Raw genomic sequence first — 82,539 nt, forward strand, 5'->3', positions numbered from 1 at the left:
CGCTGGCACACAGCCTGTTCGTTGCCAGCCTGAGCGTACTGAATGCGCGTACGGCCTCGGTGGTGTTCGCTTTGGAGCCGGTCTACGGCATTCTCCTAGCCTGGTGGCTGTTCCAGGAGCAGCCAGGGCTACGCATGCTGTTTGGCGCTGGACTGATAATCCTGGCTACGCTGCTTTCGGCACGCCTGCAGCGCTGAACTCAGCGGTCGTTATGCCCCAGCGAACGCTGCGGGTCGATGCAGTCGCGGACCCTTTGCTTGAGTAGCTTGGCTTCGGGAAAACCACCGTCTGCCTGACGCTCCCAGATCTGCTGGCCATCGCAGGTAATACGAAATACCCCGCCACGCCCTGGCACCAGGCTGACTCGCCCCAGGTCGTCGGCAAAGGTACTGAGCAACTCCTGAGCCAGCCAGGCCGCCCGCAACAACCACTGGCACTGGCTGCAATAGGTGATTTCGATTTCAGCGCGCGACGTGCTCATCTCAGGCAATCCGTGCCAGCAGTTCGCGGGCCTCTTCCTGCTGCTGGCTATCGCCCTCGATGATGACCTCGTTGAGCACGCTGCAGGCCATGGCGATCTCATCACGCTCGATAAGGCTCATAGCCAGACGCAGCTTACCCAAGGTGTCGCGGTTTTCCGCCAGCTCGGGCAGATCGTCCAGTTCCAGTACCGGATCGTCGTTGCTGGCAAGACGCCCGGCGAATAGCGGATGCTCGTCGTGGTGCACTTCCTCGACTTCCGGCAGCTCGTGCAAGTTGCTACGAAACACCGGGGCCGCCGCCTTCTTGCGCTCAGCTACTTCAGCAGGAGGCGCAAAGGGGGAAACCAGATCCCAGTCGGCATCCAGGCTCAATTCGTCAAGATTGAGGGTGAACTCGCCTTCCTGGGGCGGCGTCGTCTGTTGCGCTTCGCTCGCGGCTTCAGGTTCACGAATATCCAAAACCAGCTCGTCGAACAGCACTTCGCTGTCCTGTGCCTGCAGCTGGGGATAAGCATCGCGGATCTTTTGCAACTGTTCGGCACTCACGCCGCTGGCCAACAACTGCTCGTAACGCGCCTGGAACGCCTCGGCATTGCCCTGCAGGCCGTAGACATCCAGCAGACGCAGTTGCAGGTCCTGACGCTGCGGCTCCTGTTGCAGCGCTTGCTGCAGGGTATTCAACGCCTGCGTCAGGTTGCCGTAGGTCAGGTAGATATTCACCGCCTCCAGCACATCCTGTTGCTTGGCAGGCCCCGTCTTGAGGGGCGGAGTGGGCGCCGTCAGGCGTGTCTCCGCCACGCTGGGTTGCGCGCGGTTGACCGCCGGCAGCGGCGCAGGACGCACTTCAATAGGTGCAGACACCGGCGACGTGCGCCGACGCCCCAGCAGCCAGCCAGTCAAACTGCTGAGCAACAGCATCAGCAGCCCACCCATGCCCAGGGCATAAGGGGCCTGGGGCGACTGCAGCCAACTGCCCTGGGCCTGCTGCGCCAGGCTCAAGGCCGCCTGCAGCTGTTGCTGCAGCTCGGCCACCTGGCGGTCTTTTTCGATCACCAACTGCTGCATTTCATCCAGCCGTGCCTGCAGGGCCTGCATGTCGCTACGCCGCTGCTCACGCTCAGTGGCCTGATTAGCCAGCAGGCCATCCAGCTGCGCGCGCAGGTTGAGCAGCTCGGCACTGGCCTGCGGAGTCTCCTGCGGCGGCGCGACCTGCTCTGCCTCGGCTTGCTGCGGGGCTTTTACCAGCAGTTCCTCGGGACGCCCGACAGGCAGGCCTTCGAGTGCCTGGCTACGGCTTTCCGGTGCCGACAACGGCACCGGCTCGCTCGGCGGGCGCGGGATTGGCAGCGGGTCTTCGCTGAGTGCCGGGCCACTGCTGTGCACCTGCGCAGCATCCGGCAACAACAGCGAGGTGCCGATGCGCAGACCACCGGCGCCCTGGCTAAAGGCTTGCGGGTTGAGTGCGTGGATACCGTCCATCAACTGCTGCTGGCTGAGCGTGCTGCCGGCCTGCACATAGCGCTGGGCGATACGCCACAGGCTGTCCCCTGACTGCACCACATAACGCAAACCGCGCTCCGCCGCTGGAGCCACCGGCACTGCGGCACGCTGTGCCAGCTCAGCCTGCGCCACCGCCATGGCCTGGGGCAGGGACGCCAGTGGCGCCTGCGCGCTGCCCGGCGGATCGAGCAGTACGGTGTACTCGCGCAGCAGCACCCAGTTGGGGGTAGCCAGCTCGACGATGAAATTCAGATAAGGTTCACGCACCGCACGACTCGAGCGCACTTCGATATATCCGGAGCGCCCACGTATCGAGGGCACGAAGCGCAGCTCCCGCAAGAAGTCCTCGCGCACGATGCCAGCCCGCTCGAAGGCATCCGCTCCAGCCAGGCTGACACGAAAATCGCTGGTATCCAGGCCGTTCAGCTCATCCAGCTCAATGCGCGCCACCAGCGGCTGATACAGGGCTGACTGCAGGCTGATCTCGCCCAGACTGAGCGCTTGTGCAGCGGTGCTGTAGAGCATCCCACCCGAGAGCATCGCCAACAGCAAGGTACGCACTTGAGCCATGTTTCCTCCCTTCACGGCCGCACACAGACGGCCTTTCGCTGGCAGGGTAGCCCCGCCTGGCCATCGCAGCATTGCACATGCGCCTGTCGGCCGCTGGCAATCTTGCCAACGCGCTGCCAATGGCCTGCTATTGATACGGCGCTGACTCAGCGAGGGTTTTGCCAACCCGAGACTACAGAGTGCGACCTGTTGTAATGCTGGCAGTATGCCTGAGCGCGAACGGCTTTGCACAAGCCTGCAGGCCCAATGCCATCAAGCACTTGCGCACTGCCGCACGAACATGACAAAAAAGCGTCAGCTTTCCGACAGCAGCGTCAAGGCTTCTCCAGCCTAGCCAGATTGCCAAGAATACGCTCATGCACCTGCTGACAGCGGCGCAGGTCTTCGGCCTCGATACCGGCAAAGGCTTCACGGCGCAACTGGGTGGAAATGGCTTCGATTTTCTCGATCAACGGCTTGGCCTTGGCACACAGCGCCACCTGCTTGGCGCGCCGGTCCTCCGGCACGGCCAGGCGCTCGACCAAGCCTTGCGCCTCCAGCGAGTCCAGCAGCCGCGCCAGGGTCGGGCCTTCCACGCCAACGCTCTTGGCCAGCTCGCGCTGGGTAGGCAGATGATCGAAGCGCCCCAGATGCAGGAGCACCAGCCAGCGGGCCTGGGACAAGCCCAGGTCATTTAGCCGGCGGTCAATCTCGGCGCGCCAGCTGCGCGACATCTGCGCCAGCTGCATCGCAAAACGGTGTTGATCTGGGTAAGACATTCAAACGCCTGCCAGCAAAAACTAATAATTAGTCGCCTAAGCATAACGTCGAAGATCGGCAAGGCCCAGCCTACCATTTGACGTACTGGTCCTCGACAAAGCCCCATTGGCCTTGCAAAGGCACGACTGTCTCGCCCGCAGGCCGCAGCACACCGTGGAAGCGACCGAATAACTGGCGGAAATCACTTGCAACAATCAGCGCATTCACCCGCTCATGATGCATGCCCGCCGGCTCAAAACGCAGCTCGACCTGGCCATCCTGGGAGCGAATCTGCCAGGGCTGCAGTGGCTGGCGACGGTCGAACTGAAAATGTACGCCGGACACCGGATACAACCGGCCATCCAGCCACAGGCAGTTTTCACTGAAGCTGGTCTCGTTAACCCCGCAGGACAGGTTGAGCCCCAGTCGTCGCCCGCCTACCGCGCCGGACAGGCAGGCCCAGTTCCAGCAGGTCTGCGGGCGCAGGAAACCGGCCGTCCAGTCATGGTGGGCAAAAGCCTGCAAGGCCTGCAGATCAAAGTTGCCCAGGGCACTGCGCACCTGGCCGCTGCAGGTCACGCCGGCGACCTTCTGCGCATAGGCCCAGCCGTTGTTGGCAATCGGCGTGGCAATGCACATCGGCTGGAATGGCGGCTGCGCTTCGCTGAACGAAGCGTCGATCTGGGTACCATCGTCCAGCTCGACCCGCAGATGCTTCTCGGCACCGACAGCTTGGTTTTCCAGACGCAACAGATTGCCCCGCCAACGCAGCTGGCAGACACCCTGCTGGGGATTCTGGGAAAATTCGCAGCCGAGGCCCAGCGGCAATTTGAAGCGGCGCTCCAGCAGGCGGCCGGTAGCCGGCTGGAACAGGTAGACGAAGCCCACCCCCAGCAGGCTGAGATTGGCCAGCGCACAACCACCGATCAACTGGTCGCTGATCAGCCCGAAATACTGGAACTGATGGAAACGCCGCCAGCGTGCCAGGGCGCCCAGACGCCGCCCCATGGGACTACGCAGGTCGTAATCGCGGTAGTTGACCTGCGCGGGCGGCACATCGAACACCCCCAGACGCGGCTGGCCATTGGCCTGGATCAGCGGTTGCATGGTTATCCCCCTCTTCTGCTACAGGCCTGTGGTGCGCAGCCTGGCAGGCGCAGACTAGCCGAGCGGCCGCCGCACTGCAGCGACCCAAACGGCCAGAATCAGGGGCCAATCAGGCCAGTGCTCAGGACAGGGTGAAACCGTTATCCACGACCCAGTCCTGCCCCCACACGCCCCGCGCACCGCGCGACAACTGGAACAGCACCACTTCGGCAACCGCCGCCGCGTCAAGGAACTCGCCACTCAGCAGGCGCTGGTTAACCCCGCTGGCCACCGCGGCCAGGGTCTCCTCCGGCAGGCCGAGCTTGCCCCAGATAGCCGTGGCGGTTGGACCGGGGGAAACCGTATTGACACGAATCTGCGCCGCAGCCAACTCCACCGCCAGGGTCCGTGCATAGGCCACCAGAGCGGCCTTGCTGGCAATATAGGCGGCCAGGCCAGGGAAGCTGCGCTGAACCAGGAAGGTGCCGATGAAAACCACCGCTGCCGGGCTGGCCAGCTGGCCGCGCAGTACCGCCAGGGTATTCAGCGCGCCGTCGCCATTCACCGCCCATTGCCGGGCAAAGGCCTGCGGCTGTACGCCCTCGGCCAACTCGGCAATACCGGCGTTGGGCACCAGATAATCAATCGCCCCCAGCGGCTGCACATAGCGCGCCAGGGCCTGCAGATCAGCCGGCTGTGTGACGTCACCCGCCAGCCAGTGCAGCTGTTGCGGATAAGCGTGCTGCAAGGGCGCCAGCTCACCCAGGGTGCGCGACATGCCCACCACGCGCGTGCCCGCTTCCAGGAGCAGACGACAGACCTCCAGACCAATGCCCGAGCTGCAACCGGTCACCACCGCCAGACGTTGGGAGAATTCGTTATGCATAGACAGGCCTCGCTGCGCTGATCGTCAATGTAGGGCGCACTATCCAGCGCAGCGCTGCGTAGCGCCCATGATGGCGATCAACTTTTACCCGCCACACCAGCGCGTAATCCCGGCACTACAGCTCGAACTCGGCCTGCAAGGCGGCGCGCACGCAATGCAGCACGCCCAGCTCGACACGACCGGCAAAGCGTTCGGCCAGCTCGCTGACAGCCGGCAGTTCACCCTCGCCCTCGAGAAAGGCGTCCTGCAGCTCCTCACGCAGCGCTTCGGGCAGGTCGAGGGCCTGCTCCAGGCTCAGCTGCTGGGCAGCCAGTGCTTCGGCGAGCAGGGCATACACCTGTTTCTCCGAGCAATGCAGCTGACGGGCCATCTGCGCCGGAGTCATGCCGGCACGTGCCAGGCTAACCAGTTCGTGGCGCAGGTCGCGGGCCGCTGCCGGGCCGCCATCACCCGCCAACACGTCAAGAAAGGCCTGGCCATAACGCTCCAGCTTACGCGCCCCGACCCCGCTGACCTGCGCCATGTCACTGAGCGAGCGCGGCTGGCGACGCAGCATCTCCAGCAAGGTGGCGTCCGGAAAGATCACGTAGGGCGGCACGCTGTGTTCTTCGGCCAGTTGCCGGCGCAAACTGCGCAAGGCTTCCCACTGCGCCCGCTCCTCGCCACGTACCAGCGAGCTGGCCGCACTGGCCGCTGGCTTGGCGGTCTTGCTCGGCAGCGGCTCGCGGCGCAATTCCAACTGCACCTCGCCACGCAACAACGGCCGACACTGCTCGGTCAAACGCAAGCCACCGTAGCCATCCAGATCGATGTCCGCCAAACCCCGCGCCACCAGCTGACGGAACAGGGTGCGCCATTCGGCTTCGCTCAGCCCCTTGCCGACACCGAACACCGACAAATGCTGGTGTCCGGCACTACGGATCTTCTCGTTGTCACGTCCCAGCAGGATGTCGACCAGATGCCCGACGCCATAACGCTGGCCGCTGCGATAGATGGCCGACAACGCCTGGCGCGCCGCTTCGCTGGCGTCCCAGGTCTGCACACCATCGACACAGATATCGCAATGCCCGCAGGGTTGCTCCAGCACTTCATCGAAGTAGGCCAGCAACGCCTGGCGACGACAGCGGGTTTCCTCACACAGCGCCAACATGGCGTCGAGCTTGTGCTGCTCAACCCGTTTGTGGCGTTCGTCACCCTCGGAATTGCTGAGCATCTGTTTGAGGAAAATCACATCCTGCAGGCCATAGGCCATCCAGGCATCGGCGGGCAGCCCATCGCGTCCGGCGCGTCCGGTTTCCTGGTAGTACGCTTCCAGGCTCTTGGGCAGATCAAGGTGGCAGACGAAACGCACGTTCGGCTTGTCGATGCCCATGCCGAAGGCAATGGTCGCCACCATGATCAGCCCTTCCTCGTTGAGAAAGCGCTTCTGGTGATAGGCCCGCAACTCGTTGCTCAAGCCGGCGTGATAGGGCAAGGCCGGATAGCCCTGTGCCGAGAGAAACTCGGCAACTTCCTCGACCTTCTTGCGTGACAGGCAATAGACGATACCGGCATCGCCCTTGCGCGCAGCGAGGAAGGCCAGCAACTGCTTGCGGGGCTGATCCTTGGGCTGGATGCGGTAGAAGATGTTCGGCCGGTCGAAACTCGACAGGTAGCGCCGGGCCTCCTGCAGCTGCAGGCGCTGGACGATTTCCTCGCGGGTGCGCTTGTCTGCGGTGGCCGTCAGGGCCAGGCGCGGCACCTGGGGAAACAGCTCGGCCAACTGGCCCAACTGCAGGTACTCGGGACGAAAATCATGCCCCCATTGCGAGACGCAGTGCGCCTCGTCGATGGCAAACAGGGCAATCCGCAGGCGCTGCAGGAAAGCCAGCATGCGCGGCTGCACCAGACGTTCCGGGGCCAGGTAGAGAAACTTGATCTGCCCGGCACGAATGCGCTCGGCGATCTCGCGCTGCTCTTCGGCACCCAGTGTCGAGTTGAGTGCCACGGCCGCCACGCCCAGTTCATCGAGGGTCGCGACCTGGTCTTCCATCAAGGCGATCAGCGGCGAGACCACCACTGCCAAGCCTTCGCGCAACAGGCCAGGCACCTGATAGCACAACGACTTGCCGCCGCCGGTAGGCATCAGCACCAGGGCATCGGCGCCTGCGGCCACGCTCTCGACAATCGCCGCCTGCTGACCGCGAAAGGCGTCGTAACCGAAAACATCCTTGAGGATATGTAGCGCAGCTGAAGACATACAGGCTCCCGAAAGCAGGCCGCGCAGTATACGCCAGGCGGCCTGCAGCGGGGGGCTCGCCAGCCAGCGTGCCGCAGCGCGCGGCCGTGCTTTTGCCCGACAGGCGGGCTAGAATCAGCATTCGCATTCTTTCCAGGTGGTTACCCATGTCCTTCGCCGAGCAACTGTCCCGCTTGCAAGCCTTCCTCGATGCCGATGACCTGCACGAGCAGGCGCTGGACTACATTGCCGCCCACGGTTACCTCACCGCCCTGGCCATCTGCCCTGAGCCGGTTGCCGAGCGCGAGTGGATCGATGCCCTGTTCGCCGAGCCGCCGCATTACCGCAGCGACGCCGAACGCGACGAGATCGAAGCCACCCTGGTTCACCTCAAGACCCACATCAGCCGTCAGCTGGCCGGTGAAGAAGAACCCGAGCTGCCTTGCGACCTGGACCTGGGCGACGAGCCGGATGACTCCGACCTGCGCGGCTGGTGCATCGGCTTCATGGAAGGCGTGTTCCTGCGTGAAGCCGTATGGTTCGAGGATGCCGAAGACGAAGTCAGCGAACTGCTGCTGCCGATCATGGTGGCGTCCGGGCTGTTCGACGAACAGCCGGAGTTTGCCGAAATCGCCCGTGACCAGGACCTGGTCGACAGCATGGTCGAGCAGATCCCCGAAGTGCTCACCGCCCTGTTCCTGCTGACCCAGGCGCCGGAAGAAAAGCCGGCACTGCTCAAGCCGCGTCACCACTGAGTAGCGCATGGCGGCCCGCCCGCATCGCTCGCTAATGATCCGCCTGCTGCTCCTGACAGTGGGCTGGTTGAGCGTCGGGCTGGGCGTGCTGGGGATTTTCCTGCCAGTACTGCCGACCACACCCTTCCTGCTGCTGGCCGCCGCCTGCTTCATGCGCAGTTCACAGCGTTTCTACCTGTGGCTGACCCACCATCGCCACCTTGGCCCGTGGATCCGCGACTACCTGAACGGCCAGGGTATTCCGCGCCGGGCCAAGGCCTATGCGATTGGCCTGATGTGGCTGTCCATCCTCCTCTCAGCCTACCTGGTACCCGTACCCTGGGTTCGCGTACTGCTGCTGATCAGCGCCAGCCTGGTCAGCCTGTACATTCTGCGCCTGCCCACCTTGCCGCGCTAATCGGCGGGCTGCGTAGGCTTAGGCGAATGATGACGCTGGTACAGCACATCGCCCATCGCGGCGATCTGCCCATCGATAAGCGCCTCGAACGGCGCCAACAGTTCAGCAAAGCGCCCCTCGCCTTCCTGCAACTGCAACGCCACGACAACCGCCTCGATAGTCGACAGGGCACCTGCCTGCGGCGCCTTGCGCAGGCGATAACGCGAGGACAAACCGTCGGGCAGGCAGACCCGCGGCAGCGTCTGCAACAGCGGATTGCAGTAGAGCAGTCGGCGCGCCTTGCGCCAGGTACCGTCCGGCACGATCAGGCGCAGTGGCCGGTCATCGCCCTGCACCGGCAGCACGCGGGCTGACTCACCCGGGAACAGCAGGCAATCACGATAGCCCTGGTCGAGCCAGGCCGGCAGTTCGGCGAACACCTCGCCGATTTCCAAGCGGGCGTTGAGCAACCCGAGCGCCGCCAGGCGTGCCGTATTCAGGGCATGTCGTTGCTCGTCGGGGTGTTGCAGGATCAGCAGGTGAGTCTGACTGGGCAGGCGCGGAATAAGCCGGCACAGGCAGTGGCTAAGCGGGCGCTGACACTGCATACAGCGGGGACGGGACATAGCAACTCCTGGATGGCGGGCCAGTATGCCATGCCCTTCCGTGACTCAGCGGTTGAACCGTTCGGCCAAGCTATGCAGCGCGTCAGCCATATGCTGCAACTCCGCGGCGATCTGTGCGCCCTGACCAGCCTGTTGCGTGCTGTGCTCGGACAGCTCGGCAATCCGGCAAATCTGCCGGCTGATGTCCTCGGCGACATGACTTTGCTCTTCGGCTGCCGACGCCATTTGTTGGGTCATCAGGGTAATCTGCGAGACCGAGTCGGTAATCCCGCTCAGTGCCGTACGCACCGACTCGACGCTACTGACACTGTCACGCGAAATTGCCTCGCCACGCCCGGCGGTCTGCACGGCACGCTCAGCCCCCTGACGCAGCGCGGCAATGATCTGCTGGATCTGCTCGGTAGACTCACGGGTACGTGTCGCCAGGGCACGTACCTCGTCGGCCACCACCGCAAAACCACGCCCCTGCTCGCCCGCCCGCGCCGCTTCGATGGCCGCATTCAGCGCCAGTAGATTGGTCTGCTCGGCAATCGAGGTAATCACGTCGGCAACGCTGCCAATCGACTGGGTAGCCGAAGCCAACTCATTCACAGCCTGGTCGATATCATGCACAGCACGCGCCATCTGCAACATCGACTCGACGCTGCCGCCGACCAGATCACGCCCTTGCCGGGCCAGTTGGTCGGCCTCTTCGGCAGCATGGCTGGTGTGTTGTACGTTGTGCGCTACTTCCTGAATGGTGGTAGCCATTTCGGTGATCGCCGTGGCCGACTGGTCGGTCTCACTGCGCTGCTGATCCAGCAGGTCGGCCTCGGCAGTAGCCAGGCGTGCCGACTCGGCAGCACGACGGCGCACGCCTTCGGCGACATCCTCCAGGCGGGTCAGCGCAGTTTGCATGCGCACTTCCTCGCTGATCATGGCCATGTCCAGCAAGGCCTGCGCACCGCGGCGGTCCGTATAGGTCAAGGCTACCAGGGCACTGGTGAAAGCCTTGGGATGCTCGGCCAGCGTTTCACGCATGGCCTGGCGTTGGCGATACAACTGCACGGCACCGGCGACAAACAGACTGACCACACTCAGCAGCATGGCCAGCCAGCCGGGCCACAACCACTGGCCCAGGAGCAACACAACCCCCGCCAGCAACAACGGCCAGGACTGACGCAAGTCTTCGGTCCAGGACTGCCAGCGCGGCACTGGGGGTTTCCCAGCCCGCAAGCGCGCATACAGTGCACTGGCACGCGCCTTCTGTGCCTGGCTGGGCAAGGTACGCACCGACTCATAGCCAATCATCTGGTTGTTTTCGTAGATGGGCGTGACATAAGCACTGACCCAGTAGAAATCACCCTGTTTACAGCGATTCTTCACCAGTCCCATCCAGGGCTTGCCCTGCTTGAGGGTGTCCCACATATGCGCAAACACAGCGCCCGGCATATCCGGGTGGCGCACCAGGTTATGCGGCTGCCCCAGCAGCTCTTCGCGGGCAAAGCCACTGATGGCAACGAAGGCGTCGTTGCAATAGGTGATCTTGCCGTGCAGGTCGGTGGTGGAGATCAATCGTTCCCGAGCGGAAAAAGTCCGTTCGTGCTGAGTAACCGGCAGATTGCTGCGCATACTGGCAATACCTGGCTTCCTTGGACGAAACGCGAAACGCGAGACACTGCCAAGTAATAGATCAGCTCAGGAAAACCTGCCGAAACGGTCGAGCATTTTTTTGTAACAGCCTCCCGGCGACAGCACATCACCGGGAGACCCGCAGCGCTTGTCAGCTGGGCGTGCTGAGCACTTCCTGGCGCCGGTAGGGGAACACATCGATCACCTTGCCGGCGCGAATGGCCTCCTGCAGACCCTGCCAGTATTCCGGGGTAAACAGGTCGCCATGCAGCTGATTGAACAGCCGGCGCTGGCGTATATCGGCAAACAGGAAGGTCGGAAATTCCTCGGGGAACACATCGTTGGGCCCCACCGAGTACCAGGGTTCGCTGGACATCTCGTCCTCCGGGTAACGGGCTGGCGGAATGCGCCGGAAGTTCACCTCGGTGAGGTAGCAGATCTCGTCGTAGTCGTAGAACACCACGCGGCCATGGCGAGTCACGCCGAAGTTCTTCAGCAGCATGTCGCCCGGGAAGATATTCGCGGCAGCCAGTTGCTTGATGGCCAGCCCGTACTCTTCCAGTGCCGCCCGTACCTGCGCTTCGTTGGCCTGCTCCAGATAGAGGTTAAGCGGCGTCATGCGTCGCTCCGTCCAGCAGTGACGCACCAACACCACATCACCCTCGACCTGCACCGTGGAAGGCGCCACTTCGAGCAATTCGGCCAGGCATTCGGGTTCGAACTTGGAAAGCGGGAAGCGGAAGTCGGCAAACTCCTGGGTATCGGCCATGCGTCCGACACGGTCAACGCTCTTCACCATGCGGTACTTCTCGATCACCGTAGCGCGGTCGACGTTCTTCGACGGCGAGAAACGATCCTTGATGATCTTGAACACCGTATTGAAGCCCGGCAGGGTAAACACGCTCATGACCATGCCGCGCACCCCGGGCGCCATGATGAAGCGGTCATCGGTGCTGGCCAGATGGCGGATCAGCGCGCGATAGAACTCCGACTTGCCGTGTTTGTAGAAGCCGATAGAGGTATACAGCTCGGCAATGTGCTTGCCGGGCATGATCTGCCGCAGGAAGCCGATGAACTCGGCCGGGTAACCAACCCGCACCATGAAATAGGAGCGTGTGAAGGAGAAGATGATCGACACCTCCGCCTCGTCGGTGATCAGCGCATCGATGACGATGCCCTGCCCTTCGTGGTGCAGGAAGGGAATCACCAGCGGCCATTGCTCGTCGCGGGTGAACAGGCGACCTACCACATAGGCCCCCTTGTTGCGGTACAGCCGCGAGCTGTACAGCTCGATGGTCAGCTCAGGATCCTTGCACACCCAGTCTGGCAAGTTGTCCTGCAACTGCCGGGTCAGTCGCTCAAGATCCGCCGGCAGATCCACATAGGCCACTTCAAACTTGTACTCCTCGAAGATCTGCGCCAGACAGCTCTTCAAATTACCCTGCGGGTGGTAAGTACGTACCTGTGGTGGCCGCTCGTTGACCCGCAGTGCCGGGCGGGTGGTATGGATGAACATACAGCCGTCACTGATCTGGTCATGGCTGAACAGGCTGCAAAAGATCGAGTTGTACCAGGTCTCGGCCAGCTCATCATCGAAACGACTGTCGATCTGCGTGATGTAGGCGCTCTTGACCAGCGGCCAGTGCTGAACATCCAGTAACTGCTCGCCGGTAAAGGCCTGGCGCAGTGTCTGGATGGTCTGTTCGACCTTTTCCTCATAGAGGTTGATGCGGGCCGCCGACGCCTGCTGGATTTCCTGCCATTGCGCTTGCTGGAAGCGCGTGCGTCCGCCATTGGTGATCTGGCGGAACTGCTCACGATAGTCGTCGAAACCCTCGAGAATCTGTCGGGCGATTTCGCCCGCCGGCCACTGCTGCCCCATGGAAAGCCCCTGCACTGCGTTGTTCGAAGGCATCAGAGTAGGGGCTGCGAGGGGCTGACCGCAACTGGCCGAAAGACTCAGGAACGGCCCGCCTCACTCACCACAGGGCGGCTCGCCGGCCAACGGCGGCACCGCCAGCAACACATCACGACTACGCGCCTCCCCGGCATCACGCTGCTCGGCACTCAACTGCTCGCCCAGCTTGTCGCGTAGGGCCAGTACCTCCGCGTCACCGGCACTGGCCGCCAGGTTGAGCCAGGCATAGGCCTGCACACGATCCCTGGGCAAGCCATACCCTACCACCTGTAGCGCACCGAGCCGGGCCTGTGCAGCGCTACTACCCTGGCGCGCGGCATGCAACCAGCATTGCGCCGCACGCCGGTATTGCTGGCTGTCGTAGTAACGCTGCGCCAGGCTCACGGCAGCCGGACGCGAGCCCTGGCGAACCGCGGCACGCAACCAGCGTTCACCGCGCTGACCGGGCAACAGCTCGCCAAGCCGCCATTGCGCGTCCATCAGCCCGGCGTTGGCAGCCTGCTCCAGCAGGTAGAGCGCCTGCTCGCCGTCACCCTGTTGCAGGGCACGCAGGCCGGCCAGGTAGTCATCGGTGCCGTCGGCCTGCGCCGTACCCGCCAGCATCAGGCCGGCAGCCAGGCACAGCCATTTCACTGCTGCAGCTCCTGCTCGGTGAACAGCCCGTCAAACAGCATCGACGACAGGTAACGCTCACCGGAATCCGGCAGGATCACCACCAGGGTCTTACCCTGCATGGCCGGCTCCGCCGCCAGGCGTACCGCCGCGGCCATGGCCGCCCCGCAGGAAATACCGCAGAGAATGCCTTCCTCACGCATCAGGCGCAGGGCCATGGCCTTGGCCTCGTCATCGCTGACCCGCTCGACCCGGTCGATCAGCGTCAGATCGAGGTTCTTCGGCACAAAACCAGCACCGATACCCTGGATCTTGTGCGGTGCCGGCTTGAGTTCCTGGCCGGCCAGCGCCTGGGTGATCACCGGCGAGCTTTCCGGCTCCACGGCCACGGTGAGAATGGCCTTGCCACGGGTGTGTTTGATGTAACGGGAAATGCCGGTCAGCGTACCGCCGGTGCCCACGCCGGAGACCAGTACATCGATAGCCCCGTCGGTGTCATTCCAGATCTCCGGCCCGGTGGTCCGCTCGTGGATGGTCGGGTTCGCCGGGTTCTCGAACTGCTGCAGCAACAGATACTGCTGCGGGTTGCTGGCAGCGATTTCCGCGGCTTTCTCGATAGCCCCCTTCATGCCCTTGGCCGGCTCGGTGAGCACCAGTTCGGCACCCAGTGCCTTGAGTACCTTGCGCCGTTCCAGGCTCATCGAGGCCGGCATGGTCAGCATCAGCTTGTAGCCCCGTGCGGCGGCCACGAAGGCCAGGCCGATACCGGTATTGCCGGAAGTCGGCTCCACCAGGGTCATACCAGGCTTGAGCAGGCCTCGTTCTTCGGCATCCCAGATCATGCTGGCGCCAATCCGGCATTTCACCGAATAAGCCGGGTTACGTCCTTCGATCTTGGCCAGCAAGGTGACACCCGACGGGCCAAGGCGGTTGATACGAACCAACGGGGTATTACCGATAGCCTGGGCGTTGTCGGCATAGATACGGCTCATGCGATGCTCCTTGGGGCGATGCAAAAACCCAAGACTAAGTGCAGCCGCCGGCAGCGTCCAGTCGGCGCACAGCTATGGACGGGTTCGCCCATAGCCTGACTGAATATCGCCACTGCGTTCACAGCCTAGCCGGCCTCAGGCTATAGTTCGCGCTTTGCGCCAGTGGGCGCCGCCCCTGCATCACGTTGCGAGGAATCCCTGATGAAGTTCGAAGGCACCCAGTCCTACGTCGCCACCGACGACCTGAAGTTGGCAGTGAACGCCGCCATCACCCTGCAGCGCCCGCTGCTGGTCAAGGGCGAGCCGGGCACCGGCAAGACCATGCTGGCCGAGCAACTGGCCGACGCCTTCGGTGCTCGTCTGATCACCTGGCACATCAAATCCACCACCAAGGCGCATCAGGGTCTGTACGAGTACGATGCGGTCAGCCGCCTGCGTGACTCGCAACTGAACTCCGACAAGGTCCATGACGTTCGCAACTACATCAAGAAGGGCAAGCTGTGGGAGGCCTTCGAAGCCGATGAGCGGGTCATCCTGCTGATCGACGAAATCGACAAGGCCGACATCGAGTTCCCCAACGACCTGTTGCAGGAACTCGACAAGATGGAGTTCTACGTTTACGAGACCAACGAGACGATCAAGGCCAAGCAGCGCCCGATCATCATCATCACCTCGAACAACGAGAAGGAACTGCCGGACGCCTTCCTGCGCCGCTGCTTCTTCCACTACATCGCCTTCCCGGACCGCGACACCCTGAAGAAAATCGTCGACGTGCATTACCCGGGCATCAGCAACGAACTGGTGGCCGAGGCGCTCGACGTATTCTTCGACGTGCGCAAGGTGCCGGGCCTGAAGAAGAAGCCCTCGACCAGCGAGCTGGTCGACTGGCTGAAGCTGCTGATGGCCGACAACATCGGCGAGGCCGTGCTGCGCGAGCGTGATCCGACCAAGGCCATCCCGCCGCTGGCCGGTGCTCTGGTGAAGAACGAGCAGGATGTGATGCTGCTTGAGCGCCTGGCCTTCATGGCCCGCCGCGCTTCCCGATAAATCGGGCTGGCTGCGCGTCGGCCAGGCGGTGTTGAGGAGCGGTTCGAAATGCTCACTTACAGGCGTAAGCTGCGCTTTCTCACCCCTCCTCGCCTTGCCTGGCTCTAGCTCGCTCAGCCCTCGCACCGTGCAGTCCAGGCCAGCCTTCTGGCCCTGTGGCAATCAATGACTCTCTCGGGGGCACGTCCATGCTGCTCAACCTGTTCAATGAAATGCGCGCGGCCAAGGTGCCGGTGTCGGTCCGCGAACTGCTCGACCTGCACGATGCGCTCAAGCACCATGTGGTGTTTGCCGACATGGACGAATTCTATTTCCTGGCCCGTGCCATCCTGGTCAAGGACGAACGCCATTTCGACAAGTTCGACCGCGCCTTTGCCGCCTATTTCAAGGGCCTGGAGAACCTCGACCAGCATATCGAGGCGCTGATCCCCGAAGAATGGCTGCGCAAGGAATTCGAACGCTCGCTGAGCGAGGAAGAGCGCGCCAGGATCGAGTCACTGGGCGGCCTGGACAAGCTGATCGAAGAATTCAAAAAACGCCTGGAAGAGCAGAAGGAAAAACACGCCGGCGGCAACAAGTGGATCGGTACCGGCGGCACCAGCCCGTTCGGCTCGGGCGGTTTCAATCCCGAGGGAATTCGCGTGGGCGATGCCGGCAAGCGCCAAGGCAAGGCAGTCAAGGTCTGGGACCAGCGCGAGTACAAGAACCTAGATGATCAGGTCGAACTGGGCACACGCAACATCAAGGTTGCCCTGCGCCGCCTGCGCAAGTTTGCCCGCGAAGGGGCCGCCGATGAGTTCGATCTCGGTGGCACTATCGACCACACGGCCAAGGACGGTGGCCTGCTGAACATCCAGATGCGCCCGGAACGACGCAATACCGTCAAGCTGCTCCTGCTCTTCGATATCGGCGGCTCGATGGATGCCCACGTCAAGGTGTGTGAAGAGCTGTTCTCGGCCTGCAAGACCGAGTTCAAGCACATGGAGTACTTCTACTTCCACAACTGCGTGTATGAGTCGGTGTGGAAGAACAACCTGCGCCGTACCTCCGAGCGCTACTCCACCTTCGACCTGTTGCACAAGTATGGCGCCGACTACAAGGTGGTATTTGTCGGCGACGCCGCCATGGCGCCCTACGAGATCACCCAGCCTGGCGGCAGTGTCGAGCACTGGAACGACGAGGCCGGCTACGTATGGATCCGTCGTTTCATGGAGAAGTACAAGAAGCTTATCTGGATCAATCCCTACCCCAAGCACAGCTGGGACTACACGGCGTCCACCGGCCTGATCCGTGAGCTGATCAACGACCAGATGTACCCGCTGACCCTGCAGGGCCTGGAAGACGGCATGAAGTTCCTCTCCAAGTAACCACTCGCCCAGCCGCCGGCCTGGCGGCAACAGCTTACAGCTGTCCTGTCGCCAGGCACTCGCCGCGCTGCCAGAGCCGCCACTCGCCCGGCTGGTAACACTGCCAGCGCTCATTGCTGGTCAGCGCTTCGGTGGCAATCACCGTCACCACGTCATCGGGCGTGGTTTCGCTGCCAAAATCCACGCTGACATCCACATCGCGGAGACAGGCCGGGCCAAACGGAGCACGCCGGGTAATCCAGGCCAGCTTGCTGGTGCAGCAGGTAAACAGCCAGTCACCGTCGCTGAGCAGGCAGTTGAACACGCCATGCCGGCGATAGTGGCTGGCCGCCTCGACCAGCACAGGCAACAGCCGCCCCCAGGCAACCGGCTCGGCGAAAGCAGCACGCACACGGTTGAGCAAGTCGCAGAAGGCCGCTTCGCTGTCGGTATCGCCCACCGGCCGGTAGAAGCTGCCGAGCGGCGTAAAGTCGGACAACTGGCCGTTATGCGCGAAGCACCAGTTGCGCCCCCAGAGCTCACGACTGAAGGGATGGGTGTTGGCCAGGCACACCGTACCGACATTGGCCTGGCGCACATGGCCGATCACCACTTCGCTCTTGATCGGATAACGGGTCAGCAGACGCGCCACTTCCGAGTCGATACTGGCCTGCGGGTCCTGAAACAGGCGCAAGCCCCGTCCTTCGTAGAAACCCACGCCCCAACCATCGCGGTGCGGACCACTGCCCCCGCCGCGCTGCATCAGTCCGGTGAAGCTGAAGACGATATCGGTTGGCACGTTGGCACTCATGCCCAGCAGTTCGCACATCGGCTCAACCCTCTTCAGCCAGCGCCTGGCGCAAGCACTGCGTTTGCTCACGCAAGCGGCGCTGCAGACGCGCCCGCCCAAACGGCAGGAAACGCGTGAGAATGCGCCAGCACAGTGCGGGCAGGTCGCCGCGCCGGCGGGGAATCAGGTGCAGGTGCAGGTGCGCAATGTGCTGATTGGCCAGCGGACCATCATTGAGCAGCAGGTTGACCCCGGCGATACATGGATCGGCCCGCCGCAACGCCCGTCCCAGGCGCTCGGCCAACGCCAAAAGGCTGTCCCGCGCGGGCGCCTGCAGGTCACTGAGAAACGGCGCATGTTGGCGACTGACGATCAGTACATGCCAGGGACGCAAGGGATAAATATCCAACAGCACCACATGCTGCGCATCGCTATACACGATATCTGCCGGCAGGCGCCCTTCCAGTAGCGCACAGAACACGCAATCCATGCCTAGATCCTCGGTTCACGGCGCTCGAAACGCGCCTGGTCATCCTCTTCGGCAAGCAGTTCGCGCAAGGTTCGCGGGTCTTCAGCGCGCGCAGCGGCCTGCGTGCGACGACGCTGCACACTGCGCTCAATCGGCCAGCGCAACAGGGCAAACACCAGGTAGGCAGCCAGCGCCAGCAGCGTGTAGACACTCAGATCAGCCGCGGCGCGCCAGGCGTTGTTGCCGGTCTTGAGTAGCAGATCCATGGCGGTAATGGCGATAGAAGGGGCTAACAGCCCGCGTTCGGCATCCACCACCGTGGGACTGGCCAGCAGTACCATGACCAGCACCCGCAATGGCTCACGCAGCCAACGCCACATCCAGCCGGTCAGCTTCAGCCATACCAGCAGGCAACCCAGCGCCGCCAGCGCATAGGCAGCCCAGGCAAGCAGATAGTCTTGTTCGGTCATGGTGCAATCGTGGTCTGGCGGCTGGAGGGGCACGTATCATAACGGCTTTTCCGCCAGGCGGCTCGCCCGCCATGATGCCCGAGGTTACCCATGCCCCTCCTTCCTCCCCAGGCCCGCCGTGCTCCGGGCAGCGATCCTTACCACTGGCTGCAGCAGCGCGACAGCCCTGAGGTACTGGCTTACCTGGAGGCGGAAAACCACTACTGGCAAACCGCCCTGGCCGGCCAGCAGGCTCTGCGCGAGCAGCTGTTCGAGGAAATCCGTAGCCGCATTCAGGAAACCGACCTTTCCTTGCCCAGCCCCTGGGGCCCCTGGCTGTACTACACACGTACCCAGGCCGGCGATGAATATCCACGCCATTACCGCTGCCGGCGCCCTGCCGACGACAGCCTGCAAACCGACCCTGACAGCGAGCAGTTGTTGCTCGACCCCAATCAACTGGCAGGTGGCGGCTACCTGGCACTGGGCGCGTTCAGCGTCAGCCCCGACCAGCAATGGCTGGCCTATAGCCTGGATCGTAGCGGCGAGGAGATCTACCAGCTATTCGTCAGCAACCTGCTGGACGGCAGCCTGCACAGCCTGCCCAGCGAAGCGGCCGACGGCAGCCTGGTCTGGGCCAACGACAACCAGACGCTGTTCTATGTCAGCCTCGACGACTGCCATCGTCCCTGGCGCTTGCTCCGCCATCACCTGCCCAGCGGCCACAGCGAGGTGGTTTTCGAGGAGCCTGACGAGCGTTTTTTCCTACACTGCTACCGAAGCAGCTCGGAGCGTCAGCTGATCCTGCAACTGGCCAGCAAGACCTGCAGTGAGTGCTGGGTGCTGCCCGCCGACCAGCCTGCCGGCACCTGGCAATGCCTGGCCGCGCGCAGTCCCGAGCACGAATACGAGGTCGACCACGGCTGGCTGGATGGCCGCTGGCAATGGCTGATCCGCAGCAATCAGACGGGCATCAACTTCGCGCTCTACCGTGCCGAGGAACACGCTGCGCAGCGCCCGGACTGGCAACTGTTGCGCGCCCACGACCCCCAGGTGATGCTCGAAGGCCTGACCCTCAAGCGTGACGGCTACCTGCTATCGCTACGCGAGCAGGGCCTGCAAGTGCTCGAGCTGTGCCGATCCGGCCAGGTGCCATGCCGGCTAGAGATGCCGGATGCCGTGTACAGCCTGGCGATCTACGACAGCCTGGAATTCGACAGCCCTTATCTGCGCCTGCGCTATGAATCCTTGCAATGCCCGGCGCAGATTCGCCAACTGCACCTGCATGACACCACGCAACAGGTACTCAAACAGACCGTCGTACTCGGCGAGTTCAGCAGCGAGGAGTATGCCAGCCAACGGCTCTGGGCCACGGCCCACGACGGCCAGCAGATCCCCATCAGCCTGGTAGCGCGCCGCGAGGTGCTGGCCGGCCAGCAACCGGCACCGCTGTACCTTTATGGCTATGGAGCCTATGGCGAGTGTCTCGACCCCTGGTTCTCCCACGCCCGGCTAAGCCTGCTGCAGCGTGGCTTCATTTTCGCCATCGCCCATGTGCGCGGCGGTGGCGAGCTCGGCGAAGCCTGGTATCGCGCTGGCAAGCTGGCACACAAGGAAAACAGCTTCAGTGACTTCATTCACTGTGCTGAACAGTTGAGCGCCAGCGGCCTGACCTGTCCAGCGCAGCTGGTCATCAGCGGCGGCAGCGCAGGTGGCCTGCTGATCGGTACCGTGCTCAACCAGCGCCCCGAGCTGTTTGCCGCGGCCATCGCCGAGGTGCCGTTTGTCGACGTACTCAACACCATGCTCGACCCCGAGCTGCCGCTGACCATCACCGAGTACGAGGAATGGGGCAATCCGCAGGAGCCTGAGGTCTACCAGCGCCTACGCAACTATGCCCCCTATGAGAACGTCTGCGCCCAAGCCTACCCGGCACTACTGGTGGTAGCCGGCTACCACGACACCCGCGTGCAGTACTGGGAAGCAGCGAAATGGGTGGCCAAACTGCGCCACTGCAAGACTGACCAGCATCTACTGCTGCTCAAGACCGACCTGGAAGCCGGCCATGGCGGTATGAGCGGACGCTACCAGGGCTTGCGGGATACCGCACTGGAGTATGCCTTCATCCTGCATGCGTTGAACCTGGCGCCGCACTGAACCGCCGCCAGGCAAAGCACGCAAAAAAAAGGGCGACCAGAAGTCGCCCAAATTGCCTTGCGTGCCTGTGAATCCGAAAGGTCAGCCCTGCTTGCGCTTGTGCGCGTCCTTCCAGATGAAATAGCCAAAGCCGCCCAAGAAAGCGACCATCAGTAGAACGGTGCCGATTCCAGCAAACACCACGGTATCCATGAACATGGCTGCCTCCTGCGGTTAGCCTGTGTGACATGGCTGCAGAGTAGGCGCAGGGTGGTCTGAGAAAATTGACGTTGATCAATCCACGACACCGCTGATGACATGGCCTGCCATTTGATTGACCCAGATCAACCTTACAGAGAGCATGGTTAATAGCTGGCAGGGAAAATGCGTTAGCGCAGGTCTCTCAACGCTTCTTCTTCGGCTTGCCTTTCTTGCTGGTTGGCCGTGCCTTGGGAAGTGGCAAGGCACGCTCGAACGCCGCACGCACTTCGCCCAGGCGACGCTCATGCAGGTCATGAATGCGCTTGTCGCGCTCGGCAGCAAAGTCAATGGGCTGGCGGTCGTCACTCATGGATTCACTCGGCGAAAAGTCAGATTGATGCGCGGCGCGCTGATCTTGCGACTGCGCGCCACCTGATGTTGCCAATGATGCTGGGTTGATCCACGCATCACCAGCAGACTGCCATGCTCCAGCAGCACGGAGTGTTCGATACGCTGACTACCCCGTCGGCGCAGGTCGAAACGCCGTGCCTGCCCCAGGCTCAGCGAGGCAATGCAGGGCTGCGCACCCAGTTCGGCTTCATCATCGCTGTGCCAACCCATGCAGTCCTGGCCATCGCGATAGTAATTGAGCAGCACGGCATTGAAGGACGCACCGGCGGCCTGCTCAACCGCCTGGCGGATGCCCTGCAGCAAGGCCGTCCAGGCCAGCGGCTGATGACGCTGGCCCGAGTAGCCGTAGCTGGCTTGCGGGTCGCCGTACCAGGCAACCAGGCGTGGCACCCTGTGCCAACGACCAAACAGTTGTACCTGTGGTTGCGACCAGCTCACTTGCTCAATCAGCGCCTGCAACCAGGCATCGGCCTGCGCGCTCGGCAGCCAATGCGGATACCAGTCCAGTTCGGCATCCGGCAGATGCAGACGGTGATCGCCAAACAGTTCCATGCACTGCCCCGACAGGCATAAAGATGGCTGATTATACCTGTCGTCCGCCGTCACACGGGTAACAGCGCCAGCCCGCCCCGCGCACTAAACCTCGACATCAATCCATAGCCCCTGGCGCGGCAAGTCCTCGGGCAGCGCTGGCGACTCTTCGTCGTCCGTTTGCACCGCGCCCGACGGATGGCGGCGCCGGCGCTGCGCTTCGCGCCAGCGTTCCTGCACCTCCTGTGGATGACACCGATCCAGGCTGATGGCACTCTCGCTGGCACTTTCCTCGGTGGGCGTGACAGGCGGAATCTCCGGGCGCGGCTTGGGTGTGTCCTGCTGCGCCATGACCGGCACCAGGCTCTGAGGGATAGGTGGCAGCATCTGCACTCCTCCGTGACGACAGGCCGGCAAGCCTTGTTCAGACTGTCGGCCAGGCGTACCACAACTTGACCGGCAACATACCCGCTACACTTTGCTGGCAGGGTATTGGACCCACAAATAGCCGTACAGTGCCGTCGCCCCGCCTGAAGGCATCGGTTACCATACGCGGCTTTTTTCACAGCGGGAGAGTCGCATGTCGCAGCAGTATCAACCAGGTCAACGCTGGATCAGTGACAGCGAGGCGGAACTGGGCCTGGGCACCGTACTGACCAGTGACGGGCGCCTGCTCACCGTGCTCTATCCGGCGACCGGCGATACGCGTCAGTATGCGCTGCGCAACGCACCGCTGACCCGCGTGCGCTTCGCCCCGGGCGACGAGATCACCCATTTCGAAGGCTGGAAACTGACCGTACAGGAAGTCGAGGACATCGACGGCCTGCTGGTCTACCTCGGCTTCGACAGCCAGCACCAGCCACGCAGCCTGCCGGAAACCCAACTGTCGAACTTCATTCAGTTCCGCCTGGCCAGCGATCGCCTGTTCGCCGGACAGATCGACCCACTACCCTGGTTTGCCCTGCGCTATCACACTTACCAGCATCAGAACCGCCTGCTGCAGTCGCCTCTCTGGGGCCTCGGCGGCGTGCGTGCGCAACCTATTGCCCACCAGTTGCATATCGCCCGCGAAGTAGCCGATCGCATCGCGCCGCGCGTTCTGCTCGCCGATGAAGTGGGCCTGGGCAAGACCATCGAAGCCGGCCTGGTGATTCATCGCCAACTGCTGAGCGGACGGGCCAGTCGGGTGCTGATCCTGGTTCCGGAAAACCTCCAGCATCAATGGCTGGTGGAAATGCGCCGGCGCTTCAACCTGCAGGTAGCGCTGTTCGATGCCGAACGCTTCCTGGAAAGCGATGCCGACAATCCCTTCGAGGACTGCCAGCTGGCGCTGGTCGCACTGGAGTGGCTGGTCAGTGACGAACGCGCCCAGGATGCCCTGTTTGCCGCCGGCTGGGACCTGCTGGTGGTGGACGAAGCACACCACCTGGTCTGGCATGCTGAACGGGCCAGCGCCGAATACAACCTGGTGGAGCAACTGGCCGGGCATATTGCCGGCGTGCTGCTGCTCACCGCGACCCCCGAACAACTGGGTCAGGAAAGCCATTTCGCACGCCTGCGCCTGCTCGACCCGCATCGTTTCCACGACCTGCAGGCCTTCCGCGCGGAAAGCCAGCAATACCAGCCGGTTGCCGCCGCCGTGCAGGAGCTGCTTGACCATGGCCAGCTCAGCGAACAGGCCCGCCAGGCGATTGGCGGCTTCCTCGGCCAGTCTGGCACCACCCTGCTCGCAGCACTGGAGGCCGGCGACGAACAGGCCCGCGCACGCCTGGTACGCGAACTGCTCGACCGCCACGGCACCGGTCGCCTGCTGTTTCGCAACACACGCGCAGCAGTACGCGGCTTCCCCGAGCGCGAACTGCATCCTTACCCGCTGCCCTGCCCCGAACAGTACCTGGCCTTACAGCCTGAAGAGCAGGCCGAGCTGTATCCCGAGGTGGCCTACCAGGCCCAGGACACCCAGGACGACGAACAACGCTGGTGGCGCTTTGATCCGCGCGTCGAATGGCTGATCGACACCCTGAAGATGCTCAAGAAATTCAAGGTACTGGTGATCTGCGCACATGCCGAGACCGCCCTCGACCTGGAAGACGCCCTGCGCGTACGCTCAGGCATTCCCGCCACGGTGTTCCACGAAGGCATGAGCATCCTCGAACGCGATCGTGCCGCCGCCTACTTCGCCGACGAAGAATTCGGCGCGCAGGTACTGATCTGTTCGGAAATCGGTTCCGAGGGACGCAACTTCCAGTTCAGTCATCATCTGGTGCTGTTCGATCTGCCGGCCCACCCGGATCTGCTCGAGCAGCGTATTGGCCGCCTGGATCGTATTGGCCAGCAACATCGTATCCAACTGCACGTTCCCTACCTGGAAGGCAGTGCACAGGAGCGACTGTTCCACTGGTACCAGCAGGCGCTCAACGCCTTCCTGGCCACCTGCCCCACCGGCAATGCCCTGCAGCATCAGTTCGGCAGCCGCCTGCTCGAACAGTTGCCGGGCGGCCCGGCCGGCGCCTGGCAGGCCTTGCTGGAGGAAGCCCGCGCGCAACGCGAACGCCTGGAGCAGGATATGCAGCGCGGCCGCGACCGTCTGCTGGAACTCAACTCTGGTGGAGCTGGCGAAGGCGAGTCACTGGTTGAGGCGATCCACGAGCAGGACGACCAGTTTGCCTTGCCGATCTACATGGAAGAACTGTTCGAGGCCTTTGGCATCGACAGCGAGGATCACTCGGAAAATGCGCTGATCCTGCGCCCCAGCGAGAAAATGCTCGATGCCAGCTTCCCGCTCGGCGACGACGAAGCCGTCACTATCACCTATGACCGCCAACAGGCCCTGAGCCGCGAGGACATGCAATTCCTCACCTGGGAACACCCCATGGTGCAAGGCGGCATGGACCTGGTGCTGTCCGGCTCGATGGGTAATACCGCGGTGGCGCTGATCAAGAACAAGGCGCTCAAGCCAGGTACGGTACTCCTCGAACTGCTCTTCGTCAGCGAAGTCGTCGCGCCGCGCAGCCTGCAGCTGGGGCGCTTTTTCGCCCCACAAGCCATACGCAGCCTGCTCGACAGCAACGGCAACGACCTGGCAGGCAAGGTGGCCTTCGAAACCCTCAACGATCAACTGGAGAGCGTGCCGCGTGCCAGCGCCAACAAGTTTGTCCAGGCCCAGCGCGAAGTGCTGGCCCGGCAGATCAATGCGGCGCAGGCCAAGGTCGAGCCACACCACGCGCAACGTGTCGCGCAGGCCAGGCAGCGCCTGATCGACGAACGCGACGAAGAGCTGGCGCGCCTGCAGGCGCTGCGAGCCGTCAACCCCAACGTGCGCGACAGCGAACTGCAGGCCCTGCAGCGGCAGCGCGACGAAGGCCTGGCCTACCTGGAAAAAGCCGCCCTGCGCCTGGAAGCCATTCGCGTACTGGTGGCCGGCTAGCGCAGGCCTTCCTGCATACGCTGGGCGTCCGCACAAAACGTGCGTGACGCCTGCCACAGGGCCAGCATGGTCAGCAGCAAGGCCAGTGGAATCAGGTACAACGCATCGTGCAGGCCGATAGCGCGGAATTGCTCGGTCATCTGCGTCGCGCCGGCAGCCAGGCGTGCCGCTTCAGCAAAGTGATCGGACAGACCACCGACCACCAGCGGGCCAAGCCCGCCACCCAGCAGGTACAAGCCGGCGAAGAACAACGCCATGGCACTGGCACGCAGACGCGGCTCCACCACATCCTGAATCGCCGTATACACGCAGGTATAGAAATTGTAGGAAAACAGCCAGCCCAGGCTGAACACCGCGACGAACACACCAATGGCAATCTGCCCGGCCAACAGCACATAGCCCGTACAGAGCGCAGCAATCAGCATGCTCACTGCGCCCAGCAGCAGGCGCCCACGCGCCCAGCGCTGGTGAGCGCGATCCGCCAGCCAACCGCCAGCCGTCAGCCCCAGCAAGCCGGTCAGCCCGACCATGATGCCCACCGCCACCGCTGCCTGCTGCAACGACAAGGCAAAGTAGCGTTGCAGCATAGGCACCATGAAACTGTTGGCCGCATAGGCAGCGAAGTTGTAGGCAAGCCCGGCCAGGGTCAACCACCAGAAGGTGCGGATCGCCAGCACCTTGCGCAACGGCTGAGCAATCTTCTCCTCGCTCACCTGCACCTGCTCGGCCGCGCCACGCCGCGGCTCACGGATGAAGAAGATGAACAGCGCCAAGATAATTCCCGGTACGGCGGCAATGAAGAAAGGCGCACGCCAACTGCCAAAGGCCTGGACCATCGCACCGATGGTGAAATAAGCCAGCAGCAGGCCCAGCGGCAGGCCCAGCATGAACAGGCCCATCGCCCTGGAACGCTTTTCTGCTGGAAAAAGATCACCAATCAGCGAGTTGGCCGCCGGCGCATAACTCGCCTCACCGATGCCCACACCCATGCGAATGAGCAGGAAGCTCCAAAAGTTCCAGGCCATGCCGTTGAGTGCGGTCAGGCCACTCCATACCAGCAAACCACAGCCCATGATCTTGCGCCGCGCGCCTATGTCGGCAAGCCGCCCCAGCGGAATACCCGCCAGCGCATAGACAATGGTGAACGCCGTACCCAGCAGGCCAATCTGCAAGTCCGTGAGATTCCACTCCAGACGGATCGGTTCGATGACAATGGACGGAATGGTTCGATCGAAGAAGTTGAACAGATTGGCCAGAAACAGCAGAAACAGAATGCGCCAGGCATTGGTAGCCTGGCGGGACGGCGGCTGCGACATGGCAAGCTCCCTCTCTTGTTATTGTGATGAACAGCGGCGCACCTTAGCAGTCAGCGCCCGGCAGGCCAATGAGCCATATCCCGCACGCGCTGTCAGCCAGGATAGACAGCCGTGATGCCTAGCTACAGGTTGGCTGCCCCGGCTCATCCAGGCAAGCGAGCAGCGCCTCCACGCTCTTTTCAAGACTGCCGCCCGCCTCCACCACGCAGTAAGCCCCAGCATCACGCAATGCTGCCTGCAGCTGCTGGTGACGAAGCAAACGCTCTTCGACCTGCCGAGCCGTCTCCCGACCGCGCTTCAACAGACGCTCACGCAGTTGCGGGGTGGGTGCTTCCAGGCAGATCGCTTGCAAGTTCGGATAACGTCGCCGTGCCTCACTCAGGTAGCCACGCGACCCGTTGACCAGCACCGCCTGCCCCGCCTGCAACCAATCATCAATCTGGCGTGGCACACCATAGCTCAAGCCATTGGCCTGCCAACACAGGGCAAAGTCGCCTGCAGCCTGGCGCGCCGCAAACACCTCCTCACTGAGCCACTCTTCCAAAGGCTCGTTGCTCACCCCAACGCGCGTCACGCAACGTGGCGCCAAGTGATAGCCCCGCTCGGCAAGGGCTTGCGCGGCGGCCTGCAGAAGACTGTCTTTGCCAGCCCCCGAAGGCCCCATCAGGTAAACCAAGCGCATCGACACCTCCGCCCCGGCCTCACAGACTCGTTATGTCAGCCGAGTCGCATTTCTTCAGTTTAACGCTATGCAAAGGCAGCAGCTTGACTGAAAATTGACAACGTATTTTTGGCGAGCCTTTACCTGCCAACCCGCTGAACGGCAGCTGCCAAACGCGGTCATATTGGCGACAATCGCATAGCTGATTGCCAGCATCGCTTTCCCAAACCAATCGGTTTACCTTATGCGTCCTATGAAACAGGCACCCTACTCCAGCCGCACGGCTGACAAATTCGTGGTCCGTCTACCCGACGGCATGCGTGAACGCATCGGCGAAGTGGCACGCAGCCATCGTCGCAGTATGAACTCGGAGATCATCGCCCGCCTGGAACAAAGCCTGTTCCAGGAGGAAGGTATGCAAACCGACACGTCTCTGTGCATCGACAGCCCGGAACTCAGCCTCAGCGAACGCGAACTGCTGCAGCGCTTTCGCCAGCTCAGCCGCCGCCAGCAAAATGCCCTGGTAGCGCTGATCGATCATGACAGCGAACTGAGTGCCGAATAACCGGGCAACCCCATAAAAAAACCGGCTTTCAGCCGGTTTTTTTATATCTGCATCTTTGGGGCCGACACATAGCCGACCCCAGGTACAGGCTAGCCAACAAAACTCAGCAACACGCCAGCTGCCACGGCCGAGCCAATAACCCCGGCCACATTCGGCCCCATGGCATGCATCAGCAGGAAGTTTTGCGGATTGGCTTCCAGGCCCACCTTGTTGGAAACCCGCGCAGCCATCGGCACCGCCGACACGCCAGCCGAACCAATCAACGGATTGATCTTGTTCTTGCTGAACATGTTCATGATCTTCGCCATGATCACACCAGCAGCAGTCCCTGCACAGAAAGCCACCATACCCAGCATGATGATGCCCAGAGTCTTCACCTGCAGGAAGGAGTCTGCCGAAAGCTTGGAGCCCACCACCAACCCCAGGAAGATGGTCACGATATTGATCAGGGCGTTCCGCGAGGTATCCGCCAGACGCTCCACCACACCGGCCTCACGCAGCAGATTGCCCAGCGCGAACATGCCGACCAATGGCGCCGCATCCGGCAACAACAAGCCAACCAGCACACACAGCACCAGCGGGAAGATGATCTTCTCGGTCTGGCTCACCGGACGCAGCTGCGACATGACGATGGCACGCTCTTCCTTGGTGGTCAGCGCACGCATGATTGGCGGCTGGATCAACGGCACCAGCGCCATATAGGTATAGGCTGCCACAGCGATCGGGCCCAGTAGGTGGGGTGCCAGCTTGGACGTCACGAAGATCGAGGTCGGGCCATCCGCGCCACCAATGATGGCAATCGATGCCGCCTCTTTCAGGGTGAACTCCATACCGGGAATACCCAGTGAGCCAATCGCCAGAGCACCCAGCAAAGTACCAAAGATACCGAACTGAGCCGCAGCCCCTAACAGCAGGGTCTTCGGGTTGGCCAGCATCGGGCCGAAATCCGTCATGGCCCCCACACCCAGAAAGATCAGCAGCGGAAAGATACTGGTCGGCAGGCCTACCTCATAAATCAGGTGCAGGAAGCCCGCGCCCTCGGCCATATTGGCTACCGGAATATTCGACAGCAAACCACCGAAGCCGATGGGAATCAGCAACAGCGGCTCGAAGCCTTTCTTGATAGCCAGGTAGATCAACCCGAGACAGACTGCAATCATCAGCAGCTGACCGGGCTCAATATGATAGAGACCGGTGCTCTGCCAAAGCTTTAACATTTTTTCCATGTCAGAGCCCTCAGCCGATGGTCAGCAGGCTATCGCCCACCGCCACCGCGTCACCCACCTTGACGTTGACACTGCCGACCGTACCGCTTTTGAAAGCACGGATCTCGGTCTCCATCTTCATCGCCTCGAGGATCATGATCAGCCCACCTTCCTCAACCTGGTCACCGGCCTGCACCAGCACCTTGAAGATGTTGCCGGCCAGCGGCGCCTTCTGCGCTTCGCCAGCCCCCGCAGACGGCGCTGCTGCTGCACCCTGCACCACTGCCTGGCCACCCAGCGGCTTGATGCCCTGCAAGTCGCCGCCTTCGCTGACCTGCACCACATAGGACTGGCCATTGACTTCCACGGTATAGACTTCGGGCTGTCCCGCCTCCCTGACCAGGCCTTCCTTGCCGGTCGGGACGGGTTCGAAGGCCGCCGGGTTACCGCGATTCTCCAGGAACTTCAGGCCGATCTGCGGGAAGAGTGCGTAGGTCAGCACATCGTCAATTTCTTCAGCCGCCAGCTTGATGCCCTTCTCTTTGGCTAGCTCACGCAACTCGGCGGTCAGCTTGTCCATTTCCGGTTGCAGCACGTCGGCCGGGCGACAGGTAATGGCCTGGCCACCATCCAGCACACGCTCCTGAAGCGCCTTGTTGAAAGGCGCCGGTGCCGCACCGTACTCACCCTTGAGCACGCCAGCCGTTTCCTTGGTAATCGACTTGTAGCGCTCACCCGTCAGCACATTGATCACGGCCTGGGTGCCGACGATCTGCGAAGTCGGTGTTACCAGCGGGATAAAACCGAGGTCTTCGCGCACGCGCGGAATCTCGGCGAGCACCTGATCGAATTTATCCTGGGCGCCCTGCTCCTTGAGCTGGCTTTCCATATTGGTGAGCATGCCTCCCGGCACCTGGGCGACCAGAATGCGCGAGTCCACCCCTTTGAGGTTGCCCTCGAACTTGGCGTATTTCTTCCGCACCTCGCGGAAATAGGCAGCAATTTCCTCCAGCAACTCAAGGTTCAGGCCAGTGTCACGCTCGGTACCCTGGAACATCGCCACCACCGATTCGGTCGGCGAATGACCGTAGGTCATGGACAGCGAGGAGATGGCCGTATCGACATTATCAATACCCGCCTCGACGGCCTTGAGGATAGCCACCGAAGACAGGCCAGCCGTGGCATGGCACTGCATATGGATCGGAATGGCCAGGCTAGCTTTCAGGCGCGTGACCAACTCGAAGGCGGTATAGGGCGTGAGAATACCGGCCATGTCCTTGATGGCCACCGAGTCAGCGCCCATGTCTTCGATCTGCTTGGCCAGATCGACCCACATGTCCAGGGTATGTACTGGGCTGGTGGTGTAGGAAATGGTCCCCTGCGCATGCTTGCCAACCTGCTTGACCGCCTTGAGGGCGCGATCCAGATTGCGCGGGTCATTCATGGCATCGAAGACACGGAACACGTCGACACCATTGATCGCGGCCCGCTCGACGAACTTGTCCACCACATCATCGGCATAATGCCGGTAACCCAACAGGTTCTGGCCACGCAGCAACATTTGTTGACGCGTGTTGGGCATGGCCTTCTTCAGGGCGCGGATACGCTCCCACGGATCTTCCCCGAGATAACGGATACAGGCATCAAAGGTCGCCCCACCCCATGACTCTACCGACCAGAAGCCCACCTGATCGAGTTTCGGGGCGATCGGCAGCATATCTTCCAGACGAACGCGGGTAGCAAGAATGGACTGGTGCGCATCACGCAGCACCACATCGGTAATGCCGAGCGGTTTCTTGGTCATCGTCAAAACTCCCTGGCGGAGACGTTAGCCGCGCTTGGCACGGTGCTGGTGGATGGCTGCCTGAATAGCGGCAATGACAAGCGGATCAACAGGCGCCGCAACGGCGGTCTGCTTGCGAACAACAGGCGCCGCAAGCACCGGTGTCGGGACGAAACGCTCGATCAGGATGGACATGCCGCGGATGGCATAGATCAGAAGCGTGAGGAAAGCCAGAACACAGCCCATGCCAATCAGCATGAGTTCCACACCTTCCAGCAAAAGCTCAGTCGGGGTCATCGATAGGCTCCAAGTGATGCGGCTCTTGGCCGGCATTCGTTATGTCGGGCCTGACGGGCTTTTGACCCAGCCAAGCGGCGGAACATTAGCCTGAAAATCCAATCCGAAGCAATCAAAGCGCCAAAATAGCGACATTATTTTCCAGACAAGCGTCAGTTTGCCGCAGCTGATAACGGGCAAAAACCCTACTTTACAGCCCACCAAAAAGGCGACTTACAGCAGGAACAGAGTAGCCAAGCCCAGGAAAATAAAGAATCCGCCACTGTCGGTCATTGCCGTGATCATCACACTGGCGCCCATGGCCGGATCACGCCCCAGACGCAACAGACTCATGGGAATCAACACCCCCATCAGCGCCGCCAGCAGTAAATTAAGCGTCATCGCCGCCGTCATCACCGCCCCCAGCGACCAGCTATCATAGAGCACACCCGCTACCACACCGATCACCCCGCCCCATAGCAGGCCATTGATCAGTGCTACGCCCAACTCCTTGCGCATCAGCCGGGCCGTGTTCCCCGTACCCACCTGATCCAGGGCAATCGCCCGGACAATCATGGTGATGCTCTGATTGCCGGAATTTCCGCCAATACCGGCGACGATTGGCATCAGCGCAGCCAACGCCACCAGCTTCTCAATGGAGCCTTCGAACAGGCCAATCACCCGAGAAGCCACAAAAGCCGTGACCAGATTGACAGCCAGCCAGGCCCAGCGGTTGCCCACCGACTTCCAGACCGAGGCGAAGATGTCTTCTTCTTCGCGCAAGCCGGCCATGTTGAGCACTTCGCTTTCGCTCTCTTCACGAATCAGGTCAACCATTTCGTCAATGGTCAGACGCCCAATCAGCTTGCCGTTGCGATCCACCACAGGCGCTGAAATCAGGTCATAGCGCTCGAAAGCCTGGGCCGCATCATAGGCATCCTCATCCGGATTGAAGGTCACCGGATCATCGGCCATGACCTCGCCAACCTGCTTATCCGGATCGTTGACCAGCAGGCGCTTGATCGGCAATACGCCCTTGAGAATGCCGTCATAGTCGACCACGAAGAGCTTGTCGGTGTGCCCCGGCAGCTCCTTCAGGCGCCGCAGGTAGCGCAACACGACTTCCAGGCTGACATCCTCGCGGATGGTGACCATCTCGAAGTCCATCAGTGCGCCGACCTGATCCTCGTCGTAGGACAAGGCCGAACGCACACGCTCACGCTGCTGCGCATCCAGGCTTTCCATCAACTCATGGACGACATCACGCGGCAGCTCGGGGGCCAGGTCTGCCAGCTCATCGGCATCCATTTCCCGGGCAGCGGCGAGTATCTCGTGATCATCCATGTCAGCCAGCAGGGTTTCCCGCACGGCATCGGATACTTCCAGAAGAATGTCGCCATCACGCTCGGCACGCACCAGCTGCCAGACAGTCAGGCGATCGTGGAGCGGCAGAGCTTCCAGAATATGGGCCACGTCGGCCGAGTGCAGCTCATCAAGCTTGCGTTGCAGCTCGACGAGATTCTGACGATGTACCAGGTTTTCCACCCGGTCGTGGTGCTGACCTTCCTGACGATGGGTCAGCTCTTCCACCAGGCGATGGCGGTGCAGCAGTTCGACCACCTGAGCCAGGCGATCCTGCAGGTTTTCCTGCGGCTTTTTCGCTTCAACTTCGCTCATAGCGTGCTCCACCCCCAGCGGCAGGCACGCCTTGGGGGCTCAATCAGTCCGTATGCGATTGCGCAATCGAGGTTCTGAGTAACTACTGGGTACGTCCATTGCTGGGTTCCACAAGCCCCGGCGGGGCTGACCGCGCCATGATAACACCGCAGCACACCGATTCGCTTGACAAAATCAGGAAATAACAAGTGCTTGCATGACGTTCCTGAAGCAGCCTGAAACGTCTGCGAGGCGCTTTGGGAGACGCGCCAACGGCGCCAGAAAACACAATCCACCGAACTGACGGAGGCAGAAACGACAAAGCCCCGCTCGATTGAGCAGGGCTTTGTGGATATGGCGCAGCGGACGGGACTCGAACCCGCGACCCCCGGCGTGACAGGCCGGTATTCTAACCGACTGAACTACCGCTGCATGTCGGTGGGCAAGATGCCCGAACAACTCTTTTTTCAGCAGTGAAAACCACTGAACACAACGCAAAAACGCTGTGTGAAAAATGGCGCAGCGGACGGGACTCGAACCCGCGACCCCCGGCGTGACAGGCCGGTATTCTAACCGACTGAACTACCGCTGCGCGTCGGCCGGGCTTACGCCCGATTCACAAGGATGGTGGGTGATGACGGGATCGAACCGCCGACCCTCTGCTTGTAAGGCAGATGCTCTCCCGGCTGAGCTAATCACCCTTCGCCTTGCGTGGCGCGCAATTTACGCAGAGGCACGCCACAAGTCAACCCTCGCCTGAATTTTTTCTCTGCGAACAACATGTTGCGTCCCCTGACAAGCTTCACGCGTTCGGGGGATGGTATGCCCGCCAAGGACTGTTATGATCCGCCTCGACCTTCTGCGGTGATCGTACACACGACACTTGCCGTCATGGACGCCAGCAAGCGCCGAAGGTAAGTAGCCAGCCAATAACAATGAGATCGTCACACAGGTTGCAATACGTGCCACCATCCCGCTCAGACACCCCTGCCCAGCGCTGGCCGCTACTTGCCTGCCTGACACTCCTGCTAATCATGGGCGCCAGCTTTGCCTGGCAACTCCAGCAGCACCTGCAAACACTGCAGAGCCCAGCCAAACAGGCCATATCGCCACGCCTGCACAACGCCGCCGGCAACCCGGACATTACCTTTCTGGCGCGCTTGTTCGGCAATGCGCCAAACCCCGCCAGTACGAGCCAACCGACCCGCCTCAACTTGCGCCTTGAAGGTAGCTTCGTACAGGCCGACCCCGCCGGTTCCAGCGCCATCATTCGCCACCAGGACAAGAGCCGTCGCTACCGGGTAGGCGATGAAATCACGCCCGGAGTGATCCTCCAGCACATTGCCCCCCTGGAAGTCCGGCTACTACGCCAAGGGCACCTGGAAACGCTGGCCTTCCGCCCTGCCGGCCACGCACTGCAAGCGGTAGCGGAACGACGCAGCGAGCCTTCCCCGGACAGCCCACCCGACACCGAGCAAGCGTTGCAAGACCTGCATGCGGACGACCTTGCGCGCCTGCAGGAGCGCATGAACAGCCTGCGCGAACAGCTGCAACTGGACAACTCCACGCCCCCTAACCAGCCCTCCACGGACGCCCCCTGAGATGACGCTCAAGCCTGGCCTGCTTTCCCTTGCCCTTGCCGCCGCCCTCTGTCTGTCATTCCCCGCAGCAGCCAATACGGCCAGTAACGCAGACACCCCAGAGCGCTGGGTCATCAACCTGAAAAACGCTGAAATTGCTGATTTCATTGAGCAAGTCGCACAAATCAGCGGACAGACCTTCGTCGTTGATCCGCGCGTCAAAGGCCAGGTCAGCGTTATTTCTCAAGCGTCCCTATCGCTCAGCGAGGTCTATCAACTGTTCCTCTCGGTCATGGCCAGCCACGGCTATACCGTGATTGCCCAGGGCGAACAGGCACGCATCGTGCCCAATGCCGAAGCGAAAAGCGAAGCCAGCACGCTGCGTGGCAATGAAGCCATGGAGACACGCCTGCTAGTCGTGCAACACGCTCCAGTCGCCGACCTGATCCCGTTGATCCGCCCACTGGTTCCGCAGCATGGGCATCTGGCTGCGGTCACCTCGGCCAACGCCCTGATCGTTACCGACCGCGCCGCCAATATCGAACGCATCGCCCGCCTGCTGGAACAGGTCGACCATCAGGGCGAGCATGACTACAGCGTGATCAACCTGCAGCACGCCTGGGTCGAAGATGCTGCCAAAGTCCTGGAAAACGCTCTGCCACGCGGCCAGAGCAAAGGTTCAGGCAGCACCCAGATCATTGCCGACAGCCGCAGCAATCGGCTGATCCTGCTCGGCCCGGACAAGGCCCGCGCGCGCCTGGTACGCCTGGCACAAAGCCTCGACAACCCCAGCCAGCGTTCAGCCAATACGCGGGTTATTCGCTTGCGCCACAACGACGCCAAGAGCCTGGCGGAAACCCTCGGCGAATTTTCCGAGCAACTCAAGGAAAGCAGCGGCGAAAGCAGCAAGAGCCGGCAACTGATGATTCGCGCTGACGAGAGCCTCAACGCCCTCATCCTGCTGGCCGAACCTGACATGCTCAGTACGCTGGAGGGGATTGTCCAGCAACTGGATGTACCGCGCGCCCAGGTGCTGGTAGAGGCAGCTATCGTGGAGATTTCCGGTGATATCAGCGATGCCATCGGCGTGCAGTGGGCGATCGACGCTCGCGGGGATAAAGGCGGTCTCGGTGGCGTCAACTTCAGCAATACCGGCTTGTCGGTCGGCACAGTGATCGGCGCCATTGCCAACGACAAACTGCCCGACAACCTGAGCCTGCCCGACGGCGCCATCGTCGGCGTGGGCAGTGACAACTTCGGCGCACTCATCACCGCACTGTCGGCCAACAGCAAGAGCAACCTGCTGTCCACCCCCAGCCTGCTGACCCTGGACAACCAGAAGGCGGAGATTCTGGTCGGACAGAACGTGCCCTTCCAGACCGGCTCCTACACCACGGATGCCGCCGGCGCCAACAACCCCTTCACCACCATCGAGCGCAAGGATATTGGCGTGACCCTCAAGGTCACCCCGCACATCAACGAAGGCGGCGCTCTTCGCCTGGAGATCGACCAGGAAATTTCCTCCATCGCACCGACCACTACGCTCAACTCAAGGGCCGTCGACCTGGTTACCAATAAACGCTCGATCAAAAGCACCATCCTCGCCGGCGACGGACAGATCGTCGTGCTCGGCGGCCTGCTTCAGGACGATGTCACTCAGTCTGACTCCAAGGTACCTCTGCTGGGCGATATCCCGCTGCTTGGCCGGCTGTTTCGCTCCAGCAGCGAAAGCCACGTCAAGCGCAACCTGATGGTCTTCCTGCGACCCACCGTGGTTCGCGACAGCAACGGCCTGGCCGCGCTGGCCGAACAAAAGTACGGCAGCATTCGCCTGTACGGCGGCGACCAGCCCGCCGGTCGTCACAACCTACTGCCCGAGCGCGCCGAACGGCTGTTCCAGCAAGGCCAGCCCATCGATCTGCGCCCCTAACACGAGAACCCCAGATAGACAAAAGGCAGCCTAGGCTGCCTTTTGCATCAGGAGAATACTCAGACCTGCGCCAGCCCCCGCGCCAGATCGGCCTGGATATCTGCGATATCTTCCAGCCCCACGGCAATCCGCAGCAAACCATCGCTGATGCCGGCGCGCTGACGATCCTCGGCCGATAAACGTCCGTGGGTAGTCGACGCCGGATGGGTGATGGTGGTCTTGCTGTCCCCCAGGTTGGCCGTGATGGAAATCATCCGTGTGGCATCCACGCAGCGCCAAGCCGCCGCCTTGCCGCCGCGCACCTCGAAACTGACCACCGCACCAAAGCCCGTCTGCTGCCGACAAGCCAACGCATGCTGCGGATGACTGGGCAGGCCGGCATAGTAGACATGCTCAACCTGCGGCTGCTGCTCCAGCCACTCCGCCAACTGTTGAGCCGCGGCACAGTGAGCCTGCATGCGTAGACGCAGGGTTTCCAGGCCCTTGAGGAACACCCAGGCATTGAACGGACTGAGCGTCGGCCCGGCGGTACGCAGGAAGCCCACCACCTCTTTCATCTGCTCGGCACGCCCGGCCACCACACCGCCCAGGCAACGCCCCTGGCCATCGATGAACTTGGTCGCCGAATGAATGACGATATCCGCTCCCAGCGCCAAGGGCTTCTGCAATACCGGCGTACAGAAGCAGTTGTCGACGGCCAGCCAGGCACCCCCGGCATGGGCAATCTCCGCCAGCGCAGCGATGTCCACCAATTCCGCCAACGGGTTGGAAGGTGACTCGACAAACAGCAGCCTGGTGTTGTCCCGCAACGCATCACGCCAGGCCTGCAGGTCGGTCAACGGCACGTAGTCGACCTGCACACCAAAACGCTTGAAGTACTTGTCGAACAGGCTGACCGTGGCACCGAATACGCTGCGCGAAACCAGCACATGGTCACCGGCACTGCACAGGCTCATGACCATCGCCAGGATCGCTGCCATGCCGGAGGCCGTCGCGACCGCCTGCTCGGCCCCTTCCAGCGCCGCAATACGCTCTTCGAAGGTGCGCACGGTCGGATTGGTGTAGCGCGAGTAGACATTGCCTGGCTGTTCACCAGCAAACACCGCGGCGGCCTCGGCCGCACTGCGAAACACATAGCTGGAACTGGTGAACAGCGCCTCGCCATGCTCACCTTCCGGGGTGCGCCGCTGCCCGGCACGCACTGCCAGGGTATCGAAACCCACGCCGTGCAGATCGCTGTCCAGGCGACCCGCCTGCCATTCTTGCGTCATGATGCTACCTCATTGGGGCGCTGGCCCAGTCCGGGCACAAAGCAAACAACGGCCGCTTAGTTGTTGTACAGGTCGATGATCGCACTGACCATCTGGCTGGCCACCTTGGCGCCATCGTTACGCGCTTGCTCGATACGCGCCAGGTAAGCCTCGTCGACATCACCCGTGACGTACTGGCCGTCGAAGACCGCACAGTCGAACTCATCGATCTTGATCTTGCCACCACCGACCGCTTCCTTGAGGTCATCGAGGTCCTGATAGACCAGCCAGTCGGCGCCAATCAGCTCAGCCACTTCCTCGGTACTGCGACCATGAGCGATCAACTCGTGAGCGCTCGGCATGTCGATGCCGTAGACATTCGGGTAACGCACCGCCGGTGCCGCAGAGCAGAAGAACACGTTTTTCGCTCCGGCCTCGCGAGCCATCTGGATGATCTGCTTGCAGGTCGTGCCACGCACGATGGAATCATCCACCAGCATGACGTTCTTGCCACGGAACTCCAGATCAATGGCATTGAGCTTCTGCCGCACTGATTTCTTGCGTGCTGCCTGGCCAGGCATGATGAAGGTACGTCCGATATAGCGATTTTTCACGAAGCCCTCACGGAACTTCACGCCCAGCCGGTTGGCCAACTCCAATGCCGAGGTACGGCTAGTGTCGGGAATCGGGATGATCACGTCGATACCATGATCAGGACGCTCGCGAAGAATCTTCTCGGCCAGTTTTTCGCCCATGCGCAAACGCGCCTTGTAGACCGACACACCGTCCATGATCGAATCCGGACGCGCCAGATAGACATGTTCGAAAATGCACGGCGAGAGACGTGCCTGCTGGGCACACTGACGGGTATGCAGTTTGCCGTCCTCGGTGATATAGACCGCCTCGCCGGGTGCCAGATCGCGGATCAGCGTGAAGCCGAGCACATCAAGCGCAACGCTCTCGGATGCAATCATGTACTCCACACCCTCATCGGTATGCCGCTGACCATACACGATGGGACGAATCCCCTGGGGATCGCGGAAGCCGACGATGCCATAACCGGTGATCATTGCCACCACCGCATAACCGCCACGGCAACGCTGGTGTACGCCCGCCACCGCGGCAAATACATCCTCCTCATCGGGCTTCAGCTTGCCGCGTACCGCCAACTCGTGGGCGAATACGTTGAGCAGCACCTCCGAGTCGGAGTTGGTGTTCACATGGCGCAGATCCGAGGCATAGATTTCCTGGGTCAACTGCTCGACGTTGGTCAGGTTGCCGTTGTGCGCCAGGGTGATGCCATAGGGCGAGTTGACATAGAACGGTTGCGCCTCAGCCGAACTGGAGCTGCCTGCGGTGGGATAGCGCACATGACCGATGCCGACATTGCCGAACAATTGCTGCATGTGGCGCTGCTGGAAGACATCGCGCACCAGGCCGTTATCCTTGCGCAGGAACAGCTTGCCGCCATGACTGGTCACGATACCGGCAGCGTCCTGGCCACGATGTTGAAGCACGGTAAGCGCGTCATACAGCGCCTGATTGACGTTCGACTTACCGACCATACCGACGATGCCACACATGCGACGCAACCTCTATTCAGTGAAACAGGCTAATGAGCTAAGCATGACCGACCTCAAGGGGTCGGCAGCTGCATGGAAAAAGGTAGGGAGGCGGGCTCGCTGACACCACTGGCCAGCCATTGGCTGCCCAGCCCCAGCACCAGGTTCTTTGACCAGTCGGCCACCAGCAGGAAATGCGGCAACAGTACCGACTGATGCCACCACAGGTCTTCCTGCACCGGCGCCAGGCTCAGCAAACCGACCAGTACCACTACCAGCAGACCACCACGAGCGGCCCCGAACACCATGCCCAGAAAACGATCGGTACCCGAAAGCCCGGTGACCCGGATCAGCTCACCGATGAGAAAGTTGACCAGCGCCCCAACCAGCAGGGTCACCACGAAAAGTATTACGCAGGCACTGATCACCCGCGCCGAAGGCGTACTGATGTAGTCCTGCAGATGATGCGCCAGAGCGCCACCGAACAACCAGGCCACCGCACCGGCGATCACCCAGGTCAGCAGCGACAGGGCTTCCTTGACGAACCCTCGACGCAGGCTGATCAGGCTGGAAACCAGAATGATGGCGATGATCGCCCAATCGACCCAGGTGAATGTCACGGCAATGTCCGCATGCACAAGAGGTGCGGGATTTTAGCAGAGCCACTCCCCCGCTTAACAGCGCACTGCGTCAGTTCCGCTCCGGCTGGAAGCGTACGATGAAGCCATCCAGCTGCAACTGACGCTTGAGCTGCGCACGCAAGCGCTCCGCTTCCGTCTTCTCGATGACCGGGCCGACCAGCACCCGCGTCTTGCCCTCGAAGCTGCGCACATAGGCGTTGTAGCCCTGGGCACGCAGTTTCTGCTGCAAGGCCTCGGCGCCTTCGCGGCTGGCCAGACTGGCCAACTGCACAGACCAGCTACGCGGCAGGCCTGCCTCATCCAGCCCCGCCACAGGCGTATCGCTAGCCAGGGGAGCCTGACTCGACGGAACCTCTGCGACCACGGGCGGCTCCTGCTCGACTACCGGCACGACCGACTCGGCAGCGTGCTCGGGCATGGCCTGCAACGGCGGAATGTCGAGTGGCTCGACCGGTTCCGGGGTCACAATGAGGCTGTCCGCTGGCTCCGGCATGGCAGGCGCTACAACCTGCACATCACGCGCCTCATCCGGACGGGAAAACAGCATGGGCAGGAACACCACAGCCAGCGCCAACAGCACCAGCGCCCCGACAATACGTTGCCGCAATCCCCGATCGAGCAAAGCCATCATCCTTCCCCTTGCGTCTGCAGCCAGGTCAGCGCCTCGGCCACACAGAAAAACGAGCCGAACACCAACACCTCGTCGCCTTCCTGTGCCTGGGCACATTGAATATCAAGCGCCGAGCATACGGAATCTGCCTGCCGCACCGAAACCCCGGCTTCGCGAAGATAGTCAGCCAACTCTGCGGCCGTTCGGCTCCGCGGGCTATCAAGGGGCGCCACGCACCAGTCCTGACAGAGATCAAGCAGCGGCTGCAGGACGCCAGGCAAATCCTTATCGGCCAGTAAGCCGAACACCGCGAGGCGACGACGCGGACGCTGCCGTAGACGCTGCGCCAAGTAGTGTGCGGCGTGCGGGTTATGCCCGACATCCAGCAATAACGCGACGCGCTTGCCACGCACGGTTACCTGACAACGCTGCAAGCGCCCTGCCAGCTGGGTTTCAGCCAGTGACTGGCGCAACCGTTGAGCCTCCCAGGGCAACCCAAGTAACGCATATGCCTGCAATGCCAGCGCGGCATTCTCCACGGGCAGATCAAGCTCAGGGAGGGCTTCCAGCTGCAGGGGATGCCCCTGGGCATCAACCCCATGCCAGTCGCGACCTGCCAGAGCAAAAGAGCGACCGCGCACATGCAACGGACAGCCCAGGCGCTGCGCCTCATCCAGCAACGGCTGCGGTACATCCTCATCACCGCACAGGGCGGCATGACCAGCGCGCAGGATGCCAGCTTTCTCACGCGCCACCGATTCGCGACTGTCGCCCAACCACTCGACATGATCAACACCGATACTGGTAATCAACGCCAGATCGGCATCCACCAGGTTGACCGCATCCAGCCGGCCACCCAGCCCTACCTCCAGCACCAGCGCATCCAGTTCCTGCTGTTGGAAAATCCAAAACGCCGCCAGCGTGCCCATTTCGAAATAGGTCAGGGGAATATCGCCGCGCCGCGCCTCCACAGCGGCAAAAGCTTCGCACAGCAGTTCGTCCGTCACCGGCTGGCCATTGATCTGTACACGCTCGTTGTAACGCAACAGGTGGGGCGAAGCATACACACCAACCCGCAAACCCTGGCCGCGCAACAGACTGGCCAGAAAGGCACAGGTCGAGCCCTTGCCATTGGTGCCGGTAACGGTGATCACCCGGGGAGCCAGACGCCCCCGAGCAAGGCGCTGCCAAACCGCAGCAGCACGTTGCAACCCCATGTCGATAGCGACCGGATGCAGTTGTTCCAGGTAGCTCAACCAGCTGGCCAGGTCACGCTCCGTCATGCACAGGCCGCCCCGGCAAAGGGCGAGGGCTGGCCGCCCAGCTGCGCCAGCAGACGAGCCAGGCGCTCACGCAACTCGGCACGCGGGATGATCATGTCAATCGCCCCATGCTCCAGAAGAAACTCACTGCGCTGGAAACCTTCCGGCAGTTTTTCGCGCACGGTCTGCTCAATGACTCGCGGCCCGGCAAAACCGATCAACGCGCGCGGCTCAGCGACGATGACATCACCGAGCATGGCCAGGCTGGCCGACACGCCGCCATAGACCGGATCGGTCAGCACCGAGATGAACGGCACGCCCTCTTCGCGCAGGCGCGCCAGCACTGCCGACGTTTTGGCCATCTGCATCAGCGAGAGCAGGGCCTCCTGCATACGCGCGCCCCCCGAAGCAGAAAAACAGATCAGCGGGATGCGCTGCTGCAGGGCAACATTGGCGGCACGCACAAAGCGCTCGCCGACCACCGCGCCCATGGAACCGCCCATGAAGCTGAATTCAAAGGCACAAGCCACTACCGGCAAGCCATGCAAGGCCCCGCGCATGGCCACCAGGGCATCCTTCTCACCGGTATCTTTCTGCGCAGCCAGCAAGCGATCCTTGTACTTCTTGCTGTCACGAAACTTCAGACGATCAACCGGCTCCAGCTCGGCAGCGATTTCCTCGCGTCCACTTTCGTCGAGAAACATGTCCAGACGCGCCCGTGCACCGATACGCATGTGGTGCTGACACTTAGGGCAGACATCCAGGGTTTTCTCCAGCTCCGGCTTGTACAGCACGGCATCACAGGAGGGACACTTGTGCCAGAGGCCTTCAGGGACCGAGCTTTTCTTTACCTCCGAACGCATGATCGACGGGATCAGCTTGTCTACCAGCCAGTTGCTCATGCTTGCTCAACTCCTTCAGAAGCCAAATTCTTGTCAGGTCGCCAAGGGCGACGGCAATCACGCACTATGCAGTGCCATGTCAGGCTATGGACGGTTGCCTGGTACGCATCGTCACACCTGGCTGGGCAATCAGGCACCGCGCACGGCCTGCACGAAGGCCGCCATCCGCATGGGGTCTTTGATGCCCTTGGCCAGCTCGACACCGCCACTCACATCCACCGCATAGGGTCGGGCACAGGCAATGGCCTGCGCGACATTATCAGGATGCAACCCGCCCGCCAAAATGATCGGCAAACCATCCTCCTGCGGCACCTGCTTCCAGTCAAAGGCCGCCCCGGTGCCTCCCGGCACACCTTCGACATAGGTATCCAGCAGAATACCTCGCGCGTCGGCGTACTCTGCCATCTCAGCCTGCAGGTCGATGCCCGGACGCATGCGCAGTGCCTTGATATACGGGCGCGCATAGCCACGACAGTCGTCGGCAGCCTCGTCACCATGAAACTGCAGCAAGTCCAGCGGCAGTTGATCAAGCAGGCTCTGCAGGTTTTTCCGCGGCATGTCGACAAACAAACCAACACTGCTCACGAAAGGCGGCAAGGCCGCAAGAATCGCGGCGGCTTGCTGGATGCTGACCGCACGCGGGCTAGGCGGATAAAACACCAGGCCAATGGCATCCGCTCCGGCGGCTACCGCAGCCAGGGCATCCTCCACACGGGTAATCCCGCAGATCTTGCTGCGCACACGCGCCATATTCCATGCTCCTGGCTACTCATCAGCGAGCCACTTGATATCCGGCGCACACGCCGCTTCTTGTTCAAACGCCTCAGCGCCTGTGCACATCCTGCAGTCCCGAGAGAAAATGTGGCCCCAGGTAACGCTCAGGCAGGGCGAACTCCTCGGGATACTCCACGTTCACCAGGTACAAGCCGTAGGGGTGCGCGGTCACTCCAGCATCGCGCCTGTTGCGACTGGCCAGCACCTCTTCGACCCAGACTACTGGACGCTCCCCGGCGCCAATAGTCATCAGCACCCCAGCCATATTACGCACCATGTGGTGGAGGAAGGCATTGGCTCGCACATCCAACACAATAAAGCGTCCCTGTTGCAAAACCTGAAAGTGATGGATGGTCTTGACGGGGGACTTGGCCTGGCACTGTCCCGCCCGGAATGCACTGAAATCATGAGTACCCAAGAGCGCCTGGGCCGCCTCCTGCATGCGCTGGGCATCCAGCGGCCGGTGATTCCAGGTGACCTCTTCGGCCATGTGCGCTGGGCGCACCGGATCGTTATAGATCACATAGCGATAGCGCCGCGCCATAGCGCTGAAACGCGCATGGAAGTGGCGCGGCATGACCTGTGCCCAGGTCACGCTGATATCCTTGGGCAGATACATATTGGCGCCCATGATCCAGGCATGCAGCGGACGCTCGACTTGCGTATCGAAATGCACCACCTGACCACTGGCATGCACGCCGGCATCGGTACGACCGGCACAATTGATCGTCAGTACCTCGCCCCCCGCTACCCTCGACAGAGCCTGCTCGAGGCAGGCCTGCACACTGGGCACGCCGGCATTCTGCCGTTGAAAACCATGATAACGACTACCCCGGTACTCAATACCCAGGGCAATTCTGGAAAAGCCAACGGCCGCCCATTCGGCGGCCGTGGTGGTTACTGCATCAGTCATGAAAAGGCATCGAACTCAGGTCAGGCTGGCAATCAGCTCGCGTGCTTCCTGCTGTTGAGCTTCGGAACCTTCCTGGACCACTTCTTCGAGGATGTCACGGGCGCCTTCAGCATCACCCATGTCGATGTAGGCACGGGCCAGATCCAGCTTGGTGGCTGTTTCGTCGGTACCGGAGAGGAAGTCGAACTCGTCGTCATCCAGCCCCGGGGTACTGGGCAGTGGCTCGGCTACTGGTTCCTGAGCTTCCAGGCTATCGCTAAGCTCACCCAGTTCGGCACTGACCTGATCCAGCTGGCTGGCAAAATCGGCCACTGCGGCTTCCGGCTGCATGTCGTCCTCCATGGACAGGTCGAAATCAGCCGGCAAATCGAGGCCAGCCAGCTCATCATCACCAGCCGCAGGCAGCGCAGCGGGGGCCTCCTCCAGCGAGGCAGCGGAGACCGACAACTCGTCTTCCAGAGTCAGCAGGAAATCATCCTCATCCAGCACTGGCGTTTCAGCCTGGGCGGCAGCAGGCGCATCAAGCTCCAGGCTGAACTCATCCAAAGCACTGTCGGCAACACTACTGGGCTGCTCGTCAAGGGCCAGGGCAAAGTCCAGCTCACTATTGCTCAGCTCCGGAATGTCTGCCGAGGGAGCGCTCTGCGGCTGGTCAAGCTGCAGGTCGTCAAAGGCCAAATCATCCAGCGACAGCGCATCGACTGGCTCGTCAGCAGGTTTCGCCGCCGCCTGAATATCGGCTTCAAGATCAGCTTCAAGCTCATCAAGGCTGATGTCGAAGGCATCGTCAAGGTCGTCAGCCGCCGGTTGCGCGGCCGGTTCATCAAGCAGCAAATCATCCAGCCCGGCATCGAGACTGGCAGCACTCGCCGCTGCCACCGCAGCCAAGCCAACCGCCATGGCGGGGTACTTGTTACGCAGCTGTTCCAGTTCGCGCTGCACGCCACCAATTTCTTCCAGCTCGCCATGCTGACGGGCAAAACCCTCACGGTCACCCAGCTCGGCCTGGACCTCCATCAGCTTCAAACGCAGATCGCTGCGCTGGGGCTCCTGATTGATGGCGTTGTGCAGCAGTTCAGCCGCCTGGGGGAAGCGACCGTAAGCGATGTAGATCTCCGCTTCGCCCAACGCATCAGCAGTTTGCGGGGTCAGCGGTGCTTCCTCGAACGGCTTGTCAGTATCAGTTTCCGGCACGCCCTGATCGAAGGCATCGGCAAAGCTGCTTTCCGGCATGTCCAGATCGTTTTCCAGACTGCTGCTGTGTGCATCCTGCTCCAGCTGGCTCTGCAGTTCAGCTTCCTTCTGCGCATTACGGCGCGACACTGCCATCAGGCCGAGCAACAGCAGCAACAGTGCGCCACCGCCAGCTGCACCCAGCAACATCTGGTTGGCCAACAGCTCGTCCAGCCAGCTTTGCTCTGCAACCGGTGCCGGAGACGGAGTCACTGGCTTGGCCGGTGCAGCCGGCTGCACCGGAGTAGCGGGCTTGACGACTTCGACAGGGCGCACAACCTCGGCAGCCGGGGCCTGCTCGGCGGGCTTCTCGGTGTAATTGAAATCAGGCTCGGCCGGCGCGACGGGAGCGGTCTCAACCGGAGCGGCGGGAGCAACCGGTGCAGCGGCCTTCTCTACAGCGGGCTGAGTAACCGCTGCCGGCGCGGAGGATGGCGTAGCGGCCGGCTGCTTGGCCAGATCAGCTTGCAGCTTGGCCAGTTGCTCATCCTTCAGCGCTACCAGCTTCTGCAACTTGTCGAGCTGGCTCTGCAGGTCGCCCAGGCGACCCGTCAGCTCCTGATTTTCACGGCGCGTTGAATCCAGGCTTTCCTGGGTCACCGCGAGTTTGTCTCGCAGAGCCTTGGCATCGGCAGCGCCCTTGTCGCTACCCGCAACGGCTTTACCACTGTCAGCGGATACCAGACGCAGATTGTCCTTGCTTGCCGACTGGCTGGGAGCTGCGTCCGCTACGCTACGCGGCGTGGCATCCAGCTGGCGCTGTGCCGGTGCGCTGCGCCCATCACGCCAGGCAGCATTCTGTTCGGCAACCTGAGCCACCGCCTGCCCCTGGGTACGGCTGGCAACCTGGTCTGCCGAGGGCATGCGTAGTACCTGACCACGTTTCATGCGGTTGATGTTACCGCCCACGAAAGCATCGGGATTCAGCTCAAGAATGGCCAGCATGGCCTGATGCACACTACCGCCCTGACGGTGACGCGAAGCAATTTCCCACAGGGTGTCGTTGGGCTGGGTGCGATATTCGCCAGGCGCAGCAGCGGGTGCGCTGCTGGCAGGTGCCGCACTGCGCGGAGCCGCGGCGGGTACACGCGCCTGCCCAGCACTGCGCGGGGCGGCAGCCACGGGGGCAGCAACCGGAGCCTGCAAGGGCGCAGCGATCGGTTGCGGGTTATACAAGGGCGGATCGAGCAGCAGTGTGTACTCACGCAGCAACCGACCGTTTGGCCAGAGCACTTCCACCAGGAAATTCAAATAAGGCTCGCGTACCGGCTTGTTCGAGGTGACCTGGATGACACTCTTGCCGTTCGGCTTGACCACGGGAGTGAACTTCAGGCCGGTGAGGAAAAATTGTCGATCAACTCCGGCCTTGCTGAACTCTTCGGGAGATGCCAGGTTGGAAATCAACTCGCTGGCGGACAGATCGCGTGTATCCAGCAATTCGATCTCGGCGACCAGAGGCTGGTTGAGAGCAGACTTCAAGGTCACTTCGCCCAACCCCAGCGCATTGGCCATACCTGAACTCAGCGCCGAAGCAGCCGCAATTGCCAATGCCAGTTTGCGAACCCGAATCATAGCGTAATCCCTTGTTTTATCTTTTATTCTCGTCAAGCGAGAGGGGTCTTGATGCTGCTGCCTACGCGCCCTGCAAGGGCGTATCCCCGCCAGCTGGCCACCAAGCCAGTATTGTCAAGCTAGAAAGAATCTTCAAATTTTCCGGTAAGTATCTTTGACAGATAGTGTTTTATCAATAATTCGACAAACTGCACAGGCGCAGGGCCCATGCCTTTTACCGGATAACCGGAAACACCGCACACTTTGCGCCGGCACACATGCTGCCGGCAATCTGCGTCTATCGTCCAGCCCAAGTATTGACGCAGCGCACAAAAAACACGCCCCGGAAAACCGGGGCGTATTCAGCAGTCTAAGTACTCAAGGCACACTCAACGTTCCAGCAGGATGCGCAGCATGCGCCGCAACGGCTCGGCCGCTCCCCACAGCAGTTGGTCACCCACAGTAAAGGCACCGAGGTACTGCGAGCCCATGTTGAGCTTGCGCAGACGCCCCACTGGCACAGTGAGGGTGCCAGTCACGGCGGTCGGCCCCAGCTCGCGCATACTAGCCTCGCGCTGGTTGGGCACCAGCTTGACCCAGGGATTGTGCTGACTGATCAGTTGTTCGATGTCCGCCATCGGCACATCCTTGTTCAGCTTGATGGTCAATGCCTGGCTGTGGCAACGCATTGCGCCCACACGCACACACAGGCCATCCACGGGGATAGGATTCTTGTTGCGACCCAGAATCTTGTTGGTCTCGGCCTGGCCTTTCCACTCCTCGCGGCTTTGCCCGTTGGGCAACTCCTTGTCGATGTAGGGGATCAGGCTACCGGCCAGCGGCACGCCGAAGTTGTCCACCGGGAAGCCTTCGCCACGCATGGCTTCAGCCACCTTGCGATCGATATCGAGGATGGCGCTGGCCGGATTAGCCAGATCGTCAGCCACAGCGCCATGAATGGCCCCCATTTGCTTGATCAGCTCGCGCATGTTCTGCGCACCCGCGCCGGAGGCTGCCTGGTAGGTCATGGCACTCATCCACTCGACCAGACCGGCCTCGTACAGACCACCCAGCGCCATCAGCATCAGGCTGACGGTGCAGTTGCCGCCGATGTAGTTCTTGGTGCCGGCGTCCAGCTGCTGGTCGATGACCTTGCGGTTGACCGGGTCCAGCACGATCACGGCGTCATCGGCCATGCGCAGGCTGGAGGCCGCATCGATCCAGTAGCCAGTCCAGCCGGCTTCGCGCAGCTTGGGGAAGACCTCACTGGTGTAGTCGCCACCCTGGCAGGTCAGGATCACATCGAGGCTCTTCAGCTCATCAATGCTGTAGGCATCCTTCAGCGGGGCAATCTCCTTGCCAATGGCAGGGCCCTGGCCACCGACATTAGAGGTAGTGAAGAACACCGGCTCGATCAGGTCGAAGTCCCGCTCTTCCAGCATGCGCTGCATAAGCACGGAACCGACCATGCCACGCCAACCGATCAGACCTACACGTTTCATAACGACTACACCTATATAAGCAGCCCGCCGGAACCACCCCGGCGGGACTGGAAGATTACAGACTACGCAGCGCTTCTACCACCGCGTCGCCCATGGCGGCAGTGCCTACCTTGGTCTTGCCTTGCGACCAGATGTCGCCGGTACGCAGCCCCTGATCCAGTACGAGGCTGACGGCCTGCTCGATGGCATCGGCGGCTTTGACCTGACCGAAGCTGTAACGCAGCATCATCGACACCGAGAGGATGGTCGCTAGCGGGTTGGCAATGCCCTGGCCGGCGATGTCAGGCGCCGAGCCGTGGCACGGCTCGTACATGCCCTTGTTGTTGGCATCCAGGGAGGCCGAGGGCAGCATGCCGATGGAACCAGTGAGCATGGAGGCTTCGTCGGAGAGGATGTCGCCAAACATGTTGTCGGTAACCATCACGTCGAACTGCTTGGGTGCGCGCACCAGCTGCATCGCAGCGTTGTCGACGTACATGTGGCTCAATTCGACGTCTGGGTAATCCTTGGCCACTTCCTCGACCACGGCACGCCACAGCTGACTGGAGGCCAGGACGTTGGCCTTGTCCACCGAGCAGAGCTTCTTGTTGCGCACCATGGCCATGTCGAAGCCGACCTTGGCGATGCGGCGGATTTCGCTCTCGCTGTACGGCAGCGTGTCGTAAGCCATGCGCTCGCCGTTTTCCAGCACCTTGCTCTCGCGCGGCTGGCCGAAGTAGATGCCGCCGGTCAGCTCACGCACGATAAGGATATCCAGACCAGCGACCACTTCCGGCTTGAGGCTGGAGGCCTCGGCCAGTTGCGGATAGAGAATGGCCGGACGCAGGTTGCCGAACAGGCCCAGCTGCGAGCGGATCTTCAGCAGGCCACGCTCCGGGCGGATGGCCGGATCAATGGTGTCCCACTTCGGCCCACCCACGGCGCCGAGCAGCACGGCGTCGGCGGCGCGGGCGCGCTCCAGGGTCTCGTCGGCCAGCGGCACGCCATAACGGTCGATGGCCGCACCGCCCAGGTCATCGAAGCTCAGCTCGAAACCGAGGTTGTATTTCTCATTGGCCAGGTTCAGCACCTTGACCGCCTCGGCCATGATTTCCGGGCCGATACCGTCGCCCGGGAGGACCAGAATTTGCTTTGTCATATTTCTATCCGTCATCTCGATAAATCTTTCGCTGGAGGCTGGAGGCTGAACGAAAGAGCCGCACGTTTTTCAGCTCAGCCTTCAGCCTAAAGCCGAAGGCTTCGGCTTCACGCCTTGATCGCGCCGAACAGCCAGGGGCTGCTCTGCTGGTGTTTGGCCTCGAAGGCCTTGATCGCTTCCGCGTCCTGCAGGGTCAGGCCGATGTCGTCCAGACCATTGAGCAGGCAGTGCTTGCGGAAGGCATCGATCTCGAAACTGTACTGCACGCCATCCGGACGGGTCACGGTCTGCGCCGCCAGGTCCACGGTCAGCTGGTAACCCTCGGTGGCCTCGGCCTGCTGGAACAGCGCATCGACCTCTTCATCCTTGAGGATGATCGGCAGCAGGCCGTTCTTGAAGCTGTTGTTGAAGAAGATGTCGGCAAAGCTCGGCGCGATCACGGTGCGGAAGCCGTACTCGTCCAGCGCCCAAGGCGCGTGCTCGCGGCTCGACCCGCAGCCGAAGTTCTCGCGCGCCAGCAGCACGCTGGCACCCTGGTAGCGCGGGAAGTTCAGCACGAAGTCCTTGTTCAGCGGACGATTCGAGCAATCCTGGTTCGGCTGGCCGACATCCAGGTAGCGCCACTCGTCGAAGAGGTTCGGGCCGAAGCCGGTGCGCTTGATGGACTTCAGAAATTGCTTGGGAATGATCTGGTCGGTGTCGACGTTGGCACGATCCAGCGGAGCCACCAGACCAGTGTGTTGGGTAAAGGCTTTCATCATCTGTCTCCTCAGGCCTGGATCAGTTCACGCACGTCGATAAAGTGACCGGTCACGGCAGCAGCCGCGGCCATGGCCGGGCTGACCAGGTGAGTACGGCCACCGGCGCCCTGACGGCCCTCGAAGTTGCGGTTGGAGGTCGAGGCGCAGTGCTCACCGCTGCCCAGCTTGTCCGGGTTCATCGCCAGACACATGGAGCAGCCCGGCTCACGCCATTCGAAACCGGCTTCGATGAAGATCTTGTCCAGCCCCTCGGCCTCGGCCTGCGCCTTGACCAGACCGGAACCCGGCACCACCAGCGCCTGCTTGACGGTAGCCGCGACCTTGCGCCCCTTGGCCACCTCGGCGGCGGCGCGCAGGTCTTCGATGCGCGAGTTAGTGCAGGAGCCGATAAACACGCGATCCAGCTTGATCTCGGTGATCGGCTGGTTGGCGGTCAGGCCCATGTACTTGAGCGCGCGGACGATGGAATCGCGCTTGACCGGGTCGGCTTCATTGGCCGGGTCCGGCACCTTCTCATCCACAGCCAGAACCATCTCCGGCGAGGTGCCCCAGGACACTTGCGGCTTGATGTCTTCGGCCTTCAGCTCGACCACGGTGTCGAACTGCGCATCGGCGTCGGACACCAGGCCCTTCCACTGCTCGACGGCCTTGGCCCAGTCAGCACCCTTCGGCGCAAACGGACGGCCTTCGACATAGGCAATAGTCTTTTCATCGACAGCCACCAGACCGACACGCGCACCGGCCTCGATGGCCATGTTGCAGAGGGTCATGCGGCCTTCCATGGACAGCTCGCGGATAGCGCTGCCGGCAAACTCCAGCGCGTGGCCGTTACCACCGGCGGTGCCGATCTTGCCGATCACGGCCAGCACGATGTCCTTGGCGGTGACGCCGAAGGGCAGCTCGCCTTCGACACGCACCTGCATATTCTTCATCTTCTTGGCCACCAGGCACTGGGTGGCGAGCACGTGTTCCACTTCGGAGGTGCCGATGCCGTGGGCCAGCGCACCGAAGGCGCCGTGGGTGGAGGTGTGCGAGTCGCCGCAGACCACGGTCATGCCCGGCAGCGTGGCGCCCTGCTCCGGGCCGACCACGTGAACGATGCCCTGGCGGCTGTCGTTCATCTTGAATTCGAGGATACCGAAGTCATCGCAGTTCTCGTCGAGGGTCTGCACCTGAATGCGCGACACCTCATCGACGATGGCTTCCAGGCCACCCTGGCGCTCGGCGCGGGTGGTCGGCACGTTGTGGTCCGGGGTGGCGATGTTGGCGTCGATGCGCCACGGCTTGCGCCCGGCCAGACGCAGCCCCTCGAAGGCCTGCGGTGAGGTCACTTCGTGGAGGATCTGCCGGTCGATGTAGATCAGCGACGAACCGTCGTCGCGGCGCTTGACCTCATGCATCTCCCAGAGCTTGTCGTACAACGTTTTGCCAGCCATCAGCTATCCCTCATCAGCGTCTTTATATGCCAGGGCGAATGCCCCTTTGGCTTATGTGGAGAGATGCTATGATTGCGGAACAAATAACTCAAATTCATATTTTTTATCCCAAGCATTCCTTACAAGAATGCCTAGACACTTCAAGCGTCAAGTCACCAGCCGCTCGCCAAGACCCAGCGGTTCGACCTGTCGCTGGTGGCTTGCCGCTTGGAGCTATCCCATGGATCTGGCCAATCTCAATGCCTTCATCACCGTGGCCGAACTGGGCGGTTTTTCCGTAGCAGCCGAACGCCTGCACCTGACCCAGCCAGCGGTGAGCAAACGTATCGCCGGCCTGGAGCAGCAACTGGGAGTCAGGCTGTTCGATCGCCTGGGCCGCGAAATAAGCCTGACTGAGGCCGGGCGCGCCCTGTTACCGCGCGCTTACCAGATCCTCAACGCACTGGACGACACGCGTCGCGCGCTGACCAACCTGTCCGGGGAAGTCAGTGGTCGACTGACCCTGGCCACCAGCCACCACATCGGCCTGCATCGCTTACCTGCCCTGCTACGCCGCTTTACCCACAGCCACCCCGACGTCGCCCTGGATATTCAGTTCCTCGATTCGGAGGTCGCCTATGAGCAGGTCGTGCATGGCCATAGCGAACTGGCGGTCATCACCCTGGCGCCGCATACCGAGCCGCCCATCGCGGCCCGTGCAGTCTGGGACGATCCACTGGACTTCGTGGCCGCCCCCGAACACCCACTGGCCCGTGCGCAGCAGATCAGTCTGGCGGACATTGCCGCCTATCCAGCGGTCTTTCCCGGCGACAACACCTTCACCCACCACATTGTGCGCCGTCTGTTCGAGGGGCAGCGGTTAAGCCCCAATATCGCCATGAGTACCAACTACCTGGAAACCATCAAGATGATGGTTTCCATCGGCCTGGCCTGGAGCGTACTGCCGCGCACCATGCTCGATGCCCAGGTGGTGCGCCTGCCACTTCCCGGCATCCAACTGACCCGCCAGCTCGGTTATATCCGTCACCAGGAACGCACACTGTCCAATGCGGCGCAGGCTTTCATGCGCTTACTCGACCAACAGCGTGGCAATCTGCCCTGAGATCACTTGCGCACAGCAGTCAGGGCGAACTATGGTGCAGAAAACAACAAAAGGCGCTGTCCGAATGCCGTGGAAAAGCCGCCCATGATGCCCACTCCTGTCGTTGAAACGCAGCCTGCCAACCGTGTATCCGCCGCGTTGGACAACCCGCTGCTGCAAGCTGCCTTACAGGCTGCAGGCTTGGGCCTGTGGATCTGGCATGTCGACGAAGATCGCCTGCACCTGTGCGACGCGGCGCTGAGTTTGCTGGATTGCGTACCCGAGCATCGGCCCACCAGCCTGGCGCATTACCTGCAACTGCTGCCGGTCGCGCAGCGTGAAGGTATCGCCGCGCAACTCCAGCTACTGAGCGATGGCCAGCGCCAGCAACTGCAGCTGTCTCACGCAGTGCTGCACGGCACACAACGCTTGCAGCTGCAGATACAACGCCAACAGCTGCCTACAGAGTCCCTGCGGATCGTTGGCGTATTACAACGACTCAGCCCGACAGAGCAGCTCACCCCGACGCTCGGCGATGACCTGCTGTTCCAGCAAAGCCCTCAGGCCATGCTCCTGCTGCGCTATGACGACGGCTGCATTCGCGCCGCCAACCAACAGTTCTGCAGCCAGTTCGGCTGGCACGCACAACAGGTACTGGGAAGTACCACCCTGCAACTGGGGCTCTGGGCCAACCCCGAAGAACGTGGCCTGGTACGCAAGCTGGATCCGGAAACCACCTCGGTACTCAAGCGCGAGATCACCCTGCGCAGCCACGATGGCAGCCTGCTGCAAGGCCTCCTGCTGTTGCGCCAACTGCCTATTGAGGGGCAGCGTCACCTGCTCTGTACCTTCATTGAAGATGGCCAGCGCCGTGCTAGCGAAGCCGCCTGGCACAACAGCGAGGAAAAGTTCGCGAAGATTTTCCGCAGCACGCCCAACACCGTAGTGATTACAGAAATGAGCAGCGGTCGCTTCATCGCGGCCAACCCAGCCTTTGAAGAGCAGTTCGGCTGGAGCGAAGTCGAAGTACTCGGCCGAACGTCCCTTGAGTTGGGTATCTGGATAGACCCTGTCGATCGTCAGCGCATGCTGGCCGCACTGCAGAGCAATGAGGGCTTGCAGCATCTGGAAGTGAACTTGCGCCATCGCGATGGCAGCACCAGCGTCAACCTGCTGTATGGCCGCCCCATGACGCTCGATGGCCTGCCCTGCCTGATCCTCAGCCTGCGCGACATCAGCCTGCAACGCCAACAGGAACAAGCCCTGCGCAATAGCGAGCAGCGTCTCAAACTGGCCCTCGAAGCCGCTCGCCTGGGCACCTGGGAGTGGCACGTACCCAGTGGCCAACTGTTTGCCTCGGCACGTACCGCGGAGCTGCATGGCCTGCCCGCACAACCGTTCCACGACGTCTACCACAAACTGTTTCGTCATCTGCCAGAGCGCGATCAGCAACGCCTCACCGCGCAATACCGGGAGCTCCTCGCCCAGCCAGGACGATTGCACGCCGTGCATTATCAGGTACAAGCCGAGAACGGCCAGCTGTTCCAACTGGAGTCGCTGGCCACGCTTTATCTGGATGCCGACGGCCAGCCGCTGCGCATGAGCGGCGTGGTGGCCGATATCAGCGAACGCATCGAGCGTCAGCGCCAGCTACAAGCCTCGGAGGCCAAGTTTGCCTCACTGTTCCAGTCCAGCCCCGAGCCAATCTGCGTCTCGCGCATGGAGGACGGACTGTTCATCGAAATCAACCCGAGCTTTACCCAGGTATTTGGCTGGGAACCCCATGAGTTCGTCGGCCGCAACGCCCAGCAACTACAATTCTGGGCCAACCCTGCGCAGCGCCAACAGTTGTTCGCCAAGATGCAGCGCCAGGGCCGACTCGACAACGAACTGATCGCTTTCCACCACCGCGCCGGTCAACTGCTCACCTGCGAGGTGTCGACCCGCTTGCTACCCGCCGCGCATGAAGCACTGATTGTTTCCACCTTCCGCGACGTCACCGAAATTCAACGCGCCCAGGAAGCCCTGCGCATCAGTGAGGAGCGCTTTGCCAAGGCCTTCCACGCCTCACCGGATGCCATTAGCCTGAGCGAACGCGCCACCTCACGCTTCATTGAGGTCAACGAAGGCTTCTGCCGTCTGAGCGGCTACAGCAGCGAGCAGATCGTTGGCTATACCGCTTATGAACTGGGGGTTTGGGCTGAGGGCCAGCGGGAACTTCTGCTGGAGCAGATGAGCCATTACGGTCATGTCCACAACCTTGAGCTGACCGCGCAGAATCGCAACGGCGAAGCCATTGCCATCAGCGTCTCGGTCGAGCCGTTGATCCTCGACGGCATGGAGTGTCTGTTGATGATCGCCCGCAACATCAGCGAGCTGAAACAGGCACAGGCACAGATCTACCACCTGGCCTACCACGACCCGCTGACCAACCTGCCCAATCGCACCCTGTTGCTGGATCGTCTCAACCAGCAGATCGCCCTGCTGACTCGCCACGATCTGCGTGGCGCACTGCTCTATCTCGATCTGGATCATTTCAAGCACATCAACGACTCGCTCGGCCATCCGGTCGGCGATGCGGTGCTGAAAATGCTCACGGCCCGCCTGGAGAGCTGCGTACGCCAGGAAGATACCGTGGCCCGCCTGGGCGGCGACGAGTTCGTAGTGCTGCTCACCGGCCTGGAGGGCGATTATCAACACGCCGTCGAGCAGGCCCAACAGGTCGCTGACAAACTGCGTGCACTGCTGGCCAAACCCATGCTGATCGATGGTCACCGCCTGCAGGTGACCCCGAGCATCGGCATTGCCCTATTGCCCGATCACGGCCGCTGCCCGGCCGACCTGCTCAAACGCGCCGACATCGCCCTGTATCGCGCCAAGGACAGCGGGCGCAATGCCGTAACGCTGTTCCATGCCAGCATGCAGGCAGCAGCCAGTGAGCGCCTACGCCTGGAAAGCGAACTGCGCCAGGCGCTGGCTCGCGAAGAGTTCGAACTCTACTACCAGCCACAAGTGGATAGCCGTAGCGGTCGTATCATCGGTGCCGAAGCCCTGCTGCGCTGGCAACATCCGCTGCTGGGCATGCAATCACCGGCCGTATTCATTCAGGTGCTTGAGGAATGTGCGCTGATCATCGAGGTCGGCGACTGGGTATTGCAACGCGCCTGCGAAGACACCGCTCGCCTGCTGGCCAGCGGGCATGTTCAGGGCAGCGACTTCTGTTTGAGCGTCAACATCAGTCCCAGGCAATTCCGCCAAAGCGACTTCGTCGACAAGGTCACCCGTTGCCTGCAACGCAGCCAGCTACCGGCACGCCTGCTCAAGCTGGAAATCACCGAAGGGATCGTCATCCAGAGTCTGGACGACACCATTGCCAAGATGCAGCAATTGCGTCAGCTCGGCGTACGCTTTGCCATGGACGACTTCGGCACCGGCTACAGCTCACTGACCTACCTCAAACGTCTACCCATGGATGTACTGAAAATCGACCAGTCATTCGTGCGCAATGCCAGTCACGACAGCAACGACGCCGAGATCATCCGTGCCATCGCCGCCATGGCCAAGAGCCTGGGCCTGGAACTGATTGCCGAAGGCGTGGAAACCGCCGAGCAACTAGCGATGATCCAGGAGCAGGGCTGCCATCTTTACCAGGGCTTCCTGTTCAGCCCGGCCCTGCCGCTGGGCGAATACCAGCGCCTGCTGGCCCGCCAGCTACGCCAGGTGCGTTAGGCCGGCGGCGTGCTGGCCATCAGCAGCGCGTCGATAGCGGCACAGTCCTGCAGTCCGCGCAGCGCCACGAACAGCGCCTGCGCCTGCACATAGTTGCGGGTCAGCATGCCCAGCCACTGCTTCATGCGCCCAGGGGCGTAGCGCGGGCCGAGTTTGTCCTGCGCCAGCAGCCAGAAACGCATCAGCAGCGGCCATAACGCTTGCCACTGCAGGGCCGGCAACGCTTCGCCACGTCGTGCTGCCGCAATCTGCAGAGCCAGATCCGGACGCGAGACCAGACCACGGCCGAGCATCACATCGTCCACACCACTGATGGCCCGGCAACGCTGCCAGTCGTCTACCGACCACACCTCGCCATTGGCCAGCACCGGCACCGGCACCGCCTCATTGACCCGCGCCACCCACTCCCAGTGGGCCGGCGGCTTGTAGCCATCGACCTTGGTACGCGCGTGTACCACCAGTTGTCCTGCCCCACCGGCTGCCAGCGCCCGAGCACAGTCCAATGCACCCTCCGGACTGTCGTAGCCCAGACGCATCTTGGCGGTCAGGGGCACCGCAGCAGGCAAGGCGCGGCGCACGGTTTCAGCAATACGAAACAGCAACTCCGGCTCCTTGAGCAGCACCGCACCACCACGCGAGCGGTTCACGGTCTTGGCCGGGCAGCCAAAGTTGAGGTCAATCACCGGAGCGCCCAGCTCCACCGCCAACGCAGCGTTCTCGGCCAGACACTGTGGATCAGAACCGAGCAACTGCAGGCGCATAGGCGTCCCCGCCGCCGTGCGCGAACCTTGCGCCAGCTCAGGTGCCAGTTTGTGAAAGCTGGCTGCCGGCAACAGACGATCGTTGACCCGCACAAATTCGCTGACACACCAGTCAATACCACCCACGCCGGTCAGCAGTTCGCGCAGGATGTCGTCAACCAGACCTTCCATGGGTGCCAGGGCTATCTGCACGATATGTCTCACATAACAACGGGGGCGCGATTGTAGCCGGGCTGCCGGCATGGCCATAGCGCTGGCTGGCTGTTTCAGTCGTCTGTGCCGCGGGCGCCCCGCCACAGGCGATTGATCTGCTCGGCCGAGTACCCCCGATAAGCCAGGAAGCGTGCCTGTTTGGCACGCTCCCGGGCATCCGCAGGCCACTGTCCGAAGCGCTTTTGCCAAAGCGCGTGCAACAACCCCTGCCAATCCACTTCAGCCGCCTGCAGCGCCGCAGCGATGGCCTCACGCGGCAGGCCGCGCTGCGCCAACTCCTCACGAATACGCAACGCTCCATGGCCGGCTCGGGCACGACTGGCAATGAAGCTTTCCAGGTAACGCCCTTCGTCCAGTAAGCCTTCTTCAGCCAGACGCTGCACGGCCTGTTCGATCAACTCGGGCGCTGCACCGCGCCTGAGCAGCTTGCGACTCAGCTCGACCTGGCCATGTTCGCGTTGCGCGAGCAGATCCATGGCCGCCCGCCGCACCGCGGCGGGCGTATCGAGCGGGGTGCTCATCAGCTGTCCAGCTCGACCAGTTCATCCTGATCGACCGCACCTTTCTGGGCCGCGCCACTGACCAGCAGTTTCTCGCGGATCTGTTGCTCGATGGTCTTGGCCACCTCCGGGTTGTCCTCCAGGTACTTGGCGGCATTGGCCTTGCCCTGGCCGATCTTGCTGCCCTGGTAGCTGTACCAGGCACCGGATTTTTCCAGCAGACCCTGCTGCACGCCCAGGTCGATGACCTCACCACTGCGGTAGATGCCCTTGCCGTAAAGGATCTGGAATTCCGCCTGACGGAAGGGCGGCGCGACCTTGTTCTTGACCACTTTCACGCGGGTTTCGCTACCCACGACCTCATCACCTTCCTTGACCGCGCCAATCCGGCGAATGTCCAGGCGTACCGAGGCGTAGAACTTCAGGGCATTACCCCCGGTCGTGGTTTCCGGGCTACCGAACATCACGCCGATCTTCATGCGGATCTGGTTGATGAAAATCACCAGGCAGTTGGCATTCTTGATGTTGCCGGTGATTTTGCGCAGGGCCTGGCTCATCAGGCGCGCCTGCAGGCCCACATGCGAATCACCCATTTCGCCTTCGATCTCCGCCTTGGGTACCAGGGCCGCCACCGAGTCGACGATGATCACGTCCACCGCATTGGAACGCACCAGCATGTCGGTGATTTCCAGCGCCTGCTCGCCGGTGTCTGGCTGCGAGACCAGCAGGTCGTCGACGTTAACCCCCAGCTTGCCGGCATAATCCGGGTCAAGCGCGTGCTCAGCATCGACGAAGGCACAGGTTGCCCCGAGCTTCTGCGCCTCGGCAATGACCGAGAGGGTCAGGGTCGTCTTACCTGACGATTCCGGACCGTAGATTTCGACAATACGCCCCTTGGGCAAACCGCCAATCCCCAGTGCGATATCCAGACCCAGCGAGCCGGTGGAAATGGCCGGAATGGCCTGACGCTCATGGTCGCCCATGCGCATCACCGCGCCCTTGCCAAACTGCTTCTCGATCTGGCCGAGGGCCGCCGCCAGTGCGCGTTTTTTATTGTCGTCCATAGCCATCCTCATTCATCAGGGCCGGGGCAATGCCGGCAAACAACTGTATATGTAGCCAGTAGTATTCCACAAGGCAAGGCACTCGCCTACCCCTACGGCAGATTTTCTCCGACCAGCAGCGCCAGCAACCCCTGCAAGGCCTGCTGTACGCTTTGCTGACGCACCGCCTGGCGCTCGCCACTGAAGCAGTAGCAACGCGCCTCGCAGCGCGCCCCATCAGCCCAGGCCAGCCATACCGTGCCCACCGGCTTTTCCGCCGAACCGCCACCCGGCCCGGCGATGCCGCTGACCGCCACCGCATAGCGCGCCCCACTGCGCCGTTGGGCACCACGCGCCATGGCCTCGACCACCGCCTGGCTGACGGCACCATGCTCGGCAAACAGCGCTTCCGGCACCCCCAACTGAGCGGTTTTCTGGCGGTTGGAATAGGTGACGAAACCCGCTTCGAACCAGGCCGAGCTACCTGCCACGCGGGTGATGGCCTCGGCAATGCCGCCGCCGGTACAGGATTCGGCACAACTGACCTGCTCACCTTGCGCCAGCAGCACCTTTCCCAGCCGCTCGGCCAGTTCGGTTAAATGATCCATATGCACTCCAGGGTGAATCCACTTCGGTGGATACCCTACACTAGCGGCTTTTCCCGCTTCAGCCGGATTCACGCATGACCGATCTCTCTGCACACACACCGATGATGCAGCAATACTGGAAACTCAAAAGCCAGTATCCCGAGCAATTGATGTTCTACCGCATGGGCGACTTCTACGAGCTGTTCTACGAAGACGCCAAGCGCGCTGCAGCCCTGCTCGACATCACCCTGACGGCTCGCGGGCAGTCCGCCGGCCAGGCCATCCCGATGGCCGGCATCCCCTTCCACTCGGCCGAAGGCTACCTGGCACGCCTGGTCAAGCTGGGCGAGTCGGTGGTGATCTGCGAGCAGATCGGTGACCCAGCCACCAGCAAGGGCCCGGTCGAGCGCCAGGTAGTACGCATCATCACCCCTGGCACGGTCAGCGACGAAGCGCTGCTCGATGAGCGCCGCGACAACCTGGTCGGCGCCGTGCTGGGCGATGAGCGGCTGTTCGGCCTGGCCATGCTGGACATCACCAGCGGCCGCTTCAGCGTGCAGGAATTACGCGGCTGGGAGCACCTGCTGGCGGAGATCGAACGCCTCAACCCTGCCGAACTGCTGTTCCCCGACGACTGGCCGGCCGGCCTGCCACTGGAAAAGCGCCGTGGCAGCCGGCGCCGTGCGCCCTGGGACTTCGAGCTGGACAGCGCGCACAAGAGCCTGCGCCAGCAGTTTGCCGTGCAGGACCTCAAGGGCTTTGGCTGTGAAGAACTGACCCTGGCGATTGGTGCGGCAGGCTGCCTGCTGGCCTATGCCAAGGAAACCCAGCGCACCGCCCTGCCGCATATCCGCAGCCTGCGCCATGAGCGCCTGGACGACACGGTCATTCTCGATGCTGCTACCCGGCGTAACCTGGAGCTGGACATCAACCTGGCGGGCGGGCGCGACAACACCCTGCAGTCGGTCATCGATCGCAGCCAGACGGCCATGGGCTCGCGCCTGCTGACCCGCTGGCTGCATCGCCCGCTGCGTGACCGCGCACTGCTGGAGCGCCGCCAGCAGGCCATCGCCTGCCTGCTCGATGCCTACCGTTTTGAAAGCCTGCAACCGCAGCTCAAGGACATCGGCGACCTAGAGCGCATCCTCGCGCGCATCGGCCTGCGCAATGCCCGGCCACGCGACCTGGCGCGCCTGCGCGACGCGCTGGCAGCCCTGCCACGCCTGCAGGACGCCATGGCCGGGCTCGACACCCCGCACCTCGCCGAACTGGCCGTGAACATCCGCACCTACCCGGAGCTGGCGGATCTGCTGCAGCGCGCCATCATCGACAACCCACCGGCGGTGATCCGTGACGGCGGCGTGCTGAAGACCGGCTACGACGCCGAACTGGACGAGTTGCAATCGATCAGCGAAAACGCCGGCCAGTACCTGATGGACCTGGAGGCCCGCGAGAAAGCCCGCACCGGCCTAGCCAACCTCAAGGTGGGCTACAACCGCGTACACGGCTATTTCATCGAACTGCCCAGCAAGCAGGCCGAGTCGGCACCTGCCGACTACATCCGCCGGCAAACCCTGAAAGGTGCCGAGCGCTTCATCACCCCGGAACTGAAAACCTTCGAGGACAAGGCGCTGTCGGCGAAAAGCCGCGCGCTGGCCCGCGAAAAGCAGCTCTACGAAGCCTTGCTGGAGCAGCTGATCGGCGAACTGGCGCCGCTGCAGGAAACCGCCGCGGCGCTCGCCGAACTGGACGTACTGAGCAACCTGGCCGAGCGTGCACTGACCCTGGACTTCAACTGCCCGCGCTTTACCGAGCAGCCCTGCCTGCAGATCGAGCAGGGTCGCCATCCGGTGGTCGAGCAGGTGCTCAGCAGCCCCTTCGTGGCCAACGACGTACGCCTGGACGATGACACGCGCATGCTGATCATCACCGGCCCGAACATGGGCGGTAAGTCCACCTATATGCGCCAGACTGCGCTGATCGTGCTGCTCGCGCACATCGGCAGCTATGTCCCGGCAGCCGCCTGCGAGCTGTCACTGGTCGACCGCATCTTCACCCGCATCGGCTCCTCCGACGACCTGGCTGGTGGCCGCTCGACTTTCATGGTGGAAATGAGCGAAACCGCCAACATCCTGCACAACGCCAGCGCACGCAGCCTGGTGCTGATGGACGAGGTCGGCCGCGGCACCAGCACCTTCGACGGCTTGTCGCTGGCCTGGGCCGCTGCCGAGCAGTTGGCCAAACTGCGCGCCTGGACGCTGTTCGCCACCCACTACTTCGAGCTGACGGTACTCCCGGAAAGCCAGCCCGGCGTAGCCAACGTGCATCTTTCCGCCACCGAGCACAAGGAACGCATCGTCTTCCTGCACCATGTCCTGCCAGGGCCCGCCAGCCAGAGCTATGGCCTGGCCGTGGCGCAGCTAGCCGGCGTGCCGCCGGCGGTCATCGCCCGCGCCCGCGAGCATCTGACACGTCTGGAAACCACCAGCCTGCCTCACGAGCTGCCACAAAATGTCGCAGCCAGCGGCCAGGCTCCGTTGCAAAGCGACCTGTTCGCCAGCCTGCCCCACCCGCTGCTGGACGAGCTGGCACGGGTCAGCCCGGACGACCTGACGCCACGCCAGGCACTCGAACTGTTATATGCATGGAAGACGCGGTTCTAACGCAGCCCGATGCAAGCTGTTAGAATCGCCGCCATTTTGTGAACTTGCCCTAGCCAGGCACTCAACTATCTACGCCTGCAAGCCCCTCACAGAAGGGGCTGAGGCCATCGCCCGAGGAGAGAACCGACCATGACCTTCGTCGTCACCGACAACTGCATCAAGTGCAAATACACCGACTGCGTGGAAGTCTGCCCGGTCGACTGCTTCTACGAAGGCCCCAACTTCCTGGTTATCCACCCGGACGAGTGCATCGACTGTGCGCTGTGCGAACCGGAGTGCCCGGCCCAGGCGATCTTCTCCGAGGACGAGGTACCGGAAGATCAGCAGGAATTCATCGAGCTGAACGCCGACCTCGCCGAAGTCTGGCCGAACATCACCGAGAAGAAGGATGCGCTGGCCGATGCCGAAGAGTGGGACGGCGTGAAAGACAAGCTGCAATACCTGGAGCGGTAATCCGCACCCTGTGCCCAAGCCGCTGCCTTGCAGCGGCTTTTTTGTCTGCGCCACACCCCGCTACACTGCTGCCTACCCGCCACGTTCGACGCCACAGGCCCCGCATGCCGAGCAGCCCCGCCCCGTCCACCACCGACCTGCAGGATGTCCCGCTGAGCAGCCTGCTGGCCTGCCATGAATGCGACCTGCTGTTGCGTCATGTCGATCTGCCACTGGAGCACAAGGCGTGCTGCCCACGCTGCGGCTACGAGTTGCAGACCCATCGTGCGCACATGAGCCGCCGCGCCCTGGCCCTGGTGCTGACCGCCCTGCTGCTGTACATCCCGGCCAACTTCCTGCCGATCATGCAACTCGACCTGCTCGGCCAGCGCAGCGAAGACACCGTATGGAGCGCAGTGCTCGCGCTGTACCAGAGCGAGATGGTGTTCATTGCCGTCCTGGTGTTCCTGTGCAGCATGGCCATTCCGCTGCTCAAACTGCTCTGCCAGCTGTGGGTCCTGTTGGCCATCACCCTGCGTCGCGGGCAGCGCCCGGCGCTGCAGGTCTATCGCCTGTATCACCACCTGCGCGAGTGGGGCATGCTCGAGGTGTATCTGATGGGCATCCTGGTGGCCATCGTCAAGCTGGCCGACCTTGCCGACCTGCACCTGGGCGCGGGCATGGCCTGTTTCATCGCCCTGCTCCTCGCGCAGGTCTGGCTGGAGGTGAGCATGTCACCCCATCAGGTATGGGACGCCCTGGAGGATGCCCATGCGCGCGCTTGATGCCGGGCTGATCATCTGCGGCGAATGTCATCGTTTGCATCGCCGCAGCGCAGCCCATCTGCACTGCCAGCGCTGTGGTGCACGCCTGCATGCCCGTCGCCCACACAGCATCGCACGCACCTGGGCGCTGCTACTGGCAGCAGCCATTCTTTATATACCGGCCAACCTGCTGCCGATCATGAGCGTCAACTTCCTCGGCAATGGCGCCCCCGCCACCATCATGGGCGGGGTGATCGAGCTGATCCATGCCGGCATGCTGCCGATTGCCAGCGTGGTGTTCATTGCCAGCATCCTGGTGCCCAGCTTCAAGCTGTGCGGCCTGGTCCTGCTGCTCTATTCGGTGCAACGCTACCAGCGCCTGTCGCCTCGCCAGCGCATCCTCATGTATCGCTTCATCGAGTGGATCGGCCGCTGGTCGATGCTCGACATCTTCGTCATCGCCATTCTCGTGGCGCTGGTACGCTTCGGTAATCTGGCCAGCATCGAAGCCGGGCCGGGTGCCGCCGCCTTTGCTTTGGTGGTGGTGCTGACCATGCTTGCCGCCACCTCCTTCGACCCCCGGCTGATCTGGGACAACACTGACACGGACGCGGATCATGACTGAACTGCCCTCGCCCAACCTGCGCCGCACCAGCAACTGGTCGGCCATCTGGATTCTGCCGCTGCTGGCCCTGCTGATCGGCGGCTGGCTGGGCTGGAAGGCCTACAACGAAGCTGGCATCGAGGTGCGGGTGCGCTTCGACAAGGGCGATGGCATCCAGATCGGCAAGACCCAGTTGATCTACAAGGGTATTTCTGTCGGCAAGGTGGTCGATCTCAAGGTTACCCCCGATCTCCAGGGGGTCATCGCCACCCTGGAAGTGATGAAGAAGGCCGAAGGCTATCTCAGCCAGGACACGCGCTTTTGGCTGGTTCGTCCGCAAGTCTCACTGGCCGGAGTAACCGGCCTGGAAACCCTGGTATCGGGTATCTATATCGGCGTCGAACCGGCCAGCGGCGAACCGCGGCGCGACTTTGTCGCCCTCAAGGAGCCGCCCAACCTCTCCGACAGCCAGCCTGGTCTGCACCTGACCCTGAAGGCCGAGCGACTCGGTTCGCTGGATAAGGACAGCCCGGTGTATTACCGGCAAATCCAGGTGGGCCGGGTGAAGAGCTACCAGCTCGGTGAAGACCAGCGCACTGTCGAGCTCAAGGTCTATATCGAACCTGCCTACAGCCATCTGGTGCGCAAACATACGCGTTTCTGGAATGCCAGCGGCCTCAATGTGCAAGCTGGCCTGGGTGGGGTAAAAATCCACAGCGAGTCATTGCTCAGCCTGCTCGCCGGCGGTATTGCCTTCGCTACCCCGGAGCACCGCCAGGACAGCCCGCCCACCGATCCTGCCCTGCCCTTCCGCCTCTATCCGGACTTCGATTCGGCGGAAGCCGGGGTGCGCGTGTGGCTCAAGCTGGATGCGGTGGAAGGTCTGCAGAAAGGCACCCCGGTGCTGTTCAACGGTGTCCAGGTCGGCAGCCTGCGTGAGCTGAAGATGAGCCGCGACCTGACCGGCGCCACAGCCGAATTGACCATGGAACCGCGTACCGAAGACCTGCTGCTGGAAGGTAGCGAGTTCTGGGTGGTCAAACCGTCCATCTCGCTGGCCGGGGTGACCGGCATCGATGCACTGGTCAAGGGCAACTACATTGCCGTGCGCTTTGCCCAGGAGGGGCAGGCCAGCCGCAGCTTCCAGGCGCTGCGCAAAGCCCCGCCGCTCAACCTCAACAGCCCGGGCCTGCACCTGCAACTGGCCAGCAGTCGCCAGGGCTCGCTACAGGTCGGCAGCCCGTTGCTCTACCGGCAGATGCGCATCGGCAGCGTCAGCAGCGTGGAACTCAGCCAGGACCGCCAGCAGATTCTCTTTGGCGTACACGTCGAACCGGAGTATGCCCACCTGGTCAACAGCAGCAGTCGTTTCTGGAATGCCAGCGGCATTACCCTGAAAGGCAGCCTGTCCGGCATCGAGGTCAAGAGCGAGTCACTGCAAAGTCTGATCAGCGGCGGTATTGCCCTGCATACCCCAAAAACCCAGGCGGCCGCACTGCGCCAGGGCCAGCGCCTGAATCTGTTCGACAACGAGGAACAGGCACTCAACCAGGGGCTGCTTGTGGAGTTGCTCAGCGACAGCGCCGAAGGCCTCCAGGTAGGCACCCTGCTGCGCTACAAGGGACTGGAGGTGGGCAAGGTGGAAGGCCTGCAGCTGCAGGATGACCTGCAGGCCGTGCGCATCCAGCTGCGCGTCCTGCAGGCCGGCGAGCGCATTGCCCGCCAGGGCAGTCGCTTCTGGCTGGTCAAACCCAAGCTGGGCCTGGCACGCACCGCCAACCTCGACACCCTGGTCAGCGGCCAGTACCTGGAAGTTGCCCCCGGTCCCGCCCAAGCGCCGCGCCAGCTGCGTTTCCGCCTGCAGCCGCAACCCGACGAGGCACCACTCAACAACAACCACAGCGAAGGCCTGCCGCTGGTGCTCAGCACCTCCCATCGAGGCTCACTGAAGGCCGATGTCGCGGTGACCTACCGCCAGGTGCCGGTGGGCAAGGTCACCCATGTCGAACTGGGGCCGAATGCCGACCGGGTACTGGTGCATGTACTGATCGAGCCGCGCTATGCCGCGCTGGTGCGCAGCGCCAGCCGGTTCTGGAATGCCAGCGGCATCGGCGTGGATTTTGGCCTGTTCAAGGGCGCCAAGCTGCGCGCCGAGTCACTGGAAGCCCTGCTCGAAGGCGGTATTGCCTTCGCCACCCCGGACAACCCGCAGATGGGCGGCCCGGCACAACCCGGGCAGACCTTCCTGCTCCACGACGAGGTCGATGAGCGCTGGCTGCAGTGGGCGCCAAAGATCAGCCTGCCGCCTGCGCCGCGCTGAGCACCGCGATCCGCGCAGCGCCCGGCGTTCAGTCGCCGCGCTGTGCGGACAACAGCTCGATCTTGTAGCCGTCCGGATCTTCGACGAAGGCCAGGATGCTGTTGCCATGCTTCATCGGCCCTGGCTCGCGGGTAATCTTGCCACCGCGCGCCCGGATGTCTTCACAGGCCTTGTAGACGTCATCCACTTCCAGGGCGATGTGCCCATAGCCGTTGCCCAGTTCATAGCCACTGACGCCCCAGTTATGGGTCAGCTCGATGACGCTGTTGTGCGCCTCATCGCCATACCCCACGAAAGCCAGGGTGAACTGCCCCTCGGGGTAGTCCTTGCGACGCAGCAGGGTCATGCCCAGTACTTCGGTATAGAAGGCGATGGACCTGTCCAGATCGCCAACCCGCAACATGGTGTGCAACAAACGCATGGTGATGCTCCTGTACTAAGGGCGTCAGCGCGTCAGGCGCTGACGCAGATACTCAATGACCGCCGCCTGCTCGCCGGCGAATTCGATGCGCGCGGCCTTGCTCTCGCGCTGATAGACGTACATCGGGTCGTAGTACTCGTTGAGCAACGCCTCGATCCAGGCGCGGTGCAGCGCCACTGCGCCGCTGCGCGCCTGCTCGTCGAGCGCCTGCGCCAGGATGGCCCGCAGCCGTGCATGACGCTCGCCGCCCAGGCGTTTCTGGATATTGTCCATGCTCTGCAGCAGGCGCGCGGCGAACAGGGCAAAACCCTGCTCCTCGCCATGCACGGCGAGGAACTCGGCGGCCAGGTCGATCACGTAGTCGCGCAGAATGCGTTCGACGCGATCGGCGACGCTATCTTCCAGCCACACCAGCGGGTAGTCCTGCATGCCCTGGTGCAGCGATAGCGGCAGCGAGCAGGTGCCAATCAGCCGGCTCTCGTCTTCCAGCACGAACTGCTGCTGACCACGCGCGCGGCGCTTGAGCAGGTCGATGGCCAACTGGTTCTCGAAGTCGATCTGCGAAGGCTGGCCGGTGGCACGCTTGCCGAAGCTGGAGCCCCGGTGATTGGCGTGGCCTTCCAGGTCGATGCTGTGGTCGAGCGCGGCGATCACCTCGGTCTTGCCGGTGCCGGTCATGCCGCCGACGATGACGAAATCGCACTCGGCCACCGCGCTGTCGAGCGTCTCGATCAGGAAAGTACGCATGGCCTTGTAGCCACCGATCACCCGTGGGTAGTCGATGCCGGCGTCGGCAAGCCACTGCTGGACGATCTGCGAGCGCAGGCCACCACGGAAGCAGTACAGGTAGCCGTTGGGGTTGGCCCTGGCGAAGGCCGCCCAGGCCTCGACCCGCGCAGCCTTGACCTTGCCGGAGACCAGCTGGTGGCCCAGCTCGATGGCCGCCTGCTGGCCCTTCTGCTTGTAGCAGGTACCGACCTTCTGTCGTTCGATGTCGGTCATCAGCGGCAGGCTGATGGCGTTGGGGAAGGCGCCCTTGGTGAATTCCACCGGGGCGCGCATGTCCATCATCGGCAGGTCGTTGAGGAAGATGTCGCGGTAGTCGGCCGTGTTGTCGCGCATCACAGCACCTCTACCGCATGACGCTGTCGTGCGGTCAGCTGGCCAATGGGCGCGAGGGTCAGGCCCAGCTCGGCGGCCACGGCGAGGAACTCGGCCTCGCCCTCCGGCGTCACGGCGATCAGCAGGCCGCCGCTGGTCTGCGGGTCGCACAGCAGATTGCGCTGCTGCTCGGAAATCGGCGCGATCTTCTCGCCGTAGCTGTCGAAGTTACGCAGGGTGCCACCGGGCACGCAGCCCTCGGCCAGGTAATAGTCCACCCCCGGCAGGCGCGGCACGGCGGCGTAGTCCAGCTGGGCAGTGAGGTTCGCGCCATCGGCCATTTCCACCAGATGGCCGAGCAGGCCGAAGCCGGTGACGTCGGTCATCGCCGTGACCCCGGCCAGCTTGCCGAAGCGCGCACCGGGCTTGTTTAGGGTGCACATCCAGTCGCGCGCCAGACCGACGTCCTGCTCGCGCAGCTTGGCCTTCTTCTCGGCGGTAGTGAGGATGCCGATACCCAGCGGTTTGGAGAGATACAGCTTGCAGCCGGCCGTGGCGGTGTCGTTGCGCTTCATGTGCTTCTTCTCGACCACACCGGTCACCGCCAGGCCGAAAATCGGCTCCGGCGCGTCGATCGAGTGGCCGCCGGCCAGCGGGATGCCGGCGGCGTCGCACACGGCGCGGCCGCCGCGGATCACCTCGCGGGCCACTTCCGCCGGCAGCACATTGACCGGCCAGCCGAGGATGGCGATGGCCATCAGCGGGTCACCGCCCATGGCGTAGATGTCGCTGATCGCGTTGGTCGCGGCAATCCGCCCGAAGTCATAGGGGTCATCGACGATCGGCATGAAGAAGTCGGTGGTCGACACCACCCCGCGCTCCTCGTCCAGCGCGTAGACCGCCGCGTCGTCACGCGAGGCGTTGCCGACCCACAGCTTCGGGTCGAGGTTCTGTGCGCCACTGCCGGCGAGGATCACCTCCAGCACCTTGGGGGAAATCTTGCAGCCGCAGCCGGCACCATGGCTGTACTGGGTCAGGCGGATCGGTTCGCTCATCGCAGGCTCTCGGCAATCGGCAAAAAACAGGCAGCGATTCTAGCAAAGCTGCCTGCGCTTTCCTGAATCCCTGAGCCGCCCTGACTTTTGCCGGCACTCACCGCACAGGCGTATCGCCAGGTGCCGGCTGATTGTCACGCCACCAGAAGGTGCTCACCTCCTCGACAGGGTAGCGTTGCCCGTCATAGCGCAGCCGCTGAGTGACCCGGCGCAGCAGCGGCTCCTGCGGCCCGAACTGGACGCTGGCGGTGAGCTGCAGATCGGCATAGCCGGCGGCGCGCAACGGCCCGACGCTCAGCGTGAGGCGGGCCTGCTCCATGGCAAAGTCGCTCTCCTGCACGCAGGCCGTACCCTGCACAGTGGTCCACAGGCGCAAATGGCTGGCAAACACCGGGCGCAACCGCGCACCTTCAGGCACCAGCAGCGTCAACAGGTCGTTGAAACCGCCCTCCGGGCAACTCGGGCCACGCGCCACACTGTTCAGCAGCAGACCGAAAGCCCGCACGCCCGGAGCCAGGTGATAGCGAGCGGTATCCAGCCACAGGCTGTCCGGACCGATCTCCAGCAGCACATCTTCGCCAAGCGGGCTGTCGTAGCGCTCTCGCAAGCGCCCCTCGGGCATCGCCACCCGCCCCACCAGCAGCTGCAGGTTGCGCCCAGCGTCGGGCAGCAGTGCCTCGCTGTCTTGATAGGCCAGTGCCACTACAGCCAGCTGGGGATCATCAGGCCAGGGCTTGCAGGCCGCGGCCTGCAAGGGAGCCAAGTAGGGTGTGCTGGCGTCAGGCACGCGCCAGCCGGACTGCCCCAACTGCTTGGCCAGCGCATCCAGCAACGCCTGACTGCAGCGCTGCGCCTCACCGGCCGCCGCCGGCCCGATCAGCCACAGGCTCAGCCAGCCAATCGCCAGCCAACGACATCTAGCCTCCATTGCCCTACCTCCTGATGCGTCGCGCAGCCGCACATACTACAAGCCAAGGCCCGGCGCCTGCTGTCGATCAGCTATCAGCCCGCGCACAGCCCTCGTATAATGTCGGCGCTCTTTACCCTACCGAACAAAAGGTCATGGCCCATGCGACCGTGACCTTTTGAATTTTTTCCGCTATTGAACCGGAGAACTTTCCATGCTCAAGCGCACGCTCGCGTTAGCCAGTGCCATGGCGCTGTCCCTGTCCGCCACACTCGCCCAGGCCGCCGATGTATTGAAAGTCAGCGCCATCCCCGATGAAGCACCCACCGAACTGCTGCGCAAGTTCCAGCCGCTGGGGGCCTATCTGGAACAGCAACTGGGCATGCCTGTCGAGTTCACGCCGGTCGCCGACTACCCTGCGGTGGTCGAAGCACTGGCCAGCGACCGCATCGATCTGGCCTGGCTGGGTGGCTTTACCTTCGTCCAGGCGCGCCTGAAGACCGGTAATGCCCTGCCGCTGGTACAGCGTGCCGAGGATGCCCGTTTCACCAGCAAGTTCATCACCGCCAACCCGGACGTGCAGTCGCTGGCCGACCTCAAGGGCAAGAGCTTTGCCTTCGGCTCGGTGTCCTCGACCTCCGGCAGCCTGATGCCGCGTTATTTCATGCTGCAGGACGGCATCAAGCCGGAAAGCCATTTCAGCCGCGTCGGCTATTCCGGTGCACACGACGCCACCGCCGCCTGGGTGCAGGCCGGCAAGGTGGATGGTGGGGTGCTCAATGCCAGCGTGTGGGACAAGCTGGTCGCCAACGGCACCATCGACAGCAACAAGGTACGGGTCTTTGCCACTACCCCGACCTACTTCGATTACAACTGGACCGTGCGCGGCACCCTCGACCCGGCGCTGACCGCGAAGATCAAGGCCGCCTTCCTGGCACTCGATCCGGCGATTGCCGAACACAAAGCGATCCTCGACCTGCAGGCAGCCAGCCGCTTCATCGAAACCGCCCCGGAAAACTACCAGGGCATCGAAGAAGCCGCGCGCGCCGCCGACCTGCTGAAATGAGCCTGCGCCTGAGCGGCGCGCACCTGCAGCACAGCCACAGCGTCCACGCCCTGCGCGGCGTGGACCTGACTATTGCGCGCGGTGAACGCGTCGCCATCATTGGTCCTTCCGGGGCCGGCAAGTCGAGCCTGCTCAACCTGCTGGCCACCGCGCTGCCGCCCAGCGCAGGCCAGGTCGAGGTGCTTGGCAGGGCGCCCTGGCGCCTGTCTGCCCGCCAGCGCCAGCAACTGCGTACCCAGATCGGCCTGATCCATCAGGCACCTCCCCTGCCAGCGCGCCAACGCGTGGTGACCGCCGTACTGGCCGGCAAGCTCGGCCAGTGGAGTCTGCTGCGCAGCCTGGTCAGCCTGCTCTACCCACTGGATATTCCCGGTGCCCGCGCCGCTCTCGCACGCCTGGACCTGGCCGACAAGCTGTTTGCCCAGTGCCAGCAACTGTCCGGCGGACAACTGCAGCGGGTGGGCATTGCCCGCGTGCTGTACCAGGCGCCACAACTGCTGCTGGCCGACGAGCCGGTGTCGGCCATGGACCCGGTCTTGGCCGGGCACACCCTGAGCGTGCTCTGCCAGCATGCACAGCGCGAGGGCATCACCCTGGTCGCCAGCCTGCATGCGGTGGAGCTGGCCCTGGCGCATTTCCCGCGGATCATCGGCGTGCGTGAGGGGCGGATTGCCTTCGACTGCCCCGCTGCGGAAGTCGACCAGCCGCGCCTCGACGCCCTGTACGCCAACCAGCAACTGCTCACCCCAACCCCGCCCAGCCCGGCGCCGAGTCTGCAGATTCCACGATGCTGAGCCCGCACCCGCGTGATCCGGCGGCCATGCCGCGCCTGCTCCTCAGTGTGCTGGCGATTGCCCTGCTGTGGCCCGGCGTGCAGCTCAGCGAGCTGGATCTCGGCGTGCTGCTGGCCGCCGACAGCCAGAGCGAAATGGGTCGTTTCGTCGCCGCCTTCTGGCCGCCTGCGCATCAGGACGAGTTCCTGCAACTGCTCGCCCAGGCCACCCTGCAGACCCTGGCCATCGCCACCGCCGGCATGGTCCTGGCGCTGCTCCTGGCCATTCCGGCGGCGCTGCTGGCCAGTCGCGCGCTGTCGCTGTCTGCCGCCAGTCGTGGCGGGCAGCCCAGCTGGCTTGGCCAGGCCGTACGTTGGCCGGTACGCGGGCTGCTGATCTTTCTGCGCAGCGTGCCGGAAATCGTCTGGGCGCTGCTGTTCGTGCGCGCCGTGGGCCTGGGACCGACCGCCGGCGTACTGGCCATCGCCATTACCTATGCCGGCATGCTCGGCAAGGTCTATGCGGAAATCTTCGAGTCGGTCGAGCAGCGCCCCATGCATGCCCTGCTGCAGGCCGGCAGCGGCCGCCTGAGCGCCTTTGCCTACGGCATCCTGCCCAATGCCGCCGCGGAGTTGACCTCCTACACCCTATACCGCTGGGAATGCGCCATCCGCGCTTCGGTGGTAATGGGCTTCGTCGGTGCCGGCGGCCTGGGCCAGCAGCTTGACCTGTCGATGCGCATGTTCGCCGGCGGCGAAGTGGCCAGCATGCTGCTCACCTTCCTGCTGCTGGTCTTGCTGGCCGATGCGCTGAGCCGCCTGTTGCGCGGGAGGCTGGCATGAAGCGCCTGGGCAACCTGGCCCTGCTACTGGCCCTGGGCCTGGGCATCTGGGCGTCGTTTGCCTACCTGGGCCTGCAACTGGGCAGTCTGTTCAGCGAGCAAAGCCTGACCCAGATGTCCCGCTATGCAGTGCGTTTCCTGCAACCGGACCTGAGCAGCACGCACCTGCAGGCAATTGCCCGCGGCACCCTGGAAACCCTGGCCATGTCGGCACTCGGCACCCTGCTGGCGGCGCTGCTCGGCCTGCTCCTGGCACTGCCAGCTGCCGGGCGCTGCGGTGGCCTGGCCGAGGCCCTGGCGCGCCTGCTGCTCAATGCCCTGCGAGCGATTCCCGAACTGGTCTGGGCCGCGCTGATGGTACTGGCCGCCGGCCTGGGGCCGAACGCCGGCACCCTGGCGCTGGCCCTGCACACGGCCGGCGTACTCGGCCGGCTGTTTGCCGAAGCACTGGAAAATACCCCGGCGGCCCCCGCCGAGGCGATTCGCCTGCAAGGCGGCGGTCAGCTGGCGGCGTTCTGCTATGGCACCCTGCCCAATCTCTGGCCGCAGTTGCTGGCCTACACCCTGTATCGCTGGGAAAACAACATCCGCATGGCCAGCGTGCTCGGCTTCGTCGGCGCAGGCGGCCTGGGGCAGATGCTCTATGTCAGCCTCAGCCTGTTCCAGGAGGCGCAAGCCAGCACGGTAATCCTCGCCATGCTGGCACTGGTGCTGGCGGTGGATGCCCTCAGCAGCTGGAGTCGCCAGCGCTGGGTGCGCCAGTAGCTGAGCGCGGCCGCTCAGGCCCGTTCGCCCCGCAAGGCCTGCACTTCGGCCTGCAGACGGGCGCAACTGGCTTCACTGGCCGGCAGCGGCTGCCCGGCGACCAGCCCGATGCGTGACCACAGGCGGCGGAACAACCCGCGCTGCGGGGCCCGGCTGAAGAAACTGCCCCACAACCCCTGCAGCGCCACGGGAATGACCGGCACCGGATTGTCCTCGAGGATGCGTTCGATTCCGCCCCTGAAGGTGTTGATCTGGCCATCGCTGGTCAGCTTGCCTTCCGGGAAGATGCACACCAGCTCACCGCACTGCAGGTACTGACTGATCCGCTCGAAGGCCTGCGCATAAATCCGCTCGTCCTCGTGCCGGGCGGCAATCGGCACCGCGCCGGCCGTACGGAAGATGAAATTAAGCACCGGCAGGTTGTAGATCTTGTAGTACATGACGAAGCGCATGGGCCGGCGCACCGCGCCGGCCAGCAGCAGGGCATCGACAAACGACACGTGGTTGCACACCACCACGGCGGCGCCTTCGTCGGGGATCACCTGCAGGCCACGCGCCTCGACGCGGTACATGGAGTGGCCGAGCAGCCACACCAGGAAGCGCATGCTGAATTCCGGGACGATCTTGAAGATGTAGCAGTTCACTGCCACGTTCATCAGCGACACGACGAGGAACAGCTCGGGCACCGAGAGACCCGCCACGCTGAGAAAGAGGATCGACAGCAGCGCCGAGGCCACCATGAACAAGGCATTGAGGATGTTGTTGGCGGCCACCACGCGAGCACGTTCCTGCTCGGCGGTACGCGACTGGATCAGCGCATACAGCGGCACGATATAGAAGCCGCCAAACAGCCCGAGGCCCACCACGCAGCCCAGCAACGTCAGACTACCCGGCTGGGCCAGCAGGCTCAGCCAGTCATAGGCGCTGTCCGCCGGTGCCAGCTGCCCGGAGCCGGCCCACAGCAGAATGCCGAACAGGCTCAGGCCGATCGAACCGAACGGCACCAGACCGATCTCCACCTTGCCGCCCGACAGCCGCTCGCAAAGCATCGAGCCGAGGCCGATGCCCAGCGAGAACAGGGTAAGGATCAGCGTCACCACACTTTCATCGCCATGCAGCCAGTCCTTGGCAAAGGCCGGAATCTGCGTGAGGTATACCGCGCCGAGGAACCAGAACCAGGAATTGCCGATCAGCGAACGTGACACCGCCGGACGCTGCCCCAGCCCCATGCGCATGATTTGCCAGGACTGGCGGAGGATATTCCAGTCCAGTGCCAGCTGCGGCAGCGAGGCATGGGCAAAGGGAATGAAGCGGCTGGCCAGGTAGCCGAGCACCGCCACCCCCACCACACTGCCCGCCACCAGCGCGGCATAGTCGCTGCTGGCCATGAGCAGGCCAGCGCCAATGGTGCCACCAAGAATCGCCAGGAAGGTGCCGGTTTCCACCAGCGCATTGCCGCCCACCAGCTCGTCCTCGCGCAATGCCTGGGGCAGGATTGAGTATTTCACCGGGCCGAACAGTGCCGACTGGCTGCCCATCAGGAACAGCACCAGCAGCATCAGCGGCAGGTTGCCAAGCAGCACCCCCACGGCCCCGGCCAGCATGATCAGCACCTCGCCCAACTTGATGGCGCGGATCAACGCATCCTTGGCGAACTTCTCGCCAAACTGCCCGCCCAGCGCCGAGAACAGAAAGAACGGCAGGATGAACAGCAGCGCACAGAGGTTAATCAGCAGCGCCTGGTCAGCCTGTGCATTGAGCTTGAAGAGAATGCCGAGGATCAGCGCCTGCTTGAAGATGTTGTCGTTGAAGGCACCGAGCAACTGGGTAAGAAAGAACGGCAGAAAACGCCGGCTACGCAGCAGGCTGAATTGCGAAGGATGACTCATCGACCATGTCCCTGGGTGAGTTGAACCTGTGCATTGGAACGCAAGCCACCTGCTCTGCGCCACAGGCACCTACGCAAAAGTGGCACTCGGCCACAGCCCTCCGCCCCACCCGCTATACCGGCAACTGGCCGAATGCCCAGCGCAGCACGAAGAACAGCAACAGACCGCTGGCGATGGTGGCCAGCAGGTGGCGGGTCACTGCGGCGACCAGAATGCTCGCCAGGCCGGCCAGCAGGTAGGCGTTGTCGGCACGCAGCGCCCAGTGCTGGCCATCGGGCAGCAGCATGCCCGGCACCACGATGGCGCTGAGCACGGCGATCGGCACATAGTGCAGAGCACGGCGCAGGCCCTCAGGAAACTGCAGGTGCGACCAGGCGAACAGGCTATAGCGAGTGGTGAAGGTAATCAGCAACATGCCAAGGATCAGCAGCCAGGTGTTCATGCCTTCGCCTCCCCGCTCGCGGCCAGGCGCTCCAGGCACAAACCGCTGAGAATGCCACCGGCCGCCGCCACCAGCAGTCCCAGCTGATAGGGCAGGCTGTGGCAGGCCAACGCCAGCGCCCCGGCCACCAGTGCCGCGGCAACCTGCGGCGTGTTACGCAGCATGGGCACGACGATGCCGATAAAGGTCGCCAGCATGGCGAAATCCAGCCCCCAGGCAGCCAGGTTGGGCAGGGTTTGGCCGAACACAATGCCCAGCGCGGTACACAACTGCCAGTTGCCATACATGGCCAGCGCCGCGCCGAGGAAATACCAGTGCTTGCACGGCGAGGCATCGGCCCGCGCATAACGCTGCTGGACCACGGCAAACGCCTCGTCGGTCAACCAGAAGGCCAGCGCTAGGCGCCAGCGGCCCGGCAGGTGGCGCACGAAGGGCTGCAAACTGGCGCTGTACAGGGCGTGCCGCAGGTTGACCACCAGGGTGGTCAGCAGCACCACGGCCAGGCCAGCCCCGCCGCCAATCAGGCTGACCGCAATGAACTGCGCGCTACCGGCAAAGACCAGCAGCGACATACCCAGGGTTTGCCAGGGGCTCAGCCCGGCGGCAATCGCCAGGCCACCAAAGATCACCCCGAAGGGTGCGGTTCCCAGCAACAGCGGCAGCATGTCACGGGCACCCTGCAGAAACTCTTCACGACGCACGGTGTTCTCCTCACAGGTCGCCGAAGGTAGCCGATTGCCGGCCGCCTGTCTTGACCAACAGCCCAGGTTTTTTCCGCGACCGGGTAGTCGCCACCAGGCGACCTTGGTCGCAAGCCTCCTGACGCCGCAGTGCTTTGCTGCCACACTGCACAGCGCCTGCAGCCTGTAGCGGAGCCCGCATGATTCTCTCCCCCGGCCTGATCGCCGCCGTCTTTCTGTCGTACATGGCGCTGCTGTTCGCCATTGCCTTCTATGGCGACCGCCGCGCCGCGCCCTTGTCGCCACGCCTGCGTGCCTGGGTGTACAGCCTGTCGCTGGCGGTGTACTGCACCAGTTGGACATTCTTCGGCGCGGTCGGCCAGGCCAGCGAGCGTCTCTGGTCATTTGTGCCCATCTACCTCGGCCCGGTGCTGCTGATGCTCCTGGCACCCTGGGTGCTGCAGAAGATGGTGCGCATCAGCAAACAGGAAAACATCACCTCGATTGCCGACTTCATCGCCGCCCGCTATGGCAAGTCGCAAGGCCTGGCGGTGCTGGTCACGCTGGTCTGCCTGGTCGGCGTACTGCCCTACATTGCCTTGCAGCTCAAGGGCATTGTGCTGGGCGTCAACCTGCTGACCGGGGCCAGCGCCGAATCCAGCGGCGTACGCGCCCAGGACACCGCGCTGGTGGTGTCGCTGGTACTGGCGCTATTCGCCATCCTGTTCGGTACGCGCAACCTGGATGTCACCGAACACCATCGCGGCATGGTGTTGGCGGTTGCCTTCGAGTCATTGGTCAAACTGCTCGCCTTCCTGGCCGTTGGCGTATTCGTCACCTGGGGGATGTTCGACGGCTTCCAGCCCCTCCTCGAACAGGCCCGCAAGGCCAGCCACATGCAGGCGTTCTGGGCAGACACCCTGGACTGGCCGTCGATGCTGGTGCAGACCGGCATCGCCCTGCTGGCGATCATCTGCTTGCCCCGCCAGTTCCATGTCACCGTGGTAGAGAACACCGAACCACGCGACCTGCGTCTGGCACGCTGGGTGTTTCCGCTGTACCTGGTGCTGGCGGCGCTGTTCGTCGTACCGATAGCCCTGGCCGGGCAACTCAGCCTGCCACCGGGGATCAGCGCCGACTCCTTCGTGATCAGCCTGCCGCTGGCCGAGGCGCGCCCCGAGCTGGCCCTGCTGGCCTTCATCGGTGGTGCCTCGGCAGCTACCGGCATGGTGATCGTTGCCTGCGTGGCGCTGTCGACCATGCTCAGCAACGACATCGTGCTGCCGGCCCTGTTGCGGCGCCAGCGCAGCGACCGCCCCTTCGAGCTGTTCCGCCACTGGCTGCTGACGGTTCGCCGGGTCAGCATTCTGGTCATCCTGCTGCTGGCCTATGTCTGCTACCGGTTGTTCGGTTCCAGCGCCAGCCTGGCCACCATTGGCCAGGTAGCCTTCGCCGCCATCACCCAGCTGGCACCGGCCATGCTCGGGGCGCTGTACTGGAAACAGGCCAATCGCCAAGGCGTGCTGGCCGGGCTGCTGACCGGCGCCGCACTGTGGTTCTACACCCTGGTGCTGCCCCTGGTGGCCGGCGGAATGGGCTGGCCCTTGCAGCGCTTCCCCGGCCTGGAGTGGCTGGCCAACCAGCCACTGGGGCTGCCCGTCGATCCCCTGACCCTGGGCGTGGTGCTGTCGCTGGCTGGCAACTGGCTGGTATTTGCCGTGGTCTCGCTGATGTCGCGCACCCGGGTTGCCGAACACTGGCAGGCCGGGCGTTTTGTCGGCCAGGACAGCTCGGTAGGCAGCAACCGCTCGCTGCTGGCGGTGCGCCTGGCAGATCTGCTCAGCCTGGCCGAGCGCTTTGTCGGCAGCGAACGCGCCCAGCAGAGCTTCCAGCGCTTCGCCATGCGCCAGGGCAGTGCATTCAACCCAGGGCATAACGCCAACAGCGACTGGATTGCCCATACCGAACGCCTGCTCGCGGGTGTGCTCGGGGCCTCCTCGGCGCGGGTGGTGGTCAAGGCAGCCATCGAAGGCCGCGAGATGCAGGTCGAGGACGTCGTACGCATCGTCGGCGAAGCCAGCGAAGTCCTGCAGTTCAACCGCGCCCTGCTGCAGGGGGCCATCGAGAACATCAGCCAGGGCATCAGCGTGGTCGACCAGTCGTTACGCCTGGTCGCCTGGAACCGCCGCTACATCGAGATCTTCGAGTACCCCGAGGGACTGGTGTACATCGGCCGGCCGATTGCCGACATCATTCGCTTCAATGCGCAACGCGGCCTGCTCGGCAACGGCGACATCGAGGAGCATGTGAACAAGCGTCTGCACTGGATGCGCCAGGGCACCGCGCACACGTCCGAGCGTCTGTTCCCCAGCGGCCGGGTCATCGAACTGATCGGCAACCCGATGCCAGGCGGCGGTTTCGTCATGAGCTTCACCGACATCACCGAGTTCCGCGAAGCCGAGCGAGCCCTCAAGGCCGCCAACGAAGGACTGGAACAGCGGGTCAGCGAACGCACCCAGGAACTCTCCCAGCTCAATCTGGCACTGTCCGAAGCCAAGGCGCATGCCGAGGCGGCCAATCAGTCGAAGAGTCGTTTTCTCGCTGCGGTCAGCCACGATCTCATGCAGCCGCTGAATGCCGCGCGGCTGTTTTCCGCCGCCCTCGCCCACCAGCAAGGCCTGCCCCGCGAAGCCGAAACGCTGGTACAGCATCTGGACAGTGCACTGCATTCGGCCGAGGACCTGATCACCGACCTGCTGGATATCTCTCGCCTGGAAAACGGCCGCATCACCTGTGACCGGCAGAATATCCCCCTCGCCCAACTGTTCGATGCACTGGGCGCCGAGTTCCGCGCCCTGGCCCAAGGACAGGGCGTGGATTTCCGCGTGCGCGGCAGCCGGCACAGCATCAACAGCGATCCCAAGCTGTTGCGGCGCATCCTGCAGAACTTCCTGACCAACGCCTTCCGTTATGCCAAGGGCCAGGTGCTGCTCGGTGTGCGCCGCGAAGGCAGGCAACTGCGCCTGGAAGTCTGGGACCGCGGCCCGGGCATCGCCGCCGACAAGCAGAAGGAAATCTTCGAGGAATTCAAGCGCCTGGACAGTCACCAGACCCGCGCAGAAAAGGGCCTGGGCCTCGGCCTGGCCATCGCCGACGGACTGTGCCGGGTCCTCGGCCATCGTCTGCAAGTGCGCTCCTGGCCTGGCAAGGGCAGCGTGTTCAGCGTTAGCGTGCCCCTGGCCAGCCAGCAGACCGTCACGCATAGCCCGCCCCCCAGCCAGCACACCAGCGGCCAGCAACTGGCCGGCGCGCCGGTATTGTGCGTGGACAACGAAGACAGCATTCTCGCCGGCATGCACAGCCTGCTGTCGCGCTGGGGTTGCCAGGTATGGACAGCGCGCAACCGTCTGGAGTGTGAACACCTGCTCGACGAGGGCATTCGCCCACAGCTGGCGCTGGTCGACTACCACCTCGATGAGGGAGAAACCGGCTGCGAACTGATGGCCTGGCTACGCGGCCGCCTGGGCAGCCCCCTGCCTGGCGTGGTGATCAGCGCCGACGGGCGCCAGGAACTGATCAACAGCGTGCATGCCGCCGGCCTTGACTACCTTGCCAAGCCGGTCAAGCCGGCTGCCCTGCGGGCGCTGATCAGCCATCACCTGCGGCAGCGTGACTGACCCACGCTCAACCCCGCGGGTCGTCCAGGCGCAGGCTTTCACCGGCCTCGCGGAGCAGCTCGGCCGGTAACTGCTTACTGGTGCGTGCGCCCAGCTCGCGCAACTGCTCGGCACGTCGCACCAGGTTGCCGCGTCCGTCCACCAGCTTGTTGCGCGCCCCGGCATAGGCCTTGTCCAACTGCTGCAGGCGCGTGCCGATCTCATCCAGGTCAGCAACAAACAGGGTGAACTTGTCATACAGCCAACCGGCGCGCTCGGCGATCTCTCGGGCATTCTGCCCCTGACGTTCCTGGCGCCACAGGCTGTCGATCACCCGCAGAGTAGCCAGCAGCGTAGTCGGACTGACGATGACGATACGCTGCTCGAAAGCCTCCTGGAAAAGCCCCCCATCCTGCTCCAGTGCGGCGGCAAAGGCAGCCTCAAGCGGCACGAAGAGCAGTACGAAGTCCAGGCTGTGCAGGCCCTCCAGACGGCTGTAATCCTTGCTGGCAAGATTCTTCAGGTGCCCGCGCAATGACTGTACATGCTGACGCAGCGCCGCCTGGCGCGCCGTCTCGTCCGGCGCGGCAACCGCCTGCTGGTAAGCCTGCAAGCTGACCTTGGCATCGACAATGATCTGCCGCTCGCCGGGCAGGCGAATCAGCACATCGGGCTGCAAACGCTGGCCATCGGCCCCCTTGAGACTGACCTGGGTTTCGTATTCGCGGCCCTTGTGCAGGCCGGCATGCTCGAGTACCCGCTCCAGCACCAGCTCGCCCCAGTTGCCCTGCTGTTTCTGTCCCTGCAGGGCACGACTGAGACGCGTCGCCTCGTCACCCAGGCGCTGGTTGAGCTGTTGCAGGCGCTGCAGCTCATGACCCAGCGAAAAACGCTCGCGCGCCTCCTGCTGGTAGCTCTCCTCGACCCGCTTCTCGAAGGCCTGGATGCGTTCCTTGAGTGGCTCCAGCAACTGTCCGAGGCGCTGCTGACTGTGCTCGGCGAAACGCTGCTCGCGCTCCTCGAAGATCTGCCCTGCCAGCTCGGCAAACTGTGCACGCAGGCTGTCACGCGCGCCTTGCAGGTCATTCAGGCGCTGCTGCTGATGCTCCTGCTGCTCGCGCAACTCGGCAGCCAGCGCGCTGCGCTGGGCGTCCAGGCGGCGTAACTCGCTGACCTGCTGCTGACGCTCGGCCTGCCAGGCCTGAGCATCAGCACGCGCTTGTTGTTGCTGGGCCTGCAGCAGCTCACGTTCGCGCTGCAAGGCAGCCAGCTGGGCCTGCTGACGGGCATGCAGTTGTTGCCATTGTTCCTTGTGCTGGACGGCTTCCTGCACCTGTGCATCCAGCGTCTGCACACGCTGCTGGGCCTGCTGCAGCAGTTCACGCTGATGGCTCTGCAACAGGCGTAGCGCATCCAGACGACGCTGCTGACGCCACAGCAGGCCGAGCAACGGCAAGGCCACCAGCAATACGCTCAGCAACAGCGGCAAGGTTGGCAGATCGGCAGGCATCACAAAGGCTCCACGGCAGGATTGGCCGGCAGTATACCGACCAGGCCAGCGGTTAACCCTGGCGAGAACTACGCAGCGAAGGTAGGCGCAATTGCGCGGTCAGACATTCAAGGGCTTCACGGGCACCGTGATCGCCGGCACGTGCCGCCAGGCGAAGCATTTCCTGGCCCACGCGACGATCGCGTAGATCAGCAGCCTCGTGGCAGAGCAGACAGCCAAGACGGCTTTGCGCAGCCACCACGCCTTGCTTGGCAGCGGGCTTGAGCAGTTGCACGGCAAAACGCTTGATCGGTGCAGTCTGCGCCAATGGTGGGGTGTCCAGCAGCCACATGGCCAGGTGCATGGACATCCGTTGATGACGGCTTTGCCGGGCGGCAAGAGTCGGCTTCATAACTATCTGCATCAGCCTGTGAGGTGGCGCACTCTACTCTTTTTCTCGCCCAGGTAAAGCCTTGCATTTCGTGAGCAAATAGGCTTGGCGAAACACTCGACAATCCATCCACAGAAGCTGTGGATAACTTTGTGCAAAACCTCTTGGCAAAGGCCCGCCGGAGTTGTCTGACAAGGCTTTCAGACAGCTTGATCATTTTTTGATCAAAAATAAATATCCTTATTTTTCAGATACTTACAAATGCAAGCACGAAAAATCAACGACTTAGGAAAAATTTCTGACGGCCTGCTACCCCTGGCCGGGGTAACTGCACCGATTGTGCACAACAGGCCGCGACAGACTGTCGCAGAGCGCCCGGCAGAGCACCAAAAGGGGTCAGCGCAGCGTATTGGCAGAGATAAAACAAAAGGGTCAGCTCTTGCGAACTGACCCTTTGACCCCGCAGACCGGGAAATTGAAATGGCGTCCCCTAGGGGACTCGAACCCCTGTTACCGCCGTGAAAGGGCGGTGTCCTAGGCCACTAGACGAAGGGGACTAAACCTTCGAACAACAAGGCCAGCACGCGGCTGGCCTGTTGAGTGTTTGGTGGAGCTAGACGGGATCGAACCGTCGACCTCTTGCATGCCATGCAAGCGCTCTCCCAGCTGAGCTATAGCCCCA

Annotated in this window: 72 protein-coding genes and 5 tRNA genes (1 of these 77 cut by a window edge); 22 read left to right on the forward strand and 55 right to left on the reverse strand. The window is 62.9% G+C overall.

The window, feature by feature from the left end; genetic code table 11:
• Positions 1-197: the 3' portion of a DMT family transporter gene (locus CFY91_RS07755; protein WP_093985779.1), read on the forward strand. The gene continues 661 nt to the left of window position 1, outside the view; only the last 197 of its 858 coding nucleotides appear in the window; its start codon lies off the left edge, out of view; it ends in the stop codon at positions 195-197.
• Between the two features lie 2 nt (positions 198-199).
• On the opposite strand, the gene CFY91_RS07760 is transcribed toward CFY91_RS07755, so the two are convergent.
• From CFY91_RS07760 to recQ, 6 genes are all read right to left on the reverse strand, one after another.
• Positions 200-481 carry an Rdx family protein gene (locus CFY91_RS07760; protein ID WP_093985780.1) on the reverse strand — a complete coding sequence of 94 codons (282 nt, stop codon included), beginning with the start codon at positions 479-481 and terminating at the stop codon, positions 200-202.
• 1 nt (position 482) lies between these two features.
• Positions 483-2,552, reverse strand: a complete 2,070-nt coding sequence (locus CFY91_RS07765; protein ID WP_165765312.1) for a FimV/HubP family polar landmark protein — start codon at positions 2,550-2,552, stop codon at positions 483-485.
• Positions 2,553-2,866: 314 nt separating this feature from the next.
• The gene (locus CFY91_RS07770; protein ID WP_093985782.1) at positions 2,867-3,310 is read right to left on the reverse strand and encodes a MarR family transcriptional regulator; all 444 of its coding nucleotides are present in this window, start codon (positions 3,308-3,310) and stop codon (positions 2,867-2,869) included.
• A 70-nt stretch (positions 3,311-3,380) separates the two neighbouring features.
• On the reverse strand, positions 3,381-4,397 hold the full coding sequence (locus CFY91_RS07775; protein ID WP_093985783.1) for a DUF2804 domain-containing protein: 1,017 nt from the start codon (positions 4,395-4,397) through the stop codon (positions 3,381-3,383).
• 121 nt (positions 4,398-4,518) lie between these two features.
• Positions 4,519-5,262 (reverse strand): SDR family NAD(P)-dependent oxidoreductase, encoded by a 744-nt coding sequence (locus tag CFY91_RS07780; RefSeq protein ID WP_093985784.1) that lies wholly within the window; start codon positions 5,260-5,262, stop codon positions 4,519-4,521.
• A 115-nt stretch (positions 5,263-5,377) separates the two neighbouring features.
• Positions 5,378-7,501, reverse strand: coding sequence for a DNA helicase RecQ (gene recQ, locus CFY91_RS07785; protein WP_093985785.1), 2,124 nt, complete (start codon positions 7,499-7,501; stop codon positions 5,378-5,380).
• A 146-nt stretch (positions 7,502-7,647) separates the two neighbouring features.
• Between recQ and CFY91_RS07790 the strand changes: the two genes are divergently transcribed.
• Complete coding sequence (locus tag CFY91_RS07790) at positions 7,648-8,235, forward strand: UPF0149 family protein (RefSeq protein ID WP_093985786.1); 588 nt, start codon at positions 7,648-7,650, stop codon at positions 8,233-8,235.
• 7 nt (positions 8,236-8,242) lie between these two features.
• Complete coding sequence (locus CFY91_RS07795; protein ID WP_093985787.1) at positions 8,243-8,632, forward strand: YbaN family protein; 390 nt, start codon at positions 8,243-8,245, stop codon at positions 8,630-8,632.
• Here CFY91_RS07795 and CFY91_RS07800 read toward each other — a convergent pair.
• From CFY91_RS07800 to cysK, 5 genes are all read right to left on the reverse strand, one after another.
• Positions 8,629-9,237, reverse strand: coding sequence for a tRNA-uridine aminocarboxypropyltransferase (locus CFY91_RS07800; RefSeq protein WP_093985788.1), 609 nt, complete (start codon positions 9,235-9,237; stop codon positions 8,629-8,631). The genes CFY91_RS07795 and CFY91_RS07800 overlap by 4 nt on opposite strands.
• Before the next feature lie 45 nt (positions 9,238-9,282).
• Positions 9,283-10,848, reverse strand: coding sequence for a methyl-accepting chemotaxis protein (locus CFY91_RS07805; RefSeq protein WP_093985789.1), 1,566 nt, complete (start codon positions 10,846-10,848; stop codon positions 9,283-9,285).
• A 151-nt stretch (positions 10,849-10,999) separates the two neighbouring features.
• A complete protein-coding gene (gene aceK / locus CFY91_RS07810) occupies positions 11,000-12,730 on the reverse strand; it encodes a bifunctional isocitrate dehydrogenase kinase/phosphatase (protein WP_093985790.1) in 1,731 nt (576 codons plus the stop codon).
• Positions 12,731-12,823: 93 nt separating this feature from the next.
• A complete protein-coding gene (locus CFY91_RS07815) occupies positions 12,824-13,399 on the reverse strand; it encodes a tetratricopeptide repeat protein (protein ID WP_093985791.1) in 576 nt (191 codons plus the stop codon).
• The gene (gene cysK / locus CFY91_RS07820) at positions 13,396-14,370 is read right to left on the reverse strand and encodes a cysteine synthase A (protein WP_093985792.1); all 975 of its coding nucleotides are present in this window, start codon (positions 14,368-14,370) and stop codon (positions 13,396-13,398) included. Before cysK ends, CFY91_RS07815 begins: the two co-directional genes overlap by 4 nt.
• A gap of 201 nt (positions 14,371-14,571) precedes the next feature.
• Between cysK and CFY91_RS07825 the strand changes: the two genes are divergently transcribed.
• Both CFY91_RS07825 and CFY91_RS07830 read left to right on the forward strand, forming a co-directional pair.
• Entirely contained in the window at positions 14,572-15,417 is an 846-nt protein-coding gene (locus CFY91_RS07825) for an AAA family ATPase (RefSeq protein ID WP_093985793.1), read from the forward strand.
• A 188-nt stretch (positions 15,418-15,605) separates the two neighbouring features.
• Positions 15,606-16,784, forward strand: coding sequence for a vWA domain-containing protein (locus CFY91_RS07830; RefSeq protein ID WP_093985794.1), 1,179 nt, complete (start codon positions 15,606-15,608; stop codon positions 16,782-16,784).
• 34 nt (positions 16,785-16,818) lie between these two features.
• Here the strand turns inward: CFY91_RS07830 and CFY91_RS07835 are convergent, their stop codons facing one another.
• From CFY91_RS07835 to CFY91_RS07845, 3 genes are read right to left on the reverse strand one after another with little or no spacing between them, the layout of a single operon-like run.
• A complete protein-coding gene (locus CFY91_RS07835) occupies positions 16,819-17,592 on the reverse strand; it encodes a class II glutamine amidotransferase (protein ID WP_093985795.1) in 774 nt (257 codons plus the stop codon).
• A gap of 4 nt (positions 17,593-17,596) precedes the next feature.
• Complete coding sequence (locus CFY91_RS07840) at positions 17,597-18,043, reverse strand: HIT family protein (protein ID WP_093985796.1); 447 nt, start codon at positions 18,041-18,043, stop codon at positions 17,597-17,599.
• A 2-nt stretch (positions 18,044-18,045) separates the two neighbouring features.
• Positions 18,046-18,492: an MFS transporter gene (locus CFY91_RS07845; RefSeq protein WP_093985797.1), complete on the reverse strand. Its 447-nt coding sequence runs from the start codon at positions 18,490-18,492 to the stop codon at positions 18,046-18,048.
• Between the two features lie 90 nt (positions 18,493-18,582).
• Between CFY91_RS07845 and CFY91_RS07850 the strand changes: the two genes are divergently transcribed.
• Positions 18,583-20,628 (forward strand): S9 family peptidase, encoded by a 2,046-nt coding sequence (locus CFY91_RS07850; protein ID WP_093985798.1) that lies wholly within the window; start codon positions 18,583-18,585, stop codon positions 20,626-20,628.
• Between the two features lie 81 nt (positions 20,629-20,709).
• Here the strand turns inward: CFY91_RS07850 and ccoM are convergent, their stop codons facing one another.
• The 4 genes from ccoM to CFY91_RS07865 all read right to left on the reverse strand — a co-directional run bounded on the left by ccoM (position 20,710) and on the right by CFY91_RS07865 (position 22,137).
• Positions 20,710-20,826 carry a cytochrome c oxidase subunit CcoM gene (gene ccoM, locus CFY91_RS16290; RefSeq protein WP_279305025.1) on the reverse strand — a complete coding sequence of 39 codons (117 nt, stop codon included), beginning with the start codon at positions 20,824-20,826 and terminating at the stop codon, positions 20,710-20,712.
• Between the two features lie 184 nt (positions 20,827-21,010).
• A complete protein-coding gene (locus CFY91_RS16005; RefSeq protein WP_093985799.1) occupies positions 21,011-21,178 on the reverse strand; it encodes a hypothetical protein in 168 nt (55 codons plus the stop codon).
• Positions 21,175-21,771 carry an alpha-ketoglutarate-dependent dioxygenase AlkB family protein gene (locus CFY91_RS07860; protein ID WP_093985800.1) on the reverse strand — a complete coding sequence of 199 codons (597 nt, stop codon included), beginning with the start codon at positions 21,769-21,771 and terminating at the stop codon, positions 21,175-21,177. The genes CFY91_RS16005 and CFY91_RS07860 overlap by 4 nt, the downstream gene beginning before the upstream one ends.
• 84 nt (positions 21,772-21,855) lie before the next feature.
• Positions 21,856-22,137: an aspartate-semialdehyde dehydrogenase gene (locus CFY91_RS07865; RefSeq protein ID WP_093985801.1), complete on the reverse strand. Its 282-nt coding sequence runs from the start codon at positions 22,135-22,137 to the stop codon at positions 21,856-21,858.
• Positions 22,138-22,330: 193 nt separating this feature from the next.
• On the opposite strand from CFY91_RS07865, the gene rapA reads away from it, so the two are divergent.
• Positions 22,331-25,177: an RNA polymerase-associated protein RapA gene (rapA, locus tag CFY91_RS07870; protein ID WP_093985802.1), complete on the forward strand. Its 2,847-nt coding sequence runs from the start codon at positions 22,331-22,333 to the stop codon at positions 25,175-25,177.
• Here rapA and CFY91_RS07875 read toward each other — a convergent pair.
• Positions 25,174-26,493 (reverse strand): spinster family MFS transporter, encoded by a 1,320-nt coding sequence (locus CFY91_RS07875; protein ID WP_093985803.1) that lies wholly within the window; start codon positions 26,491-26,493, stop codon positions 25,174-25,176. The genes rapA and CFY91_RS07875 overlap by 4 nt on opposite strands.
• Positions 26,494-26,611: 118 nt before the next feature.
• Positions 26,612-27,181 carry a phosphonate metabolism protein/1,5-bisphosphokinase (PRPP-forming) PhnN gene (phnN, locus tag CFY91_RS07880; RefSeq protein ID WP_093985804.1) on the reverse strand — a complete coding sequence of 190 codons (570 nt, stop codon included), beginning with the start codon at positions 27,179-27,181 and terminating at the stop codon, positions 26,612-26,614.
• 217 nt (positions 27,182-27,398) lie between these two features.
• On the opposite strand from phnN, the gene CFY91_RS07885 reads away from it, so the two are divergent.
• Positions 27,399-27,719 carry an Arc family DNA-binding protein gene (locus tag CFY91_RS07885; protein WP_093985805.1) on the forward strand — a complete coding sequence of 107 codons (321 nt, stop codon included), beginning with the start codon at positions 27,399-27,401 and terminating at the stop codon, positions 27,717-27,719.
• A gap of 89 nt (positions 27,720-27,808) precedes the next feature.
• On the opposite strand, the gene CFY91_RS07890 is transcribed toward CFY91_RS07885, so the two are convergent.
• From CFY91_RS07890 to CFY91_RS07920, 7 genes are all read right to left on the reverse strand, one after another.
• On the reverse strand, positions 27,809-28,945 hold the full coding sequence (locus CFY91_RS07890) for a sodium ion-translocating decarboxylase subunit beta (RefSeq protein WP_093985806.1): 1,137 nt from the start codon (positions 28,943-28,945) through the stop codon (positions 27,809-27,811).
• 10 nt (positions 28,946-28,955) lie between these two features.
• Positions 28,956-30,734 (reverse strand): sodium-extruding oxaloacetate decarboxylase subunit alpha, encoded by a 1,779-nt coding sequence (gene oadA / locus CFY91_RS07895; protein ID WP_093985807.1) that lies wholly within the window; start codon positions 30,732-30,734, stop codon positions 28,956-28,958.
• An 18-nt stretch (positions 30,735-30,752) separates the two neighbouring features.
• Positions 30,753-31,004 carry an OadG family protein gene (locus CFY91_RS07900; RefSeq protein WP_093985808.1) on the reverse strand — a complete coding sequence of 84 codons (252 nt, stop codon included), beginning with the start codon at positions 31,002-31,004 and terminating at the stop codon, positions 30,753-30,755.
• Between the two features lie 213 nt (positions 31,005-31,217).
• Positions 31,218-32,660, reverse strand: a complete 1,443-nt coding sequence (gene mgtE, locus CFY91_RS07905) for a magnesium transporter (RefSeq protein ID WP_093985809.1) — start codon at positions 32,658-32,660, stop codon at positions 31,218-31,220.
• A gap of 334 nt (positions 32,661-32,994) precedes the next feature.
• Positions 32,995-33,071: transfer RNA gene (locus CFY91_RS07910), tRNA-Asp, on the reverse strand.
• 83 nt (positions 33,072-33,154) lie between these two features.
• Positions 33,155-33,231, reverse strand: a tRNA-Asp gene (locus CFY91_RS07915).
• Positions 33,232-33,264: 33 nt separating this feature from the next.
• Positions 33,265-33,340 (reverse strand) — tRNA-Val (locus CFY91_RS07920).
• A gap of 261 nt (positions 33,341-33,601) precedes the next feature.
• On the opposite strand from CFY91_RS07920, the gene CFY91_RS07925 reads away from it, so the two are divergent.
• A complete protein-coding gene (locus CFY91_RS07925) occupies positions 33,602-34,240 on the forward strand; it encodes a type II secretion system protein N (RefSeq protein WP_165765313.1) in 639 nt (212 codons plus the stop codon).
• A 1-nt stretch (position 34,241) separates the two neighbouring features.
• Positions 34,242-36,149, forward strand: a complete 1,908-nt coding sequence (gene gspD / locus CFY91_RS07930; protein ID WP_093985811.1) for a type II secretion system secretin GspD — start codon at positions 34,242-34,244, stop codon at positions 36,147-36,149.
• A gap of 59 nt (positions 36,150-36,208) precedes the next feature.
• Here the strand turns inward: gspD and CFY91_RS07935 are convergent, their stop codons facing one another.
• The 13 genes from CFY91_RS07935 to leuC form a co-directional block, all read right to left on the reverse strand.
• On the reverse strand, positions 36,209-37,420 hold the full coding sequence (locus CFY91_RS07935; RefSeq protein WP_093985812.1) for an O-succinylhomoserine sulfhydrylase: 1,212 nt from the start codon (positions 37,418-37,420) through the stop codon (positions 36,209-36,211).
• Between the two features lie 56 nt (positions 37,421-37,476).
• Positions 37,477-38,982, reverse strand: coding sequence for an amidophosphoribosyltransferase (gene purF / locus CFY91_RS07940; RefSeq protein WP_093985813.1), 1,506 nt, complete (start codon positions 38,980-38,982; stop codon positions 37,477-37,479).
• 53 nt (positions 38,983-39,035) lie between these two features.
• Positions 39,036-39,581: a CvpA family protein gene (locus CFY91_RS07945; RefSeq protein WP_093985853.1), complete on the reverse strand. Its 546-nt coding sequence runs from the start codon at positions 39,579-39,581 to the stop codon at positions 39,036-39,038.
• Positions 39,582-39,651: 70 nt separating this feature from the next.
• Positions 39,652-40,230, reverse strand: a complete 579-nt coding sequence (locus CFY91_RS07950; RefSeq protein ID WP_093985814.1) for an SPOR domain-containing protein — start codon at positions 40,228-40,230, stop codon at positions 39,652-39,654.
• Positions 40,230-41,495 carry a bifunctional tetrahydrofolate synthase/dihydrofolate synthase gene (gene folC / locus CFY91_RS07955; protein WP_093985815.1) on the reverse strand — a complete coding sequence of 422 codons (1,266 nt, stop codon included), beginning with the start codon at positions 41,493-41,495 and terminating at the stop codon, positions 40,230-40,232. The genes CFY91_RS07950 and folC overlap by 1 nt, the downstream gene beginning before the upstream one ends.
• Positions 41,492-42,376 carry an acetyl-CoA carboxylase, carboxyltransferase subunit beta gene (gene accD, locus CFY91_RS07960; protein ID WP_093985816.1) on the reverse strand — a complete coding sequence of 295 codons (885 nt, stop codon included), beginning with the start codon at positions 42,374-42,376 and terminating at the stop codon, positions 41,492-41,494. The genes folC and accD overlap by 4 nt, the downstream gene beginning before the upstream one ends.
• Positions 42,377-42,505: 129 nt before the next feature.
• The gene (locus CFY91_RS07965) at positions 42,506-43,126 is read right to left on the reverse strand and encodes a phosphoribosylanthranilate isomerase (RefSeq protein WP_093985817.1); all 621 of its coding nucleotides are present in this window, start codon (positions 43,124-43,126) and stop codon (positions 42,506-42,508) included.
• Positions 43,127-43,199: 73 nt separating this feature from the next.
• Positions 43,200-44,063, reverse strand: a complete 864-nt coding sequence (truA, locus tag CFY91_RS07970; RefSeq protein WP_093985818.1) for a tRNA pseudouridine(38-40) synthase TruA — start codon at positions 44,061-44,063, stop codon at positions 43,200-43,202.
• A 15-nt stretch (positions 44,064-44,078) separates the two neighbouring features.
• Positions 44,079-46,868 (reverse strand): motility hub landmark protein FimV, encoded by a 2,790-nt coding sequence (locus CFY91_RS07975; protein WP_093985819.1) that lies wholly within the window; start codon positions 46,866-46,868, stop codon positions 44,079-44,081.
• A 368-nt stretch (positions 46,869-47,236) separates the two neighbouring features.
• Complete coding sequence (gene asd, locus CFY91_RS07980) at positions 47,237-48,349, reverse strand: aspartate-semialdehyde dehydrogenase (RefSeq protein WP_093985820.1); 1,113 nt, start codon at positions 48,347-48,349, stop codon at positions 47,237-47,239.
• A gap of 55 nt (positions 48,350-48,404) precedes the next feature.
• Positions 48,405-49,487 carry a 3-isopropylmalate dehydrogenase gene (leuB, locus tag CFY91_RS07985; protein ID WP_093985821.1) on the reverse strand — a complete coding sequence of 361 codons (1,083 nt, stop codon included), beginning with the start codon at positions 49,485-49,487 and terminating at the stop codon, positions 48,405-48,407.
• Between the two features lie 107 nt (positions 49,488-49,594).
• Positions 49,595-50,245 (reverse strand): 3-isopropylmalate dehydratase small subunit, encoded by a 651-nt coding sequence (gene leuD / locus CFY91_RS07990; protein WP_093985822.1) that lies wholly within the window; start codon positions 50,243-50,245, stop codon positions 49,595-49,597.
• Positions 50,246-50,256: 11 nt separating this feature from the next.
• Entirely contained in the window at positions 50,257-51,684 is a 1,428-nt protein-coding gene (gene leuC, locus CFY91_RS07995) for a 3-isopropylmalate dehydratase large subunit (RefSeq protein ID WP_093985823.1), read from the reverse strand.
• Positions 51,685-51,904: 220 nt separating this feature from the next.
• On the opposite strand from leuC, the gene CFY91_RS08000 reads away from it, so the two are divergent.
• Positions 51,905-52,786 carry a LysR family transcriptional regulator gene (locus CFY91_RS08000; protein ID WP_093985824.1) on the forward strand — a complete coding sequence of 294 codons (882 nt, stop codon included), beginning with the start codon at positions 51,905-51,907 and terminating at the stop codon, positions 52,784-52,786.
• An 84-nt stretch (positions 52,787-52,870) separates the two neighbouring features.
• On the forward strand, positions 52,871-56,494 hold the full coding sequence (locus CFY91_RS08005) for a bifunctional diguanylate cyclase/phosphodiesterase (RefSeq protein ID WP_093985825.1): 3,624 nt from the start codon (positions 52,871-52,873) through the stop codon (positions 56,492-56,494).
• On the opposite strand, the gene CFY91_RS08010 is transcribed toward CFY91_RS08005, so the two are convergent.
• The 4 genes from CFY91_RS08010 to CFY91_RS08025 all read right to left on the reverse strand — a co-directional run bounded on the left by CFY91_RS08010 (position 56,491) and on the right by CFY91_RS08025 (position 59,619).
• Positions 56,491-57,447 (reverse strand): tRNA dihydrouridine synthase, encoded by a 957-nt coding sequence (locus tag CFY91_RS08010; RefSeq protein WP_093985826.1) that lies wholly within the window; start codon positions 57,445-57,447, stop codon positions 56,491-56,493. The genes CFY91_RS08005 and CFY91_RS08010 overlap by 4 nt on opposite strands.
• A gap of 74 nt (positions 57,448-57,521) precedes the next feature.
• Positions 57,522-57,989, reverse strand: coding sequence for a recombination regulator RecX (gene recX / locus CFY91_RS08015; RefSeq protein ID WP_093985827.1), 468 nt, complete (start codon positions 57,987-57,989; stop codon positions 57,522-57,524).
• Positions 57,989-59,032: a recombinase RecA gene (gene recA / locus CFY91_RS08020; RefSeq protein ID WP_093985828.1), complete on the reverse strand. Its 1,044-nt coding sequence runs from the start codon at positions 59,030-59,032 to the stop codon at positions 57,989-57,991. The genes recX and recA overlap by 1 nt, the downstream gene beginning before the upstream one ends.
• Before the next feature lie 92 nt (positions 59,033-59,124).
• Positions 59,125-59,619, reverse strand: coding sequence for a CinA family protein (locus CFY91_RS08025; protein ID WP_093985829.1), 495 nt, complete (start codon positions 59,617-59,619; stop codon positions 59,125-59,127).
• Between the two features lie 74 nt (positions 59,620-59,693).
• Here CFY91_RS08025 and mutS point away from each other — a divergent pair, with 74 nt between their 5' ends.
• From mutS to CFY91_RS08050, 5 genes are all read left to right on the forward strand, one after another.
• Complete coding sequence (gene mutS, locus CFY91_RS08030; RefSeq protein WP_093985830.1) at positions 59,694-62,261, forward strand: DNA mismatch repair protein MutS; 2,568 nt, start codon at positions 59,694-59,696, stop codon at positions 62,259-62,261.
• Between the two features lie 129 nt (positions 62,262-62,390).
• A complete protein-coding gene (gene fdxA / locus CFY91_RS08035; protein ID WP_003285709.1) occupies positions 62,391-62,714 on the forward strand; it encodes a ferredoxin FdxA in 324 nt (107 codons plus the stop codon).
• 104 nt (positions 62,715-62,818) lie between these two features.
• Entirely contained in the window at positions 62,819-63,478 is a 660-nt protein-coding gene (locus CFY91_RS08040) for a paraquat-inducible protein A (RefSeq protein WP_093985831.1), read from the forward strand.
• The gene (locus tag CFY91_RS08045; RefSeq protein ID WP_093985832.1) at positions 63,465-64,082 is read left to right on the forward strand and encodes a paraquat-inducible protein A; all 618 of its coding nucleotides are present in this window, start codon (positions 63,465-63,467) and stop codon (positions 64,080-64,082) included. Before CFY91_RS08040 ends, CFY91_RS08045 begins: the two co-directional genes overlap by 14 nt.
• Positions 64,075-66,381, forward strand: a complete 2,307-nt coding sequence (locus CFY91_RS08050) for a PqiB family protein (RefSeq protein ID WP_093985833.1) — start codon at positions 64,075-64,077, stop codon at positions 66,379-66,381. The genes CFY91_RS08045 and CFY91_RS08050 overlap by 8 nt, the downstream gene beginning before the upstream one ends.
• Before the next feature lie 28 nt (positions 66,382-66,409).
• On the opposite strand, the gene gloA is transcribed toward CFY91_RS08050, so the two are convergent.
• From gloA to CFY91_RS08070, 4 genes are all read right to left on the reverse strand, one after another.
• The gene (gene gloA / locus CFY91_RS08055) at positions 66,410-66,802 is read right to left on the reverse strand and encodes a lactoylglutathione lyase (RefSeq protein WP_093985834.1); all 393 of its coding nucleotides are present in this window, start codon (positions 66,800-66,802) and stop codon (positions 66,410-66,412) included.
• A gap of 24 nt (positions 66,803-66,826) precedes the next feature.
• On the reverse strand, positions 66,827-67,924 hold the full coding sequence (gene mnmH, locus CFY91_RS08060; protein WP_093985835.1) for a tRNA 2-selenouridine(34) synthase MnmH: 1,098 nt from the start codon (positions 67,922-67,924) through the stop codon (positions 66,827-66,829).
• Positions 67,924-68,958 carry a selenide, water dikinase SelD gene (gene selD / locus CFY91_RS08065; RefSeq protein WP_093985836.1) on the reverse strand — a complete coding sequence of 345 codons (1,035 nt, stop codon included), beginning with the start codon at positions 68,956-68,958 and terminating at the stop codon, positions 67,924-67,926. The genes mnmH and selD overlap by 1 nt, the downstream gene beginning before the upstream one ends.
• Positions 68,959-69,055: 97 nt before the next feature.
• Positions 69,056-69,886: a PA3715 family protein gene (locus CFY91_RS08070; protein ID WP_093985837.1), complete on the reverse strand. Its 831-nt coding sequence runs from the start codon at positions 69,884-69,886 to the stop codon at positions 69,056-69,058.
• Between the two features lie 193 nt (positions 69,887-70,079).
• Here CFY91_RS08070 and CFY91_RS08075 point away from each other — a divergent pair, with 193 nt between their 5' ends.
• Genes CFY91_RS08075 through phnE form a run of 4 tightly spaced genes read left to right on the forward strand, consistent with a single transcriptional unit; the run spans position 70,080 to position 73,310 of the window.
• The gene (locus CFY91_RS08075; protein ID WP_093985838.1) at positions 70,080-70,931 is read left to right on the forward strand and encodes a putative selenate ABC transporter substrate-binding protein; all 852 of its coding nucleotides are present in this window, start codon (positions 70,080-70,082) and stop codon (positions 70,929-70,931) included.
• The gene (locus tag CFY91_RS08080; protein WP_093985839.1) at positions 70,928-71,725 is read left to right on the forward strand and encodes a phosphonate ABC transporter ATP-binding protein; all 798 of its coding nucleotides are present in this window, start codon (positions 70,928-70,930) and stop codon (positions 71,723-71,725) included. Before CFY91_RS08075 ends, CFY91_RS08080 begins: the two co-directional genes overlap by 4 nt.
• Positions 71,719-72,546: a PhnE/PtxC family ABC transporter permease gene (locus tag CFY91_RS08085; protein ID WP_093985840.1), complete on the forward strand. Its 828-nt coding sequence runs from the start codon at positions 71,719-71,721 to the stop codon at positions 72,544-72,546. Before CFY91_RS08080 ends, CFY91_RS08085 begins: the two co-directional genes overlap by 7 nt.
• A complete protein-coding gene (gene phnE / locus CFY91_RS08090) occupies positions 72,543-73,310 on the forward strand; it encodes a phosphonate ABC transporter, permease protein PhnE (RefSeq protein ID WP_093985841.1) in 768 nt (255 codons plus the stop codon). Before CFY91_RS08085 ends, phnE begins: the two co-directional genes overlap by 4 nt.
• A gap of 14 nt (positions 73,311-73,324) precedes the next feature.
• Here phnE and CFY91_RS08095 read toward each other — a convergent pair whose 3' ends face one another.
• From CFY91_RS08095 to CFY91_RS08105, 3 genes are all read right to left on the reverse strand, one after another.
• Entirely contained in the window at positions 73,325-75,199 is a 1,875-nt protein-coding gene (locus CFY91_RS08095; protein WP_093985842.1) for a 1-acyl-sn-glycerol-3-phosphate acyltransferase, read from the reverse strand.
• A 112-nt stretch (positions 75,200-75,311) separates the two neighbouring features.
• On the reverse strand, positions 75,312-75,641 hold the full coding sequence (locus tag CFY91_RS08100) for an AzlD domain-containing protein (protein WP_093985843.1): 330 nt from the start codon (positions 75,639-75,641) through the stop codon (positions 75,312-75,314).
• Positions 75,638-76,306, reverse strand: a complete 669-nt coding sequence (locus CFY91_RS08105; RefSeq protein ID WP_093985854.1) for an AzlC family ABC transporter permease — start codon at positions 76,304-76,306, stop codon at positions 75,638-75,640. The genes CFY91_RS08100 and CFY91_RS08105 overlap by 4 nt, the downstream gene beginning before the upstream one ends.
• 215 nt (positions 76,307-76,521) lie before the next feature.
• Here CFY91_RS08105 and CFY91_RS08110 point away from each other — a divergent pair, with 215 nt between their 5' ends.
• A complete protein-coding gene (locus CFY91_RS08110; protein ID WP_093985844.1) occupies positions 76,522-79,998 on the forward strand; it encodes a PAS domain-containing hybrid sensor histidine kinase/response regulator in 3,477 nt (1,158 codons plus the stop codon).
• A gap of 7 nt (positions 79,999-80,005) precedes the next feature.
• Here CFY91_RS08110 and CFY91_RS08115 read toward each other — a convergent pair whose 3' ends face one another.
• The 4 genes from CFY91_RS08115 to CFY91_RS08130 form a co-directional block, all read right to left on the reverse strand.
• Positions 80,006-81,487, reverse strand: a complete 1,482-nt coding sequence (locus CFY91_RS08115; RefSeq protein WP_093985845.1) for a DNA recombination protein RmuC — start codon at positions 81,485-81,487, stop codon at positions 80,006-80,008.
• Positions 81,488-81,539: 52 nt separating this feature from the next.
• On the reverse strand, positions 81,540-81,830 hold the full coding sequence (locus CFY91_RS08120) for an SEL1-like repeat protein (RefSeq protein ID WP_093985846.1): 291 nt from the start codon (positions 81,828-81,830) through the stop codon (positions 81,540-81,542).
• A gap of 508 nt (positions 81,831-82,338) precedes the next feature.
• A tRNA-Glu gene (locus tag CFY91_RS08125) sits at positions 82,339-82,414 on the reverse strand.
• Between the two features lie 48 nt (positions 82,415-82,462).
• Positions 82,463-82,538 (reverse strand) — tRNA-Ala (locus CFY91_RS08130).
• Position 82,539 lies beyond the last annotated feature (1 nt).

This window comes from Pseudomonas fluvialis (assembly GCF_002234375.1).
GTDB lineage: Bacteria > Pseudomonadota > Gammaproteobacteria > Pseudomonadales > Pseudomonadaceae > Aquipseudomonas > Aquipseudomonas fluvialis.

Bases quoted from the DNA above. Each gene is read 5' to 3' on its own strand.
- leuD (WP_093985822.1), bottom strand. From the start codon at position 50,245: ATGAAAGCCTTTACCCAACACACTGGTCTGGTGGCTCCGCTGGATCGT.
- CFY91_RS07775 (WP_093985783.1), bottom strand. From the start codon at position 4,397: ATGCAACCGCTGATCCAGGCCAATGGCCAGCCGCGTCTGGGGGTGTTC.
- CFY91_RS07790 (WP_093985786.1), top strand. From the start codon at position 7,648: ATGTCCTTCGCCGAGCAACTGTCCCGCTTGCAAGCCTTCCTCGATGCC.
- fdxA (WP_003285709.1), top strand. From the start codon at position 62,391: ATGACCTTCGTCGTCACCGACAACTGCATCAAGTGCAAATACACCGAC.
- purF (WP_093985813.1), bottom strand. From the start codon at position 38,982: ATGTGTGGCATCGTCGGTATGGTCGGTAAGTCGAACGTCAATCAGGCG.
- CFY91_RS07975 (WP_093985819.1), bottom strand. From the start codon at position 46,868: ATGATTCGGGTTCGCAAACTGGCATTGGCAATTGCGGCTGCTTCGGCG.
- CFY91_RS07950 (WP_093985814.1), bottom strand. From the start codon at position 40,230: ATGGCTTTGCTCGATCGGGGATTGCGGCAACGTATTGTCGGGGCGCTG.
- CFY91_RS08110 (WP_093985844.1), top strand. From the start codon at position 76,522: ATGATTCTCTCCCCCGGCCTGATCGCCGCCGTCTTTCTGTCGTACATG.
- CFY91_RS08000 (WP_093985824.1), top strand. From the start codon at position 51,905: ATGGATCTGGCCAATCTCAATGCCTTCATCACCGTGGCCGAACTGGGC.
- CFY91_RS07830 (WP_093985794.1), top strand. From the start codon at position 15,606: ATGCTGCTCAACCTGTTCAATGAAATGCGCGCGGCCAAGGTGCCGGTG.
- CFY91_RS07890 (WP_093985806.1), bottom strand. From the start codon at position 28,945: ATGGAAAAAATGTTAAAGCTTTGGCAGAGCACCGGTCTCTATCATATT.
- gspD (WP_093985811.1), top strand. From the start codon at position 34,242: ATGACGCTCAAGCCTGGCCTGCTTTCCCTTGCCCTTGCCGCCGCCCTC.
- CFY91_RS07860 (WP_093985800.1), bottom strand. From the start codon at position 21,771: ATGGAACTGTTTGGCGATCACCGTCTGCATCTGCCGGATGCCGAACTG.
- CFY91_RS08120 (WP_093985846.1), bottom strand. From the start codon at position 81,830: ATGCACCTGGCCATGTGGCTGCTGGACACCCCACCATTGGCGCAGACT.
- CFY91_RS07780 (WP_093985784.1), bottom strand. From the start codon at position 5,262: ATGCATAACGAATTCTCCCAACGTCTGGCGGTGGTGACCGGTTGCAGC.
- aceK (WP_093985790.1), bottom strand. From the start codon at position 12,730: ATGGGGCAGCAGTGGCCGGCGGGCGAAATCGCCCGACAGATTCTCGAG.
- asd (WP_093985820.1), bottom strand. From the start codon at position 48,349: ATGAAACGTGTAGGTCTGATCGGTTGGCGTGGCATGGTCGGTTCCGTG.
- CFY91_RS08080 (WP_093985839.1), top strand. From the start codon at position 70,928: ATGAGCCTGCGCCTGAGCGGCGCGCACCTGCAGCACAGCCACAGCGTC.
- CFY91_RS07885 (WP_093985805.1), top strand. From the start codon at position 27,399: ATGCGTCCTATGAAACAGGCACCCTACTCCAGCCGCACGGCTGACAAA.
- gloA (WP_093985834.1), bottom strand. From the start codon at position 66,802: ATGCGTTTGTTGCACACCATGTTGCGGGTTGGCGATCTGGACAGGTCC.
- CFY91_RS07765 (WP_165765312.1), bottom strand. From the start codon at position 2,552: ATGGCTCAAGTGCGTACCTTGCTGTTGGCGATGCTCTCGGGTGGGATG.
- CFY91_RS07865 (WP_093985801.1), bottom strand. From the start codon at position 22,137: ATGCTGCCACCTATCCCTCAGAGCCTGGTGCCGGTCATGGCGCAGCAG.
- accD (WP_093985816.1), bottom strand. From the start codon at position 42,376: ATGAGCAACTGGCTGGTAGACAAGCTGATCCCGTCGATCATGCGTTCG.
- CFY91_RS07795 (WP_093985787.1), top strand. From the start codon at position 8,243: ATGGCGGCCCGCCCGCATCGCTCGCTAATGATCCGCCTGCTGCTCCTG.
- truA (WP_093985818.1), bottom strand. From the start codon at position 44,063: ATGACTGATGCAGTAACCACCACGGCCGCCGAATGGGCGGCCGTTGGC.
- ccoM (WP_279305025.1), bottom strand. From the start codon at position 20,826: ATGTTCATGGATACCGTGGTGTTTGCTGGAATCGGCACCGTTCTACTG.
- phnE (WP_093985841.1), top strand. From the start codon at position 72,543: ATGAAGCGCCTGGGCAACCTGGCCCTGCTACTGGCCCTGGGCCTGGGC.
- CFY91_RS07845 (WP_093985797.1), bottom strand. From the start codon at position 18,492: ATGACCGAACAAGACTATCTGCTTGCCTGGGCTGCCTATGCGCTGGCG.
- leuC (WP_093985823.1), bottom strand. From the start codon at position 51,684: ATGGCTGGCAAAACGTTGTACGACAAGCTCTGGGAGATGCATGAGGTC.
- CFY91_RS08115 (WP_093985845.1), bottom strand. From the start codon at position 81,487: ATGCCTGCCGATCTGCCAACCTTGCCGCTGTTGCTGAGCGTATTGCTG.
- CFY91_RS08085 (WP_093985840.1), top strand. From the start codon at position 71,719: ATGCTGAGCCCGCACCCGCGTGATCCGGCGGCCATGCCGCGCCTGCTC.
- CFY91_RS07825 (WP_093985793.1), top strand. From the start codon at position 14,572: ATGAAGTTCGAAGGCACCCAGTCCTACGTCGCCACCGACGACCTGAAG.
- CFY91_RS08005 (WP_093985825.1), top strand. From the start codon at position 52,871: ATGATGCCCACTCCTGTCGTTGAAACGCAGCCTGCCAACCGTGTATCC.
- CFY91_RS07835 (WP_093985795.1), bottom strand. From the start codon at position 17,592: ATGTGCGAACTGCTGGGCATGAGTGCCAACGTGCCAACCGATATCGTC.
- CFY91_RS07770 (WP_093985782.1), bottom strand. From the start codon at position 3,310: ATGTCTTACCCAGATCAACACCGTTTTGCGATGCAGCTGGCGCAGATG.
- mutS (WP_093985830.1), top strand. From the start codon at position 59,694: ATGACCGATCTCTCTGCACACACACCGATGATGCAGCAATACTGGAAA.
- leuB (WP_093985821.1), bottom strand. From the start codon at position 49,487: ATGACAAAGCAAATTCTGGTCCTCCCGGGCGACGGTATCGGCCCGGAA.
- CFY91_RS07900 (WP_093985808.1), bottom strand. From the start codon at position 31,004: ATGACCCCGACTGAGCTTTTGCTGGAAGGTGTGGAACTCATGCTGATT.
- recQ (WP_093985785.1), bottom strand. From the start codon at position 7,501: ATGTCTTCAGCTGCGCTACATATCCTCAAGGATGTTTTCGGTTACGAC.
- CFY91_RS08050 (WP_093985833.1), top strand. From the start codon at position 64,075: ATGACTGAACTGCCCTCGCCCAACCTGCGCCGCACCAGCAACTGGTCG.
- CFY91_RS08075 (WP_093985838.1), top strand. From the start codon at position 70,080: ATGCTCAAGCGCACGCTCGCGTTAGCCAGTGCCATGGCGCTGTCCCTG.
- folC (WP_093985815.1), bottom strand. From the start codon at position 41,495: ATGACGGAGCGTGACCTGGCCAGCTGGTTGAGCTACCTGGAACAACTG.
- CFY91_RS08040 (WP_093985831.1), top strand. From the start codon at position 62,819: ATGCCGAGCAGCCCCGCCCCGTCCACCACCGACCTGCAGGATGTCCCG.
- CFY91_RS07805 (WP_093985789.1), bottom strand. From the start codon at position 10,848: ATGCGCAGCAATCTGCCGGTTACTCAGCACGAACGGACTTTTTCCGCT.
- mnmH (WP_093985835.1), bottom strand. From the start codon at position 67,924: ATGCGCGACAACACGGCCGACTACCGCGACATCTTCCTCAACGACCTG.
- CFY91_RS07935 (WP_093985812.1), bottom strand. From the start codon at position 37,420: ATGACGCAAGAATGGCAGGCGGGTCGCCTGGACAGCGATCTGCACGGC.
- CFY91_RS08025 (WP_093985829.1), bottom strand. From the start codon at position 59,619: ATGGATCATTTAACCGAACTGGCCGAGCGGCTGGGAAAGGTGCTGCTG.
- CFY91_RS08105 (WP_093985854.1), bottom strand. From the start codon at position 76,306: ATGCTGCCGCTGTTGCTGGGAACCGCACCCTTCGGGGTGATCTTTGGT.
- cysK (WP_093985792.1), bottom strand. From the start codon at position 14,370: ATGAGCCGTATCTATGCCGACAACGCCCAGGCTATCGGTAATACCCCG.
- CFY91_RS07760 (WP_093985780.1), bottom strand. From the start codon at position 481: ATGAGCACGTCGCGCGCTGAAATCGAAATCACCTATTGCAGCCAGTGC.
- CFY91_RS07850 (WP_093985798.1), top strand. From the start codon at position 18,583: ATGCCCCTCCTTCCTCCCCAGGCCCGCCGTGCTCCGGGCAGCGATCCT.
- CFY91_RS07965 (WP_093985817.1), bottom strand. From the start codon at position 43,126: ATGGCGCGTGTGCGCAGCAAGATCTGCGGGATTACCCGTGTGGAGGAT.
- CFY91_RS08045 (WP_093985832.1), top strand. From the start codon at position 63,465: ATGCGCGCGCTTGATGCCGGGCTGATCATCTGCGGCGAATGTCATCGT.
- CFY91_RS07840 (WP_093985796.1), bottom strand. From the start codon at position 18,043: ATGGATTGCGTGTTCTGTGCGCTACTGGAAGGGCGCCTGCCGGCAGAT.
- CFY91_RS07800 (WP_093985788.1), bottom strand. From the start codon at position 9,237: ATGTCCCGTCCCCGCTGTATGCAGTGTCAGCGCCCGCTTAGCCACTGC.
- CFY91_RS08095 (WP_093985842.1), bottom strand. From the start codon at position 75,199: ATGAGTCATCCTTCGCAATTCAGCCTGCTGCGTAGCCGGCGTTTTCTG.
- CFY91_RS08070 (WP_093985837.1), bottom strand. From the start codon at position 69,886: ATGGAGGCTAGATGTCGTTGGCTGGCGATTGGCTGGCTGAGCCTGTGG.
- selD (WP_093985836.1), bottom strand. From the start codon at position 68,958: ATGAGCGAACCGATCCGCCTGACCCAGTACAGCCATGGTGCCGGCTGC.
- CFY91_RS08100 (WP_093985843.1), bottom strand. From the start codon at position 75,641: ATGAACACCTGGCTGCTGATCCTTGGCATGTTGCTGATTACCTTCACC.
- mgtE (WP_093985809.1), bottom strand. From the start codon at position 32,660: ATGAGCGAAGTTGAAGCGAAAAAGCCGCAGGAAAACCTGCAGGATCGC.
- rapA (WP_093985802.1), top strand. From the start codon at position 22,331: ATGTCGCAGCAGTATCAACCAGGTCAACGCTGGATCAGTGACAGCGAG.
- CFY91_RS16005 (WP_093985799.1), bottom strand. From the start codon at position 21,178: ATGAGTGACGACCGCCAGCCCATTGACTTTGCTGCCGAGCGCGACAAG.
- recA (WP_093985828.1), bottom strand. From the start codon at position 59,032: ATGGACGACAATAAAAAACGCGCACTGGCGGCGGCCCTCGGCCAGATC.
- CFY91_RS07875 (WP_093985803.1), bottom strand. From the start codon at position 26,493: ATGTCGCAGCCGCCGTCCCGCCAGGCTACCAATGCCTGGCGCATTCTG.
- recX (WP_093985827.1), bottom strand. From the start codon at position 57,989: ATGAGCACCCCGCTCGATACGCCCGCCGCGGTGCGGCGGGCGGCCATG.